This window comes from Streptomyces sp. NPDC052064 (genome assembly GCF_055585925.1).
Genome location: NZ_JBVJJE010000002.1, coordinates 233,432 through 347,006, shown reverse-complemented (window position 1 = coordinate 347,006; position 113,575 = coordinate 233,432). Strand labels below are relative to the sequence as shown.

At 69.4% G+C, this 113,575-nt stretch carries 100 protein-coding genes, 1 tRNA gene and 12 pseudogenes (1 of these 113 only partly in view); 54 read left to right on the top strand and 59 right to left on the bottom strand.

Features of this window, described 5'->3' with window-relative positions:
* A protein-coding gene (locus ACZ6TU_RS06225; RefSeq protein ID WP_469547037.1) for a GH59 galactosidase crosses the window boundary here: on the bottom strand, positions 1-977 show its 5' portion. The gene continues 1,999 nt to the left of window position 1, outside the view; the window shows 977 of its 2,976 coding nt (coding positions 1-977); it begins with the start codon at positions 975-977; its stop codon lies beyond the left edge, outside the window.
* Positions 978-1,461: 484 nt separating this feature from the next.
* Positions 1,462-2,121: pseudogene (locus ACZ6TU_RS06220) on the bottom strand (phosphorothioated DNA-binding restriction endonuclease); the annotation flags it as partial.
* Here ACZ6TU_RS06220 and ACZ6TU_RS06215 point away from each other — a divergent pair.
* Positions 2,113-2,232, top strand: a pseudogene (locus ACZ6TU_RS06215) (phosphorothioated DNA-binding restriction endonuclease family protein); the annotation flags it as partial. The pseudogenes ACZ6TU_RS06220 and ACZ6TU_RS06215 overlap by 9 nt on opposite strands.
* A gap of 331 nt (positions 2,233-2,563) precedes the next feature.
* Here the strand turns inward: ACZ6TU_RS06215 and ACZ6TU_RS06210 are convergent.
* From ACZ6TU_RS06210 to ACZ6TU_RS06185, 6 genes are all read right to left on the bottom strand, one after another.
* Positions 2,564-3,529 carry a fumarylacetoacetate hydrolase family protein gene (locus tag ACZ6TU_RS06210; RefSeq protein ID WP_467674650.1) on the bottom strand — a complete coding sequence of 322 codons (966 nt, stop codon included), beginning with the start codon at positions 3,527-3,529 and terminating at the stop codon, positions 2,564-2,566.
* A 91-nt stretch (positions 3,530-3,620) separates the two neighbouring features.
* Positions 3,621-4,559: a VOC family protein gene (locus ACZ6TU_RS06205; RefSeq protein ID WP_469547035.1), complete on the bottom strand. Its 939-nt coding sequence runs from the start codon at positions 4,557-4,559 to the stop codon at positions 3,621-3,623.
* 10 nt (positions 4,560-4,569) lie between these two features.
* Positions 4,570-5,598, bottom strand: a complete 1,029-nt coding sequence (locus ACZ6TU_RS06200; protein ID WP_469547032.1) for an amidohydrolase family protein — start codon at positions 5,596-5,598, stop codon at positions 4,570-4,572.
* Complete coding sequence (locus ACZ6TU_RS06195) at positions 5,595-6,734, bottom strand: FAD-dependent oxidoreductase (RefSeq protein WP_469547029.1); 1,140 nt, start codon at positions 6,732-6,734, stop codon at positions 5,595-5,597. The genes ACZ6TU_RS06200 and ACZ6TU_RS06195 overlap by 4 nt, the downstream gene beginning before the upstream one ends.
* A gap of 114 nt (positions 6,735-6,848) precedes the next feature.
* A complete protein-coding gene (locus ACZ6TU_RS06190) occupies positions 6,849-7,820 on the bottom strand; it encodes a cyclase family protein (RefSeq protein ID WP_467674658.1) in 972 nt (323 codons plus the stop codon).
* Positions 7,817-8,827, bottom strand: a complete 1,011-nt coding sequence (locus ACZ6TU_RS06185; protein WP_469547369.1) for a fumarylacetoacetate hydrolase family protein — start codon at positions 8,825-8,827, stop codon at positions 7,817-7,819. The genes ACZ6TU_RS06190 and ACZ6TU_RS06185 overlap by 4 nt, the downstream gene beginning before the upstream one ends.
* Before the next feature lie 122 nt (positions 8,828-8,949).
* Here ACZ6TU_RS06185 and ACZ6TU_RS06180 point away from each other — a divergent pair, with 122 nt between their 5' ends.
* The 5 genes and pseudogenes from ACZ6TU_RS06180 to ACZ6TU_RS06160 all read left to right on the top strand — a co-directional run bounded on the left by ACZ6TU_RS06180 (position 8,950) and on the right by ACZ6TU_RS06160 (position 11,984).
* The gene (locus ACZ6TU_RS06180) at positions 8,950-9,885 is read left to right on the top strand and encodes a LysR family transcriptional regulator (protein ID WP_467674660.1); all 936 of its coding nucleotides are present in this window, start codon (positions 8,950-8,952) and stop codon (positions 9,883-9,885) included.
* Positions 9,886-9,999: 114 nt separating this feature from the next.
* A pseudogene (locus ACZ6TU_RS06175) lies at positions 10,000-10,461 on the top strand (tyrosine-type recombinase/integrase); the annotation flags it as partial.
* A 76-nt stretch (positions 10,462-10,537) separates the two neighbouring features.
* Positions 10,538-10,837, top strand: a complete 300-nt coding sequence (locus ACZ6TU_RS06170) for a transposase (protein WP_467674662.1) — start codon at positions 10,538-10,540, stop codon at positions 10,835-10,837.
* Positions 10,838-10,897: 60 nt separating this feature from the next.
* The gene (locus tag ACZ6TU_RS06165; RefSeq protein WP_469547024.1) at positions 10,898-11,359 is read left to right on the top strand and encodes a hypothetical protein; all 462 of its coding nucleotides are present in this window, start codon (positions 10,898-10,900) and stop codon (positions 11,357-11,359) included.
* Positions 11,304-11,984, top strand: coding sequence for a transposase (locus ACZ6TU_RS06160; RefSeq protein WP_467674665.1), 681 nt, complete (start codon positions 11,304-11,306; stop codon positions 11,982-11,984). The genes ACZ6TU_RS06165 and ACZ6TU_RS06160 overlap by 56 nt, the downstream gene beginning before the upstream one ends.
* 68 nt (positions 11,985-12,052) lie before the next feature.
* Here the strand turns inward: ACZ6TU_RS06160 and ACZ6TU_RS06155 are convergent, their stop codons facing one another.
* Entirely contained in the window at positions 12,053-12,541 is a 489-nt protein-coding gene (locus ACZ6TU_RS06155; protein WP_469547367.1) for an anthrone oxygenase family protein, read from the bottom strand.
* Between the two features lie 5 nt (positions 12,542-12,546).
* Complete coding sequence (locus ACZ6TU_RS06150; RefSeq protein ID WP_469547021.1) at positions 12,547-12,960, bottom strand: nuclear transport factor 2 family protein; 414 nt, start codon at positions 12,958-12,960, stop codon at positions 12,547-12,549.
* Positions 12,961-13,053: 93 nt separating this feature from the next.
* Here ACZ6TU_RS06150 and ACZ6TU_RS06145 point away from each other — a divergent pair, with 93 nt between their 5' ends.
* The gene (locus tag ACZ6TU_RS06145) at positions 13,054-13,662 is read left to right on the top strand and encodes a TetR/AcrR family transcriptional regulator (protein WP_469547018.1); all 609 of its coding nucleotides are present in this window, start codon (positions 13,054-13,056) and stop codon (positions 13,660-13,662) included.
* A gap of 629 nt (positions 13,663-14,291) precedes the next feature.
* On the opposite strand, the gene ACZ6TU_RS06140 is transcribed toward ACZ6TU_RS06145, so the two are convergent.
* Together ACZ6TU_RS06140 and ACZ6TU_RS06135 are read right to left on the bottom strand one after the other, a co-directional pair.
* On the bottom strand, positions 14,292-14,915 hold the full coding sequence (locus tag ACZ6TU_RS06140; RefSeq protein ID WP_467674671.1) for a TetR family transcriptional regulator: 624 nt from the start codon (positions 14,913-14,915) through the stop codon (positions 14,292-14,294).
* Positions 14,916-15,579: 664 nt separating this feature from the next.
* On the bottom strand, positions 15,580-16,404 hold the full coding sequence (locus tag ACZ6TU_RS06135; protein WP_469547014.1) for an SDR family oxidoreductase: 825 nt from the start codon (positions 16,402-16,404) through the stop codon (positions 15,580-15,582).
* An 80-nt stretch (positions 16,405-16,484) separates the two neighbouring features.
* Here ACZ6TU_RS06135 and ACZ6TU_RS06130 point away from each other — a divergent pair, with 80 nt between their 5' ends.
* Positions 16,485-16,631 (top strand): hypothetical protein, encoded by a 147-nt coding sequence (locus ACZ6TU_RS06130; protein ID WP_467674674.1) that lies wholly within the window; start codon positions 16,485-16,487, stop codon positions 16,629-16,631.
* A gap of 168 nt (positions 16,632-16,799) precedes the next feature.
* On the opposite strand, the gene ACZ6TU_RS06125 is transcribed toward ACZ6TU_RS06130, so the two are convergent.
* Complete coding sequence (locus ACZ6TU_RS06125) at positions 16,800-17,138, bottom strand: hypothetical protein (RefSeq protein WP_469547387.1); 339 nt, start codon at positions 17,136-17,138, stop codon at positions 16,800-16,802.
* Here ACZ6TU_RS06125 and ACZ6TU_RS06120 point away from each other — a divergent pair.
* Positions 17,034-17,477 carry a hypothetical protein gene (locus ACZ6TU_RS06120; RefSeq protein ID WP_469547365.1) on the top strand — a complete coding sequence of 148 codons (444 nt, stop codon included), beginning with the start codon at positions 17,034-17,036 and terminating at the stop codon, positions 17,475-17,477. The two genes, ACZ6TU_RS06125 and ACZ6TU_RS06120, sit on opposite strands and share 105 nt — an antisense overlap.
* A 64-nt stretch (positions 17,478-17,541) precedes the next feature.
* Positions 17,542-19,197, top strand: a complete 1,656-nt coding sequence (locus ACZ6TU_RS06115) for a protein kinase domain-containing protein (RefSeq protein WP_467675181.1) — start codon at positions 17,542-17,544, stop codon at positions 19,195-19,197.
* 228 nt (positions 19,198-19,425) lie between these two features.
* Here the strand turns inward: ACZ6TU_RS06115 and ACZ6TU_RS06110 are convergent.
* Both ACZ6TU_RS06110 and ACZ6TU_RS06105 read right to left on the bottom strand, forming a co-directional pair.
* Positions 19,426-19,599, bottom strand: a pseudogene (locus ACZ6TU_RS06110) (transposase); the annotation flags it as partial.
* A gap of 100 nt (positions 19,600-19,699) precedes the next feature.
* Positions 19,700-20,042, bottom strand: a pseudogene (locus ACZ6TU_RS06105) (IS5 family transposase); the annotation flags it as partial.
* A gap of 156 nt (positions 20,043-20,198) precedes the next feature.
* Between ACZ6TU_RS06105 and ACZ6TU_RS06100 the strand changes: the two are divergent.
* Positions 20,199-20,591, top strand: coding sequence for a nuclear transport factor 2 family protein (locus ACZ6TU_RS06100; RefSeq protein WP_392360750.1), 393 nt, complete (start codon positions 20,199-20,201; stop codon positions 20,589-20,591).
* Positions 20,592-20,710: 119 nt separating this feature from the next.
* Here ACZ6TU_RS06100 and ACZ6TU_RS06095 read toward each other — a convergent pair.
* From ACZ6TU_RS06095 to ACZ6TU_RS06085, 3 genes and pseudogenes are all read right to left on the bottom strand, one after another.
* Positions 20,711-21,626: pseudogene (locus ACZ6TU_RS06095) on the bottom strand (IS982 family transposase).
* Between the two features lie 74 nt (positions 21,627-21,700).
* On the bottom strand, positions 21,701-22,219 hold the full coding sequence (locus ACZ6TU_RS06090; protein ID WP_467674677.1) for a DUF1203 domain-containing protein: 519 nt from the start codon (positions 22,217-22,219) through the stop codon (positions 21,701-21,703).
* Between the two features lie 533 nt (positions 22,220-22,752).
* Positions 22,753-23,430 (bottom strand): GntR family transcriptional regulator, encoded by a 678-nt coding sequence (locus ACZ6TU_RS06085; RefSeq protein WP_467674678.1) that lies wholly within the window; start codon positions 23,428-23,430, stop codon positions 22,753-22,755.
* A gap of 207 nt (positions 23,431-23,637) precedes the next feature.
* Here ACZ6TU_RS06085 and ACZ6TU_RS06080 point away from each other — a divergent pair, with 207 nt between their 5' ends.
* From ACZ6TU_RS06080 to ACZ6TU_RS06060, 5 genes and pseudogenes are all read left to right on the top strand, one after another.
* Positions 23,638-24,990: an MFS transporter gene (locus ACZ6TU_RS06080; protein WP_469547007.1), complete on the top strand. Its 1,353-nt coding sequence runs from the start codon at positions 23,638-23,640 to the stop codon at positions 24,988-24,990.
* A gap of 22 nt (positions 24,991-25,012) precedes the next feature.
* Positions 25,013-25,924, top strand: a complete 912-nt coding sequence (locus ACZ6TU_RS06075) for a transketolase (protein ID WP_469547005.1) — start codon at positions 25,013-25,015, stop codon at positions 25,922-25,924.
* Positions 25,921-26,946: a transketolase family protein gene (locus ACZ6TU_RS06070; RefSeq protein ID WP_467674684.1), complete on the top strand. Its 1,026-nt coding sequence runs from the start codon at positions 25,921-25,923 to the stop codon at positions 26,944-26,946. Before ACZ6TU_RS06075 ends, ACZ6TU_RS06070 begins: the two co-directional genes overlap by 4 nt.
* Before the next feature lie 53 nt (positions 26,947-26,999).
* On the top strand, positions 27,000-27,767 hold the full coding sequence (locus tag ACZ6TU_RS06065; RefSeq protein ID WP_467674685.1) for an SDR family NAD(P)-dependent oxidoreductase: 768 nt from the start codon (positions 27,000-27,002) through the stop codon (positions 27,765-27,767).
* Positions 27,768-28,020: 253 nt separating this feature from the next.
* A pseudogene (locus ACZ6TU_RS06060) lies at positions 28,021-28,465 on the top strand (PIN domain-containing protein).
* Positions 28,466-29,088: 623 nt separating this feature from the next.
* On the opposite strand, the pseudogene ACZ6TU_RS06055 reads toward ACZ6TU_RS06060, so the two are convergent.
* Positions 29,089-29,214: pseudogene (locus ACZ6TU_RS06055) on the bottom strand (PIN domain nuclease); the annotation flags it as partial.
* Between the two features lie 42 nt (positions 29,215-29,256).
* A complete protein-coding gene (locus tag ACZ6TU_RS06050) occupies positions 29,257-30,303 on the bottom strand; it encodes a LacI family DNA-binding transcriptional regulator (RefSeq protein ID WP_467674687.1) in 1,047 nt (348 codons plus the stop codon).
* Between the two features lie 595 nt (positions 30,304-30,898).
* Here ACZ6TU_RS06050 and ACZ6TU_RS06045 point away from each other — a divergent pair.
* The 10 genes and pseudogenes from ACZ6TU_RS06045 to ACZ6TU_RS06000 all read left to right on the top strand — a co-directional run bounded on the left by ACZ6TU_RS06045 (position 30,899) and on the right by ACZ6TU_RS06000 (position 43,715).
* Entirely contained in the window at positions 30,899-32,251 is a 1,353-nt protein-coding gene (locus ACZ6TU_RS06045) for an ABC transporter substrate-binding protein (RefSeq protein WP_469547000.1), read from the top strand.
* Positions 32,252-32,348: 97 nt separating this feature from the next.
* A complete protein-coding gene (locus ACZ6TU_RS06040; RefSeq protein ID WP_467674691.1) occupies positions 32,349-33,332 on the top strand; it encodes a carbohydrate ABC transporter permease in 984 nt (327 codons plus the stop codon).
* A complete protein-coding gene (locus tag ACZ6TU_RS06035) occupies positions 33,329-34,231 on the top strand; it encodes a carbohydrate ABC transporter permease (protein WP_467674693.1) in 903 nt (300 codons plus the stop codon). Before ACZ6TU_RS06040 ends, ACZ6TU_RS06035 begins: the two co-directional genes overlap by 4 nt.
* A gap of 46 nt (positions 34,232-34,277) precedes the next feature.
* On the top strand, positions 34,278-35,798 hold the full coding sequence (gene arfA, locus ACZ6TU_RS06030) for an arabinosylfuranosidase ArfA (RefSeq protein WP_469546995.1): 1,521 nt from the start codon (positions 34,278-34,280) through the stop codon (positions 35,796-35,798).
* A 105-nt stretch (positions 35,799-35,903) separates the two neighbouring features.
* Positions 35,904-37,949, top strand: a complete 2,046-nt coding sequence (locus ACZ6TU_RS06025; RefSeq protein ID WP_469546992.1) for an RICIN domain-containing protein — start codon at positions 35,904-35,906, stop codon at positions 37,947-37,949.
* Positions 37,950-38,044: 95 nt separating this feature from the next.
* Positions 38,045-39,700, top strand: coding sequence for a ribulokinase (gene araB / locus ACZ6TU_RS06020; RefSeq protein WP_469546989.1), 1,656 nt, complete (start codon positions 38,045-38,047; stop codon positions 39,698-39,700).
* Positions 39,701-39,726: 26 nt separating this feature from the next.
* Positions 39,727-41,244, top strand: a complete 1,518-nt coding sequence (gene araA / locus ACZ6TU_RS06015; RefSeq protein ID WP_467674701.1) for an L-arabinose isomerase — start codon at positions 39,727-39,729, stop codon at positions 41,242-41,244.
* Between the two features lie 14 nt (positions 41,245-41,258).
* The gene (gene araD, locus ACZ6TU_RS06010) at positions 41,259-41,984 is read left to right on the top strand and encodes an L-ribulose-5-phosphate 4-epimerase AraD (protein WP_467674703.1); all 726 of its coding nucleotides are present in this window, start codon (positions 41,259-41,261) and stop codon (positions 41,982-41,984) included.
* Positions 41,985-41,989: 5 nt separating this feature from the next.
* On the top strand, positions 41,990-42,370 hold the full coding sequence (locus ACZ6TU_RS06005; RefSeq protein ID WP_467674705.1) for a VOC family protein: 381 nt from the start codon (positions 41,990-41,992) through the stop codon (positions 42,368-42,370).
* 197 nt (positions 42,371-42,567) lie between these two features.
* Positions 42,568-43,715: pseudogene (locus ACZ6TU_RS06000) on the top strand (tyrosine-type recombinase/integrase).
* Positions 43,716-44,122: 407 nt separating this feature from the next.
* Here ACZ6TU_RS06000 and ACZ6TU_RS05995 read toward each other — a convergent pair.
* The 5 genes from ACZ6TU_RS05995 to ACZ6TU_RS05975 all read right to left on the bottom strand — a co-directional run bounded on the left by ACZ6TU_RS05995 (position 44,123) and on the right by ACZ6TU_RS05975 (position 50,776).
* A complete protein-coding gene (locus ACZ6TU_RS05995) occupies positions 44,123-46,600 on the bottom strand; it encodes a carbohydrate binding domain-containing protein (protein WP_469546984.1) in 2,478 nt (825 codons plus the stop codon).
* A gap of 121 nt (positions 46,601-46,721) precedes the next feature.
* Positions 46,722-47,579: a glycoside hydrolase family 43 protein gene (locus ACZ6TU_RS05990; RefSeq protein ID WP_469546981.1), complete on the bottom strand. Its 858-nt coding sequence runs from the start codon at positions 47,577-47,579 to the stop codon at positions 46,722-46,724.
* Between the two features lie 115 nt (positions 47,580-47,694).
* Positions 47,695-48,531: a carbohydrate ABC transporter permease gene (locus ACZ6TU_RS05985; RefSeq protein WP_356922365.1), complete on the bottom strand. Its 837-nt coding sequence runs from the start codon at positions 48,529-48,531 to the stop codon at positions 47,695-47,697.
* A gap of 12 nt (positions 48,532-48,543) precedes the next feature.
* Complete coding sequence (locus ACZ6TU_RS05980) at positions 48,544-49,416, bottom strand: carbohydrate ABC transporter permease (protein ID WP_355921787.1); 873 nt, start codon at positions 49,414-49,416, stop codon at positions 48,544-48,546.
* 91 nt (positions 49,417-49,507) lie between these two features.
* Complete coding sequence (locus ACZ6TU_RS05975; RefSeq protein ID WP_469546976.1) at positions 49,508-50,776, bottom strand: ABC transporter substrate-binding protein; 1,269 nt, start codon at positions 50,774-50,776, stop codon at positions 49,508-49,510.
* 495 nt (positions 50,777-51,271) lie between these two features.
* On the opposite strand from ACZ6TU_RS05975, the gene ACZ6TU_RS05970 reads away from it, so the two are divergent.
* A complete protein-coding gene (locus ACZ6TU_RS05970) occupies positions 51,272-52,294 on the top strand; it encodes a LacI family DNA-binding transcriptional regulator (RefSeq protein WP_037678216.1) in 1,023 nt (340 codons plus the stop codon).
* A gap of 308 nt (positions 52,295-52,602) precedes the next feature.
* Here the strand turns inward: ACZ6TU_RS05970 and ACZ6TU_RS05965 are convergent.
* Positions 52,603-52,676 (bottom strand) — tRNA-Gly (locus ACZ6TU_RS05965).
* Between the two features lie 518 nt (positions 52,677-53,194).
* Here ACZ6TU_RS05965 and dcd point away from each other — a divergent pair.
* Together dcd and ACZ6TU_RS05955 are read left to right on the top strand one after the other, a co-directional pair.
* The gene (dcd, locus tag ACZ6TU_RS05960) at positions 53,195-53,770 is read left to right on the top strand and encodes a dCTP deaminase (RefSeq protein WP_467674716.1); all 576 of its coding nucleotides are present in this window, start codon (positions 53,195-53,197) and stop codon (positions 53,768-53,770) included.
* Positions 53,771-53,781: 11 nt separating this feature from the next.
* The gene (locus ACZ6TU_RS05955; RefSeq protein WP_467674718.1) at positions 53,782-54,279 is read left to right on the top strand and encodes a phosphoribosyltransferase; all 498 of its coding nucleotides are present in this window, start codon (positions 53,782-53,784) and stop codon (positions 54,277-54,279) included.
* Between the two features lie 79 nt (positions 54,280-54,358).
* Here the strand turns inward: ACZ6TU_RS05955 and ACZ6TU_RS05950 are convergent, their stop codons facing one another.
* The 9 genes from ACZ6TU_RS05950 to ACZ6TU_RS05910 form a co-directional block, all read right to left on the bottom strand.
* On the bottom strand, positions 54,359-55,372 hold the full coding sequence (locus ACZ6TU_RS05950; RefSeq protein ID WP_469546972.1) for a Yip1 family protein: 1,014 nt from the start codon (positions 55,370-55,372) through the stop codon (positions 54,359-54,361).
* A 169-nt stretch (positions 55,373-55,541) separates the two neighbouring features.
* Positions 55,542-56,894 carry an FG-GAP and VCBS repeat-containing protein gene (locus ACZ6TU_RS05945; RefSeq protein ID WP_469546969.1) on the bottom strand — a complete coding sequence of 451 codons (1,353 nt, stop codon included), beginning with the start codon at positions 56,892-56,894 and terminating at the stop codon, positions 55,542-55,544.
* An 18-nt stretch (positions 56,895-56,912) separates the two neighbouring features.
* Positions 56,913-58,361 (bottom strand): FG-GAP-like repeat-containing protein, encoded by a 1,449-nt coding sequence (locus ACZ6TU_RS05940; protein ID WP_469546966.1) that lies wholly within the window; start codon positions 58,359-58,361, stop codon positions 56,913-56,915.
* Positions 58,362-58,384: 23 nt separating this feature from the next.
* Positions 58,385-59,809, bottom strand: coding sequence for a hypothetical protein (locus tag ACZ6TU_RS05935; RefSeq protein WP_469546963.1), 1,425 nt, complete (start codon positions 59,807-59,809; stop codon positions 58,385-58,387).
* A gap of 35 nt (positions 59,810-59,844) precedes the next feature.
* Positions 59,845-61,248, bottom strand: a complete 1,404-nt coding sequence (locus ACZ6TU_RS05930) for an FG-GAP-like repeat-containing protein (RefSeq protein WP_467674728.1) — start codon at positions 61,246-61,248, stop codon at positions 59,845-59,847.
* 65 nt (positions 61,249-61,313) lie between these two features.
* Complete coding sequence (locus ACZ6TU_RS05925) at positions 61,314-62,837, bottom strand: VCBS repeat-containing protein (RefSeq protein ID WP_469546960.1); 1,524 nt, start codon at positions 62,835-62,837, stop codon at positions 61,314-61,316.
* Positions 62,838-63,284: 447 nt separating this feature from the next.
* Positions 63,285-63,962, bottom strand: coding sequence for a DUF3618 domain-containing protein (locus tag ACZ6TU_RS05920; RefSeq protein WP_467674734.1), 678 nt, complete (start codon positions 63,960-63,962; stop codon positions 63,285-63,287).
* Positions 63,938-64,354 carry a phage holin family protein gene (locus ACZ6TU_RS05915; RefSeq protein ID WP_467674736.1) on the bottom strand — a complete coding sequence of 139 codons (417 nt, stop codon included), beginning with the start codon at positions 64,352-64,354 and terminating at the stop codon, positions 63,938-63,940. Before ACZ6TU_RS05915 ends, ACZ6TU_RS05920 begins: the two co-directional genes overlap by 25 nt.
* A 3-nt stretch (positions 64,355-64,357) precedes the next feature.
* Entirely contained in the window at positions 64,358-64,996 is a 639-nt protein-coding gene (locus ACZ6TU_RS05910; RefSeq protein WP_469546957.1) for an ATP synthase subunit B family protein, read from the bottom strand.
* 487 nt (positions 64,997-65,483) lie between these two features.
* Between ACZ6TU_RS05910 and ACZ6TU_RS05905 the strand changes: the two genes are divergently transcribed.
* A complete protein-coding gene (locus ACZ6TU_RS05905) occupies positions 65,484-66,377 on the top strand; it encodes a lysostaphin resistance A-like protein (RefSeq protein WP_469546954.1) in 894 nt (297 codons plus the stop codon).
* Between the two features lie 41 nt (positions 66,378-66,418).
* Here ACZ6TU_RS05905 and ACZ6TU_RS05900 read toward each other — a convergent pair whose 3' ends face one another.
* Entirely contained in the window at positions 66,419-67,081 is a 663-nt protein-coding gene (locus ACZ6TU_RS05900) for a response regulator (RefSeq protein WP_467674742.1), read from the bottom strand.
* A complete protein-coding gene (locus ACZ6TU_RS05895) occupies positions 67,078-68,205 on the bottom strand; it encodes a sensor histidine kinase (protein WP_469546950.1) in 1,128 nt (375 codons plus the stop codon). The genes ACZ6TU_RS05900 and ACZ6TU_RS05895 overlap by 4 nt, the downstream gene beginning before the upstream one ends.
* Before the next feature lie 230 nt (positions 68,206-68,435).
* Here ACZ6TU_RS05895 and ACZ6TU_RS05890 point away from each other — a divergent pair, with 230 nt between their 5' ends.
* A complete protein-coding gene (locus ACZ6TU_RS05890) occupies positions 68,436-68,825 on the top strand; it encodes a DUF6223 family protein (RefSeq protein ID WP_469546947.1) in 390 nt (129 codons plus the stop codon).
* A 230-nt stretch (positions 68,826-69,055) separates the two neighbouring features.
* Here ACZ6TU_RS05890 and ACZ6TU_RS05885 read toward each other — a convergent pair whose 3' ends face one another.
* The 3 genes from ACZ6TU_RS05885 to ACZ6TU_RS05875 all read right to left on the bottom strand — a co-directional run bounded on the left by ACZ6TU_RS05885 (position 69,056) and on the right by ACZ6TU_RS05875 (position 70,557).
* On the bottom strand, positions 69,056-69,499 hold the full coding sequence (locus ACZ6TU_RS05885; RefSeq protein WP_469546944.1) for a carboxymuconolactone decarboxylase family protein: 444 nt from the start codon (positions 69,497-69,499) through the stop codon (positions 69,056-69,058).
* 90 nt (positions 69,500-69,589) lie between these two features.
* The gene (locus ACZ6TU_RS05880) at positions 69,590-69,910 is read right to left on the bottom strand and encodes a DMT family transporter (RefSeq protein WP_469546941.1); all 321 of its coding nucleotides are present in this window, start codon (positions 69,908-69,910) and stop codon (positions 69,590-69,592) included.
* A complete protein-coding gene (locus ACZ6TU_RS05875; protein ID WP_467674751.1) occupies positions 69,907-70,557 on the bottom strand; it encodes an FMN-dependent NADH-azoreductase in 651 nt (216 codons plus the stop codon). The genes ACZ6TU_RS05880 and ACZ6TU_RS05875 overlap by 4 nt, the downstream gene beginning before the upstream one ends.
* Positions 70,558-70,670: 113 nt before the next feature.
* Here ACZ6TU_RS05875 and ACZ6TU_RS05870 point away from each other — a divergent pair, with 113 nt between their 5' ends.
* Entirely contained in the window at positions 70,671-71,225 is a 555-nt protein-coding gene (locus ACZ6TU_RS05870) for a TetR/AcrR family transcriptional regulator (RefSeq protein ID WP_467674752.1), read from the top strand.
* A gap of 192 nt (positions 71,226-71,417) precedes the next feature.
* A complete protein-coding gene (locus ACZ6TU_RS05865) occupies positions 71,418-72,875 on the top strand; it encodes an aldehyde dehydrogenase (protein ID WP_467674754.1) in 1,458 nt (485 codons plus the stop codon).
* Positions 72,876-72,993: 118 nt separating this feature from the next.
* Here the strand turns inward: ACZ6TU_RS05865 and ACZ6TU_RS05860 are convergent, their stop codons facing one another.
* From ACZ6TU_RS05860 to ACZ6TU_RS05835, 6 genes are all read right to left on the bottom strand, one after another.
* Complete coding sequence (locus tag ACZ6TU_RS05860; protein WP_467674756.1) at positions 72,994-73,497, bottom strand: hypothetical protein; 504 nt, start codon at positions 73,495-73,497, stop codon at positions 72,994-72,996.
* Positions 73,498-73,798: 301 nt separating this feature from the next.
* A complete protein-coding gene (locus ACZ6TU_RS05855) occupies positions 73,799-74,569 on the bottom strand; it encodes an MBL fold metallo-hydrolase (protein ID WP_469546936.1) in 771 nt (256 codons plus the stop codon).
* A gap of 104 nt (positions 74,570-74,673) precedes the next feature.
* Positions 74,674-74,895 carry a hypothetical protein gene (locus ACZ6TU_RS05850; RefSeq protein WP_469546933.1) on the bottom strand — a complete coding sequence of 74 codons (222 nt, stop codon included), beginning with the start codon at positions 74,893-74,895 and terminating at the stop codon, positions 74,674-74,676.
* A 12-nt stretch (positions 74,896-74,907) separates the two neighbouring features.
* The gene (locus ACZ6TU_RS05845) at positions 74,908-75,255 is read right to left on the bottom strand and encodes a hypothetical protein (protein WP_469546930.1); all 348 of its coding nucleotides are present in this window, start codon (positions 75,253-75,255) and stop codon (positions 74,908-74,910) included.
* 99 nt (positions 75,256-75,354) lie between these two features.
* Complete coding sequence (locus tag ACZ6TU_RS05840) at positions 75,355-76,035, bottom strand: YdcF family protein (RefSeq protein ID WP_467674763.1); 681 nt, start codon at positions 76,033-76,035, stop codon at positions 75,355-75,357.
* Positions 76,032-77,048: a helix-turn-helix domain-containing protein gene (locus tag ACZ6TU_RS05835; protein ID WP_469546928.1), complete on the bottom strand. Its 1,017-nt coding sequence runs from the start codon at positions 77,046-77,048 to the stop codon at positions 76,032-76,034. Before ACZ6TU_RS05835 ends, ACZ6TU_RS05840 begins: the two co-directional genes overlap by 4 nt.
* A 221-nt stretch (positions 77,049-77,269) precedes the next feature.
* On the opposite strand from ACZ6TU_RS05835, the gene ACZ6TU_RS05830 reads away from it, so the two are divergent.
* Positions 77,270-77,569, top strand: coding sequence for a hypothetical protein (locus tag ACZ6TU_RS05830; RefSeq protein ID WP_469546926.1), 300 nt, complete (start codon positions 77,270-77,272; stop codon positions 77,567-77,569).
* 243 nt (positions 77,570-77,812) lie between these two features.
* Here the strand turns inward: ACZ6TU_RS05830 and ACZ6TU_RS05825 are convergent, their stop codons facing one another.
* Positions 77,813-80,131 (bottom strand): (Fe-S)-binding protein, encoded by a 2,319-nt coding sequence (locus tag ACZ6TU_RS05825; RefSeq protein ID WP_467674769.1) that lies wholly within the window; start codon positions 80,129-80,131, stop codon positions 77,813-77,815.
* A 278-nt stretch (positions 80,132-80,409) separates the two neighbouring features.
* Between ACZ6TU_RS05825 and ACZ6TU_RS05820 the strand changes: the two genes are divergently transcribed.
* From ACZ6TU_RS05820 to ACZ6TU_RS05795, 6 genes are all read left to right on the top strand, one after another.
* On the top strand, positions 80,410-81,432 hold the full coding sequence (locus ACZ6TU_RS05820; protein ID WP_469546923.1) for an MraY family glycosyltransferase: 1,023 nt from the start codon (positions 80,410-80,412) through the stop codon (positions 81,430-81,432).
* A gap of 94 nt (positions 81,433-81,526) precedes the next feature.
* Entirely contained in the window at positions 81,527-83,389 is a 1,863-nt protein-coding gene (gene dnaK, locus ACZ6TU_RS05815; RefSeq protein WP_469546920.1) for a molecular chaperone DnaK, read from the top strand.
* On the top strand, positions 83,386-84,042 hold the full coding sequence (gene grpE / locus ACZ6TU_RS05810; RefSeq protein ID WP_467674774.1) for a nucleotide exchange factor GrpE: 657 nt from the start codon (positions 83,386-83,388) through the stop codon (positions 84,040-84,042). Before dnaK ends, grpE begins: the two co-directional genes overlap by 4 nt.
* A gap of 36 nt (positions 84,043-84,078) precedes the next feature.
* Positions 84,079-85,257: a molecular chaperone DnaJ gene (gene dnaJ / locus ACZ6TU_RS05805; RefSeq protein WP_467674776.1), complete on the top strand. Its 1,179-nt coding sequence runs from the start codon at positions 84,079-84,081 to the stop codon at positions 85,255-85,257.
* A 5-nt stretch (positions 85,258-85,262) separates the two neighbouring features.
* Positions 85,263-85,715, top strand: coding sequence for a heat shock protein transcriptional repressor HspR (locus ACZ6TU_RS05800; RefSeq protein ID WP_020269597.1), 453 nt, complete (start codon positions 85,263-85,265; stop codon positions 85,713-85,715).
* A 271-nt stretch (positions 85,716-85,986) separates the two neighbouring features.
* On the top strand, positions 85,987-87,096 hold the full coding sequence (locus ACZ6TU_RS05795; protein ID WP_467674778.1) for a sugar ABC transporter substrate-binding protein: 1,110 nt from the start codon (positions 85,987-85,989) through the stop codon (positions 87,094-87,096).
* Here ACZ6TU_RS05795 and ACZ6TU_RS05790 read toward each other — a convergent pair.
* On the bottom strand, positions 87,089-88,285 hold the full coding sequence (locus tag ACZ6TU_RS05790; protein ID WP_467674780.1) for a DUF418 domain-containing protein: 1,197 nt from the start codon (positions 88,283-88,285) through the stop codon (positions 87,089-87,091). The two genes, ACZ6TU_RS05795 and ACZ6TU_RS05790, sit on opposite strands and share 8 nt — an antisense overlap.
* 362 nt (positions 88,286-88,647) lie before the next feature.
* On the opposite strand from ACZ6TU_RS05790, the gene ACZ6TU_RS05785 reads away from it, so the two are divergent.
* A complete protein-coding gene (locus ACZ6TU_RS05785; RefSeq protein WP_469546914.1) occupies positions 88,648-89,691 on the top strand; it encodes a helix-turn-helix transcriptional regulator in 1,044 nt (347 codons plus the stop codon).
* On the opposite strand, the gene ACZ6TU_RS05780 is transcribed toward ACZ6TU_RS05785, so the two are convergent.
* Complete coding sequence (locus ACZ6TU_RS05780; RefSeq protein WP_467674784.1) at positions 89,654-90,640, bottom strand: helix-turn-helix transcriptional regulator; 987 nt, start codon at positions 90,638-90,640, stop codon at positions 89,654-89,656. The two genes, ACZ6TU_RS05785 and ACZ6TU_RS05780, sit on opposite strands and share 38 nt — an antisense overlap.
* A complete protein-coding gene (locus ACZ6TU_RS05775; protein ID WP_467674786.1) occupies positions 90,637-91,656 on the bottom strand; it encodes a helix-turn-helix transcriptional regulator in 1,020 nt (339 codons plus the stop codon). Before ACZ6TU_RS05775 ends, ACZ6TU_RS05780 begins: the two co-directional genes overlap by 4 nt.
* Before the next feature lie 128 nt (positions 91,657-91,784).
* Here ACZ6TU_RS05775 and ACZ6TU_RS05770 point away from each other — a divergent pair, with 128 nt between their 5' ends.
* Together ACZ6TU_RS05770 and ACZ6TU_RS05765 are read left to right on the top strand one after the other, a co-directional pair.
* Positions 91,785-91,955, top strand: a complete 171-nt coding sequence (locus ACZ6TU_RS05770; RefSeq protein WP_279544318.1) for a hypothetical protein — start codon at positions 91,785-91,787, stop codon at positions 91,953-91,955.
* Positions 91,956-91,957: 2 nt separating this feature from the next.
* Positions 91,958-92,293: a Rieske (2Fe-2S) protein gene (locus ACZ6TU_RS05765; RefSeq protein ID WP_086604769.1), complete on the top strand. Its 336-nt coding sequence runs from the start codon at positions 91,958-91,960 to the stop codon at positions 92,291-92,293.
* Between the two features lie 194 nt (positions 92,294-92,487).
* On the opposite strand, the gene ACZ6TU_RS05760 is transcribed toward ACZ6TU_RS05765, so the two are convergent.
* Positions 92,488-92,904, bottom strand: coding sequence for a pyridoxamine 5'-phosphate oxidase family protein (locus ACZ6TU_RS05760; protein ID WP_467674790.1), 417 nt, complete (start codon positions 92,902-92,904; stop codon positions 92,488-92,490).
* Between the two features lie 104 nt (positions 92,905-93,008).
* Here ACZ6TU_RS05760 and clpB point away from each other — a divergent pair, with 104 nt between their 5' ends.
* The 5 genes from clpB (at position 93,009) to ACZ6TU_RS05735 (ending at position 99,585) form a co-directional block, all read left to right on the top strand.
* Complete coding sequence (clpB, locus tag ACZ6TU_RS05755) at positions 93,009-95,639, top strand: ATP-dependent chaperone ClpB (protein ID WP_467674792.1); 2,631 nt, start codon at positions 93,009-93,011, stop codon at positions 95,637-95,639.
* 705 nt (positions 95,640-96,344) lie between these two features.
* Positions 96,345-96,872, top strand: coding sequence for a hypothetical protein (locus tag ACZ6TU_RS05750; RefSeq protein WP_467674793.1), 528 nt, complete (start codon positions 96,345-96,347; stop codon positions 96,870-96,872).
* Between the two features lie 47 nt (positions 96,873-96,919).
* Positions 96,920-97,606, top strand: a complete 687-nt coding sequence (locus tag ACZ6TU_RS05745) for a peptidase inhibitor family I36 protein (RefSeq protein WP_469546907.1) — start codon at positions 96,920-96,922, stop codon at positions 97,604-97,606.
* A 149-nt stretch (positions 97,607-97,755) separates the two neighbouring features.
* Positions 97,756-98,283 carry a YbjN domain-containing protein gene (locus ACZ6TU_RS05740; protein ID WP_010032094.1) on the top strand — a complete coding sequence of 176 codons (528 nt, stop codon included), beginning with the start codon at positions 97,756-97,758 and terminating at the stop codon, positions 98,281-98,283.
* Positions 98,284-98,865: 582 nt separating this feature from the next.
* Entirely contained in the window at positions 98,866-99,585 is a 720-nt protein-coding gene (locus ACZ6TU_RS05735) for a response regulator transcription factor (protein WP_469546904.1), read from the top strand.
* A 10-nt stretch (positions 99,586-99,595) separates the two neighbouring features.
* Here the strand turns inward: ACZ6TU_RS05735 and ACZ6TU_RS05730 are convergent, their stop codons facing one another.
* Entirely contained in the window at positions 99,596-101,230 is a 1,635-nt protein-coding gene (locus tag ACZ6TU_RS05730; RefSeq protein ID WP_469546901.1) for an ATP-binding protein, read from the bottom strand.
* A 292-nt stretch (positions 101,231-101,522) separates the two neighbouring features.
* Here ACZ6TU_RS05730 and ACZ6TU_RS05725 point away from each other — a divergent pair, with 292 nt between their 5' ends.
* Positions 101,523-101,882: an SH3 domain-containing protein gene (locus ACZ6TU_RS05725; protein ID WP_029180621.1), complete on the top strand. Its 360-nt coding sequence runs from the start codon at positions 101,523-101,525 to the stop codon at positions 101,880-101,882.
* A 105-nt stretch (positions 101,883-101,987) separates the two neighbouring features.
* Here ACZ6TU_RS05725 and ACZ6TU_RS05720 read toward each other — a convergent pair whose 3' ends face one another.
* The 5 genes from ACZ6TU_RS05720 to ACZ6TU_RS05700 form a co-directional block, all read right to left on the bottom strand.
* Entirely contained in the window at positions 101,988-103,298 is a 1,311-nt protein-coding gene (locus ACZ6TU_RS05720) for an ABC transporter permease (protein ID WP_469546897.1), read from the bottom strand.
* A complete protein-coding gene (locus tag ACZ6TU_RS05715; RefSeq protein ID WP_467674803.1) occupies positions 103,295-104,014 on the bottom strand; it encodes an ABC transporter ATP-binding protein in 720 nt (239 codons plus the stop codon). Before ACZ6TU_RS05715 ends, ACZ6TU_RS05720 begins: the two co-directional genes overlap by 4 nt.
* Positions 104,011-105,282, bottom strand: coding sequence for a peptidoglycan-binding protein (locus ACZ6TU_RS05710; RefSeq protein WP_469546894.1), 1,272 nt, complete (start codon positions 105,280-105,282; stop codon positions 104,011-104,013). The genes ACZ6TU_RS05715 and ACZ6TU_RS05710 overlap by 4 nt, the downstream gene beginning before the upstream one ends.
* 17 nt (positions 105,283-105,299) lie before the next feature.
* Positions 105,300-105,878 (bottom strand): hypothetical protein, encoded by a 579-nt coding sequence (locus ACZ6TU_RS05705; RefSeq protein ID WP_467674806.1) that lies wholly within the window; start codon positions 105,876-105,878, stop codon positions 105,300-105,302.
* A gap of 294 nt (positions 105,879-106,172) precedes the next feature.
* Positions 106,173-107,363: a pyridoxal phosphate-dependent aminotransferase gene (locus tag ACZ6TU_RS05700; RefSeq protein ID WP_467674808.1), complete on the bottom strand. Its 1,191-nt coding sequence runs from the start codon at positions 107,361-107,363 to the stop codon at positions 106,173-106,175.
* Positions 107,364-107,741: 378 nt separating this feature from the next.
* On the opposite strand from ACZ6TU_RS05700, the gene ACZ6TU_RS05695 reads away from it, so the two are divergent.
* Positions 107,742-108,050 carry a hypothetical protein gene (locus tag ACZ6TU_RS05695; RefSeq protein WP_467674810.1) on the top strand — a complete coding sequence of 103 codons (309 nt, stop codon included), beginning with the start codon at positions 107,742-107,744 and terminating at the stop codon, positions 108,048-108,050.
* A 934-nt stretch (positions 108,051-108,984) separates the two neighbouring features.
* Here the strand turns inward: ACZ6TU_RS05695 and ACZ6TU_RS05690 are convergent.
* On the bottom strand, positions 108,985-109,407 hold the full coding sequence (locus ACZ6TU_RS05690) for a hypothetical protein (RefSeq protein ID WP_467674812.1): 423 nt from the start codon (positions 109,405-109,407) through the stop codon (positions 108,985-108,987).
* Positions 109,408-109,758: 351 nt separating this feature from the next.
* On the opposite strand from ACZ6TU_RS05690, the pseudogene ACZ6TU_RS05685 reads away from it, so the two are divergent.
* The 4 genes and pseudogenes from ACZ6TU_RS05685 to ACZ6TU_RS05670 all read left to right on the top strand — a co-directional run.
* Positions 109,759-110,882, top strand: a pseudogene (locus tag ACZ6TU_RS05685) (plasmid transfer protein TraB); the annotation flags it as partial.
* Between the two features lie 166 nt (positions 110,883-111,048).
* A pseudogene (locus tag ACZ6TU_RS05680) lies at positions 111,049-111,481 on the top strand (hypothetical protein).
* Between the two features lie 22 nt (positions 111,482-111,503).
* Complete coding sequence (locus ACZ6TU_RS05675; RefSeq protein ID WP_467674816.1) at positions 111,504-111,644, top strand: hypothetical protein; 141 nt, start codon at positions 111,504-111,506, stop codon at positions 111,642-111,644.
* A 256-nt stretch (positions 111,645-111,900) separates the two neighbouring features.
* Positions 111,901-112,866, top strand: a pseudogene (locus tag ACZ6TU_RS05670) (tyrosine-type recombinase/integrase); the annotation flags it as partial.
* Positions 112,867-113,101: 235 nt separating this feature from the next.
* On the opposite strand, the gene ACZ6TU_RS05665 reads toward ACZ6TU_RS05670, so the two are convergent.
* Positions 113,102-113,575 (bottom strand): tetratricopeptide repeat protein (locus ACZ6TU_RS05665; protein ID WP_469546889.1); only part of this gene is annotated, 474 nt, incomplete at its 5' end.

Here is a 113,575-nt window from a genome sequence, read left to right as displayed (position 1 = left end):
TCGGTGTAGCCGAAGGAGCCGACCCCCTCGCTGTACCAGACTTCCTTGTCCTCGCCGTACTTGTTCTCACCGGTCGCCAGCCTGGTGTACGGCAGATTGGTGTCGCTGCCGACGGGCCCGTCGCGCCGGTCATCGGTGTTGTAGTGGTAGCCGACCGCGTCGACCATGCCGAAGAGTTCCGCGTCGCTGAGCATCGACGGCCCGAAATTGTGGGTGGTGTTCTCGTCGGCGGCGATGATCTTTATGCCGCGGTAGGCCTTCTCGGCCTGCTCCCGCTTTTTCGCCGGGATGCCGTAGCGGGGATCAGCGAAGTCCGTGTCGGCCAGAATCGCCTTCTTGTACCACTTGATGAAGGCCTCGTCCGGATCCCGCGTCTCGTTCGTGTCCGGGTTCACGTAGTCGACCATGTACCCGTATTTCTCGTACGCGTCGAGAATCGTCTCCTTGTACCACTTGTACATCTCGTCGGAGCCGGTGCCCTTGTTCCACTCGTTCTGGACCCAGCGGGGCATGACCCAGCGGAGAATCGAGACCTTGAGCTTCGGGTTGACCGTCTTGGCGTCCGCTGCCAGCTGGAAGCCCGGGGAGCGCGACGCGTCGGCGAGTTCGTCCGCCGTGCGCATGGTCGCCGGATCGGAACCGGTCGACGTGTTCGTGTCCGAACCCATCTCGACCTTGACATGGTTGATCAGGGGGTTCTTCCCACCGAACAGCACGCGGATGAGCTGCCAGTACCGGCCGGGGTGCTCCGCCTTGTAGTCCATCAGCAGGTTGCTCGTGCTGTTGCAGCTGAGCACGCCGAGGCCCTTGTAGGTCAAACCGTTCACGTTGTCCGCGCGAACGTCGTCCCCGTTGACCACGACCTCCACGGGACCGTCCGCGGTGTGGGCGGCGGGAGCGGTGATCACTCCGGCCGCGAGTGCCATGGTGGTTGCCGCGGCAAGCGACATCCAGCCGAGTCTTCGCTGTGTGCCCATTCCGCTTCGACTCCTAGTTCTCGTGGGGCGTACCGACGCCAGACGTTCGAGATGCCGAAAGGTGTCCGCGATTCCGGGAGGACCGTAGGTGGTAAGCGATTTCTACGTCAATCCCTCTGCACGTCATGCCAATTGAGGTCCCCTCGGCGCCCTCACCGGCTGGAAAACGCATGGACGCCGAGGCGGCCGTCGCGGGACAGTGCCGCGCTCGGCGGGGGAGTGGGACGGTGTAGTCATCTGTCCGTCGGCATTGGCCCCGTGGCGGGGATCCGGCGTCAGGCGAGGCGGAGGGCCTCATGCGTCTCCCCTGCGCCGAGTGGTGTGTCGCCCTCGTCGCCCCCGGCCTCGTGCCGGGCGCGTCGGCGGTGGCGGACCAGAGCGAGGGTCCGGGCACGAGAGGCGGCGAGGAGACGTCCGTCATCAGGGAGCGCGAAGGCCATGGAGTAGGCCGGGGTCAGGAGGCGCTTGTGCGGCCGCGGATCCGTCAAGCCGCGTCGGCGGGGCGTGTGGTGCCGTGGAAGACCTGGCTGGCGTGCCAGGCGCGGTGGTCGGCTGCGACAGGGCGTACGCCTGGCTGTGGGCCGATGAGCGGACGGCCCGCGAGTGCGACGACGTGCTCGCGGGCGGCGGGGCTGCCGACGAAGTGCTGGGACACGAGTATGCGGTGGCTGGCCTCGACTCCGAGAACGCCCTTGTCGAAGAGCTTGTGGTGCAGCGAGCAGAGGCACAGCCCGTTGTCGACGTCGTCCGGTCCGCCGAAGGCCCACCAGCGTACGTGTGCGGCTTCCAGTCCGACCGGAACCGTGCCGATCCTGGCGTCGTAGCCGCGGAAGGCGCACCGGTACTCGTAGGCGGTGAGGACCAGTTCGCGCATGCGCCGGTCCCTCTGTCCGCGCGCGGGCACGAGGTGCCCGGTCTCCGTCGGCTCCAGTTCCAGGCGGACGGCTTAGCACAACTCGCTGTGGAGCGAGGGCGGGAAGTGCAGGTCGAGCAGTAACCGCGCCATGCGTCACAGCAGTTCGGGTTCGCCTTGCAGGGCGGTTCTGAGTCCCGGTGCGAGCCGGCCGGTGGCGCCCGTCTCCCGGAGAACCCGCACCCCGGTCCCGGGGCTGCCGTGCCCATGGTCGGTACGCAACTCCGCTACAGCGCGGTGGAGAAGGACCTGCAGAGTCTGCTGACCGAGTACGGCCCACCCAACAGGACAACGCCCGCCTACCCGTTCCACCACCTCGTCAGCGACGGCGTGTGGGAAGTCAACGCTCGATTCTGAGGAAGCACCCATCAGGGGAAAAACCGCTGATGGGATGTCAGGCGCGCTACTAGCGTCACGATCGTCACGCGGGCACTCAAATGCCCCACCCACCCCAAGCGGGACGGGGGGGGTCTGACCTGGAGTGGAGCGGGCGATGATGGAGGTTCTGGACGGCGCCGGACGGGGGTGAATGAGACCAGAACCGAGACCAGAAAGTGCCGGCTTGGCCCTGATCAGCACGGCCGAGGGTTGTGGGTCGGCTGCCGCGCCCTGCCCGCGCGCCGCCCCGGTGACGATGACGACCTTGCCCTCCAGCTTGTTTCCACCGCCCGGTTTACGGGCGCAGCCGGGGGCGCTTCCGGGCGGTCGGCAGCGGCACTGGGTCCGCCCCGGCGACCACGGTGTTGGAGACGGTGCCGATGCCCTCGACGGTGAGGGTGACGGTGTCGCCGGGCCTGAGCGATGGTGGGTCCTGGCGGCCGCGTACGCCCCAGAGTTCGGCGAGGCAGCCGCCGTTGCCGCAGGTGCCGGAGCCGAGTACGTCGCCGGGGCGGACCCAGGTGCCGCGGGAGGCGTAGGCGGTCATCTCCTCGAAGGTCCAGCTCATGTTGGACAGCAGGTCCTTGCCGACGACCTCGCCGTTGATCTCGGCGGTCAGCGCCAGGCGCAGGAATCCGTCGCTGTCGCGGTAGGGCTCCAGCTCGTCCGCGGTGACGAGGTGGGGGCCGAGGGTGGTGGCGGTGTCCTTGCCCTTGCAGGGGCCGAGGCTGACCTGCATCTCGCGGGACTGGAGGTCGCGGGCGGACCAGTCGTTGTAGATGGTGTAGCCGATGATGTGGTCGCGGGCCTGCTCGGGGGTGAGGTCACGGCCCTCGCGGCCGATGACCGCGGCGACTTCGAGTTCGAAGTCCAGTGCCTGGCTGCCGGGCGGCACGGGGACGTCCTCGTGAGCGCCGATGACCGCGTAGGGGTTGGTGAAGTAGAAGGTGGGCGCGTCGTACCAGGCGTCCGGGGCGCCCGAGACTCCGTCGATGCTTCGCCGTACACCCTCGACGTGCTCCTCGAACGTGACGAAGTCGCGTACGGACGGCGGTTGGAGCGGCGGCATAAGTCGCACCTGGGAGACGTGCGGGCCGCGCGGCACGTCCAGGCTTGCGTTGCCCGCCTCTCGCAGTGCTTCGGGACCGGCCTGGAGCAGGTCGAGCAGCGTCCCCGTGCCTGGGCAGGGGTAGAGGGCGCCGTCGTCCTCGACGGTGGCGAGACGGCTGCGCCCGTGCTGTTCGTACGTGGCGAAACGCATGGCATTCCTAGGGAGCTGGGTGGGTTGACACAGGCCGGGGGCGCGGCGGCAGGGCAGTGCGGAGTGCGCCGAGCCCCCGGGGGCCAAGGGGTCAGACCGGCGGAGCGACGAAGACGCCGCGGTCGACGTCGTTGTGCATTTCCTTGGCGATCATCTCGTTCATCGGGTTGGACGTGCCCCACTGGTCGGCGTTCTCGGGCTTCGTCAGGTCGTAGATGTGCGGGTGCCAGGTGTCCTCGTCCAGCTTTTCGAGCTCCGTGGTGTACTCCACGGTGTTGCCGTGCGGGTCGAGGAAGTACGTGAAGGTGTTGTCGCCCGCCATGTGCCGCCCGGGGCCCCAGATCTTGCGGGTGCCGGAGCGCATCACGCGGCCGGAGCCGCGCATGTACTCGTCGATGCCGCGCATCTCGAAGGAGAGGTGCTGCAGGGAGGTGTGCGGACCGCTGGCAATGGCCATGGAGTGGTGCTGGTTGCTGATCCGCATGAAGTGCATGACCTCGCCCATGTGCGGAATGCTCATCGTGTCGGACAGCCGGAAGTCGAGGTGCCGCTCGTACCAGGCGCGGGTGGCATTGATGTCGGTGGAGTTCAGGACGACGTGCGACAGACGGACGGGGATGGACTCCTTCTCCTCGACACGACGGTGCCGGCGCGCCTCGACGTCGGCCGAGACCTCGATGGTGCGGCCGTCGATGTCGAAGAAGCGGAAGCCGTAGCCGCCGCCGGGGGTGTCGACCTTGCCCGGCTGGGAGATCAACTGCACTCCACCCGCGAGGAGTTGCTCGGCGAGCGTGTCTACGTCGGCGGTGTTCGCCGCGCCGTAGGAGATGAGGTCGAGGCGCTTCTCCTCGGCCTTGCGGAGCCGGACGATGTACTGCTCGGGGGAGCCCTCGGCGGCCAGGAAGGAGATGCCGGAGTCCTCGGCCACCTTGGTCAGGCCCCAGACGCCGGCGTAGAAGTCGAGCTGCTTGTCGTAGTCCGGCACGGCGAGGTCGACGTGCCGCAGGTGGGTGAGCAGACGGTTGGTCATGTCGGGCTCCTCAGGTGAGACGCAGCAGCGCTGCCGCGTTGCCGCCGCGTACGGCGTGGAAGTGGGGGTCGGGCAGGTCCGTGACGTCGCGCAGAGCGCCGAGCGGGTCGTCGGTGCCCATGTCGAAGGGGAAGTCGGAGCCGAGCAGCACCCGGTCGGGGCCGGCCACCCGGATCAGCTCGCGCAAGACGTCCGGGTCGTGGACAAGAGAGTCGAAGTACAGCTGCTTGAGGTAGCTGCTGGGCGGGTGCGCGCAGCCGCGGGTATCGGTGCGGGCGAGCCAGGCGTGGTCGGAGCGGCCGATGTGGGTGGGCAGATAGCCGCCGCCGTGGGCGGCGACGACGCGCAACCCCGGGTGCCGGTCCAGGACTCCGGAGAAGATCAGATGGGACAGGGCGACGGCGTTCTCGGTCGGTTGGCCGACGGTGTTGGACAAGTACCACCGGTTGAGGCGCTCGTCGAGCGTGCATCCGAAGGGGTGCAGGAAGAGGATCGCGCCGGTTTCCTCGGCCCGTGTCCAGAACGGTTCGTACGCGGGGTCCGACAGTTCGCGTCCCGGCGCATGGCTTGAGATCTCGACACCGCGCAGGCCCAGGCCGAGGGCGTGCTCCAGGGCTTCGACGGCGAGGCCCGGGTGCTGGAGCGGGACGAGGCCGAGGCCGTGCAGCCGTTCCGGGGCCTGGGCGACATGCGCGGCGGTGCCCTCGTCGGCCAGTTCCCACACCGCACGGGCCAGGTCCTCGTCGGCCCAGTAGTGGTAGTGCGACGGTGACGGCGAGACCAGCTGGACGTCGATCCCGGAGGCGTCCATCGCGGCGAGCCGGGCCTTGACGTCGGTTAGCCTCGGGAAGCGGTCCCGGAACATCGGGCCGCTGACGGCGATGGCCTCGGGGCCGTTGCGGCGGGCGTCGAGATCGCGGGCCTCGGCCAGCCCGGGGTGTCCGGCCACGGCGTCCTCGACCTGAGGGAGCAGGACGTGCGCGTGGACGTCGATCGTGGGTGCGCTGTCCTGGGAACCCACGGGGTTCACGGAGTTCACGGGGTCTCCTTCAGGACGGACATCGTGCGGCCCATCAGACCGGGTGCGTCGGCGTCACGGACGCCGTCCAGCTGCCACTGACCGAGTTGCACGGACGCTTCGACCACCATGCGGACACGGTCGATCCGGCGTTCGTAGAAGCCGGTCAGCAGGGCGTCGAGGGAACTCCAGTCCTGCTCCTCGCTCAGCATCTCGGCCAGTACGGAGGCGTCCTCCAGCGACATGGCCGCGCCCTGGGCGAGCGTGGGGGGACAGACGTGGGCCGCGTCACCGATCAGGACGACCCGGCCGCGGTGCCAGGCGCCCTCGACGAGCAGCCGGTCGAACCAGGTGTAGTTGACCTCGGCCGGGTCGGTGATGCTCGCCGCGATCTCCGGCCACGCACCCCCGTAGGGCGCGGCCAGCCGCCGCATCTCGTCCGCGTACGAGGCCGGGTCGATGGAGGCGCGGTCGCGGTTGGCCTCGACGAGGTAGGCGTAGATGGTGTTCTTGCTGGTGGGGCAGTAGCCGGCGATGTAGCAGGTTCCGCCGTAGGCCAGGGTCATGCGCTCCACGCTCTCGGGGCGGGGCACGGGGACGCGCCAGATGGCCATGCCGGTCGGTTCGGGCTTGTCGCTGATGCCGATCATCGCGCGCGTGCGGGAGCCGACGCCGTCGGCGGCGATGACAAGGTCGTAGCGACCCACGGTGCCGTCGCTGAACCGGGCGGTGACGCCGGACGCGTCCTGGACCAGCTCCTCGGCGGTGGTGCCGAGGCGCACCGCCGCGCCGCTCTCGAGAACGGCCTCACACAGAATCTCCTGGAGCCGGGGCCGCTGCATGCCGAAGATCGAGGGCAGGTCGTCCCCACCGGTGCGGAAGTCCTGCTGGACATGGAACACGGTCCCGTCGGGCGCGGCCATGCCGACGGCGTCGACGGCGTAGCCGCTCTCCCGGACCTTGTCCCACACGCCCACTTCGCGCAGCACGCGCAGCGCGTTGCCCTGGAGGGTGATGCCGGAGCCGAGCACGTTCCAGTCGGGCTTGTCCTCGATCAGTTCCACGGCGATGCCCGCCCGCCGCAGCAGCACGGTCACGGCGTTGCCGGACGCGCCGCCGCCTATGACGAGGACGGTGCGGGGACGGGGGTCGTTCATGGGTTCTCCCTGAGATGGTGCCGCGCGACTTCGAGCGGCAAAGGGGGTGTTGCGGGCCGGGCGGGCGAGGGTGGCGTAGCCGTCCGGGCGCGGCCCGCCCGGCCGTCCAGGGCGTTACTTGACGGCGATGGGATTCACCGGTGAGCCGACGGACCCTGTGATGGGCAGTGGCGCGGCGGTGAGCCAGAACTCGTACCGGTCGTCGGCGGCGCAATGTGCGGCGAGGGCGTCGAGGTCCCACATCTCACCGATGAGCAGACCGATGTGGGGGATGGCGACCTGGTGCAGCGGCTGGAAGGCGTGGTCGAACTCGTTGGGCCGCACCTCGAAGCCCCAGGTGTCGGTGGCGATCCCGGCGATCTCGCTCCGGTGCAGCCAGCCGGCCGTGCTGAAGCTCAGCCCCGGCGCCGGCCCGCCCGCGTAGTCGCCCCAGCCCTCGCGACGGGCGCGGGCCAGCCGCCCGGTGCGCACGAGGACCAGGTCGCCACGACCGACGGTCACGCCGTGCGAGGCTGCGGTTGCGGTCAGGTGCTCCTCGGTGATGGCGAAGCCGTCGGGCAGTTCGCCGTCCTGGCCGATGACCAGGCCCACGTCGAGGAGGACACCCCGCCCGGCGACGTGCGGAGCCATGTGCTCGATACCGGTGACCAGGTCTCCTTCGGAGGTGACGACCTTCTCCGCCGGGCGGCCGTTCCACGCCTTGCCGTGATCGAAGATGTGCCCGAGCCCGTCCCATTGGGTGGAGCACTGCAAGGGCATGGCGATCACGTCGTCGGCGCCACCGAAACCGTGCGGAAAGCCCTGGCCGCCCAGAGCGGCGTCGGTGCCGGTGGCGAGCATCGTGTGCACCGGGTTCGTACGCCGCCGCCAGCCCTTCTGCGGGCCGTCCATGTCGAAGGCCTGTGACAAGGAGAAGCTGACGCCGTCGCGGATCAGGGCCGCACCCTCGCGGCGCTTGGTCTCGTCGAGGAAGTTGAGCGTGCCGAGCACGTCGTCCTCGCCCCAGCGGCCCCAGTTCGAGTACGCCTTGGCGGCCTCGGCGATCGCCGCCTCGGGATCCGTACGGTCGATACGGTCGGCGCTCATCGGGCCTCCTCCGCGACACAGCGGGTGCGCTGGGCGCCGAGCCCGGTGACCGAGCCGTCCATCACGTCGCCGTCGCGCAGCAGCCGGCCCCAGTGGATGCCGTTGCCGGCCGGGCTGCCGGTGAGGACCAGGTCGCCGGGGAGCAGTCGGGCGGTCTGGGAGATGTACGAGACCAACCGTGCGACGCCGAAGATCATGTCGTTGGTGGACTCGTCCTGCATGGTCTCGCCGTTGAGTTTCAGGGTGACCTGCAGGTCGGACGGGTCGGCGATGGAGCCGGCCGGGACGATCCACGGGCCGAGCGGGGTGAAGCCGGGGGCGTTCTTGCTGCGCAGCCAGTCGGTGCCGATCGGGGGCATGTCCCGGCGGAAGACGGTCGCGCGGTCGGTCAGGTCATTGGCGATGGTGTAGCCCGCGACGTACTCCAGCGCCTCCTCCACGGTGACCCGGTAGGCGGGGCGGGAGATCACCGCGGCCAGTTCCAGTTCCCAGTCGGGCTTCTCGGCCCAGGCGGGCAGCACCACGTCGTCGTAGGGACCGCTGATCGTGGTCGGCAGGCCGATGAAGACGTACGGGAGGTCCTCGGCGGCCCGCTTGTCCATGACCGCCGCGACCTCGGCGCGGGCCTCCTCGACGGTGCCCGGGGCGTCCGGGGCTCGGTGTGCGACCGCCAGGTCGATCACGTGCTGCCGGTAGTTGGCGCCGGACTGGAAGATCTGCCGGGGCTCGACGGGCGCCTGCACCCACAGGTCATCGAGCGACAGCCATTGGCCGGCCGGATCCGCCGCGAGAGCGTGCAGGCGAGGCAACGTATCGTCCCAGCGCTCCAGGAGCGTAAGGGTCGTCAGCGCGGGTTCACCCATTGCCGTGCGCAGGTCGAGCACCCGGCCGTCCGGCGCCACGAGGCCGGGGAACGCGGCTCCGCCCGAGGCGGAGAGAGTGCCGATGGCGAAAGGGCCCGAGAAGGGTGCGAACGGTGCCGACGCGGCTGCGGATTTCACGGAGATGTCCTCCCGATTGCGGTCCCACTAATCTGGCCCGTAGCTTGCAATCAGGGAAATCGATTTCCTGTATATAAGAATCCAGCCGGTGAATACCGATGGTGCCGGCTCCGGAATTGGGACGCTTCGTGAACTTGGCCAGCCTGGACCTCAACCTCGTCGTTGCCCTGCGCGCCCTCCTGCAGGAGCGCAACGTCACCAGGGCCGGCCAGCGCATCGGGCTCAGTCAACCCGCGATGAGCGCGGCACTGGCCCGGCTTCGCCGCCACTTCGACGACGACCTGCTCGCCCGGGTGGGCGGAGGGTACGAACTGACCGCCCTCGGGCAGGCCCTCCTCGACCGAACCACCACCGCATGCGACCTGTTGGAGCGCGTCTTCGCCAGTCAGGCCGAATTCAACCCCTCCCGCGAGGAACATGAGTTCACGCTGATCGCCTCGGACTACGCGGTTGCCGTCTTCGGCACCGAACTCGCCCGCACCATCCAGGCCGAGGCACCAGGCATCCGGCTCAGGTTCAAACAGGTACCGAACGAAATCATCGACAGCACCGGGTCTCTGCTCAGCACGGTGGACGGGCTGCTGCTCCCCCACGGCATCATTCGCGGCTTCCCCGTGGTCGAGCTCTACCAGGACAGCTGGGTCTTCCTCGTCGCGGACGACAACCCCGAGGTCGGCGAGCAGCTCACCCTCGACGACCTGGCCCGACTGCCGTGGGTGACGTACCAACGAGCCTACGACGCATCCGCCGCCCGCCAGATCGCCATGCTCGGCATCGAGCCGCGCGTGGCGGTCTCCGTCGACAGTTTCCAGCTGATGCCACTCCTGGTCGCAGGTACCCGCCGGGTAGCTCTCCTTCAGAGGCGTCTCGCCGACGAGCTGGACGGAATCGCACCCGTCCGCATCATGGAACCGCCCTATGACGCCGTGCCGATCCAGCAGGCCTTGTGGTGGCATCCGGTCCACACGCACGACGCGGCGCACATGTGGCTGCGGGAGACGATGGCCCGGGTCGCCGAGATGATGGAGGCCGGTCGGCCCGCGATCTCCCGTCCGCCGAAATGAGGGTGGGGCGAGATGCCGTCAGGCATCGCGGGGGCGTCGGCGGGTAGGTCGGTCATGCGGCGCAGGCGCCACATGAGCACGTCGCTGATCGAACCGGCGGTGCTCAGCTCCCGCCGCACGGCGGCCATCCCGACCTTCGGCACGCTCGACCTGGACGAGATCACCGCTCCCCGTGTCCGCGAGTGGCGAGCCGAGCGAATCCGCACCACCGGGGCCAAGACGACCGTCGCCAAGGCGTATCGCCTCCTCAAGGGCATCCTGGAGACAGCCGTCGACGACGACCTGATCAGCCGTGATCCGTGCCGGATCAAGGGCGCGGGCAAGGAGTCCGCTGCCGAAAGGCGCATCGCCACCGTCTCTCAGGTCGACGCCCTCGCCGACACGATCGGTGTCCGCTGGCGCCTCATGGTCTACCTGGGTGCGTACGGTCCTTTGCGGCCGGGGGAACTGGCTGGCCTTCTTCGCCGGGACGTCGACCTCGACAACCTCGTGATCCGGGTCCGCGTCGCCGAGCCCGAGCGGACCAACGGCGGGCGCGCTCCCGGCGAGGCCAAATCCGAGGCAGGCGTCCGTGTACGCCAGGAAGATCGATGGGGTTCCGGAGGAGACGGCTCGGGTGGCACGGGCTTCGTTTCCGAAGGGCAGCCTGGCCATGCGGATCGGTGACGAGCTGGGCGAGCTGTTCCCGGACGCGGACTTCGCAGGGCTGTATCCGAGCAGGGGGAAGTCGGCGTGGTCGCCAGGCAGGCTGGCACTCGTCTCAGTCATGCAGTTCGCCGAAGGCCTCTCAGACCGGCAGGCCGCGGATGCAGTGCGCGGACGTTTGGATTGGAAGTACTTGCTAGGGCTGGAGCTGGCCGATCCGGGGTTCGACCACTCGGTGCTCACCGACTTCAGGGACCGGCTGATCGCCGGAGATGCTGGGATCGAGCTCCTGGAACCGGGTCCTTGAGGCTGCCGGGAGCACGGCTTACTCAAGGCCGGTGGCCGTGCGCGCACGGACTCCACGATCGTGCTGTCTGCCGCCCGGCAGATCAACGGACTGGTGCGGCTCGGTGAAACCCTGCGTGCCGCGTTGAACAGCGTGGCGGCCCACGAGCCGCAGTGGCTGGTCGGCTGGGCTCCGGCTGAATGGTTCGACCGGTACGCAATCCGTTTCGAGGACACCCGGCTGCCCAAGGGGAAGGCCAAGCAGACCGAGCTGATCGAACAGATCGGCGTCGACGGGCTGAGACTTCTCACAGTCCTGCACGCACCCGACGCCCCTGCGTCCCTACGGCTGCTCGAGCGGGTCCAGACCCTTCGGCAGATGTGGATTCAGCAGTACTTCGTCGACAACGGACAAGTCCGTCGCCGGGACCTTAGGGAGCCCGAACCTGATCACACACGTCGCCACGACCGACTCCACCGTCCAGGACGTGCGGCTGGTCGCCCCGATCCACGCCCACCTCGCCGAGCGCGACCTTCTGCCTGACCGCCACCTGGTCGACGCGGGCTACGCGACAGCCAGGGAAGTGGTCACCGCCCGCCGGAATCACAAAGTGAACCTGGTGGGCCCGATCCTTGCCTCCACCAGCTGGCAGACCAAGGACGGCGGCTTCTCCCAGGCAGACTTCACTGTCGACTGGGAGAACCGGCAGGTGACCTGTCCCAACGGCGCGACCAGCAGCCGTTGGGCCGAAGACCGCTCCCAGGAGGGGGCAGCCGTGGTCCGCGCACGCTTCCCGACGGCTGCCTGCCGTCCCTGCAAGACCCGAGAGCAGTGCACCCGCTCCAACAGCAAGTGGGACATGGGCCGTCGGATCACCCTCCGCCCGCAAGCGGAGTATGAGGTGATCCAGCAGGCACGGGCCCAGGAAGAGACCCAGGAGTGGAGGGAGCAGTACGCACACCGGGCCGGTGTCGAAGGCACCATCTCCCAAGGCGTCCGATGCTTCGGCCTACGGCGATGCCGGTATCACGGTCTGGCCAAAGCCCGGCTGCAGCACCAGCTCACGGCCACCGCGATGAACTTCCACCGCCTCAATGCGTGGTGGACCGAAACCCCACGAGCCCGCACGCGAACATCTCACCTGGCAGCCCTACGGCCCACTGACTAGGCCCTTCTGGTTATGCCTGTTTCTTTGGTGTTCTGGCACACATTTCCGTGAGGGATCTGAAAGTCCCGCTACGGGCGGCGGCCACCTGTCGGCTGGCCGGCATCAACACCGCGCAGGGAGAGAACGATCAGCAGCGCGAAGGCTGCGAATGCGGCGCCTGTGCGTGCGTAGTTGAACGCCTCCCAGCGAGCCAGGATTTCGGCGTGATCGGCGGGTGCCGAGGTAGCTGCCCACTGCTTGATGCGGCCGTTGATGGGGACGTTGCCGAGACGGGTGATCAGGAAGGACGCCAGGGCAAGGAGCCCAGCCCCTCCGGCAAGCCGCCGTGAGGCACCACGCGTCATGACGGCCAGCGCGAGGGCGCTGAGCGCCGACATGCCCATGGCGCCTTGCATGGTGATGCCGTTCATCTGCATCAACTGGGTGTGGAAGGCCAGCCTCATGTCGAGCGGTACGGCGTTGAAGGTGGGGACGAGGTTGGCCGCTCCGTAGCCGAAGGCGCCGGCAAGGGCACCTGTGGACAGCAGGGAGAGGCCCTGGACAAGCCGGACGCGCATGCGGATCACTCCCCGCCCTTCGGTTCGCCGGGGGCGACGGCTCGCGTGAGCTGCTCAGCTCGTCGCAACAGGCCGTCGGGGGTGAACTCCGCGAACATGTGGACCCGTGTGGAAACCGGTCCGCCCTTGCGCATCCGGGCGTGAATCGTGAAGCGGGTCGCGATCCGATCTCCGTCCGCAAACGCCTCGTGCACCTCGAACCGGAACTCGCGCAGGTTCTTGCGCACCGGGCGGAGGTGAGCGACGAGGCGCTCCCAGTCGAGTGGTACGCCGTCGGCGACTTGAATGACGTCACGGGTGTAATACCTGGACATCAGGTCAGAGGCGTCTTCCGAGCCATGGACCACGGCGTCGGTAAAGGTCGTGAAGAAGTCGGCGATGAACTGCTCGGGAGGCTTCGCGGGGAGAGGATTCACCATGCTCCTGCCGTACGTGCGGGGCCACCCCCGCAACGATCTCTTACACGCCCGTAAGATATAGTGAGGCATCTATCTCTGACAAGGGTGTAAGAGTTGACTGCTTTCGAGACCCCGGGCGACTCCCCGCGAGTTCGGCCCCGCCGTGCCGACGCCGAGCGCAGCAGGGCCGCAGTGCTGGACGCCGCGGTCCGACTGCTGGCCGAGCGGCCCGACGCCGGCATGGCCGCCATCGCCGCCGCGGCCGACGTCACCCGCCAGACCGTATACGCCCACTTCGGCACCCGTGACGCGCTGCTTGACGCTGTCGCCGACCGGATCACGGACCAGGCCATGGCCGCGATGGACGAGGCGGAAGAGAAGAGTGGTTCCGCCCAGGACGCGCTACTACGACTGCAGGACATCGGCTGGCGGCTGTTCGAACGCAACCCGGTGCTCCTCCAGCTCGGAAGCACCCGCGCCGGCGCCGGCGCCGACGCCGACTTGGCCCGGCATGAGCCCGTCGCAGCCCGACTCACCCGGCTGATCGAGAAGGGCCAGGCGTCAGGCGAGTTCGACCCCGCACCGCCAGCCACCTGGCTGGTGGCCGCGGTCACCGCTCTCGGCCACGCAGCAGGCGACGAAGTCAGGGCGGACCGCATGTCAGTGGAAGAAGCGGCAACATGGCTACGGACCGCCACACTCGCCCTTCTGAGGTCAGGCTGAGCAACTCCGCACCTTAGGCGGCTTCTTCTGCCCAGGGTGCGAAGGGCTTATGACGGCCGGACACGGATTCGCCAACAGTGTCCAAGGTGCGGCGGGGGCCGGTTGGGGGCGCGGTGGCCGCCGTGGCGGTGGTGGCGCTCGCCCCTGACCCTGGCTTTGCCTTCGTCCTGCCCGTCGCCCGTGTAGCGGTGCCGCCCCACTCCCGTTGCTGCACGTGCAGGTTCTCGACCTTGCCCGCTGCAGGTAGCGCGCCGTGCGCGGGCATTGACGCGACGGTCCGGAAGGGCTCGGGAGGCGGCTGCCCGGAAGGCCGCCGAGAAGCGTTCTGGCACGGATCTGGCACGCGGCCAGTGACCACAGCGGACAGCAAAAGGGCCCAGGTCTCTGACCTGGGCCTTCTTCACGGAGCGGGTGACGAGAATCGAACTCGCGCTCTCAGCTTGGGAAGCGACGGCGCTTGCGCGACTGTATGGCCATTGACCTGCGGCGACTCATCGTGCTGGCGTCTTCGTGCGGGCCTGGTCGCGCCGCTGTTGACCATGATTGTCCGCTCGTGAGGGCGCGCCATGGGCACGGGCGCTAGAGAAGCCGGCTCCGAGGGCGCCGTCCGGTAGGACTCCGCGGTCGGGTTACTCCCCCAACGCGCCCATGGCCCGGTCGAGCAGCACGGCCAGTGGGACAGTACCTTCACAGGCCACCCACGCCGTGGCGGCCACGTCGAGGCAGGCGAGTGCGGCGGCGGCCAGTGCGCTCGGCCTGGTGTCCTCGGGCCGGTCTTGCTCGGCCCCCAGCCGCCGGGCGATCTCGGGCACCAGCAGTTCCTGCCAGCTCAGTTGCTTCTCGTAGTGCCCGGCGCGCAGGGACGGCGTCTCCTGCAGCATGCGCAGATAGGCGAGTGTCTGCTGAGGCGCCTGCTCGTTCGCCTGCGTGAGGACGTCGAACGCCCTGCGCAGCGCCTCCCAGGGCCGCTCGTCGTCGGGACGGGCGGCCAGCGCCTCCGCGATCTGACGGCCGGAGTCCACCAGGCGTCCCAGGACGATCTCTTCCTTGGTGCCGAAATACCGGAACAGACTGGCGCGCGACAGGCCCACCTCGGCGGCGATCTGGTCGACGGTCGTCCGATCGAACCCCTGCTCGATGAAGAGGCGGTGCGCCACCTCGACCACCTCTGCCTGAACCGTCGCGCGCATGCGCTCACGCAGGCCGGGCGGCTTGCGGGCGGGCTGGTCGGCGGTACGGGCATTCTCATTCATGCCAGAATGATACAGCAATGACTCATCTTGATACTGAGTATCAGATGTGATGCGCGGTCTCCCTGGTAGACCTCGATCCGCCCTCTGCTTGCGTGTGGGGTTGCATGAACGGTGCGCGGCTCGGGCTCCTGCGCGCGCCCGTCCGGGACTGAGCCCACCGGGGCCGAGGGCGTCTGGGTGTGGCGTGCGGTGGTGAACGGCGGGCACGGCAGAGCCGCTTCGCCCGCCGCTCGGCTCGACGGCCCGGTCGGCCTCGGAGTGCGTTGCGCAGACCGTCGCGCGCAAGCCGCCGGTCAGCCCGGGCTCCGCCGCGCGGAGTGGTCTCCCGTGGCCACTGACGAGGAGTGATTCAGGACGGCCCGCTGCTTCAGAGCAGCGCTGACCGTAACGCGGTGGAGCCCATGGGCAGGCCGGACGACCGGCGCGCCACCGCACGGGCCGGGATCGTGGGCGCCGTCGTGGACTCGCTGGTCGAGGTGGGCTTCACGGCGCCGACGACCCGTCACCGGCCGCCTCAAGGACGTGATCATCCGAGGACAGGTGGCTACTTCGGAACCTCGGCCGGCGCGTGTGCGGTCGTTCGCCGTGGAAGTGCGCACGCCCGGCGACCGCTCGCGTGGCTGTGGGGCGTGCGCCGGCCTTGGCCGGCGCTGCCGGCGCACGGTTATGCGGCGTTGCCCTGGGCCTGGGTGGAGATGTCGGCCCATTCCTCCCAGGTCTTCAGGCGCTCGGCGTAGACCTGTGGGGCGAGGTGGAGGGGGGCGGTGCCGAAGAAGACCCGCAGGGGCGGGTTGTCGGCGTCCGCGATCTTCAGCAGGGCCGGGCCGGTTGCGGCCGGGTCGCCGGATTCGACATCGCCCCAGGCGGCAGCCACGGCCGCGCGCAGGCCGTCGTAGGCGGGCAGTTGCGTGGCGAAGGTGGCGGAGGAGCCAGCCCAGTCGGTTTCGAAGCCGCCGGGCTCGACGAGGGTGACCTTGATGCCGAAGGCGGCGACCTCCTGGGCGAGGGCCTCGGTCAGGCCCTCCAGGGCCCACTTGGAGGCGTTGTAGCCGCCCAGGTTGGGGAAGGAGACGACACCGCCGACCGTGGAGATCTGCACGATGTGACCGCTGCCCTGGGCCCGCAGGAGGGGCAGGGCAGCCTGGGTGACCCACAGGGCGCCGTAGAAGTTGGTCTCCATCTGGCCGCGGACCTGCTGCTCCGTCAGCTCCTCGACCGCGCCGAACAGCCCGTGTCCGGCGTTGTTGACGACGACGTCCAGGCGGCCGAAGTGCTCGTGCGCCCGCTTGACGGCCTCGAATGCGGCGGCCTTGTCGGTGACGTCCAGTTTCAGCGGCAGGATCGCCGCGCCGTGGGTGGCCACCAGGTCCGCCAGGGAGTCGGTGTTGCGGGCGGTGGCCGCGACCCGGTCGCCGCGCTCCAGGGCCGCCTGGACGAACTGGCGGCCGAAGCCCCGCGACGAGCCGGTGATGAACCAGATCTTGCTCATGGGAAAGCACTTCCGTTCGAGGTGAAGTCTTATGAGGAGACTGTACATCTGGCTGATACTCGGTATCAAGAGGAGTCGCAGTGTCGATCGCGCTGCCGACGACGGTGCTGGTCGCGATGAACGTGCGCCGCGACGGCACGGACGCAGCAGCTGGCGGCACTGCGTGGTACCGGCGGCACATCCCGGCGTACGCCGAGGCTGCGGCCCAGAGATCTTCGTGGGTGTAACCGCCGTGAGCCTCCCCGCGCCGTGTCCCGGAGGTGTGCTCGCCGCAGGAATGTCCCGCGTGTCCGGCCGTCCACGACCGGTGCTCGCGGCGTGTTGAGGCGGGCTGACCGGGTGATCCCGGTCAGCCCGCCGTGGGAAGTGTTTCCTGCCGAAGGGATCGGGTGTCGTCAGGACAGCTTGATCAGGGTGTAGTCGTCGCAGTAACCGGCGTCCTTGTAGCAGTGGACCGCGGCCGAGGTGTTGGTGCTCCCGGTGGTGAAGAAGACGGGCTGTTGGGAGTGGGCGGTGGAGGAGGTGCGCAGGTAGGTCTCGGGTCCGCCGAAGCCCTTTACCCCGACGGCACGCAGCACATCATCGACCTGGGGCACACCCGGATCGCCTATCTCCGCGGCGAGGAGGACCTGGAGAGCACGTCCATCCGCTTCCAGGGCTTCCAGGACGCGATGCGGATCGCCGGACTCGACCGACCGGCAAGGGCGGGACCACGACGGCAGGGTCGCGAACACGCCGGCAGCGTGCCCGAACGGAGAGGCATGGATCGTGTCCATCACCCTCACGTCGGACTGAAGGCCACGGTCCCTGGCGGACTCGCCCCTGCCCGCATCCGCCGTGACTTCCGGCACATCCGCTGGAGGACCACCCACCCGGCCCGAGCACCGAAACCTTCACGGCCCCGGCCCCCGGACGACCGTGAGGCCGCAGGAACACCGCCCCAGCCCGATGCCCCGACGTGCACACACCGGCCACCGATAAATCGGGGGCTATGCCGAGGGCCTACCCTCCCGACCGCCCACGTGCCCTCTCGGCCTGTGACGGGTTCTCGGGCTGCCGGACGTTATGGCTGACAATGGTGTATCGCGGTGTGACAGGTGATGCTAGGTGCCGATGCTACGGATGCGGCGCTTGGTTGTGCTGGTCCGGGAGCTGAACCTGATCGGCAGTGCAAATCTGAGAGGGCGGCGGGGCGTGGAGTTGCTGGACGGGTCGGATCCGGAGGCTATCGGTGGTTATCCACTGCTGGCGCGGCTCGGTGAGGGTGGAATGGGGCGGGTGTATCTGTCCCGGACGGTGTCGGGGCGTCCGCTGGCGCTCAAGACGGTGCGTGCCGAGTTCGGACGGCAACCGGGGTTCGAGGAGCGGTTCGCGCGGGAAATCCGTAACAGCGACCGGGTGCGCTCGCCCTGGACGCCTGCGGTGGTGGACTACAGCCCGGCGGGGCAGCGCCCGCAGTGGCTCGCCACCGAGTACGTGGCAGCGCCGTCCCTGGCAGAGTGGGTGCAGCGGTACGGCCGGCTGTCCGAACAGTGCGTCCTGGCACTGGCGGCCGAGCTTTTCGGGGCGCTGGCAGCGGTACACGGGGCGGGGCTGGCCCACCGGGATGTCAAGCCGTCCAATGTGCTGTTGGGCCGCCGTAGTCCTCTGCTCATCGATTTCGGGATCGCGCGCGCGAGGGAGGACTCGCGTCACACGAGGACCGGCGGTGTGATCGGTTCTCCCGGCTACCTGGCACCGGAGCAGGTGAGTGCCGGGGAATCGGGTGCACCGGGTGACGTCTTCTCGCTGGCTACGGTACTGGTGTACGCGGCGACGGGACGGGGCCCGTTTTCCAGCCCGAACGACGAGTTCTCGCCTGCGGTGCTGCTCTACCGCATCGTGCATCAGGAGCCGAACCTCGACGGCGTTCCGGCGGCCCTGGTCCCGCTCTTGCGGTCCTGTCTGGCCAAGGACCCCGACCAGCGGGCCACGCCCGGCACCGTCAGCGTGCTGTTGGAACGCTTGGGCGGCCGGTGCGGTACCTGGCCGCAGGTGCTGCCCGAGGGGCTGGAGAGAGATCTCGCCGTGCGGGAGGAGGAGGCGCGAGCGTTGATCTCCGCAACAGTGCGACCGCCGTCTGTGGCGGCTGTGTCACCTGAGCCCGAAGACGGCCCGGCTTCCGCCGACGCAAAGACCGCCGTCCTGCCGCCTGTCGGCGCCGCGCGACGGTTGGTGTCCGGCCGTACCGGCCGGGCGGTCGCCGGGACCATGGCCGTGGCCTTGATGGCCGCGGCGGGCACGTTCCTCGTGCGGCATTTCTCCGACGATGACGCCTCCGACGGGACGCCTTCGCCGTCATCCACTGCCACCGATGACTCCTCCGACGGGACGCCTGCGCCGACATCCACTGCCACATCGCTTCCCGAGGCCTGGGCAGGTACATGGGTCGGCACCGGGCCGGGCAATCCAGCTCCTGACAAGCTCACTGAGCCCCGCACCAACCGGTTCGCCGTCACTTTGACTCTCCACCCGGCACAGCGAGGTGAGCTGGTGGGCAAGCAGGTCAGCAGGGTGACCGAAGTGAACACCAAACTTGAGGTGGGATGCACCGAGACCTTGCGACTGCAGGAGATACGCAAGGCCTCGATGGTCCTCGAGGCGGTCACCAGCCAGCCCACCGAACAGGGGGCTGATCTCTCCTGCCCCAACGGCAGTATCTACGTCGTCACGATGACCGGCCAAGACACCCTGGGCCTGCGCGACGAAGGTCACCAGTCCGCCGGGGCGCCGTCCACCCTCACCCGGCGCTGACGGCTGCGCCCGCAGACACGGCGGTGCCGAGCCCTGCGACCTCTGAGAGGGCGTTACTGACTTCGGCGTATCAGGGTTAGTGAAACCCGGTGCCCACCCGACGCGACAGCCGGGCCACCACCATTCCCACAACCAGCCCGCAACAGAGGAACAGCCCGCCGGAGAAACCGACGGACCGTCATGCAAGATCGAGGCTAAATTGGACTAGATGATCGTTTCCAAGGGATTAGGCCTGCCCGGCCCTGTCCTGGGGACGCGGATCTTCTCCAGGACCGTCTTGAACTGGGTGCAGTCCGCCCGCTGTCCCGGCGTGACGACCAGGGACAGGGGCCGGCAGCGGCCGTCGGCACTTAGGTGGAGCTTGCTGGTGAACCCGCCTCGGGAGCGGCCCAGGCCCTCACCTCCAGCACCACCTCCACCAGGCGGCGAACCAGGCTCTGCCACGGCGTCTCGTCCTGGTGTTCTGCCTGCTCGGCCCCCTCTGACGCGGGTGCCGGCGGTGGGTCGGTCCGAGCGCCGGCCGCATGTTGGTGAGCACGGACGATGGTGGAGTCGACCGAGATGTCCCAGTCGATCTCACCGGCCCCGTCGGCCGCGGCCTGGACCTGCTCGAGCAGGCGCTCCCACGTCCCGTCCGCGGACCACAGCCGGTGGCGTTCATAGACGGTCTTCCACGGGCCGAACCGTTCGGGCAGGTCACGCCACTGAACGCCGGTCCGCACCCTGTGCGGAATCCCGTCGATCACCTGCCGGTGGTCTCGCCATCGGCCACAACGCCTGTTACTGACCGGCAGGTACGGCCGCAGCCGTTCCCACTCGGCATCCGTCAGATCACCCCGCCTCATGTCCACATCAACGACGCCGACATGAAGTAGTCACATGACCCACCGGACAACTCCTGGGGCGGGCGTCCGATCAGGTGGCGGGGCTGGCGAAGCCGGTGTGCCTGAGTCGCTCCGGCCGGATCCGGCCTACGTTCGTAGGGATCAAAGGAGGCTGCGATGCCCGATCACCCGAACATCGGGGTGTTTCAGCGGGCCATGGAGGCGTTTTCGGCTGGCGACATGGAGGCGCTGGCGGAGGTGTTCCACCCGGATGTGGTGTGGCATCTCGGCGGCCACGGCCCACTGGCTGGCGACTACCAGGGCCGCGAAGCCGCATTCGCCATGTTCCGACGGGAATTCGAGCTGACAGGGGGCACCTATCGCCCCCGTCTCCACGATGTGCTTGCCAACGACAAGCACACGGTCGCCCTGCTCCACGTCACGGCCTCACGCGAGGGCAAAGAGCTCGACATGAACGAGACGATCATCTTCCACATCCAGGATGGTCGGATTACCGAAGCCTGGGGGCTGTGGTCCGACCAGAAGGCGTACGACGCGTTCTGGTCGTGAAACGACAAGGCCGCTTGCCGCGCGCGGGACCGCCCCCGGCACGGTGGCGGTCCCGCGTTCGTGGAAGTCCGGTACCCGCGCCAGAGTCGTGGAGCCGGCCAAGATCCACCGGACAGGGCCTAGTGGTCGTAGGCGGTCAGTGAGCGCAGGACGAGCTGGCCGGTGTGGTCGTTGTGCCAGATCGCGGCGGTCAGCGCGAGGACGCGCTGCATGACGCGAGCGATCACGCCGGCCGGTGTGCGGCCTCGGTGCTGTTCGAGGTTGAGCCGGCCCTTGAAGGTCTCGTTGACCGACTCGATGACCTGCCGCAACGGTTTGAACAGCGGGGCCCCAGGCCGTTCCGGCTCGCCCTTGCGGGCCGGCCGCAGCAGTCGGATGTCCTGCTCGGCCAACTGGTGCTCGAAGTCGCGGCCGAAGTAGTTCTTGTCGCCGATCAGCGTCTGTCCAGGCCGGGCGGCGACGAGGTGCGATTCGGCGGCGAGCAGGTCCAGCAGGGTCTCGCGTTCGTCGGCCTTGGCCCCGGTCAGGGCGAAGGCGATGGGCAGGCCCTGCAGAGTGCACACCAGGTGTCAGGCGCAGGCCCCAGAAGAAGCGACTGTGGCTGGCGCAGTACCCGTACTCGGCCCATCCAGCCAGGTCGGAGCGTTTGACGGTCCCGCGGGAGCGTCCGCACTCCACGGGCGTGGAGTCCACGATCCACACGTCGTCGCTCCATACAGAGGTGTCGGTGGCCAGGACCCGGGTAACCCCCGGCGGCAGCTCGGCGGCCTTGCGCAGGCGCTTGTTGTAGCCGGGCTGCTGCGGCAGGTAGGGGAAGAGATGCCGCAGGTGGGAGCGTGCATGGCGAAGCCACTTGGCCTCGGAGGTGAAGCCCGGCATGGCCTGCACCATGGCGAGCGTGACCAGTTCGGCATCGGTCACTTGCGGAACGATCCCGACGGCCGGACGGCAGGGCCCCAGATGCGGTGATGCCTTCAGCAAGTCGTCGGTCTTCACACAGAGTGCGGTGGCGAGGGAGTCCAAGTCTGGCGTCACAACCGAACTTTGGACTCCCTCGTTCCATGCGGGCAGCCGATCCGCTGAAATCGATCATTCAGGTGGTACGGCGGCTACTGCTCCTCGGCGGAGGGCCGCCGCACCTCAAAGTGGAAGCATCCGTACTCCAGTGCCCGGACGTGCACGAGTACCACGTCCGGGTCGCTGAACGCATCGTCGAAGGCTGCGTCGAAACCAGCCGTGGTGTCGACCGGAATCTCAAGAAGGCGGCCACCGGCGATATGGCCCTGGGCGTCATAGCGGCGCACCGTACGCAGGGCGCCCGGCCGGTCGAAGGGGTAGTCCTCGCCGGGGGTGAACCCACCGCAGTCATCGGCGTGAATGAAGACGGGACCCTGTTCGTCGTACGCGCCTGGAAGCGCACCCTCCGCGGCGGCCCAGCGTCGCAACGGAGCGTACGAAACAAGGGCAATCCGCTCGCTGAGCCTGATGGGGCGTAGGCAGCAGCGCAGCGGGGAGCCTGCGTCGTCGCGGGTCGCGATGTACGGGACGCAGGGACGGCCTGCGTCATCGGCAACACGCAGTTCCTTGAGGACGGCTGGGTCAACGGGGAGCACGGTGTACCTGGTCATGCGCCCATGCTGGCTCGACGCACGAGTGTCTGCTGGCAGGAAACGGACGTCACGTTCGTGCGTGCCCACACATAAAGCTGACCGGAAACGTCACACCCGCTGTACGCAGGCCCCTTACGATCCCCACCCCTTGGAATCGATCATCTAGACAACAAAGACAAACCCCAGGCCGCTGACCTGGGGCTTCATCATGGAGCGGGTGACGAGAATCGAACTCGCGCTCTCAGCTTGGGAAGCGACGGCGCTTGGGCCGGCTCTACGGCCGTGACATGCGTGGATTTCTACTCCTTGGACTGCTCGTGAGGGTCGGATCGCACCGCTGTCGACCGTGGTTGTCCGCTCTTACGGGCACGCTGTGGGCACGGGCACCACCAGCGGCCGGGTCACACGCGCGCGATGCCTGCGCCGAGCGGAACGCGTCGTCTCCCGGCCTGATCCGGGGTGTCCGTCGCGACTGCACATGCCGGATCCGACGCTCACACGTGGACCCCCGCGCATGTTGGTGAGCCGGCCCGCCCCGGGCGTGCTCCTGTTCAGGTTTGATCGTCGGGGTTGGCCAACTGGCAACTGGCGAGAGCCATGTGCCCCCGCAGCACCTCCAGCGCGCCGGCTTCGTCATCGCGTTCGATGGCATCAACGATCGGTTGGTGCCGGGCCGCGGACATGGGCAAGCGGCTTTGCTCTTTGCCGGCGCTTACCACGGTCACCCGGATGGGGCCTTCCAGATGTCGCCACGTCCTGACCAGCATGGAGTTGCCGGACAGCTCGCACAGCAGGAGGTGGAAGCCGAGATCGGCTTCGACCTTCGCCGCCAGGTCAGCGCCCGATTCGAAGGTGTCGTGGAGCTTTTCCAAGGCCTGGCGCAGGGCTTTGGCCGCTTCCTGCCTGCGCGGTGACGCGATGATCTGCGCCACCGCGAGCCCCTCCAGCGCCTCCCGGACCTGGAAGAGTTCCCGCACCTCGGTCGGCGTCAGCTGGGACACGCGCAGCATGCCGCGGGCTCCAGCGGTGACGAGCCCCTCCTGCTGGAGATGGCGCAGGGCTTCCCGTACCGTGCCGCGGCTCACCGAGAGGTGCTCGGCGATCTCGACTTCTCCGAGGTGGTCACCGGGGCGGTACTGGCCGGTGGTGATGGCCGTCCGCAGGGCCACGAGCGCGCGCTCCCGGAGCGTCTTCGAGCGGGTGAGACTGGACAGCGCCTGACCGGCCACGGTCGAACCCTCCTTTGACTCCACGAGCGGTCATTTTAGCCCGAACAGCGGTCATCTGTTGACAGTCGGCAAATTCTGCACCGATCCCTGCAGTGCGGGTTGACACGACTTGCCGTCGGGCTCAGCATCAATCCTCGACTGTTAACAGTCGACAGCCAAGAGGCCAGTCCGGAACGGCTGGCCCGCCAACGATCAAGGAGGATCGGCATGGCTGAGTCCAAGGCACCGCAGCAGGCGGCGCACGGGTCGCCGGAACGTGTGAGAGTCGCCGTCGGGTGCGGCGTGGGCGCGACCATCGAGACGTATGACTTCATCGGCTTCGGAACTGCCGCCGCCCTCTATTTCGGGGACGTGTTCTTCCCGGACTCCGACCCGCTGTCAGCCACCCTGCTGTCCTTCGCGACCCTGGGGATCGGCTTCGCCGCACGGCCGCTGGGCGGCATCGTCGCCGGTCATCTCGGAGACCGCGTCGGCCGCAAACCCGTACTGGTCGGATCCCTGCTGCTGATGGGCATCGCAACCGTGCTGATCGGCTGCCTGCCCACCTACCAGATGGTCGGGGTCTGGGCGCCCATCCTGCTGGTGGTCGTCCGCGTCATCCAGGGGCTCGCCTTCGGTGCCGAGTGGGGCGGCGCCATCCTGATGACCTTCGAACACGCCCCGTGGCGACGGCGCGGCCTGTACACCGGCATCACGCAGGCCGGCTTCCCGGTGGGTCTGCTCCTCGCCAACCTCGCCTTCCTGTTCAGCCGGCACACCCTGGACGACACCTGGGCCTGGCGCGTGCCGTTCCTGCTCAGTGCGGTCCTGATCGCCGTCGGCATCTTCATCCGGTTGAAGATCGACGAGTCGCCCCAGTTCGAGGCGCTCAAGGAATCTGGAGAGGTGGTCAAGAACCCGCTGCTGGTGGTGATCCGGGAGGACTGGCGCAACGTGCTGCGGGCCTTCTGCCTGCGGATCACGGAGACCGCGGGGTACGCCGTCTCGGTCACCTTCGTCCTGTCCTACCTGGACGACGGCGACGCCCCCGACATCTCGGGTACCACCAGCCTCACCGCCCTGGTGACCGCCGCCGCCATCGGCATCGCCGCCACGACGCTCTGGGGCCGTCTGTCGGACCAGGTCGGTCGCCGCCCGGTCTACCTGCTGGGCTGTGCGGTGAGCGCAGCATGGGGCATCCCGCTCTTCCTGCTCGTCAACACCGAAGCCGCGGCCCTCATCCTGATCGCCTTCGTGATCAGTTATGCCGTCTGCCAGAACTCGCTGGCCGGTGTCCAGGGGGCCTGGTTCTGCGAGTTGTTCGCCACCAATACCCGAACCGCAGGAACCTCCCTGGCCTACCAACTCTCCGCGGTGGTCTCCGGGTTCACTCCCATGATCGCCACCGCGCTCTACTCCGCCACCGGGTGGACCGGGCCCGCGGTTCTCTTCAGTCTCTACGGGCTGCTGGGCCTCGTGGCGGCGTTGCTGACGCGCGAGACGTGGGGGGTGAAGGAGCGCCGCGAAGCCGACCTGGCCGCTACCACATCCGCCGAACCCGCCCTGCCCGCCGCCAACTGATCAAGAGATGAGGATCAACGTGATGTCCACTCAGGCGCCCGAAACAGGGATGTCGTTCACCCGGCGCGCCGACGCCCTGAAGGACTCCGCCTACCGCATCCGTATGCACGCGCTGGACATGGGGGAGACCCAGGGCCAGGGCTACATCGGACAGGCGCTGGGCGTGGCCGACATCCTGGCCGTCGTCTACAAGGACGTCCTCAATCACCGTCCCGGCGAACCCGACTGGCCGCAGCGCGACAGGTTTCTGCTGTCGATCGGCCACTACGCCATCGCCCTCTACGCGGCGCTCGCCGAGGCCGGTGTGCTGGGCGTCGACGAACTCGCCACCTACGGAAGCGACGACTCGCGCCTGCCCATGTCGGGCATGGCTTCCTACACACCCGGCATGGAGATCTCCGGAGGCTCCCTGGGACACGGCCTGGGCGTGGCCACCGGCATGGCACTCGGCCTGCGCCACCAGGGCAGCGACGCGCACGTGTACAACCTGCTCTCCGACGGTGAACTGGACGAGGGCTCCACCTGGGAGGCCGCGCTCGCCTGCGCTCACCACGGGCTGGACAACGTCACCGCCGTCGTCGACGTCAACGCCCTCCAGGCGGACGGCCCGACCCGGGGCGTGCTGCGCACCGAGCCGGTGACGGCCAAGTGGGAGGCGTTCGGCTGGCACGCGATCCGCGTGGACGGCAACGACATCGACGCGCTCCTCACGGCCTTCGACAGCCTGCGCGGGCACCGCGGATCGCCGGCCGTGCTCATCTGCGACACCCGGATCGGGTGCGGCGTACCGATGCTGGAGACGCGGGAGAAGGCGCACTTCATGCGCGTCGAGGAACACGAATGGCAACTGGCCCGCGATGAGTTGACACAGCGTCACCTAGAGGGATCCGGCTCGGACCGTGCCATCACCCAGGGAGAGGGACCCGTTCGATGAACACATCAGCGTCGACTCAGGCCGCAGCCACGCCGACCGAGGCCCCGCAGCGCAGGCTCACCACCTCCGCCATGATCGCCTCGATCGCCGAAGAGGGCCAGCGCACCACCAAGGCCCCCTTCGGACACGCGCTGGCCCGGCTCGCCGACGAACGCCCCGACGTGGTCGGACTCTCCGCGGACCTGGCCAAGTACACCGACATGCACGTCTTCCGCGAGGCCCACCCCGACCGCTTCTTCCAGATGGGCATGGCGGAACAGGTGATGCTGGGCGCGGCCGCGGGACTGGCCGAGGTGGGCCTGACCCCGTTCGCCTCCACCTACTCCGTCTTCGCCACCCGCCGCGCCTATGACTTCCTGTGTCTCGACATCGCCGAGCCGCAGCTGGGAGTCAACGTCGTCGGCGCCCTTCCCGGCCTGACCACCGGCTACGGCCCCAGCCACCAGGCGACCGAGGACCTGGCCATCCTGCGCGGCATGCCTGGCCTGACGATCGTGGACCCCGCGGACTCGGTGGACATCGAACAGGCCGTCCCGGCACTGGCCGCCCACCCCGGCCCGACCTACATGCGGCTGCTGCGCGGAGCCGTACCCACCGTCCTGGACGAGTACGACTACCGGTTCGAGGTCGGAAAGGCGGCGCAGCTGCGCGGTGGACGTGACGTGCTGTTCATCTCCACCGGCCTGATGACGGTACGAGCCCTGACCGCGGCCCGGGAACTCGAAGGCGACCACGTGGACGTCGCCGTCCTCCACGTGCCGACGATCAAGCCGTTCGACCGCGAGACGGTGCTACGGGAGACCGCCAGGGGACGCCTCGTGGTGACCCTTGAGAACCACAGCGTTGCCGGAGGTCTCGCTGAGTCCGTGGCTTCCTGCCTGGCCTTCGCGCAGCAGACGGCACGCATCGTCCCGATCGGACTGCCCGACGAGTTCCTCGCCGCGGGCGCACTGCCCACCCTCCACGACCGTTACGGCCTCTCCGTCGCGGCGATCAAGGAGCGCGTCCGCCGAGAACTCTGAGCCCCGCGCACGACACCCGGGCTCACCCACTTCCCACTCATCAGGAGAACTCCATGGTCACCGACCACACCCCTCGCACCGCCGTCGTCACCGGCGCAGGCTCCCTGCGAGGCATCGGACGCGCCACCGCGCACGCCCTGGCCGCCGCCGGCTATCACATAGCCGTCCTCGACCTGGACAAGGAGGCGGCCGAGGACACCGCCCGGGAGATCACCGCCCGGCACGGGGTACAAGCCCTCGGCCTCGCGGCGGACGTCACCGACGCCGACGAGGTCGACGCCGCGATCGGGGAGACCGAAGCGGCACTCCCGCCGATCGGCGCTCTCGTCAACAACGCGGGGATCACCTCCCCGACCCGCTTCCTCGACGTCACGCCCACGGAATGGGACCGGATCTTCGAGGTCAACGTCCGCGGGAGCTTCCTGGTCACCCACCGCGTGGCTCCCGGGATGGCCGAGCGCGGCTTCGGCCGCATCGTCTTCCTGTCGTCCGTCTCGGCCGAGCGCGGGGGCGGAGTGTTCGGGGGAGTGGCCTACTCGGCGGCCAAGGCCGCCCTCCTGGGCTTCGCCCGGGCCCTCGCCCGCGAAGTCGGCCCGTCCGGGGTCACGGTCAACTCCGTCGCCCCTGGCCTGATCGACACCGATATCACGCAGGGGAAGCTGGACGAGGAGCGCAAGGCAGCCATGATCGCGGAGGTTCCGGTACGCCGCATCGGCGGTGTCGAGGACGTGGCCGACGTCATCGCCTTCCTGGCCCGTCCCGAGTCGGGCTACCTCACCGGTGCGACATACGACGTCAACGGCGGATCCCACATCCACTGAGGAAGCCCCGGCGCCCTGCCGGCGGCACCCTCCATCTGCACGAACCGGTTCCGGAGGGCGCCGGCCGCCCGGCGTTTGGGCGGATGCAGCACCGCTGACCTGCGCGGATTCGTTGTGCTGGCCCTGTTGTCCGGGCGTGATCACACCGCAACTGACCGCGGCTGTCCGCTCTTACGGGCACGCTGTGGGCACAGCTTCGTCCGTGACGCGGTCGCCGACGCGGTTTACCGTGAGACGGGCTCCGGAACGCCGCGTGATCATCGTCATCGCGGACACCTCCGGCCTCCTGGCCGCCCTCGACTCGACGCACCCGGAGCACGGGGCGGCGAACGAGGCGATCATGGCGGTCGGCCTGCTGGTCATGTCCCCGTTCCTGTTGGCGGAACTCGATCACGTGGCTACGCGTGAGCTTGCGCGAGAGGCGGCCGTCAGCGCGTTCGACGACCTTCACCGCTGGATGGGCCGGGGCCGGGTCGTCATGCCGGAGATCACAGAAGACCACCTGGGCGCGGCCCAGTCCATCCGCGTCCGCTACCGCGCCCTGGACCTGGACCTTGCGGACGCGGTGAACGTGGCGCCGGCCGCGGACTATGACACCGACGCGATCCTCACCCTCGACCGACGCGACTTCCGTGCCGTACGGCCCTTGGGCCGGCACAAGGCATTCCGGGGTCCTGCCTGATGACCTGCCGCTGTGACGAGGGCTGCCGGTTCGAAGTCCCCACTGCCGAAATGGGCTTCGGAAGCCGTCGCCTCCCCCGGGTACGCGACACTCCTTCGGACTGGCTGAGGGAACGACATGCTGAGGTCTTCTGATGCGGGGAGATCGCGATGCGAACGATGAATCCGCAGGTCAACGCTATGTTCTGACGCCGGAAGCGTTGTATGTGCGGCTGCCGTTCGACGTTCGTGCCCTCCGCGTGCCCAATCTTCGTGCGCTTGACGGGCTGCACACTCCCCAAGAAGCCTCGGCAAAGCACAAGCCCCAGGCCGCTGACCTGGGGCTTCAAGAAGAGCGGGTGACGAGGATCGAACTCGCGCTGCCAGCTTGGGAAGCGACGGCGCTTGCGTGCGGTCCGTGGCTCCGACCAGCGCAGATACCGGGCCCTTGGGGTGGTCGGGTGGGGCGGGTCGCACCGCTGTTGACCGTGGTTTTCCGCTGTTACGGGCACGCTGTGGGCACGGACGGCGAAGACCGTTGGGCAGAGTGCATGGGCGGACCGGCTATGCGTTCGGCCAGGTCCGGTCGGGCGGGCGGATGGGGAAGACCTTCGCATGTGTACAGGCCGTCGGTGGAGTTCGTTTCCGGCGACAGGATCGCATGCAGGCGGGTCAGTCCCTGCAACTCGGCCCTGGCGGCCACCACGGCGTCGACGGCTCCGGCGCTGCGGTGCCGGCCCCAGTAGGTGAGCATCTCCTGGACCTGCCATGCGCGGTCGTCGACGGGGGCCGGCGCGCCAAGTACCGGCCTCCGCACCCGCCCCCATGCTCACGACCCGTCAGCTGCCGCCGCCTGTCGCCCGATGGTGCTGGCTCGTGGAATCAGCCGGTGCGGCGCCCGGATCTCCATGCCCGGGACGGGCGTCGAGCTGCCGATCCGCTTGAGCAGTCGTTCCACCGCCGTCTCCGCGATCACCTTCTTGTCCGGGGAGACCGTGGTGACGGACGGATTGGAGTAGCGGCCGTCTTCGATGTCGTCGTAGCCGACGACGGCGATGTCCTCGGGGACGCGCAGTCCGCGGGAGGCCAGGGTGTGCAGGGCGCCCAGGGCGACCAGGTCGCTGTAGCAGAAGACCGCGTCGGGCGGTTCCTCCAGGTCGTCGAGCAGGTGGGCCATCGCGGTCGCGCCGTCGGAGCGGTTGAAGCGCGGGGTGGAGACGACGAGTTCCTCGCGGACGGGCAGACCGGCCCGCTCGTGCGCCAACCGGTAGCCCCGAGTGCGCAGTTGGGCCGCCTCGCCGGTGCGGTAGGGCTGGTCGCCGATCGCGGCGACGCGGCGCCGGCCGAGGCCGAGCAGATGCTCGGTGGCCTCCAGGGAGGCGGCGACGTCGTCGATGCCGACATGGTCGAAACCGCCGTCGCTGACCCGCTCGCCGAGCACGACCAGCGGCAGGCTCGGGTCACGCTCGGACAGATCGGACTGGGCGAGGCCGAGCGGGCTGAAGATGACACCGTCGAACAGCAGATGCTGGGAGCCCCGGCTGAGGAACAGCTTCTCGTGCTCGGCGTCGCCGTCCGTCTGGTCGATCAGGACGTTGTAGCCCTGCACCCGGGCCGCGCGGATGACGCCTTGCAGCAGTTCGGCGAAGTACGGCGTGTCCAGGTACGGCACCACCACGGCGATCTGGCCCGAGCGCCCGGCGGCCAGGTTGCGGGCCAGCACATTGGGCCGGTAGCCGAGCTTGTCCACGGCCTGCTGAACCCGGACCCGGGTGGCCTCGGCGACGGGCGCGTAGCCGTTGACCACGTTGGACACGGTCCGGCTGGAGACGCCGGCGAGCTCCGCGACGTCGCGGAGTGTAACGCCCTTTGCCATATGTCACCTTCATCCCAGATGTCGGTTTCAGCGCTGAAATTTTCCCTCAAGAGGTTTCCTGCGCCTCTTGCAGCGCGGCAACTTCTCGGTTAACACTTTTGCAGCGCTGCAGAGCGTAGCAGAAGGGCTTGATCCAAAGCGGATCGAGTACCCAGGGGTCGTGGCGTCATCGCGCCGCGGACCGGATCCCCGAGAGCGATCACGGGGATGACCAGTAGGAGCCGCAGTGGGACCAGCAACCTCTCACGGGCCGGGAGCCGCACCCGTCCTGACAGGGCATCACTCTTTACTCACCGCGGTCTGAGTCGTCGTCCGGCGCGCCCGCCGCGCTGATCACCGCTCCGTCCCTCCCCCTCACCGACGTCACGCACGCCCACCCTCCCGCGTCGACCGACGTCCGTCCGCCAGGATCCCTCGGCGGACAGCACACCTGAGCGCCTCGCGCCTGAAGCGCCCGCCCTGCACTCGAGCCGGCGTGCCCGCATGCCCTCGCCCCGTTCACTCCCTTCACGCCGGTCCTCCGTGTGCCCGGCGCACCTCCCCTCACCTCCCGTACTCCGTCCTGCCCTCGGGCACCACATCCAGGAGATCGCTCATGTCGTCCAGCAGAAAGCCCACGTCCCGTTCCCTCCGGCGGACCACGGTCGCGGCGACCTCCGCCGCCCTCGCCGGCGTGCTCCTCGCGGCCTGCGGCGGCGGGGGCGGCAGCACCAGCGGCGCGCAGAGCGGCCCCGTGCACATCAAGGTGTGGGCCTGGTACCCGCAGTTCAAGCAGGTCGTGGCGGAGTTCAACAAGACCCACAAGGACGTCCAGGTCGACTGGGTCCAGGCCGGCGTCGGCCAGGACGAGTACACCAAGCTGAAGACCGCGCTGAAGGCCGGCCAGGGCGCCCCGGACGTCGTCATGCTGGAGTTCCAGGAGCTGCCCACCATCCAGCTCACCAAGGGCCTGCTCGACATGGGCAAGTACGGCGCGAACGCGGACAAGGACAAGTACGTGGACTGGGCCTGGAAGCAGGCCTCCGACGGCGACCACGTCTACGCCATCCCGGTCGACGGCGGCCCGATGGCGATGATGTACCGGACCGACCTCTTCAAGAAGTACCACCTGAAGGTCCCCACGACCTGGGCGGAGTACAAGGAGGAGGCGGTCAAGCTGCACAAGGCCGACCCGAAGGCGTACATGACCGACTTCGGCAGCGACGAGTCGGCCGCCGGCTGGCGCCAGGGCCTGATGTGGCAGGCCGGTTCCCGCCCCTACACGTACTCGGCGAGCAAGCTGCCGGACATCGGCGTGAAGCTGAACGACGACAACGCCAAGAAGGTGTACGAGTACTGGGGCGACCTGGTCAAGAACAAGCTGGTCGACACCCAGTCGTACGCCACCACCGACTTCTACAACGGCCTCAGCACCGGCAAGTACGCCACCTACATCGCGGCCGGCTGGGGGCCGGGCTACCTCTCCAGCGTCGCCGCGAAGACCTCCGGCAAGTGGGCCGTCGCCCCGCTGCCGCAGTGGAACGCGGGAGACAACGCCCAGGGCGACTGGGGCGGTTCGAGCTTCGCGGTGACCTCGCAGACCAAGCACCCGAAGGAGGCCACCCAGGTCGCCCGGGAGCTCTTCGGCACCTCTCAGGCGGCCTGGAAGATCGGCATCGACCAGGCCTACCTCTTCCCGCTGTCCAAGCCGATCCTCAACGGGTCGTACTTCCAGGACAAGAAGTACGACTTCTTCGGCGGCCAGCAGATCAACAAGGTGTTCGTGCCCGCCGCGAACGGCATCGGGACCTTCGACTGGAGCCCGTTCCAGGACTACGCCTACAACACCGACACCGCCGAGGTCGGCAAGGCCCTCCAGGGCAAGACCGCCTGGTCGTCCGTCAACGACAACGTCCAGCAGCAGGTGACCTCCTACGCGGGCAAGCAGGGCTTCAAGGTCAGCCAGTAACCGGCCCGAGCCCCCGCTCACCAGGCCCCCCGCCGGCGCGCCCGCGCCCGACAGCTCCGCCGCCGGCGGGGGCCCGCACGACGCGCAAGGAGAAGTGATGAGCCTGCTCCGACAGCAGGGATCCACCGCGACGGCACCTCCACGTGCCGTCCCCGCGAGGGGACTTCGCACTCCCATGGCGGGCCGGCGCCCCGGCGGGCTGTCCGCCCGCACCCGGCACAAGGGCATGGGCCTGCTGCTGGTCAGCCCGTTCCTCCTGCTCTTCCTGGCCTTCCTGGTGGCCCCGCTGGCTTACGCCTTCTGGCTGAGCCTGAGGACCTCCACCCTGGTCGGCGGCGACCACTTCAGCTGGTTCGCCAACTACAAGCAGACCTTCACCGACCCGCAGTTCCTGTCCGGCGTGCGCAGGGTGGCCGTCTTCGGTGTGGTGCAGATCCCGCTGATGCTCGGCCTCGCCCTGCTGGGCGCGCTGATCATCGACGAGGTGACGAGCAGGCTCGCCAAGGTCTTCCGGATGACCCTGTTCATGCCGTACGCCGTGCCCGCGGTGATCGGCGCCCTGATGTGGGGCTTCCTGTACAGCCCGACCTTCGGCCCGGTGAACTCGATCAGCGACTCACTCGGTCTCGGCAAGGTCGACCTGCTGGGCCACGGTCTGATGCTGACCTCGCTGGGCAACATCGTGACCTGGCAGTGGACCGGCTACAACATGATCGTCCTGTACGCCGCCCTCCAGGGCCTGCCCCGCGAGGTCTACGAGGCGGCGAAGCTCGACGGCGCCGGCCAGCTCCAGACGGCCCTGCGCATCAAGGTCCCGATGATCTCCTCGGCGCTGGTGCTCACCCTGATGTTCACCCTCATCGGCACCCTGCAGTTCTTCACCGAGCCGCGGGTGCTGGCGCCGACCGCCTCCCAGGTGATCACCCCGGACTACACGCCGAACCTGTACGCCTACAACCTGGCGTTCCAGTATTCGCAGTTCAACTACTCCGCCGCCATCTCCTTCTCCCTCGGAGCGGTGGTCTTCATCGGCTCCTACTTCTTCCTGTTCGCCACACGCAAGAGGAGCGGACTGAAGTGACCACCGTCGCCGCACCCGCCGTAACCACCGCCCCGGCCACCGGCCGCCGCCCGTCCGCCGCCCGCGGACGCGTCACCGTCAACGTGGTGATGGTGGCGATGATCCTGTACTTCCTGCTGCCGTTCTGGTGGCTGGTCGTCGCCGCCACCAAGGACAACGACGCGCTGTTCTCCACCGCAGCCCTGTGGTTCCACTCGCCGGGCGCCTTCGTGACCAATGTCCGGCAGCTGTTCACCTACAACGACGGCGAGTACCTGCGCTGGATGGGCAACACCGCCGTCTACGCGGGCGTGAGCGGGGTGGGCGCCACCGCCGTGGCGACCCTCGCGGGCTACGCCTTCGCCAAGTACCGCTTCCCCGGCCGGAACGTGCTCTTCTCCAGCCTCCTCGGCGCCATCATGGTGCCCGCCACCGCCCTGGCCATCCCCACCTACCTGCTGCTGAGCAAGGTCGCGCTGACCAACACCATGTGGGCGGTCATCCTGCCCCAGCTGCTCAACCCCTTCGGCGTCTACCTCGTACGGGTCTACGTGCAGGAGTCCCTGCCGGACGAGCTGCTGGAGGCGGCCCGCATGGACGGCGCCGGCGAACTGCGCGTGCTGTGGTCGGTGGCGCTGCCGACCCTGAAGCCGGCGCTCGTCACCGTGCTGCTGTTCTCCATGGTCGGCACCTGGAACAACTTCTTCCTGCCGCTGGTGATGCTCAACAACGACAAGCTCTTCCCGCTCACCGTCGGCCTGCAGTCCTGGTACCAGGGAGCGCTGATCCAGTCCGGCGCCAACGCGCTGTTCACCCTCGTCATCGCGGGTTCCCTGGTGGCGATCCTGCCGCTGATCGTCACCTTCCTCCTCCTCCAGCGGTACTGGCGCGGCGGTCTGACCGTCGGAAGCCTCAAGTGAGCCCAGCCCTCCCTCTCTTTCTCGCGCACCTTCCGGAGCGACCTTCATGCTGCACGCCTCCCTGACCGTCGACCCCGCCTTCCGCGTCGCCGACGTGAACCCCCGTACCTTCGGCTCGTTCGTCGAGCACATGGGCCGCTGCGTCTACACCGGCATCTACGAGCCCGGCCATCCGTACGCCGACGAGGACGGCCTGCGCCGTGACGTCCTGGACCTGGTGCGCGAGCTGGGCGTGACCGCCGTGCGCTATCCCGGCGGCAACTTCGTCTCCGGTTTCCGCTGGGAGGACAGCGTCGGCCCGGCCGCCGACCGCCCCACCCGCCTCGACCTCGCCTGGCACAGCACCGAGACCAACGCCTTCGGCCTGCACGAGTTCCACCGCTGGGCCGAGAAGGCCGGCGTCGAGCCCATGATGGCCGTCAACCTCGGCACCCGGGGCGTGGCGGAGGCCCTGGACCTGCTGGAGTACTGCAACCACCCGGGCGGCACCGCCTGGTCCGACCAGCGGATCAAGAACGGCGCCCCCGACCCCTTCGGCATCCGCATGTGGTGCCTGGGCAACGAGATGGACGGCCCCTGGCAGACCGGCCACAAGACCGCCCAGGAGTACGGCCGTATCGCCGCCGAGACCGCCCGGGCCATGCGCATGATCGACCCCAAGCTCGAACTGGTCGCCTGCGGCAGCTCCAGCTCCGCGATGCCGACCTTCGGCGCCTGGGAGGCCACCGTCCTGGAGGAGGCGTACGACCAGGTCGACTACATCTCCTGCCACGCCTACTACGAGGAACTCGACGGCGACCTGGGCAGCTTCCTGGCCTCCGGGGTCGACATGGACCACTTCGTGGAGTCGGTGGTCGCCACCGCCGACCACATCCGGGCCAAGCTGGGCAAGAAGAAGCGGATCAACCTCTCCTTCGACGAGTGGAACGTCTGGTACAACACCCGCTTCGAGGCGCAGGAGAAGCCCACCGAGTGGGCCGTCGCCCCGCGCGTGATCGAGGACGAGTACAACGTCGCCGACGCCGTCGTCGTCGGCGGGCTGCTGATCAGCCTGCTGCGGCACAGCGACCGGGTCACCGCCGCCTGCCTCGCCCAGCTCGTCAACGTGATCGCCCCCATCCGCAGCGAGGCGGGCGGCCCGAGCTGGCGGCAGACCACCTTCCACCCCTTCGCCCAGGCGGCCCGGCACGCGCGCGGCACGGTCCTGCGGGTGGAGCCGGTCGCGCCGACGTATGAGACGAAACGTTTCGGCGAGGTCTCCGTCGTCGACGCCGTGGCCACGCACCTCGCGGAGGCGGACGGCGCCGACGAGCTCACCGTCTTCGCCGTCAACCGGCACCAGAGCGAGAACGTCGAACTCGCCCTCGACCTGCGGGCGTTCCCCGGCTACACGCCGGTGGAGCACTCGGTGCTGAGCGACCCCGACATCCGCGCCGCCAACACCCAGGACGACCCCGACCGGGTCCGCCCGTACACCGCCGACACCGGTTCCGTCACCGACGGCCGCCTCACCGCGAGCCTGCCGCCCGTCTCCTGGAACGTCATCCGGCTGTGCCGCGCCGGCTGACCCACCCCCTCGGACACCCGCCGTTCCACCCCTCTTCCTCCTCCTCGGGGGGAGCGGCGGGCCCCGCACCACCCCCTCTTCCCGGACATTCCTTGGGAGCCGCCCATGTCCACCACCAGGGAAGGCGCCAGACTCCGCGCCGTACCCCGCACCCAGGCGATCACCCTGCTGCTGGCCCTGCTCGCAGCCGCCGTCGCCCTCGTCCTCCCCACCGCCGGCCAGGCGCACGCGATCTCCCGCGCCTCGCAGACGATGTACACCCCGCCGTCGAACGCCCCGTCCCCCGGCTCGCTCTACCCGCGCGCCCTGCGCCTGCAGAACAGCGGATCCTCCAACGGCACCCTGCTCGCCACCTTCGAGCAGTACAGCTCGGGCACCCCCGTCTTCCCGATCTACCGCAGTACCGACAACGGCAACAGCTGGACGCAGATCTCCAGCATCAGCGACACCCACAACGGCTTCGGCAACCGCTACCAGCCGTTCCTTTACGAACTGCCCACGCAGATCGGCAACTTCCCGGCCGGCACGATCCTCGCGGCCGGCAACTCCATCCCGAACGACCTGTCGTCCACCGAGCTGGACCTGTACGCGAGCACCGACCACGGCGTCAGCTGGTCGTACGTCAGCTCCATCGCCAAGGGCGGCGAGGCCGACCCCACCAACGGCAAGACCCCGGTGTGGGAGCCGTTCCTGATGGTCTCCGGCTCCAAGCTGATCGTGTACTACTCCGACCAGCGCGACCCGAACTACGGCCAGAAGATCGTCCACCAGGTCTCCACGGACGGCGTGAACTGGGGCGCCGTGGTCGACGACGTGACGACCTCGACGTACGACGACCGTCCGGGCATGCCCGTGATCGCCAAGCTGCCCAACGGCAACTACGTGATGACGTACGAGTTCTGGGGCGCCCCCGAGGGCGGTTTCGCCGTCTACTACAAGATCTCCTCCAACCCGGAGGCGTTCGGCTCCGCCACCGGCATCCCACTCAAGGCGACCGACGGCACCCAGCCCAAGAGCTCCCCGTACATCACCTGGCTGCCCACCGGCGGCGCCAACGGCACCCTGGTGGTCAGTGCCAACAGCAGCGACGACCTGTTCCTCAACACCCAGAACGGCGCCGCGAACACCTGGACGCGCATCGCCTCCACCGTCCCCGGTGGCTACAGCCGCGGCTTGCTCCCGCTGGCCGACGGCCACAGCCTGCTGGTCCTCAGCGGCGGCCACCTGACCAGCACCGGCCTCAACCCGGTCACCTACGGCACGATCGACCTGGGCGGAGGCATCTCCGACGGTGCCACCTACACCATGTCCAACGCCAACAGCCACCTGATGCTGGCCATCGCGGGCGGCTCGACCACCAACGGCGTCAACGCCACCCAGCAGAACGCCGACAACGCCAGCGACCAGAAGTGGAGGTTCGTCCAGCAGACGTCCGGTTACTTCAAGATCTTCAACGTGGCGAGCGGCAAGGTGCTGGGCGTGCAGAACCAGTCCACCGCCAACGGCGCCAAGGTCGTGCAGTGGGACGACAACGGCACCCTCGACCACGAGTGGGCGATCGCCCCGAACCCGGCGGGCGGCTTCACCGCCACCAACCGGATCAGCGGAAAGTACCTGGAGATCCCCAGCGCCTCCACCACCGTCGGCACCGCCGCCGGTCAGTGGTCCGACACCGGCTGCGCCTGCCAGCGCTGGAACCTCACCCAGACCGCCCTGCCCACCCTGTCCACCGGCCAGTACCGGCTGGTCAACAAGAACAGCGGCAAGTTCCTGGAGATCCCCGGCGCCTCCACCACGGTGGGCAAGCAGGCCGGCCAGTGGGTGAACACCGCCAACAACTGCCAGCTGTGGACGTTCCAGTCGGTCAGCGGCGGGGCGTGGACCGTGAAGAACGTCAACAGCGGTCTGTTCCTCGACAACAACGGCTCGGCCTCGTCGGGGGCGGCGGTCGTCCAGAACGCGTCGTCGGGCGCGACTTCCCAGAAGTGGACGCTCACGGACGCGGGCAACGGCTACGTCAAGCTCGTCAACTCCGCCAGCGGCCTGGTGGCGGACGTCGCCTCCGCCTCCACCGCCAACGGCGCGCTGATCGTCCAGTCGGCGGACAACGGCGCCGACGACGAACTGTGGCAGGTCGTGCGGGTCAACTGACCCGCCAGGGGCCCGGTCGCGGCCGGGCCCCCGGCCCTTCTGTCCAGTATTCCGAACGATGACTGTCATACCGAACGAGAGAGGTGGGTCGCTCCGTGTCTGATGAACCCTGTGTCGTGGGCGTCGACTTCGGAACCCTGTCCGGCCGTGCCGTGGTGGTACGGGTCAGCGACGGCGCGGAACTGGCGTCGGCGGAGCACGTCTACGCCCATGCCGTCCTCGACCGGCACCTGCCCGACGGCACCCGGCTGCCCCCCGACTGGGCCTTGCAGGTGCCCTCGGACTACATCGACGTGCTGCGAGGCGCCGTACCGGAGGCGATGACGCGGGCAGGTGTGCGGCCGGAGCAGGTCATCGGCATCGGCACCGACTTCACCGCCTGCACGGTCCTGCCGGTCCTCGCCGACGGCACACCGCTGTGCGAGGTCCCCGGTCTGGCGAACCGCCCGCACGCCTACGTCAAGCTGTGGCGCCACCACGCCGCCCAGGGCCAGGCCGACCGGATCAACGCACTGGCCGCCGAGATGAAGGAGCCGTGGCTGGAGCGGTACGGCGGGAAGATCTCCTCGGAGTGGGAGTTCGCCAAGGCGCTCCAGGTGCTGGAGGAGGACCCCGAGATCTACCGGCGCACCGAGCGGTGGTTGGAGGCGGCCGACTGGATCGTGTGGCGGCTGTGCGGGACGTACGTCCGCAACGCCTGCACGGCGGGCTACAAGGGCCAGTACCAGGAGGGGCGTTACCCGTCCCCCGAGTATCTGGCGGCCCTGAACCCCGACTTCGCCGGCTTCGTGACCGACAAGCTGGACCACCCCATCGGTCAACTCGGCGACTCGGCCGGGGTGTTGTCGGCCGAGGCCGCCGCCTGGACCGGGCTGCCGGAGGGCATCACGGTCTGCGTCGGCAACGTCGACGCCCACGTGACGGCCCCGGCGGCCGTGGCGGTGGAACCCGGCCAGATGGTCGCCATCATGGGCACCTCCACCTGCCATGTGATGAGCTCCGACCAGCTCGGAGTCGTGCCCGGCATGTGCGGGGTCGTGGACGGCGGCATCCTGCCCGGGCTCTGGGGCTACGAGGCCGGGCAGAGCGGCGTCGGCGACATCTTCGGCTGGTTCGTCCGCACGGGCCTGCCCGCCGAGTACGCGGAGCGGGCCGCCGCGGCCGGCCAGACCCCGCACGAGTACCTGACCGACCTCGCGGCCGGGCAGAAGGTGGGCGAACACGGCCTTCTCGCCCTCGACTGGCACAGCGGCAACCGGTCCGTCCTGGTCGACCACGATCTCAGCGGCCTGCTGATCGGTCAGACGCTCTCCACGCGCCCGGAGGACGTCTACCGAGCCCTGCTGGAGGCCACCGCCTTCGGCACCCGCACCATCATCGACGCCTTCGAGACCGCCGCCGTACCGGTGAAGGAACTGATCATCGCGGGCGGCCTGACGAAGAACGCCCTCCTCATGCAGATCTACGCCGACGTCACTCGCCGCCCCCTGAGCATCATCGGGTCGACCCAGGGTCCCGCCCTCGGCGCCGCGATGCACGCCGCCGTAGCCGCCGGGGCGTACCCCGACATCCGCATCGCGGCCCACGCCATGGGCAAGGTGCACCGCCGGGTCTACCTGCCGGACCCTCAGCGCGCGGTGGCCTACGAGCGCCTCTACTCCGAGTACCGCGTGCTGCACGACTACTTCGGCCGCGGCACCAACGACGTCATGCACCGTCTGCGCCGCCTGCGCGCCGAGGCGACCGCGTGAACCAGATCCGTGTGAAAGGACCCACCATGACGACATCCGCCCAGCCGTACGACAGCCGCGAGGTCTGGTTTCTCACCGGCAGCCAGGGCCTGTACGGCGACGAAACGCTGAAGCAGGTCGCCCACCAGTCCCGGCAGATCGCCGAGCGCCTCGACGCGGCGAGCGAGATCCCCCTGCCCATCGCCTGGAAGCCGGTCCTCACGGACGCCGAGTCCATCCGCAGGATGTGCCAGGAGGCGAGCGCCTCCGACACCTGCGTCGGCGTGATCGTGTGGATGCACACCTTCTCCCCGGCGAAGATGTGGATCGCCGGGCTCAGCGCCCTGGACCGGCCGCTGCTGCACCTGCACACCCAGTACAACCTGTCGCTGCCGTGGTCGAGCATCGACATGGACTTCATGAACCTCAACCAGGCCGCCCACGGCGACCGCGAATTCGGGCACATCGAGTCCCGCGTCGGTGTCGACCGCAAGATCGTCGCCGGTCATGCCACCGACCCCAGGGTGATCCGGCGGGTCGCCGCCTGGACCCGGGCCGCCGCCGGCCGCCACACCTCGCGCACCATGCGGCTGGCCCGCTTCGGCGACAACATGCGCGACGTCGCCGTGACCGAGGGCGACAAGGTGGAGGCACAGCTGCGGTTCGGCTTCTCCGTGAACACCTACGGCGTCAACGACCTGGTCACCGTGGTCGACGCCATCGAGGGCAAGGCGGCGGCCGAACTCGCCGACGAGTACGTGGAGTCGTACGACGTCGGCCCGGCCCTGCGCCCCGGCGGCATCCGCCACGACTCGCTGCTGTACGCCGCCCGCCTTGAACTCGGCCTGCGCGCCTTCCTCACCGAGGGCGGCTTCACCGCCTTCACCACCAACTTCGAGGACCTGGGAGGACTGCGCCAGCTGCCCGGCCTCGCGGTCCAGCGGCTGATGGCCGACGGATACGGCTTCGGCGGCGAGGGCGACTGGAAGACCTCCGCGCTGCTGCGGATCATGAAGGTCATGGGCGCCGGACGCCCCGGCGGCACCACCTTCATGGAGGACTACACCTACCACCTCGGCCCCGGTACCCCGCGTGTCCTGGGCGCCCACATGCTGGAGGTCTGCCCCTCGGTGGCGGCCGGCCGGCCCCGCTGCGAGATCCACCCCCTGTCCATCGGCGGCCGCGAGGACCCCGTCCGCCTGGTCTTCAACGCCGCCGAGGGCCCCGCCGTCGTCGTCGGCCTCTCCGACCTCGGCGACCGCTTCCGCCTCACGGCCAACGCCGTCGACGTCGTCGCCCCCAGTGAACCCCTGCGCCGCCTGCCGGTCGCGCGCGCCGTGTGGAAGCCGCGGCCCTCTCTCGCGGAGTCGGCGGAGAGCTGGCTGCTGGCCGGCGCCCCGCACCACACCGTGCTCAGCTCCGCCGTCGACGTCGAGACCCTCACCGACTACGCCGACATGACCGGCGTAGAACTGCTCACCATCGACGAGCACACCACCACCGACCAGTTCGCGAAGGAAGTCCGCTGGAACGCCGCCTACCACCGCCTCGCCCAGGCCCTGTGACGAAGGAGACCACGATGACCACAGTTGTCCGGGACGGCCTGCGCCAAGAGGTACTGGAGGCGAACCTTGCCATCCCCCAGGTCGGCCTGGCGACCCTGACCTGGGGAAACGTCAGCGGGGTCGACCGTGAGGCGGGCGTGTTCGTCATCAAGCCTTCCGGGGTCCCCTACGAGGCCCTGACCATCGACGACCTGGTCACGGTCCGCCTGTCCGACGGCGCGGTGGTCGAGGGCGACCTGCGCCCCTCCACCGACACCGAGACTCACCGCTGCCTGTACCTGGCGTTCCCGTCCGTCGGCGGCGTGACCCACACCCACTCCACCCACGCGGTCGCCTTCGCCCAGGCCCGCCGGGACATCCCCGTCCTCGGCACCACCCACGCCGACACCTTCAACGGCCCCGTGCCGGTCACCCGCGACCTCACCGAGGAGGAGTGCGCGAAGGACTACGAGTACAACACCGGTCACGTCATCGTGGACCTCCTCGACGGCGACGACCAGCGGGCCGTCGAGGTCCCCGCCGCCCTCGTCGCGGGCCACGGCCCCTTCACCTGGGGGGCCACCGCCCGCAAGTCCCTGGAACACGCGATCATCTGCGAGGCGGTCGCCGACATCGCCCTCCACACCATGTCCCTCTCACCGACGGCACCGCCACCGCGTCACCTCCTGGAGCGCCACTACACCCGCAAGCACGGCCCCGACGCCTACTACGGCAATCCGGCCGCCCCGGTGACGCGGTGACGGTGATGCACAGAAGCCGCGTATACGCCGTACTGATCGACACACCCGAAGCCGAGGCCGCCCGGGCAGCGGACTTCTGGTCGGCAGCTCTCGGTGTGACTGCCCGACCGTTTCCACCGGCACCGCAGTTCACCACGCTCCACCAGGCGCTGCCCGGGCTGATCACCGCAGTCCAGGCGGTCGACGACGCACCCCGTATCCACCTCGACATCGAGACCGACGACGTCGAATCGGAAACCGCGCGCCTGATCGCCCTGGGCGCCGAGCAGATTTCACAGTGGCAGGAGTGCTGCGTGCTACGAGTGCCTGGCGGTCATCTGCTGTGCGTACTACCTGTGGAGAGCGACCCCGACACGTTCCGGGCACAGGCCCGCGTCTGGCCATGACGAATACTCGAGCGGTCTCGGGCGGCCGGCCCGTTACCCCCGGGTTGGCCGAGATCGTCGAGGGGATCGTGGTTCAGGGGGCGGGGACGAGGGGGCGGCTCTCCCAGGCCGCAAGGGCCTGCTTGAGCGCGTCGAGCGCGTCGACGGCCGGCCCAGCCGCTGAGGCGGCCTTGCCCGAGCTGCGGGAGGGCTGCCTGATGGCCAACGACAAGGGCAGGCGCCGCCGTTTCGGCGCGATCAGACGGCTCCCGTCCGGCCGCTACCAGGCGCGCTGTCCGGGGCCGGACGGCGGCATGCGCCCCGCCCCGGAGACCTTCGCCACCACGGCAGACGCTGACGAACGTCTCCGCACGACCGGCGCCAAGAACACGACCGCCAAGGCGTACCGACTCCTGAAAGGCATCATGGAGACGGTCGTGGACGACCTGATCAAGCGCATCCCGTGCCGGATCAAGGGCACCGGAAAGGAGCAGACGGCCGAACCCCGCATCGCCACCGTGGCCCAGGTCGACGCCCTCGCAGACCAGCTCGGCCCCCGCTGGCGCCTCAGGTCTATCTCGGCGCCTACGGTCCTCTCCGCCCCGAGGAACTCCCGGGCCTCCGCCGCCGGGACATCAACGTCGACCACCTGAAGATCACGGTTCGTCTCGCGGAGCCGGAGCGCACCAATGGCCTACGTGCCCCCGGCGACACCAAGTCCGCGGCCGGTACCCGGACCGTCTGCCTGCCGGAGTTCCTCCGCCCGGAGCTGCGTATCCACATGGAGCTGTTCGCCGACAAGGGACCTGACGGGCTGGTCTTTCTCGGCGAGAAGGGCGCCCCCTTCCGGCGCAGCACCTTCGGCCGGAAGTGGCGCAAGGCCCGTACCGTCGTAGGCGTCCCCGAGGGCTTCCGGTTCTACGACCTTCGCCACACCGGACACACGCTCTCGACCCGTTCCGGTGCCACCCTCAAGGACACGATGGTCCGCGCCGGCCAGTCCTCGGAGAAGGCCGCGTTGATCTACCAGCACTCCGACGACGACCGACAGCAGGAAGTTGCAATCGGCCTCGATGCGACCGTACGCAAGGCACGCCGGCAAGCTGCTGCGACCATGCCAGAACTTGAGCCCACCGCCCCCGACGATCAACCATCTGGCACGAATCTGGCACGCGACAACCAATCACCACGGACAACAAAAGGGCCCAGGTCGCTGACCTGGGCCTTAGTCATGGAGCGGGTGACGAGAATCGAACTCGCGCTCTCAGCTTGGGAAGCGGCGGCGCTTGCAGAGCCGGATGCCTTCTGGCCTGGGCGTATGTGGTATGGCCAGGCGCCCGAGCGCACAGGATGGCACCGTTGCTGACCGTGGTTGACCGGTCTTACGGGCACGCTCTGGGCACGGCTTCGAGAAAGGGCGGGCAGGCACTGCGCGTGAAACGGTCTCAGGGTTCGGCTCGACCGGTCCGGAGATCCAGCTCGGAGAACCTTCGCGAGCGCACAGGACGTCCGGTGCAGTGCGCGCCTGTCAGGGGAGGGATGTCGCGCATCCTCGGAGCGGCCGGCGCTCGGCCCCGTTTCACTTGCCGGTTTCCGGGCCGTACCACTGCAGTGCTTGGCCGGTGACGGCGGCGATGAGGACTGCTCGCCGCCGGAACGTCCCGCATGGTCGGCCCTCCGTACCGGTGCTCCTGGCGTGGGTCGGGTGGGCGGGCCGGGTGATCCCGGCCCGCCCACTGTGAGGAAAGGATTCTCCTTGAGGGCCGTGTGCCGTCAGGAGAGCTTGATCAGGGTGTAGTCGTCGCAGTAGCCGGCCGAGGAGCCCGCGTCCTTGTAGCAGTAGACCGCGGCCGAGGTGTTGGTGCTGCCGGTGGTGAAGAAGATCGGCTGCTGGGAGTAGGCGGTGCTGGAGGTGCGCAGGTAGGTCTCGGTGCCGCCGAAGCTCTTCACACCGACGGCGACCTGCTCACTTCCGTTCGCGACCTTGGCCCAGCCGGCCAGCAGGTAGGTGCTGCCCGCGGTGAGGCCGGTGGCGGACTGCTCCACACCGCTGGTGGCGGCGCCGGTCTGCAGGGAGTAGGTGCCGGTGCGGGCGTTGGAGGCGACCACGTTGGACTGCGCGCCGCTGCCGCTGCGGGTCCAGGGGCTCAGGGAGCCGGTCTCGAAGCCCGCGTTGGTCAGCACGTTGGAGGGGGTGGAGATCCGTTCCACCGCGAGGTCGTCGCAGTTGCCGGTGCCGGTGCCGCCGGTGTTCTTCCAGCAGTAGACCAGGGCCGAGGTGTTGGAGCTGCCCGTGGTGAACAGCACCGCGGCCTGGGAGTACGACGTCGTGGCCACGTTGGTGAACGTCTCCGTGCCGCCGTAGTTCTTGACGCCGATGGCGAGGGTCTCCCCGGCGTTCGCCACCTTGGCCCAACCGGTCAGCAGGTAGGTGGTGTTCGGGCTGAGGCCGGTGATGTTCTGGTTGGCGCCGCTGCCGCTCGCCTGGGTGGTGAGGGCGAATCCGCCGGTGCGGGCGCCCGAGGAGGTGACGGAGGGGGCGGCGCCGCTGTTGGTCCAGGGGCTCATCGCGCCCGTCTCGAAGCCGGCGTTGGAGACGAGGTTGCCGCCGGTTCCGTTGTCGGCGCCGATGTTGGGTGCCTCCGTGGCGGAGACCGTGTTGCCGAAGGCGTCCTTGCCGCCGTTGTTGCTGATGACCATTCCGGCCCGGATCACCGGGGAGGAGGGGTGGACCTGGTAGGCGTCGGTGCCGGTGTACGAGGAGGAGGTATTCGCGTTGCCGGGGTTGCGGAACTCGGGGTCGGTCACGACCTTCGCCGCGTCGGCCGGTTCGGAGGACGGGTGGTTGCCGTAGAAGAGGTTGTTGTTGTAGGTGGAGTTGACGCTGGAGAAGTAGCCGCCGGTGCCGTAGTTGAACACCGCGTTGTTGCGGAAGGACAGGTTGCCGGTGACGCTGGTGCCCTTGCGCGAGTACAGGATCGGGGTGTTCAGGCCGCTCTTGTTGATGTAGATGCTGTTGTTGTAGAACCGCGGGACGGCGACCGGACTTCCGCTCCGGTTGGGGACGTTGCCGACGAAGTGGAAGACGCCGGAGCCGTGGGACGCGGTGCCGGAGGCGGGGCAGCCGGCGTTGGAGCCGTCGTTCTCGCTGATGTTGTAGCGGACGACCGTGCCGTCACTGGCGATGGTCGACGTCGGCTCGTTGGCGATGGAGAAGGGCGGCATGACCAGCAGGAAGCCGCCGAGGTTCTGGTGGCTGTAGTTGTACTGGAACGTGGTGTTGTGGTTGCCCCAGTCGACGTCGAAGCCGGTGCCGTCGGCGCCGTTGACGTGGCAGTACACCTCGTTGTTCTGGACGACGGTGTCGTTGCTGCCGGACATCCAGATGCCGGCCGAGGCGCCGTTGCAGTACTGGCCGGACGGCGGGCAGGTGGCCTTCGCGCCGCCGTAGCCGGCCTTGTTGCCCTCGATGAGGGCACCGTCGTTCTTGACGACGAGGACATCGTCGGCGCCGTCGTAGGTCATGGTGTTGTTGCGGATGACCGTGCCCGTGGTCTGACCGGTGCCCTGGCCGTCCCCGTCCGGGGTGACGGCGACGGCGATGCGGTCCACGTGGTCGAAGGTGTTGTTCTCGACCACCACGTCGTCCCAGGTGGAGACGGTTGCGGTGTGGTCGGTCTGGACGCCGACGCCCGCGTTGGTGGAGTACCAGCCGCCCGAGTAGCCGCTGATGTGGTGGATGTTCATGTCGTGCACCCGGATGTGGTGCAGGACGCCACCCGAGCTGTTCTCGGCGAGGACGCCGGAGCGGTAGGCGGGGGAGGAGGCCGCGTTGGTGAGTTCCAGGCCGCCGATCTCCCAGTACTGCTGGTTGAGCAGGTGGATGACGGGGCCGACGGCGCCGTTCGCGTTGATGACCGGCTTGGCGCCGGTGCCGTAGGAGCCCATGGTGACGGGGCTGCCGGAGGCGCCCGATCCTTGCGGGGTGAGCTGGCCGGTGCAGGTGGTTCCGGCGGCGAAGAGGATGCTGTCTCCCGCGCCGAAGGTGGTGTTGTTGACGCTGGTGACGGTGTTCCAGGGGCTGGACTGGGTGCCGTTGCCGTTGGTCGCGGCCGAGCAGTCGACGTAGTGGGCACTGCCCGCCGCCATGGCGGCGGGGGCCGGGAGGAGGAGAGCGCCCGCCAGCGTGGCGAGCAGGGTGAGGACGCGTGACGCCCTCAGACCTGGGCGGTCCGATCTGCGACGCTTCATTGCGACGCTCCTTGCTGGGTGAATGTGTTCTCCGCGCCGCAGGATGCGACGTGGGGCTTCCTGCACCGGGCGGGCCGGCCGAAGCGGGCACGTCCGGAATCTGTGGCTGGGGCGGGGGGCCTCAGCACGGCGCGATCGAGGCCGGGAGCGGCGTTTCGAGGACGGAGGCGTGGCGCATGCCCGGCGGCAGCGCCAGGGAGACGGGCTCCCAGTCCACGCCGTCCTTGCTGCGAGCCGCCCCGTATCGCCCTTCGAGGTAGTGGTCGAAGATCATGACCAGCTCGCCTCCGCGCCGGAAGATCGACGGCCCCTCCACCACCGAGGGGGTGACCGGTCCGGTGCCGGCGGTGTACGGACCGCCGGGGGTCTCGAAGGCGGTCAGGTGGATGTCCTTGTGTGCGGTGGCGAGGTCGTTGGTGCCTCGCTCGTCCTTGAAGGCCATGAGGAACCCGCCGTCGTCCAGCTGCCGCACGGTGGCGTCGATGACCGAGTGACCGGGGTCGAAGAAGACGTCGGGGGCCGAGAACGTGCTGAAGTCCTCGGTGGTGCAGTGCCAGATGCGGTGGTCCTGGCCGACATGTTCGTAGTCGCGGCCCTCGGCCGTGCTCCCGGACTCGACGACCGACGACCAGATGAGGTGGTACAGCCCGGTCCCGCGGTCCAGGAAGAACTCCGGGGCCCAGGCGTTGTGGGCTCCGTCCACCTCGGCCATGACCGGGACGAGTTGCTGGTCCGACCAGGTGAGCAGGTCGGCCGAGGTGGCGTGGACGATGCAGGGGCTCGTCCAGCCGTCGGTGGCCAGCAGATGGAACAGGCCGTCGGGGCCCACCCCGATGAACGGATCCCGCAGTCTGCCGGTGCCGACCGTGCCCCGTAGGACGGGCCGGCCGCCGTTCACCACCGAGAATTCCTCACCATCGTGGCTGTAGGCGAGGTGGAGCGCCTCGTCGGTGTCGGTGAAGTATGAGACCACGTACATCGGTGGATGGTCCTTCCTGGATGTTCGGGACGGCGGGGATGCCGGGTGTCGGGGCATGGGGGTGCCCTGGACGGTGACGGTGTTCGTGTTCAGGCCTCGGCGGCCGGGCCGGGCTCTACGACTTGACGGCGCCGGCCGACATCCCGGCGACCACATGCCGCTGCAGGAAGACGAAGATCAGCAGCAGCGGGAGCACGCCGAGCAGGGCGGCCGGGAACAGGGTCGTCGGCTGCACGGTGTGCGGGTCGATGAAGGAGTAGGCGTTCACCATGACGGTGCGTTTGTCGGGGTCCTGCAGGAAGACCAGCGGAACCAGCAGGTCGTTCCAGACCTGGAGGGCGACGAAGGTCAGCAGCGTGCTGGTGATCGGGCGCAGCAGCGGCAGGATGATGGTGAAGAAGGTACGGAGGGCTCCGCAGCCGTCCAGGGCGGCGGCCTCCTCCAGGTCCACGGGGATCGAGCGGACGAAGCTGGTGTAGAAGAACACGGCGACCGGGAGGTTGATGGCCGTGTAGATGATGACCACTCCCGCGTAGCTGTCGAGCAGGTTCAGGTCCCGCATCAGCAGGTACAGGGGCGCCGCCACCACGAAGATCGGTACCGAGGTGCCCAGGATGAACAGCCGGTACACCCAGGTCGACCAGTTCTGGGTGATGCGGGCCAGCGGGTAGCTGGCCAGGGAGCCGATGACGGTGATGCTGAGACACGACAGACCCGTGATGAGCAGTGTGTTCAGCGCGCTGCGCCCGTAGTGGATCTGCCCGAAGGCCTCGGTGAAGTTGTGCAGGGTCAGGGAGTGCGGGAAGCCCAGGGGGGACCTCGCCACATCAGCCGCGGTGCGCAGCGAGGTGACCACGGTGAAGAGGAACGGCAGGACGAACGTCAGCGTGCCGAGACACAGCAGCACGGTGCCGAGGGTGCCGGAGGTCCGGCGCCAGAGGGTGGAGATCATGGTTGCCGTCCGTCAGATTCGTCGCTCGCGAAGCCGGAGCAGGGAGGAGGTGGCGCTGGACAGGACGACCACGGTCACCAGGAGCAGGACCGAGACCGCGATGCCGAAGGCGAACTTCCCGCCGCCGAAGACGTTCCGGTAGACGAGCATGGTCAGGGTGTCCGTGGCACCGGCCGGGCCGCCGTTGGTGAGGACGAGAGGAAACTCGAAGACCTTGAGCGAGCCGATGAGACTGAGCGTGACGTTCACGGTCAGCGCGGGAGCCAGCATCGGCCACTCCACGCTGCGGAATCGCCGCCAGCCGCTCGCGCCGTCCACCGCGGCCGCGTCGAGCAGTTCGGTGGGCACACTCATATAGCCGGCGAGGAAGATGGCGCAGGAGTAGCCCGCGAACATCCAGACGTTGACGGCGGCGACCGCGTACAGGGCGGTGGAGGTGTCCCCGAGCCAGACGTGCTGCAGCGAGTCGAGTCCGAACACGCCGAGCAGCGCGTTGATGCCACCCTCCGGGGCGAACAGGTACGACCAGATGAAGGCCGCCATCACCGGGGAGACGAGCGTGGGGGTCAGCAGCACCACGCTGAGCGTCTTGCGCACCTTGGGCCGGCGGAAGAGCAGGCTCGCGAAGAGCAGACCGAGGGCGTTCTGTGCGACCACGACGACCGCCGCGTACAGCACGGTGTGCCACAGGGCCGAGGTGACCTTCGGGTCGTCGGCCATGGCACGGTACTGCTCCGTGCCGACGAAGTTGGCGATCGGTCCGCCGAGGCTGTCGGTCATGCTCAGATAGACGCCGCGGGCCAGCGGATACAGCATGAACACGCCGTATATGACGATCGCCGGAAGCAGGAAGGCGGCCATGGTGGCACGCCGTCGGTGGAACACGGGAGTCCTCCTCTTGCCCGGACGGGCCGTGGTGGGGGGCGGTCGGGAGCCGCCGATCGCGCTCCCCCCACGGCTGACCAGGGGTGGCCGGTTACTTGGCGGACGCCGCGGTCTGGATGTCCTTGAGGGTCTGCGCGGCGGACGCCTTGCCCAGCAGGTAGGCCTGGATCCTGGAGCCGATCTCGGTCTCGTTGGCCGCGGCGTACCAGGAGTCGGACGGGAGGATCCGGTAACGACCGTCCTTGAAGGCTGTGGTGAAGGCCGTGGTCTCGGTGGCTTCCGGCGTGGTGCCGTCCTTGAACGGAGACTCCGCGTTCTCGGCCTCCAGGTACTTGGCGAGGTTCTCGTTCTGCGACCAGAACTTGACGTACTCGCGTGCCGCGTCACCGTGCTGCGACTGGGAGTTGACGCCCCACATCGTGCCGGCGAACAGCATGCTGTTGGGCTTGGTGCCCTTGGCGCCGCCCGGCCAGGGAGCGAAGGAGACAGGGAAGCCGGCCTTCTTGATGTTGGAGACCTGCCATGCGCCCTGGTACCAGAAGGCGCTCTTGCCGGCGCTGAAGTCCTGCGGGCCCTGTGCCCACTCGTCGATGCCGAGTTGGTTCTTCCAGTTGACGTACCCCTTGTCCTCCAGGGTCTTCAACTGCTCCAGCGACGCCTTCCAGTCGGGGTTGAACGACGCCTTGCCGTCGAGGAAGTCGGTGTCCCACTGCTTGTTCTTCTGGTAGACGGTGGTCGAACCGCTCGCCTGGAAGACGGAGCTGCCGGTCCACCCGCTCTTGTCGGGCAGCGCGATGGGGTCGATGCCGGCCTTCTTGACCTTGGCGAGGTCCGCGAGGAACGTCGGCCAGTCGGCGGGGACTTCGGTGATGCCCGCCTTCTTCAGCAGGTCCATGTTGGCGTACAGGCCGATGCCGATCAGCTCCATCGGCATCGCGAGGGTCTTGCCGTCGGCCTGCGCGAAGGGCTTGGCGTCCGGGGCTATTCTGCTCGCCCACGACTCCCCGGACAGGTCGGCGAGGTAGCCGGAGGCGCCCCACTTCTTCATCTTGTCCGTGTCGACCATGATCACGTCGCCGGCCTTGCCACCGAGCAGCTCGGGCTGGAGCTTCTGGACGTAGGTGTCGTTCGCGGTGATGTACTCGAAGTCGACCTTGATCTTCGGGTGGGCCTTCTCGAACGCCTTGTTGATCTCCGCGACGTTCGCCGGCTCCGCGCCGCCTCCCTTCCACGCCTGCACGTGGATGGTCACCGTGCCGTCGCTGGAGGCGCCGGACGACCCGCCTCCGCACGCGGCCAGCGACATCGCCATGGCGGCGACCGTGGTGGCGACCGCGAGACGTCTCCCAGAGCGCTTCATTGCACACCTCACCCATCGTCGGTACGGACCGACTTGTCATCTCTGAAGGGGTTTGAACGGGCTGGTCGGTTTCCGTGCCGGGAAGTGCTGACACATACGGAAAGGGACCGGTCGACCCGATTTTGCGGCGATCGTTCATGCCGATTGCGGGGACTGTAACGCAAAACTTAGCTGACATCTATACGTAACTTTCTGTGGCCGATTGGCTTGGTTGGCGTGGTCGTGATCCCGGGAGTGGCAGGCCAAATGCCCCGTTATAGCCGTTAATGTGGGGCTTGAACCATGCGACAGCAGGCGGTTTCGTTGACGCACCAGCTGCCTTATCGTTACAGTTTCCTGCGTGTGTTCATGGGGGAGGGGAGCGGGTGCGCGCCCTTCTGGCTCCACATAGCGGGCTTCGCGCCGAGGGGGCGCGGCACCGCAGGGGTGGCGTCCGCCGGGGGATCCGACGAGCGGATACCGTTCGACCGAAGTCGGCAGACAGAAGGAGTTCGGGTGGCAGGGCGGGCGACGATCGCGCAGGTGGCCGAGGAGGCCGGCGTCTCCGCGATGACCGTGTCCAACGTCATCAATGGCAAGCCGGGGGCCTCAGAGGAGACCCGACGCCGTGTCCTGGAGGTGGCCGGGCGGCTCGGCTACCGGCCGAACGTCTCGGCCCGCAACCTCAAGGCCGGCCGTAGTGGGCTCATCGGCCTCATAGCGCTGGACCTGACCAGTCAGTACGGACTGGAGATCCTGCGCGGCGTAGCCGACGAACTCGCCAGTGCCGAGCAGGAACTGCTCGTCAACGCCACCTACCACGACGCGGTGCGGGAAAAGGACCGGATCGAGTTCCTGGCGCGTGGCCTCGTCGACGGCGTGCTCATGATCGCGCCGGTCCTGGAGGACGAGACGGTCGAACTGCTGCGCCGGCAGAAACTGCCCTGCGTCATCATCGACCCTCGGCACCTGGATGTACCGCTGCCCCGGCTGAGCGTCGACAACTATCACGGCATGCGTCAGGGCACGCAGCACCTCATCGACCTGGGCCACACCCGGATCGCCTACCTCCGCGGTGAGGAGGATCTGGAAAGCACGTCCATCCGCTTCCAGGGCTTCGAGGACGCGATGCGGCTCGCCGGACTGGAGGTCGACGAGCGGCTGGTCGCCTCGTGCGACTTCTCCTATGCCTGCGGCTTCCGCACCACGGCTCGTCTGATCGACGATCACAGTCCGACGGCGGTCGTCGCCGGTGCCGACCTCATGGCGCTCGGCGCCATCGACGCTGCCCGGGCGCGCGGCCTCAACGTGCCCACCGACTTCTCCGTCGTCGGCTTCGACGACCTCCCGCAGGCGGCGCAGAGTTTTCCCGGCCTGACCACCGTGCGCCAGCCGCTGCACGACATGGGCCAGAAGGCGGCCCGCGCGCTGCTGTCCGTCATCGAGGGACAGCGGCTGCTCATGGAGCACATGGAGGTGGGCACGGAGCTCGTCGTACGCAACTCGACCGCCCCGCCGCCCCGCGACGGCGCGGCGTGACCCGCGCGATGCCGCGCCGGCTCTTCCGGCGCGCCACGGGACGCAGGACCTGTGCGGCGGGCCGAGCCGGATGCGGTGACAGACTCAGGAGCAACAGGCACTGATTCCGGGCACGCCGACGGCGACCGACAACGGGGAGTCGCCGCCGGTTCGACGTGGACGTACGCGAAGGCAGCCGGAAGTGGCGGCCGTGCCGGATGAAGGCACCGGTGACCCCGACGATCACCGTTCTGACACGAATCTGGCACACGGCTAGTGATCACAGCGGACAGCAAAAAGGCCCGGGTCACTGACCTGGGCCTTCTCCATGGAGCGGGTGACGAGAATCGAACTCGCGCTCTCAGCTTGGGAAGCTGATGTTCTACCATTAAACTACACCCGCGTAAGACGCCGACCTGAGTCGGTGTCCGAATGCTCGCCCACTCTACCTCATGCCAGGCCTCCGGTGTTCAAGCCGCGAGGCCTGAGGGCTTTTTCGGGGGGTGGGATGAGGCTGCGGGTGACCGGAGTTGGGGCGTACGGTGGAGGCGCGGGCGAGGGCCCGGACGGGACCGGAGTGCCGCCTGTAGGGCCGTCCCTTTGATCCCGTACTGTGGCTTTTGTCGTCAGGCAAGCAGTAGCCCGACGCGGCTCTTGGGGAAGGGACTCTTGGACTTGATGGAGCGCACCGTCGTCCGCTGTGCGGATGGGCACGTGTTCACCACCGCTTCGTTCCCGATGCAGCAGGCCGAGCGGCTCGGCCCTGGCCGGCTGCTTCGGTGTCCGCGATGTGCGCGGCTCCGGAGCGTCGTGCCCGTGAGCTACCAGAAGCGGTAGCGGCACGGCCGCCAGAAGCACGCAGGCAGGCGCGCGGAGTCGTCCGGTTGTGGTCGCTCCGCGCGCCTTGCGTATCCTCGGGGCGTGCTTCTCTCAGACAAGGACATCCGGGCCGAGATCGATGCCGGGCGGGTACGGATCGATCCCTATGACGACGCGATGGTGCAGCCGTCGAGCATCGACGTGCGCCTCGACCGCTATTTCCGGGTGTTCGAGAACCACCGGTACCCGCACATCGACCCCTCCATCGAGCAGGCCGATCTGACCCGGCTCGTCGAGCCGGAGGGGGACGAGCCGTTCATCCTGCATCCCGGGGAGTTCGTCCTCGCCAGTACGTACGAGGTCATCTCGCTGCCCGACGATCTCGCCTCCCGGCTGGAGGGGAAGAGTTCGCTGGGGCGCCTCGGGCTGGTCACGCATTCGACGGCCGGCTTCATCGATCCCGGGTTCAGCGGGCACGTGACCCTTGAGCTGTCCAACCTCGCCACCCTGCCCATCAAACTGTGGCCGGGGATGAAGATCGGGCAGCTGTGCATGTTCCGGCTCAGCTCGCCCGCCGACTTCCCGTACGGGAGCGAGCGGTACGGGTCGCGGTACCAGGGACAGCGGGGGCCGACCGCCTCCCGGTCCTTCCTCAACTTCCATCGGACCCGGGTGTGAGCGGCCAGAGCATGAGTGACATCCGGGAGAACCTGACCTACGAGCAGTTCGGCGTCGCCGTGCGCGAACTCGCGCAGACCATCGCCGACGACGGATACGAGCCCGACATAGTGCTCAGCATCGCCCGCGGCGGTGTCTTCGTGGCCGGCGGGCTCGCCTACGCCCTCGACTGCAAGAACATCCATCTCGTGAACGTGGAGTTCTACACGGGCGTGGGGACGACCCTCGAGATGCCCGTCATGCTCGCTCCCGTCCCCAACGTGATCGACTTCTCCGAGAAGAAGGTGCTGATCACCGACGACGTCGCCGACACCGGCAAGACGCTCAAGCTGGTCCGTGACTTCTGCCTCGACACCGTCGCCGAGGTGCGTACCGCCGTCGTCTACGAGAAGTCACAGTCGCTGGTGAAGTGCGAGTACGTGTGGAAGCGGACCGATGAGTGGATCAACTTCCCGTGGTCCGTGGAGCCGCCCGTGGTGCGGCGGGCCGACCAGGTGCTCGACGCCTGAGCTGCACGTGAAGACCTGAGCTGCGCGTGAAGAAAGGGGCCCCCTGCCGGGGAGCCCCTTTCTCGTGCCGTGCGGAGCCTCAGACCGTGCCCAGCTTCACGATCGACAGCAGCGCGATCAGCTGGATCGCCGACGCGCCCAGCGCCTTCGGCCAGGGCAGGTCGTGGGAGCGGCTGACCATGAGGGTCAGCAGCGCGCCGCCCGCGATCCAGGTGGCCCAGCCCAGCAGCTGCACGAACGTCGCGTCGCCGCCGGCGAACATCGCGAAGACCAGGCGGGGTGCGTCCGTGATGGACATGATCAGCATGGACAGGCCGACCGTGGGCTGCCAGGCGCCGTCGCCGCCGAGCTGACGGGCCAGGGTGTGGGTGACCACGCCCAGGATGAACGCGCTGAGCACCATCGCGACCGCCGTCGTCAGGACGATGGGGATCGCGTTCGCGAGTGTGGCGTTTATCGCATCCTTGCGGGCGCCGTCGAAGCCGAAGACGGCGAGCAGGCCGTAGAGGAACGTGACGATGAGGGCCGGGCCCCACATCGTGTAGTCCCGCATCTGGAGGAAGGTCTGCTTGGGGGCGAGGACGATCCCCCTCAGCAGGGCCTTCCAGTGCAGGCGCGGGCCGACCGGACCGGGCGGCGGGGCGGCCGCGCCGGCGCGGTAGGTGTCGCCCTGGTTGTAGGGGTCCTCGCCGACCGCGAAGGCCTGGGTGTGGCCCGGGTTGTTCGCCGCGTACGGGTCGGGCGGGCCCTGGGGGCCGGGCGGGTACGCGCCGTCGCCGAAGTACTCCGGCTCGCCCTGGTCGCCGTAGCCGCCGCCGGACCGCCCGGCGTTCGGCTGCGGCCAAGTGGGGCCGCCGCCGTTGCCGTACGGCGGCTGCTGCGGGTACGGCTGCGGCGCCGGCGGGTAGCCGTACGACGGTCCCTGCGGCGTCTGCTGCCCGTACGGAGGGTTTTGCGGTCGCGTCTGAGGAGCGCCGTTGTTCCGGCCGCGTCCGATCCTGAATCCAGCCACGTCTTCGAACGTACCTGGTCCCGAGCGGTGGCGTGCCGGGCCCGGGCTTCCGGGCCCGGCTTTGCGGCCGAGCTGTGACATCCCTTAAGGGGTAAGGGCCTTGGGCGTCCGTGGGCGGTCAGGGTTCCGCCGTACGGGCATCGTCGTGACCCTTCGCGGCGGCGTCAGCTCAGAAGGAACGGTGGTTCTCGCCGTCCTCCAGGGTGTATCCACTCCACCGCCCCGACCCACCCGGCCCGCTTCGGGCGCGTCAGTCGGGAAGCGCCCCGCCGAGCTCCGGCAGGACGATCGCGCCGGTCTTCGTCGGCGCCGTTCCCGTCCCCCGCATCAGCAGCGCACCGCTCGCCGCGCCCACGGCCAGGTCCGCCCGTCCGTCGGCGGTCAGGTCGCGCAGGCGGAGCGTGTAGCCGAAGGCGGCGTGGGAGTCGGCCGGGCCCAGCACCGTCTGGGCGATCCACGAGGAGCGGGCGCCGCTGAGGCCGCCGGAGCCGCCGCGGAAGACGTGGACACCGCCCTGGTCCTCCAGGCCCTCGACGTCCTCGTGCGGCACGCCGACCGCGAGGTCCGCGTAGCCGTCGCCGTTGGTGTCGGCGGCCGAGATGGCGTATCCGAAGTCGTCGCCCGCCTCCGGGCTGCCGGAGACGCCGGAGGTGGCCTGGGTGAAGGTGGTCGACGTGCCCGGGCCGGACGACGTACCGCGCCAGATCGTGACCGCGCCCCTGCCGTTGTCCTTGTCGGGCACGCCGAGGGCGATGTCGCCGTAGCCGTTCTTGTCGAAGTCGCCGATGACCGGGCTCGGGTAGAGGCCCTCCTGCCGGTCGCTGAGGGTCCTGGACGCGCCCGAGGCGAGGCCGGAGGACGTGCCCTTCAGGAACCAGGCGCGCTCGCGGATGTCGCTGCCGGTGATCTCCGTGCCGATCACCACCAGGTCCGTCCTGCCGTCCCCGTCGACCTTTCCGGCCGCGAGAGCGGAGGAGTACCAGCCGCCGGACTCCTTGTCGATCTTGCTGACCTTCCCGGTCGTGCCCGACTTGGTGAACGGACCCCGGTAGAGCCACGCCTCCTCCCCACCGATCACGGCCAGGTCGGGCGAGCCGTCGCCGGTGAAGTCGCCGGTGGCGATGTCGCGGCCGAAGTGGCCGACCGCTCCGCCGACGGGCGTGAGGTTGGTGCCACCGGACAGGCCGGACTTCGAACCCCACAGGACGGTGACCGTGCCGCGGTAGTCGGCGCTGCCCACGTGCTCGAAGGGGTTGCTGACGACGAGGTCCGCGTAGCCGTCCTTGTTGAGGTCGGCGCTCGCGAGGGACGCGCCGAACTGGTCGTCCTCCTCCCCGGCCCCGGGGACGCCGGCGCTGTCCTGGTGGAGGTACTTCGGGTGGGCGGTGTCGAGGCCGGTGGCCGTGCCGTACACGACGGTCACGGTGCCGCCCTTGCGGTCGACGTCGTTGTAGCCGCCGTAGGCGAGGTCGCGGCGGCCGTCGCCGTTGAAGTCGTCGTAGTGCTTGGCCACCGCCGCGGAGGCGGGGCCGGTGAGGAACACGGGGGTGACGCCGGTCGCCAGCAGGGCGGCGACCAGGGCGGTCGTGGTGGATCTGCGCATGGGAGTCTCCCTGGTTCGTCAGCCGATGAGGCCGGTGCCGAAGGCGCCGTAGGAGCGGGTCTGGCCGAGGCTGCCCGGGCCGAAGGAGCGGGCGCCGTCGGTGACGGGGCCGGTGGCCGAGCCGCGCAGGGCCGTGACGGAGCCGATGCCCTCGTCCTCGAAGCCGGCGCTGACGGTGAACTCGGCGCGGCCGTCCTTGGTGACGTCGGCCAGCAGGACGTCCGAGCCGAAGTAGTCCATGGCCTCGGCGGTGCCCGGGACGCCGGCGGTGGCCTGGGTCAGGGTGCGGCCGCCGGTGCGCGAGACACCCGAGGCCGAGCCGTTCATCAGGACCGTGGAACCGGCGTCCTCGAGGGTGCCGACGTCCTCGAAGACGACGCCGATGGCGAGGTCGCCGTAGCCGTCGCCGTTCGCGTCGCCGATGGACACCGAGCTGCCGAAGCCGTCGTTCGCCTCGTCGACGCCGGGGACGCCGGTGGAGGCCTGGGTCAGCTCGGCCATGGGGGCGTCGCCGTTGACCGGGCCGCCTTCGGAGCCGCGGATCACGACGACCTGGCCGCCGAGGGAGCCGCTGTGGTCGTCCTCCTTCGTGAAGACGTTGCCGAGCGCGATCTCGTCGTAGCCGTCGCCGTCGATGTCGCCGAGGGCGAGGGAGGTGCCGCCGTTCAGGGGACGGGGGACCGAGGTGTCCGGGCCGGTGGGGGTGCCGAGGTAGGCGACGCCCTTGGACCAGCTGCCCGACTCGTCCGAGTCGAGGCGGACGCGGTAGGTGAGGACCAGGTCCGACCGGCTGTCGCCGTTGGTGTCGCCCGCCTTCATGGCGTCGACGCTGTACGCCGTCTCGGGCGTGTTGACGCGCTTCGCGGTGCCGGTGGTGCCGGTCGTGGTGAAGCCGCCGCGGATCACGTAGACGTGGGACGAGCCGGTGCCGACGGCCAGGTCCTTCTTGCCGTCGCCGTCGAAGTCGCCCGCGGTCAGCAGCCGGCCCCAGTGGTCGTGTCCGGAGACCGCCGGGTCCTTGACCGTGGTGCCGTTCTTCAGGCCGCTCGCCGAGCCCCACAGCACGGTGACGGAGCCGCCGTCGGTGTCGGTGCCGACGTCCTCGCCGGAGGAGCCGACCGCGAGGTCGGTGTAGCCGTCGCCGTTGAGGTCGGCCACGGCGAGCGCGTCGCCGAAGGTGTCCTCGGCCTCGGCGGCACCGGGCACCCCGGCGGTGTTCTGGCTGACGACGGTCCGCTTGGCCGGGTCGAGGCCGGTGGCGCCGCCGTAGACGACGGCGACATAGCCGGCCATGCCCTTGCCGTCGACCTTGGCGTACGGGGCGGCGAAGGCGACGTCGCCGTAGCCGTCGCCGTTGAAGTCGGCCTTCGGGCCGGTGGCGGGGGCGGCGGTGGCCGCCGTCGCGGGCAGGGCGGTGAGCAGGCCGGTGGTGAGGGCCGTGGCCAGGAGGAGGGTGCGCTTGCGCATCGGTGGAGTCCTAGGTGTCGTGATCAGGAGTTGAGTGCGGTGCCGTAGCCCGGCGTGCCGGCCGTGGAGACGCCGGTCGTGCCCGGGCCGAAGCTGACGGAGCCGGTGGCCGTCGGGCCGGTGGCGGTGGAGCGCAGGGACCAGACCGCGCCGTCGCCGGCGTTCTCGCCCGGTGCGGAGACGGACAGGTCGGCGCGACGGTCGCCGGTGTGGTCGGTGAGGGTCACGCGGGCGCCGAAGCGGTCGCCCTTCTCCGAACTCCCGGGCACACCCGCGGTGTTCTGGGTGTAAGACGTCGCGCCCCTGGTGGTCAGGCCGGACGCCGAGCCGAACAGCACGGTGACGGCACCGGCGGCGGAGTTCTCGCCCGCGGCGCCGATCGCCAGGTCCGCGAACCCGTCGCCGTTGACGTCGCCGAGCGAGACGCCGCTGCCGAAGCGGTCGCCCTTCTCGGAGGCGCCGGGCACACCGGCGGTGTCCTGGGTGAGGACGAGCGGGGCGCGGTTCTTGTCGCGCCCGCCGGGTCCGCCGTAGACGACGGTGACCTGGCCGCCGAGGGCGCCCTCCGGGTCGGCGGACGTCTCCCGGTCGTTGCCCACGGCGATGTCGTCGTGGCCGTCGCCGTCGATGTCCCCGACGGAGGAGACGAACCCGGCGGGCAGTTTCTCCAGCCAGTCGACGTAGTTGCCGATCTTCAGGTCGGCCAGGGCGGTGGTCGCGGCGCCGGTGCTCACGGCACGGCCGTGCAGGACCACCCGGGGCCGGCCGTCGCCGGTGACGTCGCCGGAGGAGAGGTGCGTGACGCCGGTCGAGGAGGACCACCAGTCGTTGCGCGAGCCCGAACCGCCGTTGGACGCGCTCGTCCTGGTGATCGGGCCCGCCACGAGGGAGAGGGTGATCGGGCCGGTGGAGCCGACCGCGACGTCCACGTCCCCGTCGCCGTCGAAGTCGCCCGCGGCCAGGGCCTGGCCGTACCGGTCGTAGTCGGTGCTGAAGAAGCTGAACAGCGAACGGGCGCCGGACAGACCGGACTCCGCGCCCCAGACGATGGTGACCGTGCCGTCGTTGCTGTCGCTCCCGTCCTCGCCGGGCGTGCCGATCAGCAGGTCGGCGTACCCGTCGGTGTTCAGGTCGGCGGAGGCGAGGGCGGAGCCGAAGGCGTCGTCGGTCTCGGCGGCACCGGGCATTCCGGCCGTGTTCTGGGTCAGGAGCGTGCGCCTGGAGCTCTTCGGCCCGCTGGTGCTGCCGTAGACCACCGACACGGCACCGGCCCTCGCCTGCCCGGCGACGGTGGCGCCCGGCGCGCCGATCGCGAGGTCGGTGCGGCCGTCGCCGTTGAAGTCGTAGGGGGCGGCGGGCGCAGCGGCGTGCGCGGCGGGGGCGGAGAGGGTGAGGGCGAGCGAGGTCAGGGCCGCCGCGAGGGCGGCGGCGGTGATACGGGTGCGCATGGCTGTACGTGCCTCACTGGAGGTTTGACGGGGCGTCACTGGGCTACGACGGAACCGAGGTTGCCGTCCTTGAGGGAGACGGCGGTGGTGGTGATCCCCTGGGCCCCGCTCGTGGTCAGGCCGGAGGCGGAGCCGCGCAGGGTCCACAGGCCGCCCGTGGAGTTCTCGCCGTCGACGCCGACGACCAGGTCCGCCTTGCCGTCCTTCGTCACGTCGGTCAGGTCGACCGCGGAACCGAACCGGTCCCAGGACTCGGCCGAGCCGGGCACACCGGCAGTGTTCTGGGTGTACGACTTCACGCCGCTGCTGGTCTTCAGGCCGGAGGCGGAGCCGAACAGCACGGTCACCGAGCCCGCGTCCTTCGCCGAGCCGATGTCCTCGCCCGGGGCGGAGACCACGACGTCGGCGTACCCGTCGCCGTTGATGTCGCCGGTGCTCACCGCGCTGCCGAAGCTGTCGTCGGTCTCGCCCGCGCCGGGCACGCCCGCGGTGTCCTGGTGGACGACGGTCGGCTGCTGCGCCGGGTCGGGGCCGTTCGGGCCGCCGTACCAGACGGTGATCTGGCCGCCCTTGTGACCGCCGGGCTTGAGGTCGTACGGGTCCGCGTAGTCACCGAGGACGAGGTCGCCGTAGCCGTCGCGGTTGATGTCGCCGATCGAACCGGGGTAGCCGTCGGCGTCCGGCAGATCGGCCATCTTGTACGTCGAGCCGGTCCAGCGGAAGTAGTCGATCTGGCCGCCGGTGTCGCCGTCCACGTTGAACGGGTAGACGCGCTCGGCCGCGCCGTCGCCGGTGAGGTCGCCCGCGAACACCTCGAACGTGGTGCCGACCTCGCCGACGCGGAGGTGGTTCAGCGGGCCGCCGGTGCGGGTGAAGGGGCCGTTGTAGATGCGGGTGTGGCTCTGGCCGGTGAGCGTGACGTCCGTGTCGCCGTCGCCGTCGAAGTCGCCGGTGGCGATGCCCCGGGAGAAGTTGCCGTACTCGGAGAGCGTCGACGGCTGCGGCAGGCCCTTGCCGCTGGTCAGGCCCGACTTGCCGCCCCACAGGATCGTGCCGGAGCCGATGCCGTCCCGGTCGCCGATGCTCTCGCCGGCGGCGCCGACGACAAGGTCGGAGTACCCGTCCCTGTCGAGGTCGCCGGTGGCCAGGGCGGCGCCGAACACGTCGCCCGACTCGGCGGTGCCGGGCACGCCCGCGGAATTCTGGGTGATGACGGCCTTGCGGGCGGCCGACACACCGGACGCCGAGCCGTACAGCACGACGACCGCGCCGGCGCAGGAGGCCGAGCCGACGTTGGAGCAGGGGGCGCCGGCCGCGACGTCCCGGTACCCGTCGCCGTTGAAGTCCCCGGCGAGGCCCGAGGGCGCGGCGGCGGCCGGGGTGATGGTGAGCAGGCCGGTGGTGAGCGTGGCGGCCAGGAGGAGGGTGCGCTTGCGCAAGAGGGGGCTCCGGATGGGGAAGGGGCCGGGACCTGGAAGGCCCGGTCCCGGGGGGTGCGGATGGCTCAGTCGGCGAAGTTGGCGCCGAAGTTCGGATAGCCCGTCGTCGAGACGCCCGAGGTGCTGGGGGAGACGGTGCGCGAACCCGTGGCGGTGATCTTCGTGCCGCTGGACGGCAGGTACAGGACCGCGCCGTTGCCGTCGTTCTCGTGCGAGCCGGCCAGCAGGTCGGCCCGGCCGTCGCCGGTGACGTCGTCGAGCTTGACGTCGGTGCCGAGGAAGTCGCCCTTCTCGTCCGAGCCGGGGACGCCCGCGGTGCTCTGCGCGAAGGACTGGGTGCCGGAGGAGGTGTTGATGCCCGAGGCCGAGCCGTACAGCACCACGAGCTGGCCGGCGTCCGCGACCGACCCGATGTCCTCGCCCGCGACGCCGACCACGAGGTCCTGGTAGCCGTCGCCGTTGACGTCGCCCAGGTCCAGCTCGTAGCCGAAGTAGTCGTTCCGCTCCGAGCTGCCGGGGACGTTGCCGGTGTTCTGGGTGATGCCGGTGGTGGAGCCGACACCGTCCGGGGCGCCGTAGGTGATCCACACCTTGCCGCCGTCGGAGGCCTCGGGGAAGGTCACCCCGTCGTCGGCCCGGTTCCAGTGCATGCCGGTGACGATGTCGCCGTAGCCGTCGCCGTTGATGTCGCCGATGCCGGTGATGACACCGGCCTTCAGCGGCCGGGCGTCTGCGGCGGACAGCCCGGAACCGGTGCCGAGGAGGAGGTAGTTGGCGTTCCAGTACTGGCCGGTGGCGGTCTCGAAGCCGTCGACGACCAGGTCGGTGCGGCGGTCGCCGTTGACGTCGCCCGCGGTGAGGTTGAGCGGGCCGGACCCGTCACCCGACGCCTGGACCGGCGCCTTGACGCTGTACCGGCCCTTGACCGCGGTGCCGGAGGCGCTGATGCCGCCCTTGTAGACGTAGACGACGTTGGAGGTGTTGCCGACGGCCAGGTCCGCCTTGCCGTCGCCGTCGAAGTCGCCGGCTGCGAGGTTCCTGCCCCACCGGTCGTGCTGGGTGGGGGCCGCGTCCGCGATGGAGACGCCCTTGCCGGTGATGCCCTGCGCCGATCCCCACAGGACCGCGACACCGCCGCCGTCCTTGTCGCTGCCGACGTCCTCCAGCGGGGAGGAGACGGCGAGGTCGTCGTAGCCGTCGCCGTTGAAGTCGGCGTAGGCGCTGTCGGCGCCGAACACGTCACCGCTCTCGGCCGTGCCCGGGTTGCCGGTGGTGTTCTGGCTGATCGCGGATCGCTTCGCGGAGGACACCCCGGTCTTCGTGCCGTACAGGACGACGAGCTGACCGGCGTCCTGCTTCCCGCTCACGTACGCGCCGGACGCGGAGAACGCCACGTCGCCGATGCCGTCGTTGTCGAAGTCGGCCTGTGGGGCCCGCGTCGGGTCCGCGGCCGTCGCCGTTCCGGCCGTGGCCGTGAGCAGCGTGCCGGTGAGGGCGGCCGCGGCGGCGGTCGCCAGGGCGAGGCGCAGGCGGGGGCGACGGAACGGGTGCGCGTGCGGGCGCCCGGAGGGGCACTCGTGCTGATGCATGCGAGGTCTCCTGCTGCATGCGGGGATGCCTGGCGGACATCCACAGTCGATGGAGGGCCGGACTGTCCGTGTTCGCCGGGAGTTGTCCGGGCGTTCATGGTGGTCGGCGATCAGGAGACCGGTGCGGGGGCGTAAGGGTTGTACGTGAGTTCGGTTAATTTCCGAGGCCGCTGAGAGGCGGGGGTCGAGCCACTCGGCGAGGTGAGGTTCGAGCCACTCGGCGAGGAGGGGGCCGAGTCACTCGGCGGCACCGGCCGGCACCGGGCGGTACCGCACGTCCACCGCGGCCTTACGGTCGTCCCCGACGAGCAGCTCCAGCCGTACGGGCGCACCCCCCGGGTCGTGCAGGAGCTGCCGAGCGCTTGTGCCGGCTGGGCCGGCCGGCCCCGGAGCACGGCCGTGCCCCGGACCGGTCGTGGTCCGGGGCACGAGGGGCCTGCACGGTTCTCAGCCGGGGCCTGGTCGCTGCCGGGTTTCGCCGGCGACCTGCTGCCCGGAGTCGCGTGCCTGCTCGGCTACCTGGCCGGCCTGGCCGCGGGCCTCCTCCTGTGTGGTACGGGCGGCCTCTGCGGCGGTGTCCTTCACCTCCTGCGCCGCACCCTGGGCGACCTCCTTGGCCCCCTCCTTCAGGTTCTGTGCGGAATCCTGGGCGGCCTGCTTCACCGGTTCCAGCGCCTCGCCGCCGCGTTGCATCAGGTCGGTGGCCCTCTCCTCCTCCGCCTGGGAGACGGGCAGCATCGAGGCCGCCAGCATGCCGACGCCGAAGGCGATCAGACCGGCAGCCAGCGGGTTGCCCTGGGTCCGGCGTATCGCCTGTTCCGGAGCCTGCCGTACGGCTTCACCGGCCTGGCCGGACGCCTCACGCGCGGTGTCGGCTGCCTGCCGGGTGCCCTCCTGCAGCGATCCGGCCATCGACTGCGCGCTGCCGGTGACGCCCTGGGCGGTCTGTGAGGCGGATCCCATGACCCGTTCCCGCAGGCCCGAGGCGGTGCCTCGCATCCTGCGAGTGCGGCGACGGGCTATACGCCGGGGGCTGGTCCGGTCCGCGAGCCGGTCCATGTCGGCGGACAAGCGGTCCCGCGTGGCGGTGATCTCGGCCCTCATCTGGTCGGGTGACGTGCCCATTGCGCATTCTCCTTCAGCGTCTCGACTGTCTGCCCGGGCTTCGGTGCCACGGTGCGCATCCGGGCACGGCCCCGTGCGTACAGCACCGCCGCGACCACGGCCCACACCGCGGTGACGATCAGGGCGGCCCAGCCGCCGTCCATCACGTTGGCCAGGCCCAGCACTGCGGCCAGTGACAGGAACAGCAGAACCATGTAGCCGGCGAACCCCGCGCCGCCGTACATGCCTGCCGCCTTGCCCGCTTTCGTCGCCTCCTGCTTGACCTCGGTCTTGGCCAGTTCGACCTCCTGCCGGAACAGGGTCTGGACATCGGAGGTCACGGCGGACAGCAGCTCGCCCACCGAGGTGTCCCCGCCGGGCGCCTCAACTCGGCGGGACTGGATCGAGGCCATCTCTCACACCTCCGGGTACGGACGCGCCGACGTTCCGCCCGGGGGCATGCCGACGGACGGCTGCATCTCCGGTGGGGGACCGGACGGCAGCGCCGTGGGTTGCCCCTCGGCCGGCGCCTCAGGCTGCTGTGTGCGCTCAGGGGACCCGTCGGACTTCCCCGCCGCCTTCACCAGCCGTCCGACGGCCAGCCCGGCCAGCAGCGCGCCGCCCAGGAACATGCCGGGGCGCCGGCGGGCGAACTCCTGCACATCGGTGAGGACGCCTTCGACTCCCTGTTCGTCCAGATAGTCGGCCGCCCGGTGCCCGCCGTCGGCCGCCTGAGCCGCGAGGCTACGGGCAGGGGAGCCGCTCTGGGCGTTCTCCGCCAGCCCGGCCAGGTCGTCCGCCCACTGACGCAGCGAGCCGGCCGCGCGCCTGGTCTGCTCCTCGACCTCGTGCATCGCACGGCCCCGCAGGTCCTGCGCGACCGCGCCGGCCTGCTGCCGGGCCTCGCCCGCCACGGCCTTGGCCTGGTCCACGGCGGTACCCGTGACCTCTCCGGCGGCCTGCCTGGCCTGATCGGTGGTGGCCGACACCTCCGCTCCGGCCGTCTCCCCGGTCTGCCGCAACCTCGTCGTGCCGCCCTGCGCTGCCTCGCTCATCAGCCACTCCTCCTCACAAGATCACTTCACTTGCGGGTCGCTATGTAAGCGAGTGACTATTTCGTCCCTATTCACACACGTAAAGACCGATTTATCGAGATTGACTGTGAAGCAGGCGGGGAGTGACGGGCCCCGACAGGTCCGGGGATGCAGCTGCTCTGCAGAGCTGGGCACCTCGGAAGCCGATCGTGCGTTCGAAGCCATGGTTGTGGGCACTGACGATCTCGTGCCTGGCTCAGTCGGCCGCTCGCACCTGCTCGAAACGGCGGGCCTGGCCATTCTCCCAGTTCATGGGCGGGGCCTTACGGGGGCTGCAAATCTGCGGCGATGACGGCCCCCGCCTGGGAGGCTACTGATCATGACAATCCCGTTACCACCGCATCCCACCGGCCTCCCTTACCACCGCATGGGCCACTGCACTGGCCGACACCGCTGGTGGCGGCCAGTGCTCGGCACTCTGCTGTTTCTTGGTGCCTGTGTCGTACTCATGGCCTTGCTGCTCGCCCTCTCCTACGGCTTCGGGGCAGCGGCCGGACTGCGTGAACTGCCGGACGGCGGCTTCGACTTCGGCCCACTCGTCAACACCGCCCTCGACCTGACGTACATCGCGATCGCCCTGCCCTCGATTCTGCTGGCCGTCTGGTGGCCAGGGCGGCGACCGCCCGGCACCCTGTCGTCGGTCGACGGACGGCTGCGGTGGCGCTGGCTGGTCCGGTGTCTGCTCGCCGCGGTGCTCCCTGTGGCCGTGCTGGTGGGGTCCGCCTTCCTCCTGCCCGACAGCGGAAGCGACTCGGGGGAGTCCGTCGTATGGGTGGGTTGGCGATCGTTCCTCACCTCGCTGGTCGTGTTGGCCGCCTTCGTTCCGGTGCAGGCCGCGGCAGAGGAGTACGTCTTCCGGGGCTGGCTGACGCAGGCGGTCGGCACTTTCGTCCGTTCTCCGTGGTTCGCGGTGCTCCCGCAGGCCGTGTTGTTCGCCGCCGCCCACGGCTGGGGCACCACGTGGGGATTCATGGGCCTGCTGGTCTTCGGTCTGGTCGCCGGGTGGCTGACCATCCGTACCGGCGGCCTGGAGGCGGCCGTCGCCCTGCACGTCCTGAACAACCTGCTGGCCTTCGGCGTCGCGGCCGCGGTCGTCGACGGGCTGTCGTCCGACGAGACCGCTGCCGACTCACCCTGGCAACTCGCCCTCGTGGACATGGCGACGACCCTGCTCTACGCCGCACTCGTGCTGTGGCTCGCCCGGCGTCACCATCCACAGCGCCTCTCACCGCCGATGACCGGGCCCGCCTCATCGCCCGTGCCGCATCTGCAACCGCAGGGCGCTACGACGTTCCAGGCCATGCCCGGTCGTGGAGATGTTCCACCTTCGCCGTGGCCGTAGCCTCGATGGGCCGTCCGGCCTCCGAGCAGACGACACGGATGTCAGGAGCTCCGCGGAATCACCAGGCCGGACTCGTAGGCGAACACGACGAGTTGGGCGCGGTCGCGGGCGTGGAGTTTGGTCATCGCGCGGTTGATGTGGGTCTTCGCGGTCAGCGGGCTGATCACCATGCGGTCGGCGATCTGGTCGTTGGACAGGCCCCGCGCGACCAGGGCGACGGCCTCGCGTTCGCGGCCGGTCAGCTCGTCCAGCCCGGTGTCGGCGACGGTGGGGAGCGGCTGGGTGACGTACCGGTTGATCAGCCTGCGGGTGAGGGAGGGGGCGAGCAGGGCGTCGCCGCGGGCGGCGACGCGTACGGCGTGCACGAGGTCGTCCGGCACGATGTCCTTGACGAGGAATCCGGCGGCGCCGGCGCGCAGCGCGTCGAGGACGTACTCGTCCATGCCGTAGTTGGTGAGGATGACGACGTGCACCTGGGCCAGGGCCGGGTCCGCGGCGATGCGCCGGGTGGCCTCGATGCCGTCGACGACCGGCATCTGGATGTCGATCAGCGCGATGTCGGGCAGGTGCTGCTTGGCGAGGGCCAGACCCTCCGCGCCGTCGGCGGCCTCGGCCACCACCTCGATGTCGTCCTCGAGGTCGAGGAGTGCACGGAACCCGCTGCGAATGAGCGGCTGGTCGTCGACGAGCAGGACACGGATCATGAGGTGTGGTCCACGGGGAGTTCGGCCTGGACGGTGAAGCCGTGCTCGCTGCGCGGCTGAGCCCGCAGCAGGCCGCCGAGGGCGGTGACGCGTTCCCGCATGCCGAGCAGCCCCAGGCCGGGCGTCGGCCCGGTGTCCGGCGTGGCCTTGCCGTCGTCATCGACCTGGACGACGAGTGAGTCGGTCCGGTAGTCGATGCGGACCGACGCGGTCGCGGCGGAGGCGTGCCGGGCGATGTTGGTCAGCGACTCCTGAACGATCCGGTAGGCGGTCCGGCCCACCGCGGCCGGCAGGTCGGGTCGCTGTCCCTCGATCGTCAGCGTCGCTTCGAGGCCGGCCCTGCTTGCCTGTTCCACCAGCTCCGGTATGTGGTCGAGCCCGCGGGGCGGGGTGGTGTCGTCATCGCGCAGCGCCTCCAGGGTGGCGCGCAGTTCCCGGGTCGCCTCACGTCCGGCCTCCTGGATCGCCAACAGGGCCTCGGACACCCGTTCCCCCCGCCTGCGGGCCACGTGGACGGCGACTTCCGCCTGCACCTTGATGATCGAGATCTGGTGGGTGAGCGAATCGTGCAGTTCCCGGGCGATGTGCAGCCGTTCCTCATCCGCGCGGCGGCGCGCGGTCTCCTCCCGGGTGCGTTCGGCTTCGTCCGCCCGCCGTTCGGCCTGGCGCAGCGCCTCCCCGGCGGCAAACGCGGCGATCAGCCAAGCGATCTCAAGGACGTGCCGGGCCTGCGCCAACGCCTCGCCCGCAGGCCCGTCGTGGAAGACCAGCGCGGTGAGGTGAAGAACAACCAGCAGGGTCACGGACGCCGCCACCGTGAGAGCGCGGTGCCCGGCCCGCACCGCGCCGTACACCGCGACCAGGTACGAGACGGCGAGCATGTCGAATCCGGCTGCCTGGTAACCCACCGCGCACAGCGCGGTGACGGCCAGGACGGCCAGCGGAGCGCGGCGGCGCGCGGCCAGCGCGAGGCCGCCGGCCGCCAGCAGCACGTAGCCGAACACGTCGGGGGCCCCGTCGGGGCGCCCCCCGGACAGCCCGGTGCCCAGCAGCAGGGCCGCCAGGCCGAGGGCGATCGTCCAGTCCCTGACACCGGCCGGGACGCCGAACCGTCCTTTGTCCATGCGCGCACCTTAGCCAGGTGTCGCCGCGGGCGAGTCCCGCTCGCGGACGAGCGGCCGGCTACCGCGCCCGCGGTATCCGCGCGGCTCCTGCCGCATCCGCAGCAGGCGCCTGCGGCATCGGCGGCAGCGCGAAGTGCCTGCGCCTGCGGGACGACCGGCGGCGGCGTCGGCAGGCACGATCGGGATCCGTCCGAACCTCGGAAGCGAAACGCCTGAAAGAGGAGAGCGACATGAACTCCCCAGAAGCCCTGACGATGTCGATCCAGCTCGTGACCGCCGCCGAGGGGTACAGCGTCCAAGGGCGGGGCCCGTCCATCGCGGCTGATCTGGTGGCGCTGGTCAGTGTGGCCATCGGCGCGCTGGCGCTGGCCCGCGCCACAGGACGTATCGGCACCGGCAACGGGCGAACCGGTGCCATCGTGGCCATGGCGGTCGGGCTGACCGGCATGGCCATCGCCGGAGTGGCGCTGGCCGTCGCCGATGGTGGTCCCGGCACCGGCAACGGGGTGGTCGGATCCGTCTTTGCCCTCGTGCTAGGGCTGATCGGCGTAGTCCTCGGGGGCCGGGCCCGGGCCCGCTCCCGCCGCACCGACCTGCCGACTGGCCGACTGATCGGCTGACTGCGCCGTTGCCGCCGTGGGTGCCCGTGCGCGGCCCGGTCCCCGGCAGGGCCTGCTCCGGTCTCCGCCCGGGCGAACCCCGGCCCGGTGTCCCGCGGAACATCACCGACGCGGATGTCGAGCGGCTCACCGTCAAGACGCTGGAGGCACGCGCCCGTATCGATCGAGGGGGCGCCCGCCGACGTGGGCGCCCCTCTTCCCTGTGTGGTTCTGCGGTGGGTCTCAGGTCCTCACCGGAAGGAGCCGGCTACCAGGCCGGTGGCAACGTTCACGCGATTCCAGGCGTTCACCGACGCAATGGCCATCAGGAGGGCGGCGAGCGCTTCCGGGGGGAAGTGGCGGGTGGCGGTGTCCCATACGTCATCAGGTACGCCCTCGGGGTTGTCCGTTATCCGCGTGACCGCCTCGGCGAGCGCCAGCGCGGCGCGTTCACGGTCGGTGAAGAACGGAGTGTCCCGCCACGCGGCGACCGACCACAGTCGTTCGTTGGTCTCGCCCGCGTCACTGGCCCGGTGTGAGTGCAAGTCGACGCACACCGAGCAGCCGTTGATCTGACTGACACGCAATCTGACCAGTTCCAGGACGTCGTTCGGGGCAGGACTGTCGTGGAGGAAATCTTCCATCGCGGACAGGGCCTGATACCCACGTCCGGCGACCTTGTACACGTTCGCCATGCGAGGTTGCATTTCTATCCTCTCGTTCCTGAATGAATGGGGAAACGGCCGCAATACCGCCCCGGCCCGTCTCCTCGTTTCCGCGGGTCCCTACTCGGTGGATGTGACCCGCGCGAGTACGACTCCGGCGATGATGAGCGCCAGTGCGGCGACCCGGCCGGCGCTCACCGGGTCCTTGTGGACCGTGATGCCGAGCGTGATGGCGCCGATCGCGCCGATTCCGGTGAACACCGCGTATGCCGTGCCCACCGGCAGGCCCCTCATCGCCAGCGACAGCAGGTAGACGGCGACGGCGGCGAGGCAGAAGCAGATCAGGGTGGGCAGCGGCCGGGTGAAGCCTGCCGTGGGCTTGATGCTCTGCGACCAGGCCACCTCCACGGCGCCGGCGGCCAGCAGTAACAGCCAGCTCACAGAGTGCCTCCCAGCGTCCGGGCAGCGGCGAGGGCGGCTGCCCGGGAGTCGTCGTGCTGAGCGCGGCGTGCCGCCAGGGCAGGATCGAGGAGGGAGTTGACCAGTTCGGTGCCGACGAAGGTGACGTCGTCGACGGCATAGTGCCCGCGGAAGAAGTCGCGCAAATAGCGCTCCTGGTGGTCGTACGCGTGTCGTGGCGTGCCCGGCCCGTACGCGCCGCCGCGGGCATGAGCCACGACGAAACGCCGAGGAGCCAGGGACATCTTCGGGAACGTCACCCGGTCGATCCAGGCCTTGAGCGAGGCGGGTATCGAGAAGTTGTACATCGGCGTGGCCATTAACACCACGTCCGCGGCGACGAGTTCGGCCAGCAAGGGCTCGACGACGGCCCAGGTCTCGGCCTGGGCCGGAGTGCGGACCGCCTCCCGGTACCGGTGGGGGGCGGTGATCTGGTGTTCCAGAACGTAGTCGCACAGTTCGGTCCACGCCTCGTCGATGTGGGGGACGGGATCGTGCGCGAGGTCGCGGTGGAGGTAGGTGCCGTCCGGATGGGCCGTTCGCCAGGCGTCGGCGACAGCGTCGCCGAGTTCACGGCTGAAGGAACGGCGGCGCGCGCTCGCGTCCAGGTGCAGCAGGGTGGAGCTCATGAGGGTGCCTCCCAGGGGTCAGGCGAAGCGGACATGGTGTCCGGTTGCACGGTCGAAGAGTAGCAAATGGACGAGCCGTCCACTTATTCCGGAGGAGGCTCTAGGCTGACCCCGTGACCAAGGAACGTGCCGATGCCGCTCGCAACCGGGAAAAAGTGCTCGCCGCAGCGGCCGAGTTGTTCGCCGCGAAGGACCCGCGCACCGTCACGATGGAGGACATCGCCCGGGCCGCCGGCGTAGGCCGGGGGACGCTGTACCGGCGGTACCCGGATGTCGCCTCCATCGCCACCGCGCTGCTGGACGAACACGAAAAGGCCCTGCAACACGAGTTGCTCCAGGGCCCGCCGCCCCTGGGCCCCGGGGCGCCGCCGCACGAACGGCTGGCCGCCTTCTACACGGCCATGGCCGAACTCCTCGACCAGCACGTCCACCTGGCGCTCGGCGCCGAGACCGGCGCCAGGCGGTACGCCACCGGTGCCTACGGCTTCTGGCGCGCCCACGTCCTGGCCCTCCTCCGCATGGCCGGCGTGGCCGACCCGGACGCCCTGGCCGACACCCTGCTGGCCCCGCTGGCGCCCGACGTCTTCGCCTACCAGCGCGAGCGCGGAGTCTCGACCGCCCGCCTGACCGCCGCGCTCACCGAACTCGCCCGCGTCCTGGACCGCTAGTGCCGTGACCGGGAGTTCGCCGGGTTGTTGCTCGCGGGTCGCCAGGGCATCGGTCCTCCGTCTGGTGGAAGCCCACGCGCGGCCGAGGCCCGGACGTGGTCGGCTGAAGGCATCATCACGCGGTGACGGCTTGGCCTCGCACGCCGACGGCCATCCACGTGGGCGCGTCTTGGCACGGCGAAAGGAGCGGCCATGACCAGCCGCACAGTGCGGGATCGGCTGTTCATCGGCGGGGAGATGGCCACGCCTGCCTCGGAAGACGTGATCGAGGTCATCTCTCCGGTCACGGAGGAGCGCGTCGGTACCGCTCCCTCATCGACGCCTGCCGATATCGACCGAGCGGTACGCGCGGCGCGCACCGCCTTCGACGACGGCCCCTGGCCCCGCATGTCTCCACAGGAGCGCGCGGACGCGCTGGGTCCGTTCGCCGAGTACCTGCGCGCACGTGTCCCCGAGATCGCACAGCTCATCACCACAGAGATGGGCTCACCGATCAGCTTCTCGAACCAACTCCAGGCACCGGTTCCCGTGATGGTCCTGGACTACTACAGGGAACTTGCCGCGACGTTCCCCTTCGAGCAGGATCGAGCAGGTCTCAGCGGTCCGGCGCGGATCCTTCGGGAACCTGTGGGCGTCGTAGGGCAGATCGTGCCGTGGAACGCGCCGCTCATCCTGACGATGGTGAATCTCGCTCCCGCCCTGATCGCCGGCTGCACCGTCGTGCTGAAGCCCGCGCCGGAGACCCCGCTGGACGCGTACCTGCTCGCCGACGCTGCCATGGAGGCCGGTCTGCCCCCGGGAGTCCTCAACGTCGTGCCCGCCGACCGCGAGAACAGTGAGGCGCTCGTGCGGCACCCGCTGGTAGACAAGATCAGCTTCACGGGCAGCTCCGCCGTAGGGCGGCGGGTCGGCGCGCTGTGCGGTGAGCAGTTCAAGCGCGTCACCCTCGAGTGCGGCGGGAAGTCGCCCGCCATCATCCTCGAGGACGCCGACATCGACAGCGTGGTGCCCGCCCTTATGCCGTACGCGATCATGATGTCCGGCCAGCACTGCCTGGCGCAGACCCGGATCCTCGCTCATCGCAGCCGCTACCGGCAGGTCGTGGACGCGATCTCGCAGTCAGCTGCTGCGCTGCGGGTCGGCGATCCGGATGACCCCTCGACCGAGGTCGGCCCCCTGGTGGCCGAGCGCCAGCGGCGGCGGGTCGAGGACTACATCGCCGGCGGGCGGAAGGACGGCGCGACGATCACGGTCGGCGGCGGCCGGCCCGCGAGCCAGACGAAGGGCTGGTACGTCGAACCGACGATCTTCGCGGACGTCGACAGCTCCATGCGCATCGCGCAGGAGGAGATCTTTGGCCCTGTGCTCGTCGTGATCCCGTTCGACGACGACAACGACGCGGTCCGTATCGCCAACGACTCGAAGTACGGCCTGTCGGGAAGCGTCTGGACCAACGACCTGGACCGGGCCATGCGCATCGCTCGCCAGGTGCGCACGGGGACCCTGACTCTGAACGGGTACCGCATCGAGTTCGCCGCCCCCTTCGGCGGATACAAGGAATCCGGGATCGGCCGCGAGTTCGGGCCCGAGGGCCTCAGCTCGTTCCTGGAGTACAAGACGATCAATTTGCCGGGCGATCCAGTGCTGTGACCGGGAAAGGTCCGGCGGTCAGGTCGCGGCCTGGACCGCTCTGCCGCCCCATCGGCCACGCTTGTCGGGCCGGGAAGCGGTGGCACAGGGTCAGCCGATGTCAAGCACGTGGTAGGGGCTATGCCTGTCCCCGTGCCCGGTGCCGCTTTGCGTACGACCAGGTCACCGCGGTCATCAGGGCCGGGATGGCGAACAGCGGGGCGAAAGCGAACCCCCAGACGGTCTGTGCCGTACCGCTCGACATGTACGTCTGGCTCTCGACGGTGAAAGCGACCACGAGTTGCCACAGTGCCACCAGGACCAGGACGCCCGAGGCGCTCCAGGCCAGCGGGGCGAGGACCCTGGGGTGCAGCGGCCTCCACCGGTCGCTGACGAGCAGCAGCGGAAACAGAGCGGCCAGCTCAGTGAGGACGGAGAGGCCGACGACGTATGCGATGCCCCAGCCTGGGATGTCGAAGACGTCGCCCAGCACTTGGTCGCTGTAGCCCACATAGACACCGGATGCCATGGCGATGCGCCACAGGCCGGACGGGACGGCGCACAGAGCGATGGCGTGGGCGGCGCGGCGAGCCCAGACAGGCGCAGGCGCGGAGGCAGGGGGAGGGGCGGTCGCTGTCGTCATGACGTACATGCTGGCCCTCGACACGGCGGCCACGCTTCGTCCTCGACGGCGGACCGTAATCCGCCCTGCGGATGAGGGCGCACCCGCTGAGGGTGGACCTGAGGAGGGCTCGGTCGCCGGACGAGCTGGGTCGTCCGACCGTCCGGCGAGCGAGCACATCGCGACCGCGCCTACGGCCTGCAACCTGTGGACCGGCCTCGGGTCGGACGCGAAAGGCGTACCCCCATCTCGTCGCTTTGGTCCGCGCCGGAGCCCGCTTCGGAAACGGTCGCCTCGTCGAACGCCCCGAGGTCGTGGCGGGTCAGCCCACTGGGAAGGTGACACCGGGTGCGGCGCAGTCGATGGGACCGTCGAACCGGGTCGAGGCACGTGCCACTGCCTGTCGCGGGGTGAGGAATCGTCCGACGTGCGTGACGATCAACCGTCCCGCCTGGGCCGCACGGGCGGTGTCACCGGCGTCCTCCGGTGTGTGGTGGACCTGTTCCCCCGCACTCGGGGCCTGGGCGCTCTCGGCCTCGCACAGCAGCACATCGCACCCCTCGGCCAGACTCGTCAGGCCAGGGCAGGGGGCCGTGTCCCCGGAGTACACCAGCGACCGGCCCGTGGCCTCGACCCGCAGGGCGAAAGCGGGCATGCCGTGCGCCACCGCTCGGCTGGTCAGCGTGAGCGCGCCGACCCGCACCTGATGTCCGTCGTGCAGTTCCTCGACGGCGAAGGCCGATTCGATCGGGCTGCGGGTGGCGGTGTTGGTGAGGAAGTGAGCCAGCCGGTCGGCGATGCCCGGCGGGCCGTACAAGGGGATCGGAGCCGCGAGCTGGATGTCGGCGTAGAGCGCGCCGTAGTAGGCGGTGAGGAGGTCTGCGCTGTGATCGGCGTGCAGATGCGAGATCCAGATCGCATCCAACTCGCCCAGCCCGACGTGTCGTTGGAGCTGAGCCAGCGTCCCGCTGCCCGCATCCACCCACACCCGGGCGCCCCCGCCGGACACCAGGTAGCCGGAACAAGGGTTGTCCACACTCGGGTATGGCGTCGCACAACCCAGAACCGTAAGACGGAGGAGCTCGCTGGCCATCCGCGAAGTCTAGAACGCTTGATCCACAGGTATCGACTGTTTCTCCTCGGTCTGGAGGCCGAGACCCTGCCCTTCTGCGGCCGTGAACTCAAGTGCGGTTGAGGTCAAATGATCGAGCCATGAACGAGATGAGCAGCACGACGAATCTCCGGGATCACTTCGAGGTCACCACCCTCATCAGCGGCTTCTTCCGCACCACGGATGAGCGGCGGTTCGACGAGGGCTGGGCCGGGGCCTACTTCACCGACGACCTGCGGATGTCGACACCGCTCGGCGTGGCCGAGGGGGCCGACGCGGTACGGCACAGGCGCGAACCCCTTTTTCACGGTGGGTGGCACCTACGAGGGGAAACTCCGACGCACCGACAGCGGATGGCGCATCAGCCGCATGTCCGTGCGGGCCGTCCGGACCGCGGGCGAGCCGCCCGTCCTGCCGGAGAAGACCGCCACTCGTGTCGCGGAACTGACCGGCGCCCAGGCACCGAGCTGAGCGGGGAACACCGGGAACCGGTCGACCGCCCACGAGACCCTGACGCTGCTGAGCCGCAGCTCAGCCCACGAACAAGCCCTGATGCCTTTGGCTTGGGTCGTCTCGAACTGTTCCTGGGTGGGGACTCGGGCTGAAACGTAGTAGGACTGCACGAGTTCGGACGGTTCGTCGCCGATCAGCAGCAGTTTGCGGCGCAATACCGCCGTGTCCTCGTCCCGGAGGCCGAGAGCCGTGCGGATGTCCGCGGGCGGATTTCGTCTCCGTCACGTCGAGGAGTTCGGCACATTGCCTGCGCGTCAGCCGCCAATGAGGCGGCTGACGAAGCCGGCGTGCAGCAGACGCTCGTACGCGTCGTACACCTCGCCTGGTACGTCCTGCTCGAGGGCGAAGCCGAGCTTCGGATACTCGATCACCCGTTGCAGGTCTCCGACCAGCATGTCCACTACGAGCTTCTCGTCGCCGATGGACTTGATGTAGTCGTCCAACTTCAGCGGCTCGGAGGCGCAGACGATGTCGGCCTCGGGCCACAGTTTGCGGCACGTCGCGTACGAACGGCGCTCCATGTACGGCTTGGAGATGAGGAGCAGCGACTCGACCTCGACGCCCGCATCGGCCAGCAGCTTTCGGGAGAAGGCGATGTTCTGGCCGGTGTTCGCGGCCTTGGGCTCGACGAGGATCGCCTTGTCCGGAACGCCCAGGCCCAGGGCGTGCTCGCGATAGTGCACGGCCTCGCCGCGCGGGAACCGGGCGCGGGTGGTGGGGCTGTTGCCGCCGCTGAACACCACGATGGGGAAGAGGCCGGAACGGAACAGTTCGGCGGCTGTGCTGGCCACCCCGAGGTCGTGGCTTCCCAGGCCGATCGCCGCCGAGCAGGGCCGCACTTCATGCCCCATCCGGTGGTAGTCCCAGATCAACGTCGCGTCGTGGAACTGCTCGTCAGTGATCTGGCGCTCCGGCACTGGCACTCCCTGGCTCATCCCTGCTGGGCTCCTCGGATGCCCTCGATGCTGCGCAACTGGTGGCTCAGCCCGTACCGGCGGGCCACCTGTGCCGCCTGGTCGAGGACGGACAGCCCATCATTCCGGGTCGCCGCATCCGACAGAAGGATGTGCCCGTAGGCGGTGTCCAGCCGCACCCGCTGCATCGGGGAGTCGACCGTACTCGTGGTGCGTGCGACGTCAATGTAGTGCAGAGCCTGGTCCAGCTCGCCCGCGCCTCGGTGAGCCAAGGCCGGCTTCTGATGGGCCACCGACCAGTCCTCCGGCTCACCGAGCATCTCGAACTCGCGCGTGGCAGCCGTCATGACCTCCGTGGCGTACGCGTTGTTGCCTTCCTTGCTCAGGGCCGTACCCACCCACAGTCGGGCCCGTGCGCGGTCGCGCGGTCCGAGGCGTTCGTCGCTCGCGAGCTGCTCATAGCGGCGGGCCGAGGCTTCAAGTCGGCCCGACATCTCCTCGACGACCGCGAGGCACAAGTCGATCTGGGCGACGCGGCGAGGAATGTCGAGGTTGGTGAACATGTCGCGCGCGGTCAGGTAGGAGTGGCGGGCGGACAGCGGGCCGAGGATCGCGCCCTGGCCCCGGTGCAGATCGCCGATGAGTGCTAGAGAACGGCCGTACAGATACCGCCCCTTGTCGTCGAGGCTGTGGGGATCATGACGTCCCAGCCAGCGGTTGACCAGAATCGAGCCGAACGCGAAGTCCTGGCGACTGACGCAGACCACGGCGCGCTCAATGTCCTCGGTCCACGTTTCATGGTCAGCGGGCCCTGCCGAGTCCTGCCGGTCGGCAGACAGCATCACCTCTAAGCGGCTCTGCGCAGCGGCGTCGGCTCGTGCCAGCGCGGTGTCGAGGATGGCCTGCGTGTCCGGACGCGGACGAGTCCCGACACCCAGGCTTTCCCACTTGGCGACGGTCCGGAGAGCCACACCGAGATGTTCGGCAAAGGCCCGCGTGCTCATACGCAACGCCGCCCGCAGGGCCTTGCGCATAAGTCCCGCCAGGCGCATCGGCCCCCGTCGCGCGGACCGTGTACGGCGACCATTACTACGTCTCTGCGGTACCCCCCGCTTCCCGCCCATCGCAGCCCCTACCGTTCGGACACGTTCATCGACGGCAACACGACTGTGGCCGTGCGCCCTTACCTCGTCGTCCACGAGCAGCGACAGCGGTGCCGCGAAGCGGGCCACTTCGAGGCTGTGGAGGCCGCCTGATGAACCCCGGCCCGCGTCGCACGCTGCGGCTCCTGCCTTGGAGCAGCCCAGAAGCCAAGCCGTGCTTTCTGATCACCGACGACCGGGGCGGACGCGTATCCCGTCTGGCCGACATCACCGAAGCGACCCAGCTCGACATGGGTGCCCAGCTTCTCGCCCACGCCGACGACCTACTCCCCGACGCAACCGAGACACAACTCCGCTTCCTCGCCGAGCGGCTGGCCGAAGCCCTGCGAGACGTCCTCCGTGTCGCGGACAGCCGAGGTCAGAGGTGCGACGAGGAGCGTCCCCTCCCATGACGCCCGCCGCCGACCGGACTCCCGCGTCACCCGAATGCACCCTCGCCGCCCGCCCCGGCTACCAAGACCTGCACGCCGACTGCCGCCAGACCCGCGACCTGCCCCTGCCCTTCGCCCTCGGCATCCTGCTCCAGCCCCGCTGCGATTGCCCGTGCCACCCGTACCGAAGCAGCCGTACAACGCCGACGCCCCCTGCCCGACAACTCAGGACAGGGGGCGTCGACAACAACCCGCGGCAACCGCCTACTTGACCGGCTCCGGCTCCGGCGCACTCGCGGAGTCCGCCGTCCCCGCCGGCGGCTCGCCGCCGTCGTCGTCGCCCTCGCCCTCCGCGGGCACCGGCGTCTTGACGGAGTCCAGCAGCAGCTGGGCGACGTCCACGACCGTGATGGACTCCTTCGCCTTGCCGTCGTTCTTCTTGCCGTTGACGGAGTCCGTGAGCATCACGAGGCAGAACGGGCACGCCGTCGACACGATGTCGGGGTTCACCGACAGCGCCTCGTCGACACGCTCGTTGTTGATGCGCTTGCCGATGCGCTCCTCCATCCACATCCGCGCACCACCCGCGCCACAGCAGAAGCCCCGCTCCTTGTGACGGTGCATCTCCTCGTTGCGGATGCCCGGGACGCTGGCGATGATCTCGCGCGGGGGCGTGTAGATCTTGTTGTGGCGGCCCAGGTAGCAGGGGTCGTGGTAGGTGATGATGCCCTCGACCGGGGTGACCGGGATGAGCTTGCCCTCGTCCACCAGGTGCTGGAGCAGCTGCGTGTGGTGGATGACCTCGTAGTCGCCGCCGAGCTGCGGGTACTCGTTGCCGAGCGTGTTGAGGCAGTGCGGGCAGGTGGCGACGATCTTCTTCGCCGACTTGGGCTTCGCGGACTCCGGGACGACCTTGCCCTCGTCGTCCATCTCCTCGCCGAACGCCGTGTTCAGAGCCATGACGTTCTCCATGCCGAGCTCCTGGAACAGGGGCTCGTTGCCGAGACGGCGAGCGGAGTCACCGGTGCACTTCTCGTCGCCGCCCATGATCGCGAACTTGACTCCCGCGATGTGGAGGAGTTCCGCGAAGGCCTTCGTGGTCTTCTTCGCGCGGTCCTCCAGGGCGCCGGCGCAGCCGACCCAGTACAGGTACTCGACCTCGGACAGGTCCTCGATGTCCTTGCCGACGACGGGGACCTCGAAGTCGACCTCCTTGAGCCACTCCAGGCGCTGCTTCTTCGCCAGGCCCCAGGGGTTGCCCTTCTTCTCCAGGTTCTTGAGCATCGTGCCCGCCTCGGACGGGAAGGCGCTCTCGATCATCACCTGGTAGCGGCGCATGTCGACGATGTGGTCGACGTGCTCGATGTCCACCGGGCACTGCTCGACACAGGCACCACAGGTGGTGCAGGACCACAGGACGTCCGGGTCGATGACGCCGTTGTCCTCCAGCGTGCCGACCAGGGGGCGCTCGGCCTCCGCCAGGGCGGCGGCGGGCACGCCGGCCAGCTGCTCCTCGGACGCCTTCTCCTCGCCCTCCATCGTCTTGCCGCCGCCCGCCAGCAGGTACGGAGCCTTGGCGTGCGCGTGGTCGCGGAGCGACATGATCAGCAGCTTCGGGGACAGCGGCTTGCCCGTGTTCCACGCCGGGCACTGCGACTGGCAGCGGCCGCACTCGGTGCACGTGGAGAAGTCCAGCAGGCCCTTCCAGGAGAACTGCTCGACCTGGGAGACACCGAAGACGTCGTCCTCGCCCGGGTCGGTGAAGTCGATCGGCTTGCCGCCGGAGGTCATGGGCTGGAGCGCGCCCAGCGCCGTCCCGCCCGTCGCCTCGCGCTTGAACCAGATGTTCGGGAAGGCCAGGAAGCGGTGCCAGGCGACACCCATGTTGGTGTTCAGCGAGACCACGATCATCCAGATGAACGAGGTGCCGATCTTGATCATCGCCACCAGGTAGACCAGGTTCTGCAGCGCCGGGACGCTCAGCCCCTTGAAGGCCAGCACCAGCGGGTACGACGCGAAGTACGACGCCTCGTAGTGGTCGACGTGGTGGAGCGCGCCCTCCAGGCCCCGCAGGACGTAGATCGCCAGGCCGATGGTGAGGATGACGTACTCGACGAAGTACGCCTGGCCGGCCTTGGAACCGGCGAAGCGGGACTTGCGGCCGGCCCGCGAGGGCAGGCTCAGCAGCCGGATCACCATGAGCACCGCGATGCCCAGGACCGTCATCACGCCGATGAACTCGATGTACAGCTCGAACGGCAGGAAGTCGCCGATGACCGGCAGCACCCAGTCGGCCTGGAACAGCTGGCCGAAGGCCTGGGCCAGGGTGGGCGGCAGTGTCAGGAAGCCGACGGCGACGAACCAGTGGGCGATACCGACGATCCCCCACCGGTTCATGCGCGTGTGGCCGAGGAACTCCTTCACCAGGGTCACGCTGCGCTGGTAGGGGTTGTCGGTCCGGGTACCGGCGGGCACGGGCTGGCCCAGCTTGAAGTACCGGACGAACTGGCCGATCGCGCGTGCGAGCAGCGCGACGCCGACCACGGTCAAGACCAGCGACACGATGATCGCGGCGAGTTGCATGGGGGCTCCTCGGGCCTGCGAGGGTTTTGTCGGGGGAACCTGTCGTTCTCGAGGATTCCCCGAGATTACTAAGCGGTAACTTATGCAGTCCGTCTGAGACTACCCCTATCTTCCGCAGCACTGTAGCCGGGTGGGCAGTGATCTGAATCGCTGAGGGTTGCCTCAGGAACCGCCCGGATCCGGCCGGCGATTCCATCGTGGATCCGGTCGTGGATCCGGGTGTGGATCCCGTCGTGTTATGAGTGCCGAATTGTCATAGTTACGCCTAACTTATATCCGTGCTCTATGGGATCAGCGCCGCCGCCACCGCCCTCCTCCTCACCGCCCTCCTCTCGGCCCTCCTCCGGGCTCCCGCCCTGCGCCTCCGCGTCCTCGACCGGCGACGGAAGCGGGGGGTGCCGTTGTCCGGGGGTGTGGCCGTCGCGCTCGTCGTGGGGTCGGTCATGTGGGCGGGGGAGTGGATCGGGGTCGCGCCGCCCGTGGCCGACGGGGTCCGGGAGCTCCTCGTCGCCGGCGGTGTGGTCGCCGTGCTCGGGCTCGCCGACGACGTGTGGCGGCTGCGGCGGTGGGTGCTCGTCGCCGGTACGGCCGTGGCGGCGGCGTGCGTCGTGCCGTACGGCGAGACCGGGGCCGGGGGCGGGCTGCTCGCCGTCGGGTGGGTCGTATGCGTGACCTTCGCTTTCCGGGGGCTCGATCACGCCGACGGGCTCGCGGGTTCCGTGGGGGTGGTGACCGCCTTCGGGGTGGCGGCGTGTGCGGCCGTGGAGACGATGGACGGGATCGCCGTGCTGATGAGCGTGCTGGCCGCCGCGCTGACCGGGTTCCTGCCGCACAACCGGCATCCCGCGCGGGCCGCGCTCGGGGCGTGCGGGTCGATGTCCGCCGGGTTCGTGCCGGCCGCGGGTGCCGTGTACACGCGGGCCGGGTCCGGGTTGGGGGAGAGTGCCGGGGTGCTGTTCGCGCTGACCGCCGTGGTGTGTGCCGACGCCGTACTGGTGCCGCTGGCGCGGCGGTTGGGCGGGCGGGCCGTTCTCCGGAGCGGGCCGGATCATCTCGCGCACCGACTGAGGCGGCTCGGGTTGACCGTGCCGGGGACGACTCTGCTGCTGGGGGCCGGCGCGTTCTCCGGTGTGCTCGTCGGGGTACTCGCGCACGCCGGCTGGGTGGGGAGCGACGCCCTGTGGTGGGTGGCCGGAGTGGCTCTCGTGGCTGTGTTCGCCCTCTCCCGTGTTCCTGTGTACGGCGATCGACGCACCGTATCTCCGCAGGTCAGAGCGTCGTTGCGTGTAAGGAACGGATAAGACTTGAGCCTGCTTGACTCAGCTCTGTTGACCGGTCGGGAGGCGTCGTGCACACTTGAGTCCGTTCCACTCAAGTCAGCTGGAGGAATCAACCATGGCACGTGCGGTCGGCATCGACCTGGGCACGACTAACTCCGTCGTCAGCGTTCTGGAGGGCGGCGAGCCCACCGTCATCACCAACGCCGAGGGCGCCAGGACCACGCCGTCCGTCGTCGCCTTCGCCAAGAACGGTGAGGTGCTCGTCGGAGAGGTGGCCAAGCGTCAGGCGGTCACCAACGTGGACCGGACCATTCGGTCGGTCAAGCGGCACATGGGCACCGACTGGAAGATCGATCTCGACGGGAAGCCCTTCAACCCGCAGCAGATCAGCGCCTTCGTGCTCCAGAAGCTGAAGCGGGACGCCGAGTCCTACCTGGGCGAGAAGGTGACCGACGCGGTCATCACCGTCCCGGCGTACTTCAACGACTCCGAGCGCCAGGCCACGAAGGAGGCCGGCGAGATCGCCGGTCTGAACGTGCTGCGCATCGTCAACGAGCCCACCGCGGCCGCCCTGGCGTACGGCCTCGACAAGGACGACCAGACCATCCTGGTCTTCGACCTCGGTGGCGGTACGTTCGACGTCTCGCTGCTGGAGATCGGCGACGGTGTCGTCGAGGTGAAGGCCACCAACGGTGACAACCACCTCGGTGGTGACGACTGGGACCAGCGCATCGTCGACTACCTGGTCCAGCAGTTCCAGTCCGGCCACGGCGTGGACCTGGGCAAGGACAAGATGGCCCTCCAGCGTCTGCGCGAGGCCGCCGAGAAGGCCAAGATCGAGCTGTCCTCGTCCACCGAGACCTCGATCAACCTGCCCTACATCACCGCCTCCGCCGAGGGCCCCCTGCACCTCGACGAGAAGCTCACCCGCGCCCAGTTCCAGCAGCTGACCGCGGACCTGCTGGAGCGCTGCAAGACGCCGTTCCACAACGTCATCAAGGACGCCGGGATCAACCTCTCCGAGATCGACCACGTCGTTCTCGTCGGCGGCTCGACCCGTATGCCCGCCGTCGCCGAGCTCGTCAAGGAGCTGACCGGCGGCAAGGACGCCAACAAGGGCGTGAACCCGGACGAGGTCGTCGCCATCGGCGCCGCCCTGCAGGCCGGTGTCCTCAAGGGTGAGGTCAAGGACGTCCTGCTCCTCGACGTCACCCCGCTGTCCCTCGGTATCGAGACCAAGGGCGGCATCATGACCAAGCTCATCGAGCGCAACACCACGATCCCGACCAAGCGGTCCGAGATCTTCACGACGGCCGAGGACAACCAGCCGTCCGTGCAGATCCAGGTCTACCAGGGCGAGCGCGAGATCGCGGCGTACAACAAGAAGCTCGGGATGTTCGAGCTGACCGGTCTGCCCCCGGCGCCGCGCGGCGTCCCGCAGATCGAGGTCTCCTTCGACATCGACGCCAACGGCATCATGCACGTGACCGCGAAGGACCTGGGCACGGGCAAGGAACAGAAGATGACCGTCACCGGCGGCTCCTCGCTGCCGAAGGACGAGGTCGACCGCATGCGCCAGGAGGCCGAGCAGTACGCGGAGGAGGACCACAAGCGCCGCGAGGCCGCCGAGTCCCGCAACCAGGGCGAGCAGCTCGTCTACCAGACCGAGAAGTTCCTCAAGGACAACGAGGACAAGGTCCCGGGCGAGATCAAGACCGAGGTCGAGGAAGCCGTCAATGAGCTGAAGGAGAAGCTCAAGGGCGAGGACACGGCCGAGATCCGCACCGCCACGGAGAAGGTCGCGGCCATCTCGCAGAAGCTCGGCCAGGCCATGTACGCCGACGCGGGCGCCGCGCAGGCCGCCGACGGCGCCTCCGCGGGAGCCGGTGCGGGTGCCGGCGCCGGTGACGCCAAGGCCGACGACGACGTGGTCGACGCCGAGATCGTGGACGACGAGCGGAAGGACGGTGCCGCGTGACGGAGGAGACCCCGGGCTTCGACGAGCAGCAGCCCGACGTCCCTTCCGGCGCCACCTCCGACGACGCCGAGCCGAAGGCCGACTCCCCCTCGCCGGAGGAGGGGGCGGCCCCGGCCGGGGACACGGGCCAGGACGTGGCTCTGGTGGCCCAGCTGGACCAGGCACGCACGGCGCTCAGCGAGCGCACGGCGGACCTCCAGCGCCTCCAGGCCGAGTTCCAGAACTACCGCCGCCGGGTCGAGCGTGACCGGATCGCGGTCAAGGAGATCGCCATCGCGAACCTCCTGACCGAGCTCCTGCCCGTGCTCGACGACATCGGCCGCGCACGTGAGCACGGCGAACTGGTCGGCGGCTTCAAGTCCGTCGCCGAGTCGCTGGAGAGCACGGCGGCCAAGATGGGCCTCCAGCAGTTCGGCAAGGAGGGCGAGCCCTTCGACCCGACGATCCACGAAGCCCTGATGCACAGCTACGCGCCGGACGTCACCGAGACGACGTGCGTGGCGATTCTGCAGCCCGGGTACCGGATCGGCGAGCGCACCATCCGCCCCGCGCGGGTGGCGGTGGCCGAGCCCCAGCCGGGGGCGCAGACGGTCAAGGCGGACGAGACCGCCGAAGCCGACGACAAGGAGAGCGGTGGCCCGGAAGAGGGCTGACGGCATAGCGGACGAAGGGAAGGAGGGGCGTCGAGGATGAGCACCAAGGACTTCATCGAGAAGGACTACTACAAGGTCCTCGGCGTCCCCAAGGACGCCACCGAGGCCGAGATCAAGAAGGCGTACCGGAAGCTCGCCCGCGAGTACCACCCGGACGCCAACAAGGGCAACGTCAAGGCGGAGGAGCGCTTCAAGGAGATCTCCGAGGCCAACGACATCCTCGGCGATCCCAAGAAGCGCAAGGAGTACGACGAGGCACGCGCCCTCTTCGGCAACGGCGGCTTCCGCCCGGGGCCCGGCGCGGGCGGCGGCTCCTTCAACTTCGACCTGGGCGACCTCTTCGGAGGCGCCCCGGGCGGTCAGGGAGCCGGCGGTTTCGGCGGTGGACTCGGTGACGTCTTCGGGGGCCTGTTCAACCGCGGCGGCGCGGGCCCGGGCACGCGTACGCACCCCCGGCGCGGCCAGGACATCGAGTCCGAGGTCACGCTGAGCTTCACGGAGGCGATCGAGGGCGCGACCGTCCCGCTGCGGATGTCCTCGCAGTCGCCCTGCAAGGCCTGTTCGGGCACCGGCGACAAGAACGGCACACCGCGGGTGTGTCCGACCTGCGTCGGTACCGGACAGGTCGCCCGGGGCAGCGGCGGTGGCTTCTCCCTCACCGACCCCTGCCCGGACTGCAAGGGCCGCGGCCTGATCGCGGAGAACGCCTGCGAGGTCTGCAAGGGCAGCGGCCGGGCCAAGTCCTCGCGGACCATGCAGGTGCGCATCCCCGCGGGCGTCAGCGACGGCCAGCGGATCCGGCTGCGCGGCAAGGGGGCGCCGGGCGAGCGCGGCGGCCCGGCGGGCGATCTGTACGTGGTCGTGCACGTCGACTCCCACCCGGTGTTCGGCCGTAAGGACGACAACCTCACCGTCACCGTCCCGGTGACCTTCGCCGAGGCGGCCCTCGGCGGCGAGGTCCGGGTGCCGACGCTGGGCGGGCCGCCCGTCACGCTGAAGCTGCCGCCGGGCACGCCCAACGGCCGCACGATGCGCGCCCGGGGCAAGGGCGCGGTCCGCAAGGACGGCACCCGGGGCGACCTCTTGGTCAGCGTCGAGGTGAGTGTTCCGCAGGACCTGACGGGGAAGGCTCGTGACGCACTCGAGGCGTATCGCGAGGCGACCGCGGGTGAGGATCCGCGGGCGGATCTGTTCCAGGCCGCGAAGGGAGCATGAGTCAGATGGACGGTCGTCGACGCAACCCGTATGAACTGACCGAGGAAACCCCGGTCTACGTCATCTCGGTGGCGGCCCAGCTGTCCGGCCTGCACCCGCAGACCCTGCGCCAGTACGACCGCCTGGGTCTGGTGTCTCCGGACCGTACCCCGGGCCGGGGGCGCCGCTATTCGGCCCGGGACATCGAACTGCTGCGCACCGTCCAGCAGTTGTCGCAGGACGAGGGCATCAACCTGGCGGGCATCAAGCGCATCATCGAACTGGAGAACCAGGTCGCCGCGCTCCAGGCCCGTGTGGCCGAGCTGGAGGACGCGCTCGACGGTGCGGCGGCGGCCATGCGGCAGCGCGAAGCGGCGGTGCACGCGTCGTACCGCCGTGACCTGGTGCCGTACCAGGAGGTCCAGCAGACCAGCGCGCTGGTGGTGTGGCGGCCGAAGCGGCAGCAGCAGTCGGACTGACGCGCGTACGCCTGTGAAAGGGGCCGGGAGGAGACTCCCGGCCTCTTTCGTATGTCTTGGGACGTTTTCGCTGGGTCTCCCGTGGATGGCTGGATGGTGCAAGGCACCGGGAGGCGATTCCGCAGGGTCTTCACAACTGCTGCGGAGCGTGGTGTTGTCATCTCGTTAAGTGGTTCCGCTTGACGCTGGGGGCGCGTCCGCGTTGGCTTTTCAGTCACATGGGCCACAAAGGTGTGCCCACGTCCGAATCACACGCGAAGTGAGCTCCCGCATGCGTCGTCGTATCTCCATATCCGTGGCCGCGGCCACGATGTCCGTCACGCTCGCCGGCTGCGGTGTGCTCAACGCGACCGGGAGCAGCGACGACGCGAGCCCGACGAAGGGCAACGACATCACGGTGGGCCTGCTGCTGCCGGAGAAGGCGAACACCCGGTACGAGAACTTCGACTACCCCATCATCAAGACGAAGGTCGAGTCCCTCACCAACGACCGGGGCCGCGTCGAGTACGCCAACGCCGAGGCGAGCGCGGACAAGCAGGCCGACCAGCTGCAGCAGATGATCGACCGCCGGGTCGACGTGATCCTGCTGGACGCCGTCGACGCACACGCCATCGCCGACGGCGTGAAGAAGGCCAAGGACGCCGGCATCCCGGTCATCGCCTACGACCGGCTGGCCGAGGGCCCGATCGACGCGTACATCTCCTTCGACAACGAACTGGTCGGCGAGGTCCAGGGACGCACCCTGCTGGAGGCCATCGGCGAGAAGGCGAGCCTCTCCGACAAGATCGTCATGATGAACGGCTCGTCGACGGACCCGAACGCCAAGCAGTTCAAGGCCGGTGCGATGTCCGAGCTCAACGGCAAGGTGACGATCGCGCAGTCCTTCGACACCAAGGACTGGAAGCCGGAGAACGCGCAGGCCAACATGGCCGAGGCGATCGAGAAGATCGGCAAGGACAACATCGTCGCGGTGTACTCCGCCAACGACGGCATGGCGGGCGGCATCGTCAAGGCGCTGGAGTCCGCGGGCGTGACCGACCTGCCGCCGATCACCGGCCAGGACGCGGAGCTCCCGGCGGTGCAGCGGATCATCACCGGCGACCAGTACATGAGCGTGTACAAGTCGTACCCGCAGGAGGCCGAGAACGCCGCGGAGATGGCCGTGGCCAGGGTCCAGGGCCGCGACATCCAGTTCGCCGCGCTCACCCGCGACAAGGTCGACAGCCCCACCCACAAGGGCATCCCCGCCCAGCTCGTGCCCGTGGTGGCGCTGACGAAGGAGAACATCAAGGACACGGTGGTCGCGGACGACATCTACAAGCTGTCGGACATCTGCACGGCGAAGTACAAGACGGCTTGCGCGGCGATCGGGCTCAAGTAGCCGGTTCCGGCGCTCGCGGTGTACCGGCCCGTCCCGGGCGTCCTGCCAGGGTGATCGCCCGGAGCAGCCACTCGGCGGGCCCGTGCCGGAAGCGCCGGATCCACGCCGTGCTGAGGGCGAGCTGGAGCGCGTACACGGCGCCCGCGAGCAGCAGCACGGCGGCAGCTCCCACGCGTCCGTAGAGGGACAGGCCGTACGCCGTGGCCACGAACATCATGGTCAGGGACTGCCCGAGGTAGTTCGTGAGCGCCAGGCGGCCCGCCGGGGCGAACAGCCGCTGGATCCGGTTTCCCCAGGGCGAGTGCAGCAGGAGCAGCAGGGTGCAGGCGTACGCGGCGGACAGGGCGGGCGCCGTCAGCATGCCCACGCCGATTCCCAGGAAGTGCCATCGGTCGTCCAGCGGCCCGTGGGCGGCGGAGGCGAAGAAGACGGCCCCCGGGGCTCCGACGGCCAGTCCGGTGGCGGTGATCCGGAGCAGCCGGGAGCGGTCCGCTCCGCCCGGGGCGAGCAGGCGCCGCTTTCCCGCCGCCAGGCCGACGAGGAACGCGGCGAGCACGCCCGGGGCCATGAGGAGAACGCCGAGGAGCGCCAGGGGCAGCCGGTCCAGGTTCTCCTGTACGACCGTGCCGGCGCTGCCACGGTAGGCGGCCACGGTGCTCGCGATCTCCTGTCGAGGGATGGACTCCTCCTCGTCGGCCCACGCGGCCAGTGCCCCCAGCCCGGTGAGGAGGACACCGAAGACCCCATAGATCCAGACGGCGGCCTTCACGGCGGTGGCCGGTCTGATCCGCCGTGCGCACAACAGGGCCAGTCCCAGGACGCCGTAGGTCATGAGGATGTCGCCGTCGTACAGCAGGACGGCGTGCACCAGGCCGAGCAGCACCAGGCCCAGGGACCGGCGCAGGTAGCGTGCGGTGACGTTCGCTCCGTCCCGTTCGGCGGAGACCGTCTGGAGGGTGAAGCTGTAGCCGAACAGGAACGAGAACAAGAGGTAGAACTTGGTGGCCGCGAACGCCGTCACCAGCCACATGGCGACCTGGTCCCAGAGGGGCGCCCCGGGCTCGCGGATCCCTTCCGACACGTAGGGATCCATGATCTGCGCGCTGTTGACCGTCAGGATGCCCAGCAGGGCGAAACCGCGTAACGCGTCAACGGCGGGCAGACGCCGGAGCTCGACTCGTGTCTGCATGCCGGGCCTCCCGCCGCCGGTAGATCTGCCATCCACACCAACACCGCGGTGAACCCGCCCGGGTTCACCGTACCGCTCACAGCCGCGCGGACCGGCGCGAACGGAAGCCGGTCCGGAACATGGCCTGTTCCCGGGATCCGCTCGACGACCGGGCCGAAGACGCGCTCCAGCAGGAGAGCCTGCGGATCGGCTGCGTTCGCGCCACTCCCCTCTCGCTCCAAGCGCCCATGAGGGCGGCTGCGCATACCGGTGGCAAATGGGGCGAAGAGGGGTTCTGGTGTGGTGAAGCCGTGTTGCGGACCAGGTCCCGTCCGCGCATAGTTGCGCTGCGAAGGACGGCGAAACCGGGGGTGGGATCGGCGATGGCCTGGCACGGGGCGGAGGAGCATCCACATGGTGCTGACCGACTGTGCGAGGCCGGGGATCGCGTGTATTCCCGGGCCGTACGGCGGGGCCGCGTGCCGCGCCGGGACGCCGATCCGGTGCCCTGCCTGCTGGAACTGGCCCTGCTGCACCCGGACCCCGACGACATGGACTGGCTGGTGCCGACCTCCCCGCAGGAGGTCATGACCCGGCTGCTGCGCGGGATGTACGACGAGGTCAGCGCGAGCCAGCGTCGGGTGGGTTCGGCCGTGGCGGCGTTCGAGTGGTACGCCGGGCTGGGGCGTCAGGTACAGCCGGCCCCGTCGGCGAGCGAGGGTCCGGCGATCCGGGTGCTGGACGGGCTCGGCCGGATCCAGACCGCGATGGACGAGGCGACCCAGGCGTGCACGACCGAGGTGCTCACCGTGCAGCCCGGCGGCATCCGGCGCGAGGCGGAACTCTCCGAGGGGCTGCACCGGGCGCTGGCGCTGCGCGGCCGTGGCGTGCGGATGCGGGACCTGTACACGCATGTCGCCCGGCACGGGCACGGGCTGCTGAACTATCTGGAGCTGATGGGCGACTCGGTGGAGGCGCGCACGTTGGACGAGGTGATCGACCGGCTGATCCTCTTCGACCGGACGGTGGCCTTCATCCCCGCCAACACCGACCGCACGATGGCCCTGGAGCTACGGCACCCGGCGATCGTCGAGTACCTGGTCACGGTGTTCGAGCGGCTCTGGCGCCTGGCCATCCCGCTGACCGCCCCGCTCCCCGACACCGGCATCGAGGGCATCTCCCACCGGGAGCAGTCCATCGCCGCGCTGCTGGCGGAGGGGCACCAGGACGCGGTGATCGCGGAACGGCTGGGGATAAGCGTGCGGACGTGCCGGGCGCATATCGCCCGGCTGTCGGAGACGCTGGGGGCGGCGAGCCGTACGCAGTTGGGTGTGCGGATCGCCCAGGTGGGGCTCGACGGTCCGCCGCGGCCGGCTGTCTCCCCGACGCTCAGTGTTCCTGGTCAAGAATCCCGGACTGCCCGATGAGATAGCCCAGTTGGGCCCTGCTCCGGCTGCCCAGCGTCGCCGCGAGCTTGGCGATGTGGACGCGGGCGGTACGGATGTTCATGCCCAGACGGTCGGCGATGACAGCGTCGGTGTGGCCTTCGGTGAGGAGGGCGGCTATGGCGCGTTGGCGGGCGGTGATGCCCTCGTGGGAGGGCTCGGGTGCGGCTTCGGGAAACATGGGGGTGGCCAGGCGCCAGAGGCGGTCGAAGGTGGTGGCCAGGTGGTCGACGATGGCCGGTTGCCGGATCTCCAGGGCCAGTCCGCCGTCCTTGTCGGCCGGCACGAAGGCCACGGCGCGGTCGACGAGGATGAGACGGTCGGGGACTTCGTCCAGCGAGCGCGCTTCGACGTCGCCCTTCAGGCGCTCGTGACGGGCGGTGATCGTCGGGAAGTGGCGCATCGTGTGCGGGTACAGGGTGCGCAGGCGGCAGCCGCGGTCCAGCGCGGCCTGATCGCGGCCGAAGGCCGTGGCATCGGCCACTTGCCCGCGTTCGCCGGTGAGTCCGGCGCGGGGCTGGACACTGGCTGTCTCCTCAGAGGCTTCGGCCATGGCTTCGGTGATGGCCTGGTTGATCCGCTCCGTGCCGGTGAGCAGCCGGATCGTGGGGGTGTCGGTGACCGCGGGGTGCGGGCCGGCTGTCCTCATCAGGGAGCCGAACGTCTCGGCCAGTCGTGCCTCACGCCGCCGCTCGCTCGCGATCCGCTCCTCGGAGGTCCGCAGCAGCCGGTGCAGCGCGACGACCGGGGCGACGGGCTCCAGCCGGAACGGTTCGTCGACGGCGGGGTGCAGCAGCCCCAGGTCGACGAGGCAGGGGGCGGCCTGGGCGTCCTCGGCCGACAACTGCCCGTGGCGCAGGGCCCGTTCATACAGCTCCGTGCCCGCGGAGCACAGGTCCTCCATGCCGTGCTCGCGGTGCGGCGCGCTCACTCGGGCGCTCCCTCCCGCTCCAGGATTCCCGACTGCGCGATGAGATAGCCTAGTTGGGCCCGGCTGCCGCTGCCCAGGAGCGAGGCGAGCTTGGCTATGTGGGCTCGGCATGTACGCACGTTCATGCCCAGGCGGCGAGCGATGGCCTCGTCGACGTGGCCCTCTACGAGGAGCTTGGCGATGGAGTACTGGATCTCTGTGATGCCGTCCGGCGCGATCTCGTAGGGAGTGCTCTCGCTCAGCGGGACCGCGCGGTTCCACATGAACTCGAACACCTTGATCAGGTAGCGGATGATCCCCGGGTGCCGCAGTTCCAGCGCGACCTGCTGGTCGTCGCGGGTGGGGATGAAAGCGACGGTCTCGTCGCAGATGATCAGGCGTTCCACGAGCTCGTCGATCGTGCGGTATTCCGCCTTGCCGTCGGCGAGCCGGGCGGAGTAGGCCAGCTGCTCCGGGTTGTACCGGGCGGTGTGCTGGTACACCGTGCGTATCCGCACACCGCGTTCTATCAACGGCCGGTCGCGCTTCATCCCCTGGAGGAGGCTGTGTTCGGACACGCGGTCGCTCGGTTGCAGCGTGAGCATCTCGCTCTGGCACTGGGACGTGGCCATGTTCAGCGCGGCGTTGATCCGCTCACCGCCCTCCAGGACGGTGATGGAGTCGCTGGTCGTGGCCATTTGGGCGCCGAGCGTCATGAACGGCTGAAAGGTCTCCGCGAGTTCGACCGCCCGCCGCCTGCGCGCCGCTATCTCCTGTTCCAGGGGGTTGAGCTGCCGGGAGAGGGCCACCACGGGGGGAACCGGCCGCAGCCAGGTCGGATCGTCGGGATCGGGGTGGAGCAGGGCCAGCTCGATCAGACAGGGAGCGGGGTCGGCTTCCTCGCGCGCCAGGCGTCCGGCGCGCAGCGCGATGGTGTATAGACGGCCGCCTTCCTCGCACAACTCCGTAATCGAATGGGGATGTGTCGCATTAGTCTGATTCGATCCCAAATCTCCACCCCCCAGGGTCCTGAACATGCAGGAACATGATGCATTGATTCTGTGGCCATGACGTGCCCGAATGAGCCATCGTCGTACCTGACGGGGGAAAAGGGGACCTTCAAGTGAGGACGAAGCCGACTATGTGCAGCAGAATGCTTCGCTCGGTGCTTGTCGCCGCCTTCTCCGCCGCCGCGGCCCTGGGTGTGCTCGGGGGCTTCTCCGACGCGAAGGACGAGGTGCGGGCGAACAGTACCTGGCCTTCGGTGGCGGTGAACGCCGACGCCGCCAGCAGTGGAAACTCCGCGGGTTCCGCTGCTGACGAAGCCGGGAGCTGACCGTGACCACTCCACCCGACGACCGCTCCTTCCGCCGCGAAATGGCCACCGCCTACCGCTCCGGCTGGCACTTCATCGACCTGGTCACCGCCATCCCCCACAGCGGCGACTCGTTGATGGTGACCGTTTTCGGCGAGCCGGTGGTCGTCACGCGGGACGAGGACGAGGACGTACGGGCTTACCGGTGTCTGCGGCGGCCTCGGGGGGCGCCGCAGCCCGTGCGGTGTGCCGTACGGTACGGAATGATCTTTGTGAACCTGGACCAAAGGGACCACGAGCAGGTGGAGGCCGACTCTCCTGCCCCGAGGACCATCTCTGCCACCCCCCGCAGTGCCTGACGCGATTCCCCCGTCGTAACAGATCGCTCAGGTGCTTCCCCCCGCAGCGGCGTCACCGTGACCTGAACACGGTGACGCCGCTGCAGTTTCTGGCGACATTTCCGGTTGTCGCCGCGGTCACGCTGTGGCTGGATCCAATCGATCACCGGTGTGGATTTTCACTTCGGCGGACCTCGGCGTCAGCCTGGCCATCGCTAGCCTCGCCCCATCGCCCTGGTCAGCTCTATCTCGATCACCACGCGTGCGGGATTCGGCGAGGGTGTCCGTCCGTAGCGCTCTGCGTAGCGGCGTACTGCCTCTGCGACCCGCTCCGGCTCGGCGCGGACGAAGGCCCGGCCCTCCAGTGTCGCCCAGCGCCGGCCCTCCATCTGGCACACGGCGACCGCCGCCCCCTGCTCCCCGGCGGCCAGCACATGCCGCACCTTCACGCTCGCCTTGTTCGTGATCACCCGAGCAAGACGGGCCGCGGGATCGTATGTGACCCCGACGGGTACCACGTGCGGAGTGCCGTCCGGGCGGGGAGTCGTCAGGGTGCACACGTGCCGTTCCCGCCAGAAGCTGAGATACGGCTCATCCGGAGCGCCCGGATCAACGGAGTACTTGGTCGCCATGCCCCGGAACTTAACTCCTGCGACCCTCCCCGAACCGGCATTGAGTGGACTAGACTCAACTTTGTGCAAGCTGTTCGGGTCAGTGCAAGGAGGAGAACGCGAACGTGGACGCCGAGCTGACCAACCGGAGCCGGGACGCGATCAACGCGGCCAGCAACCGGGCCGTGACCGAGGGGCACCCCGACCTCACCCCCGCCCACCTGCTTCTCGCGCTGCTCCAGGGGCGAGGCCCCCGAGAAAACGAGAACATCACCGATCTGCTCGCCGCGGTCGACGCCGATCAGGCGGCCGTACGCGCCGGAGCCGAGCGCGTGCTCGCCGGGCTGCCCAGCGTGACCGGGTCCACCGTGGCGCCGCCCCAGCCCAACCGCGAGATGCTCGCCGTCGTCGCCGACGCGCAGGCCCGCGCCAAGGGCCTCGGGGACGAGTACCTCTCCACGGAGCACCTCCTCATCGGCATCGCCGCGAAGGGCGGCGCGGCCGGCGAGGTGCTGTCCCAGCAGGGCGCCGACGCCAGGAAGCTGCAGGACGCCTTCCAGAAGACGCGGGGAGCGCGCCGGGTGACCACGGCCGACCCCGAGGGCCAGTACAAGGCCCTGGAGAAGTTCGGGACGGACTTCACCGCCGCCGCGCGGGAAGGGAAGCTCGATCCCGTCATCGGGCGGGACCAGGAGATCCGGCGCGTGGTGCAGGTGCTGTCCCGCCGGACCAAGAACAACCCCGTGCTCATCGGTGAGCCCGGGGTGGGCAAGACCGCCGTCGTCGAAGGGCTCGCCCAGCGGATCGTGAAGGGGGACGTGCCGGAGTCGCTGAAGGACAAGCGGCTCGTCGCGCTCGATCTGGGGGCCATGGTCGCCGGGGCCAAGTACCGGGGCGAGTTCGAGGAGCGGCTGAAGACCGTCCTCGCCGAGATCAAGGAATCCGACGGGCAGATCATCACCTTCATCGACGAGCTGCACACCGTCGTGGGGGCGGGCGCCGGCGGTGACTCCGCGATGGACGCGGGCAACATGCTGAAGCCCATGCTCGCCCGCGGTGAGCTGCGCATGGTCGGGGCCACGACCCTCGACGAGTACCGCGAGCGGATCGAGAAGGACGCCGCCCTGGAGCGGCGCTTCCAGCAGGTGCTGGTCGCCGAGCCGACCGTCGAGGACTCCATCGCGATCCTGCGCGGGCTCAAGGGCCGCTACGAGGCCCACCACAAGGTGCAGATCGCGGACAGCGCGCTGGTCGCGGCCGCGAGCCTCTCCGACCGGTACATCACCTCCCGCTTCCTGCCCGACAAGGCCATCGACCTCGTCGACGAGGCGGCATCGCGGCTGCGCATGGAGATCGACTCGTCCCCTGTCGAGATCGACGAACTCCAGCGCGCCGTCGATCGGCTGAAGATGGAGGAGCTCGCGATCGGCAAGGAGACCGACGCGGCCTCCCGCGAGCGCCTGGAGAAGCTGCGCCGCGACCTCGCCGACAAGGAGGAGGAGCTGCGCGGCCTCACCGCCCGCTGGGAGAAGGAGAAGCAGTCCCTCAACCGGGTCGGCGAGCTGAAGGAACGCCTCGACGAGATCCGCGGCCAGGCCGAACGCGCCCAGCGCGACGGCGACTTCGACACCGCCTCCAAGCTCCTCTACGGCGAGATCCCCGCCCTGGAGAAGGAACTGGAGGCCGCCTCCGAGGCCGAGGAGGCGTTGACATCTTCCGCCTCCGGCGGGGGCGCCAAGGACACCATGGTCAAGGAGGAGGTCGGCGCCGACGACATCGCCGACGTCGTCGCCTCCTGGACCGGCATCCCCGCCGGGCGGCTGCTGGAGGGCGAGACGCAGAAGCTGCTGCGCATGGAGGACGAGCTGGGCAAGCGGCTCATCGGCCAGACCGAGGCCGTGCGGGCGGTCAGCGACGCCGTACGACGGTCCCGCGCCGGGATCTCCGACCCCGACCGTCCCACCGGCTCCTTCCTCTTCCTCGGCCCGACCGGTGTCGGCAAGACGGAACTGGCCAAGGCCCTCGCCGACTTCCTCTTCGACGACGAGCGGGCGATGGTCCGCATCGACATGTCGGAGTACAGCGAGAAGCACAGCGTGGCCCGGCTGGTCGGCGCCCCGCCCGGATACGTCGGTTACGAGGAGGGCGGCCAGCTCACGGAGGCCGTGCGCAGGCGGCCGTACTCCGTCGTCCTGCTGGACGAGGTGGAGAAGGCCCACCCCGAGGTCTTCGACATCCTGCTCCAGGTGCTCGACGACGGGCGTCTCACGGACGGCCAGGGCCGCACGGTCGACTTCCGCAACACCATCCTCGTCCTGACGTCGAACCTGGGCAGCCAGTTCCTGGTCGACCCGATCACCAGTGAGGCGGAGAAGAAGGAGCAGGTACTGGAGGTCGTGCGGACCTCCTTCAAGCCGGAGTTCCTCAACCGCCTCGACGACCTGGTCGTCTTCGCCGCCCTGACCAAGCCCGAGCTGGAGCGCATCGCGGGGCTCCAGATCGAGCGCCTGGCCCGGCGCCTCGCCGAGCGACGCCTCACGCTGGACATCACACCCGAGGCCCTGGCCTGGCTCGCGGAGGAGGGCATGGACCCGGCGTACGGCGCCCGCCCGCTGCGCCGCCTCGTCCAGTCCGCCATCGGCGACCGCCTCGCCAAGGAGATCCTCTCCGGCGAGATCAAGGACGGCGACACGGTCCGAGTCGACCGTTCCGGCGACGAGCTCCAGGTGGGACGGGCGGTCGGCAAGACCCTCTGACAGGCCGCTCACGCCCTGACGGCGGCCCGCCCCGCACTTCCGGGGCGGGCCGCCGCATGCCGTGCCCGGGCGAACAGGCCTGGCCGGTGGTCGTCGGCGCGCTCGGCCTCGGTGACCGAGATGGCCTCCCGTCAGGCGGCGACGGCGCGTCGAGGTCTCATCGACGGCGATGGCGGACGAAGGCGGCTTGCGTCTCCCGCCGCACCGCAGCGGCGGCCGCATGCGAGGTATCCGGCCAACTCGGTGCTCCACCCGCGCATTCCGCACCCTTCCGCTTCACGGCATCTTCACGGTTTCCGGCATGAGCCGAACGGTTTTTCGTATCCGGCTGCCGATTCCGCTCACGGGGCGGTTCTCGGCCACGTCCCCTCGGCCCTCTGTCGGCGTGTTGCAGCTGTGCCTAAAGTGACCGGGCGCCCAGTGAAGTGGACCTGACCAGTCCGGCCCTGGGGCGATGACCATTCACGGGGGGATTCATCCATGCACGTCATCCAGCGCGCCTTCACGCCGCCACCTGTCCGCTGACGGGGAGAGAGCACATCGCGGCACGCGCCGGCACAGCGGCGACTTCCGCACCCTTTCCCACTTCGGCGAGAACGCGTTCCCGGTTCACCGGCTGACATTCCGTCCGCAAAGGTGACCAGCCCCCGGCCGGTGCCCTGCCCGGCCCTCGCGTGCACCCACTCCAGCCCAGAAGGAATGCCCATGCGCAAGATCCTGACCGCAGCCGGTCTCACCTCGTCCGCCGTCGCGCTCGGCGTGCTGCTGGCCAGCCCGGCGGCCGCCTGGTCGGCCTCGTCCCAGTTCGACGTCGTCTTCCCCGGCCAGAAGCCGCAGACGACCTACTACGTGGACAACACCGGCGCGAACACGACGTCGAACGGGAACATGACCGGGAAGTCGGTCGTCTACTGGCAGCTCGGCGTCGACCAGGTGATCGACGGCTCGAAGCGGTTCACCAGCTTCAAGATCACGACGCGGATCGAGGCGCGCCTCGGCAAGGCCGAGGCGGACGATGTCGTGACCAAGAAGACCTGCGACATGACCGAGATCGTCAACAACTACTACGCGTGGTCCTACGACTCTCCGGAGAACACCTGCGTCGCTCCGTCCACCACCTACGACGGTGAGCTGTGGTGGTCGTCGGACGCCACGGTCGTCTACGACATCGAGGGGGACGGCAAGGGCGCCATCACCCAGGAGCTCGCGGGCACCCAGCTGGTCCACGGCTGACCGACGGAACCCGTCACCCTGCAACGACACCGTCCCGGAGAACAGACGTGATACGCAGATCGTTGACCGGCGCCCTCGTCGCCACCGCCTCGGCCACCGTGCTCGTGCTCACCAGCGGCACGGCGGTGCACGCGGACGAAGAGCCCACCGCCGAGCCGTCGGTCACCGCCACGCCGGCGGACGAAGCACCGGCGAGCCCTGTGATCGCCGAGTACAACGGGCGGGAGATCAACCTCGCCGAGTCGTGGGAGGGCGCCGAAAGCTGCACCGAGCTGCCCAGCGGTGAGGTGCACTGCTACGACTCGGACGCCGAGGCGCTGGCCGACCCCGAGCTGCCCGCCGAGATCCGCGAGCAGACGCGGAAGGCCACCGCCGCCGCTCCCGCCGGGGCCCGCGCGGCCGCCGCGCCGCCCGACCGGTGCGTCGCCGACTACTGGTGCCTGTACATGGACCCCGGCTACAAGGGCAGGCTCCTGCGGCTGTTCTCCGACGGGAAGAAGGACCTCAAGGAGTGGGGCTGCCGGGACAAGCTGAGCTCCGTCTACTACTGGGTCGGCCGCTACGCGATCAACTACGGCGACGCGAAGATCACCGACCTGCGCTCCTGGCCCGTCGAGGACCGGGTCCGGCGGCTCGACCCGCCGGGCGGCTACTCCAACTTCCGCAACCTCGACTACCCGGGCGGCGGGAACTGGAACGACAAGGTCGACATCTTCGAGGTCCGGCGCGCCTGACAGGTGCGCAAAGGCTCCGGGGAGGTACCCGGTGCTTCCCCCGACCGGCCGGATCCTGTCAGCCGAGGGCTGATGGGACCGGTCCGGGGTTGCCACCCCCCTCCCCGCATGGGGGAGGATGGCGGGATCCGTACGAAGGGAAAAACACGGTGACCATCGACCCGTCCTCGATTCCGAACTTCGGGGGCCAGCCCGAGCCGCAGCCGCAAGGACCGGCGGGCCCCGTCGTCCCGGATCAGGACCTCGTGAAGCAGCTCCTCGACCAGATGGAGCTCAAGTACGTCGTCGACGACGAGGGAGACCTCGCGGCGCCGTGGGAGCAGTTCCGCACCTACTTCATGTTCCGGGGTGAGGGAGACCAGCAGGTCTTCTCCGTGCGGACGTTCTACGACCGGCCTCACGAGATCGAGGCCAAGCCGCAGATCCTGGAGTCCATCGACGACTGGAACCGCCGCACCCTGTGGCCCAAGGTCTACAGCCACACCCACGACGACGGCACGGTCCGCCTGATCGGCGAGGCCCAGATGCTGATCGGCATGGGCGTGAGCCTGGAGCACTTCGTCTCCTCGACGGTCAGCTGGGTGCGGGCCGCGATCGAGTTCGACAAGTGGCTCATCGAGCAGCTCGGTCTCGAGGAGGAGATCAACGAGGCGGAGAAGCCCGAGGACGAGGAGTAGGCCCAGCAGGCCCGCCCCCCCAGCGGCGCGTCGGCGCGTACGAGCAGAGAGGTACGCGCTGTACGCGCCGTACGCCTTTTCCGGTGCCGGGACGGACGGTGGTGACGAAGTAGGTCCCCGACGGGCGGAAGACCTCACCCAGCCCACACCTCGTTCGTAGGCCTACTCGCGTGCCGGGCGGCAGGCCTACCAGCGGCATCTCCGGTACCACCGGCTCACCGGTGAGCCGGCCGCCGTCTACTGCCGCATATCCCAGGAGGACGATGACGGCGAGACGGGCGTCGAACCACAGGAGCGCATCTGCGACGAGATCGCCGACCGGCGCGGCCTCGTCGTTGCTCCCGCCCATGTCTTCGTGGACAACAGCCGCTCCGCCTGGAGCCGCAAGCGGAAGCGGCCTGGCTAGGGCCACCTCGTGCTGGAGGAAGCCCGGAACCGTGGCATCCGGCACATTATCGCCTGCCGTCCCGACCGGCTCATGAGGCAGTCCAGGGAACCGGGAGTTTCCCGGAGGTGGGAATTCCGGGGGCGCGTTGGTATCAACGGTGATGGAATCGTGCTGGGCCTCGCTGAGGAGAATCGTTGAGCGCGCGCATCCTGGTCGCCGAGGACGACGAAAAGCAATCTCGTCTCATCCGGATTTATCTGGAACGGGAAGGCAACGCCGTGCAGGTCGTGGCCGACGGCAGGGCAGCGCTGGAACGGGCGCGTTCGACGGGACTGGATCTCATCGTTCTCGATGTGATGCTGCCGCTCGTCGACGGCCTCGACGTATGCCGCATTCTGCGTGCTGAGGCCTCCGAGGTACCGATTCTGCTGCTGACCGCCCGCAGCACCGAGGAGGACATGCTTCTCGGCCTCGACCTGGGGGCCGACGACTACCTCACCAAGCCCTACAGCCCCCGCGAACTCACCGCGCGGGTACGGGCGCTGCTGCGGCGCTCCAGGAAAGGCGGCGCGGCCGGGAGCGAAGTGCTGCGGGTCGGCGCGGTCGAACTGGACACCGCCCGCTTCGAGGTCCGGGTGGCGGGCCGTCCGGTGGCGCTGACCTCCAAGGAGTTCTCGATCCTGGAGGCCCTGGCCCGCGAGCCGGGGCGGGTGTTCACCCGGGCCCAGATCATCGAGCGCGCCTTCGGCTTCGACAGCGATGTACTCGAGCGCACGGTGGACGCCCATGTGCGCAACCTGCGCCGGAAGCTGGGGGACGACCCGGCCCGGCCACGCCATCTGGAGACCGTGTACGGCCGGGGGTACCGCCTGCTGGACGGCTCGGCCCCCACCCGAGCGCTCCCGGGATCCTGACCGAAGGTGATCAGTCGGCGTCGGCCGGCGGCCGGGCCGTGGAGAGCGCGACGGTGAAGGTCGTGCCGACGCCGACGGCGCTCTCCACGTCGATCGTCCCCTGGTGATCGGTCACGATCTGGCGGGCGATGGACAGCCCCAGGCCACTCCCTCCGGTGGCGCGGCCCCGTGCCGCGTCCGCCCGCCAGAAGCGGCTGAAGAGATGCGGCAGGTCCTCGGCGGGTATGCCCTTGCCGGTGTCCCGCACCTGAATGAACGCAAGATCGCCGTGCCGGCCCAGGGCCAGTGTCACCGTGCCGCCCGGTGCCGTGGCCCTGAGGGCGTTGCCGACCAGATTGCCGACGACCTGACGCAGTCGGTCGGCGTCGGCGATGACGTACACGGGTTGCGGCGCCTCCAGCCTCAGCGCGACACCCGCCGCGTCGGCCTGGGCGCGGTGGGCCGTGCCGGCGGCTTCGAGGAGCTCGCGCAGGTCGACGCGCGCGCGGTGGTAGGTGAGTGCACCGGCCTCGGCCAGCGCGAGGTCCTGCAGGTCGTCCACGATCCGCTGCTGCAGCAGTGCCTCCTCGTGGAGGGAATCGAGCAGCTCGGGGGTCGGTGCGACGACCCCGTCCCGCAGGGCCTCCAGATAGCCGCGCAGATTGGCCAGCGGAGTGCGCAGCTCGTGGGCGATGTCACCGGTGAGGCGGCGCTGGCGTTCCTCGCCGGCCTGTATGGAGTCCGCCATCCGGTTGAAGGCACGGCCGAGTTGGGCGATCTCGTCCCGGCCGGAGACGGGGACCCGCCGCCCCAGGTCTCCCTCGCCCAGCCCCCCGGCGGCCAGGGTCATGGCACGGACCGGGCGCAGCACGGCCCGGCTCAGGAGCAGGGCGCCGACCACGGCGGCGAGGGCGACGCCCCCGGCGACGGCCACCGTGGGTGCTGCGGCCAGGGTGGGCGGGGACTCGTCCCGGACGCCGAGACGGATCTCCAGGCGTGGCGGGGCGGCGGAGCCCACGCGCTCGTTGAACACCCGCTGCAGGCAGGCGATGAACTGCTGCTCGGACTCGCATGTCCTGATCGCCTCGAGGTCCTGCGAAGTCCGCGGGTCCGGTTCGCCTGCCGGCTCCTGGCACTGTTCCGGCCGGCGCTCCGTGCGGATCCGCGGCACGCCGGTGTCGTCCGGCCGGGCCGTCACCCTGGCCCCCGCCCGGGTCAGACAGGCCGCGTACGCCGCTTCGGCGCGGTACTGGGCGATCGCTGTCGCCGTCAGCTTCATCGAGGTCCGCGGTATCTGTCCCGCGGGGATCCGCAGGAGGGGACGCGGGTCGACCAGCACCGGCGGCTGGCTGCTCACCGGGCGGGGAGCACGGCCCTGGAGCGCGTCGGAATCGGCGAGCAGGACGTCGTTCTCGGTGGCGACCCGGATGCGCTGGCCGGTGTCCTTGGCCAGGCGGCTCACCGTCGGTGAGAGGCCCTCCCAGGTGCCGTGCGCGACCCCGTACGCGCGGAGCTCGCCGGTGATCCGGGAGACCTCCTGCCGTCCCGCGGTGACACTCTCCCGGACCTGACGGTTCGCCTGACGCAGGGTCAGCCAGGCGGTGGCGGCGGTCGCGGCCATCGCGACCAGCATCAGCAGGCCGAGTACCCGGAGCCGGAAGCTCATCGCGTGCCACCACTGGGAGTTGTGAGGTGCGGGCGTCGGATGCTTGCCAAGGGGGCGCTTTGGGCCAAAAGGACTGTAGAGCGGCGCATTATCGCTCGTGACATTTTTCGGTCCCCCGTCGACAGGAATCGGACAGTTGCGGGCGGAATTCTTTCTTCAGGATTTTTGTGACTGCGATTGTACTGACGCCACTTGCACACCGATTGATGCGGTGGTGGCTGTTTTGCTCAGGTGCCAAAACGGTGTCTGGGGAAGCAGTGCCAACAGAAAAGGGATTCGTGGGGGTACAGAAATGAAGCGTCGACTCGCGGCTGTCGTACCTGCCCTTGCGGCGGTGGCCATGGCCGTCCCGCTCGCCCTCTCCACCCCGGCCTCCGCAGCCGCGTCCTGCGGCAGGACCGCCTCCGACATGGACAGCAGCTCTTGGGACAGGACGGCCAACGGCGCCAACCAGAGAAGCGGCTCCAGCACCGGCTGCGCCATCCTCGGCATCGCCTACAACACCCACAACCTCGACTACCACTGCTACACGCGCATCGGGAACACCAGTGAGACCTGGACGTACCTCCGGAACGACACCACCGGTACGACCGGCTGGGTCCGCGACGACCTGCTGAGCGACGGCGGCAGCCTCACCTACTGCGGCTTCTAGTACGCCCGCCGGCACTCCCGCGGGAGGGCTGAGCAGGCCGGACTCATCGTGCGTCAGGGGCGGTCTCACCGAGGCCGCCCCTGACCCGTACGACGGGCGGGCCGCTCAGGAGCCGGACAGGGCCTCCGTCGGTGACAGCCGGCTCGCCCGTACCGCCGGATACAGTCCGGCGATCATGCCGATGACGAGGGTGCAGCCGATCCCCGCCGCACTCGCCCACACCGGGACGACCGTCGGCCAGTCGCGGCTGAGGGCGTAGGCCGCCGTGATCGCGGTCCCCAGCACCGTCCCCCCGAGGCCGCCGATGAGCGACAGCAGCAGCGACTCCGTCACGAACTGGGTCCTGATCTGGCCGCGGGTCGCCCCCAGCGCGCGGCGCAGGCCGATCTCCGGGCGCCGCTCCAGGACCGAGATGACCATCGTGTTGCCGACCCCCACGCCCCCGACGAGCAGGGCCACGCCACCGAGGCCGAGCAGCAGCCCGGTCAGCGCCGACTCGGTGGCCTCGCGGGCGGCGAGCGCGTCGGAGGGCCGGGAGATGCGGACCTGGCCCGGTTTCTCCGGGTACGCCGTGGCCGGCAGCACGGCCCGTACCTCCGCGACCTGGCTGTCCTCGGCGCGGACGTAGACCGTCGACGGATGGCCGTCGAAGCGCAGGTACGTCCGGGCCGCCGGCCAGCCGACCAGCGCCGCGCTGTCGAGCTCCGGCGCGAGCGGTACCGGATCGAGGACGCCGACGAGCGAGAACCAGCGGCCGCCGAGCCAGACCCGGGTCCCCGGCGTGTACACGTCGAGCCGCCCCGCGGCCGTGGAGCCGAGCACGACCGCCGGGTACTCCTCGGTCGCGGAATCCAGCCAGCGGCCCCGGCGGACGTGGCCGCCGACTGCCGGCAGCAGGTCCCTGCCGGCAGCGAGGACCTCGAGGGAGCCGGTGCGGCCGATGGCGATGTGCTCATTGCGGTAGATGTGTGCGGCGGTCGCGCCGGTGGCGGCGATCTGCTGCACGGGCGGGATGCGGCCGATCATCGGTACGGCCTCGTGGGGCAGCTTGGCTTCGGTGCCGTCGAGCGCGTCGCCGGGGGCGACCCGCAGCAGGTTGGTGCCGAGCGCGTCGAGTCGGCGGTCCACCTCCGACCGGCCGGAACCGGAGATGCCGACCACCGCGATCATGGCGGCGACGCCGATCGCGATCCCGAGCGCGGAGAGGAAGACCCGCAGGGGACGAGTCCGCAGCCCGGTCCCGCCGAGTCGCACGATGTCCCGGGGACCGAGGCGGGCGGCCCGCAGCCCGCCGCCCGTGCCACCGACGGCACCGCTCTCCCGTCCGCGGCCACTTCCGGCGCCCCTGCGGGGGCCGGACGGCAGGGTGGGTGGGGCGTCGTCCACGGGGAGGCCGTTCGTCGTACCGTCGGTCATCGGACCGCCTCGCTCGGCGCGTCCGTGGTCGTGGTGGTCGTGGTGTCCGCCACCACGCGGCCGTCGCGCATCTCGATACGGCGGGGCAGCCCGGCCGCGATCTCCCGGTCGTGGGTGATGATCACGACCGTGGTCCCGGCGGCGTGCAGCTCGCGCAGCAGACCGAGTACGGCCTCCCCGGAAGCGGAGTCCAGGTTGCCGGTCGGCTCGTCCGCCAGCAGGACCGCCGGTTCGCCGATCACCGCCCGGGCCACCGCCACCCGCTGGCGCTCGCCGCCGGACAGCTGGTGCGGGAGGTGGTGGACGCGGTGGCTGAGGCCGACTCGTTCCAGCGCCACCGCCGCCCTGGCCCGGCGGCGGCGCAGCGGTACCCCGGCGTACAGCAGCCCGTCGGCCACGGAGTCCAGGACCGGAACCCCTACCGCCAGATGGAACTGCTGGAAGACGAAGCCGATCCGGGTGGCCCGCAGTGCTGACACCTCTCGGTCCGTCAGCTTCGCCACGTCGTGGCCGTCGACCAGCACCCGCCCGGCGGAGGGCCGGTCGAGGCTGCCCATGAGGTTCAGCATGCTGGACTTGCCCGATCCCGACGGGCCGACGACCGCGACGAGTTCGCCGCGCCCGATGCTCAGGCTCACGTCCCGTACCGCCGCCACACCACCGGGGTACGTCTTGGAGACCCCGTCGAACTCCACGACGGCCGACGCTCCGCTCACTCGGGGATCCTCACCTTCATGCCCTCGCGAACCGCGCTTCCGCTCACTTCCACCCGGCCGTCCGCGAAGAGCCCGGTCTTCACCGCGACGAACCGGCCGTCCGCGGTCTCCAGGCCGTGGCCGCCCTCGGCGAGGGCGACCAGCGCGGCGACCGGGACGGTGAGGACGTCCGCCCGTTCCCGCCCCACGTACTCGACGGTGACCGGCGCGCTCTCCAGCCTTCCCACGGATTTCTGGTCCTTGACGGTGATGGTCACCGGAACCGTCGGTGCCCCGGAGCCGCCCTCCCCGCCTCCCTCCTCGGGGTCGGTCGCCCTCTTCCCCACCGAGGCCACCTCGCCCTTCACCGATGTCCCGTCGGGCAGCCCGATCGTGACGGCGGCGCCGCGCACGGCCCAGGAGTCCTCCGCCGCCGAGGCGTTGACGACGACCTTCCGAGACGTACCGGTGTACGTGAGGACGTCCTCGGTGACTGCCGAGCCGAGCCGGACACCCGCGTGGCCGATCCGCACCTTGCCGGCGGAGTAGACGACGTCCCCGACGCCGACCGTGCCGGTCCGGGGAAGCCCGAGGGACTTCTGCCAGCGCTTGACCGCGCGGGCGGTGGCGCCGGTGAACTCCTCGTCGATCGTGAAGCCGGTGTAGCCGAGAGCGGCGAGATTGCTCTCGAACTGCAGGACGTCCATCCCGCGCAGAGTGCTCCCTGTCCCTCCTGCCCCGGTGCCACCCGGCGTCGGCGATCCGGAGGGAGCCGGGGCCTTGGAGGTGTCGTCCGTGAGGCCCTGGTCACCCGTGCCCTGGGCGTCCCCCTTGTTCCCGGCGTCCCCGGCGTCTTGCCGGGTGCCCTGTCCGGTGCCCGCGGTCAGGCCCAGGTCCCGGTACATCGGCAGCGTCCCGTACAGCAGCACCACCGGCCGGTCGTCGACGCGCAGCAGAGTGCCGCCGCGCTCCACCGTCCTGCCCTCCGTGGGCAGCCAGGTCACGGTGCCCGTCGACTTGACCGGCAGCGGTATCTCAGTGCCGTACCCCAATTGGCCGTCCACCGTGGTGCGTTCGGTCAGCGTTGCCCGGGTGACCGGGACGGTGGAGCCTGAGCGGGGCGGGGCGGAGGAGCCGTCCTCCGTGCCGCCTCCGCCGAGGCCCAGCGCACCGACCACGGCGACCGCCGCCACGACGACCAAAGCCGAGGCCACCAGGACCGTACGCCGGCCGCGCCGTCCGCGCGGCGGCGGCGCGGGAGCCGCCCCGCGCTCGTGATCGGTCTGCATGACCGTCTCCGTCATCGTCAGCCCTTGCCCTCGGGCTGGTCCACCGGGTCACCGATGATCGGAGCGCAGACACGGGTGGCACGCTTGGCTCCCGCCGACGTCTGGTCCCACTCGGAGCCCTGCGCGGTCCCGTCGGGGCCGGGATCGGGGAAGTCGGGGGCGCCGTTCTTCTGCATGCAGTCGGCGTACTCACGCTTGACCTTGATCTGCTCGGGGGTGAGCTCGGGCTGGTTGGCGTTCTCGAGGCTCTCGGGGACGGCCGCCACGAGCGAGGCGCACTTCTCGGAGGCGTTCAGGAACTTCGTGTCCTTCTTCAGCGCCGCGTTGTCGCCGAAGTCGACCTGCCCCTTGGCGTCCGGGTCGGGGGCGTCGACCCCGTTCTCCCGCAGGCACTTCACCCACTCGCGCTGGGCGTTCACGTACGCGGACACGTCGTCGCCACCGCCCGGGGAGGCCGTCTTGCCGGACGCCGCGGACGTGTTGTCGCCGCCGGCCGTCGGGACCTTCGGAGCGTCGCCCTCGCCGCCGCAGCCGGCCAGGGTGATCGCCATGACCGACGCCGTCACCACGGCCATCAGCACCCGGTTCGTCCTCATCGGTTCTCCCGCCTCCTGTCGGGCCCGACCGCGGGTGCGGCGGGCAGCCCGCCGACCGTAGGCCGGAGGTGATGAAGAACCTTTGAAGAACCTGTTACCCGATCATGCGGGCGCGCTTCGGGCGGGGCGCGACGTCACGGCAGCCGGCGACTCCCGCCCGACGGCGGCGCAGAATCGACCACTCGGCGAGCGCGCTGTCCCAGCACTGTCCGGTGCGGCAGGCCGGCAGTCGACCCCGAAGCCCGCGTCGCGAGGCGCACGCCGAGCGGATCGTGCCGGCAGGGGAAGGTGATGTCACGAAGCCAGGCGCCGCAGCCGAACGGCGGCCTCGTGGAGAACGTCGTCCCTCTTGCAGAAGGCGAAGCGGACCTGGCTGCGGCCGGCGTCCGGGTGGTCGTAGAAGACGGAGTTGGGGATGGCGACGACGCCGCAGCGTTCGGGCAGTGCGCGGCAGAAGCGGTGGGCGTCCTTCTCACCGAAAGGGGTGATGTCGGTGGTGATGAAATATGTGCCCTGGGGTTGGTAGACCTCGAACCCGGCCGTGCGCAGGCCCTCGCCGAGCAGGTCGCGCTTGCGGCGGAGGTCGGCGCGGAAGCCGTCGAAGTACGAGTCCGGCAGGCTCAGCGCCTCAGCGATCGCGTACTGGAACGGGCCGGCGCTGACATAGGTCAGGTACTGCTTGGCCGTCCGGACGGCGGTCACGAGTTCCTGGGTGCCGGTCACCCAGCCGACCTTCCAGCCGGTGAACGAGAACGTCTTGCCGGCCGACCCGATGGTGACCGTGCGCTCGCGCATCCCCGGGAACGTCGCCAGCGGCACGTGCTCGGCCCCGTCGAAGACCAGGTGCTCGTACACCTCGTCCGTCACCACGAGCAGGTCCCGCTCCACCGCGAGCTCGGCGATCGCGGCCAGCTCCGGGCGCGTGAGGACCGTGCCGGTCGGGTTGTGCGGGGTGTTGATCAGCAGCAGACGGGTGCGGTCGGTGACGGCGTCGCGCAGTTCGTCGAGGTCGAGGCGGAAGCTGCCCTCGTGCGGCCGGAGCATGACCGGCACCCGGCGCCCGCCCGCCATCGCGATGCACGCCGCGTACGAGTCGTAGTACGGCTCGAAGGCGATCACCTCGTCGCCGGGCTCCACCAGGGCCAGCAGCGAGGCGGCGATGGCCTCGGTGGCCCCGGCGGTGACCAGGACCTCCCGGTCGGGGTCGCAGGACAGGCCGTAGCGCCGCTGCTGGTGGGCGGCGATCGCGGTGCGCAGCTCGGGGACGCCGGGGCCCGGCGGGTACTGGTTGCCGAGGCCGTCCCGCAGCGCTCGTACGGCGGCCTCCCTGACCTCCTCGGGGCCGTCGGTGTCGGGGAAGCCCTGCCCGAGGTTGATGGCGCCGGTGCTCAGGGCCAGGGCGGACATCTCGGCGAAGATCGTCGTCCCGAACTCGGCGAGCCGGCGGTTGAGGAGGGGGCGCGCGCTGGAGGTCATGCGGGTCATCCTCCGCCGAAGCTCTGGACTTCCTCAACTGTGCTTTGAGGATGGGTGCCTGCGCTGGTACTCAGGACACCGTCTCTGAGCAGGGGTCGGGCCGTCGCCGACTGTCGTCATCTGTCGTCGTTGGCTGCCCTCGGACGGCCCACAGACGGCCCGGCTCCGGGCCCCCTATGAGCCTCTAGCCGGTCGTCGAAGTCGACACCGAGCGCTCGTGGCCTCTGGCCTCCGTGGTGTACACGGTCGTGGCGCTGCTGCGCTGCCGAACAGATGGCCTGATCGCTCTTTTACGATGCGTCGCGATTTCGTAGGGTCCGATCACTCGAGACTGGCTCTGGGGGGGGGCGTGTGGCTGTTTCTGTGGCTCGGAGTCGTGTTCTGCGCGTGATCCGCGGCGTGGGTTCGTTCTTGAAGGAACTCCTGGGGGAGCTCGCCGGGGAGGTGGTGCTGACGGTTATTGCCTGCCTCGCCGTGGCCGGTCTGGCTCTGGGGTTCGTCTGGGGGTGGGAGCACAGCCCACTCGTCACCGGTGGTGTAGGTGGTGCCCTGCTGGCCTTCCTCGTCTATGGCGGCTGGGAGCTGCTTCGTCCGTCAAGGCCAGGGCGGCGCGGGCGACTGGCCGGCGCGGCGGCCGCCACGTTCGCCGTGGCGGCCGTATTCATCGCCTACGCCTGGTCCTGCAATTGCTCCTGAGCGGTCAGGGTAGAGACGAGCCTGACTGTCGCCGCGACGGATGGGCGCGGACCTCTTCGTCCCGAAGTAACTTGGACGGTCGCTCGACCTTGGGCTGGTGCGCCTCTCACCTGCTGCGATGGTCCGCAGGTGTGCGCGCTTGTCCGCTGCTGTACGTCGGCGTTGTCACTCAGTTAGACACTCAGCCGCTGTGGGACTCACGCACCTACCCTGGGCTTGCCTAGCTACGAACCGTCGCCGTGGTCGGCCTGGAGGCCATGGTGTAGAAGGATGCCGTGACGACTCAACCAACAAGGGCGATGTGGTGGGCCGAACTGGCGGTTTTTCTCGCCGTGTCAGCCGCAACCACCCTGCTGATCATGTTCCTGTTGTCGCTGGCAGCGGGGCACCACTCGGTCTCCCTTGGCGTCGGGCCCTCAGCCCTGCTGATCGCTCTGTCCATCGGTATCGGCATCTTCGTTAGCGGCCGGTTCAGGGCTTGGGGGGTGCGCCGCAGGGCTGCATCCCTCGCCACGCGATCTTGAAAACCGTCGTGGCAGCGATGTCACCGTGGGTTCAAATCCCACACCCACCGCAGATGAACGACCCCTGACCAGGTGAAACGGTCAGGGGTCGTGGTGTTGGGTGCTATCCGTGATTGGCTGCTGTTCCCCGTGGTTCCCCGATGGATCGGGCACGAGTGGGGCACGGATTCGGTGCCAGGCGCGCCCGGCGATGCGGGCTTTGAGATCTGGCCTCATCCCTACCAGGTCGATCATGGCGCCTTGGCTTACTGGATCAATCGACCTTCTGCCTCGACAGCTCGTCTGCTGAGGTTCGGCGTTATCCGCCGTTGTTCGCCCCTGTTGGTGTCAGCTACTGGTGTCAGACATCAATGGGCGCTTGACATCTTGCCTCCGGAGCCCCTCGACAGCGGTGCTCGCACTGAACGGTGTCAGGAAAGTGCTCCTGCCACGGCCCCTGCCACAAGCAGCAGACCGACGAGCAACTGGAGTACGAGACCCACGCGGGATCCGAAAGAGGCCAGGTAGTACGCGCTCTCGGCGGACGAGGGTTTACGTGCATCGAACACGACGGGAACCTCCTCACCCTCCCACGGCGGCGGCTTCGGGGCGGTGACGAGCGCCCACACCTCCTCGCCGTCGGCCGTTCGGAAGGAGCAGTTCAGTACCTCCACCGCCGTACCGCCGCGGCGTATGCGCTCCTTGCAGATGGCCAGGGTTTCCACCCCGTTCTTCCTCAGCCGACGGTTTCGCAATTGCTGGGGGACAAACAGGAGCGACGCGATGCCGAAGGGAACGGCGATGATCAGGAACGGGATGCCGTAGTTCGTGGTGCTCGCGAGCGTGGTGTACAACTGCGTTCTCCCCCTGTGATACGCGTGATGCCGCAGCATACAAACAGTCGCCGGGGCGGTGGTCGGTCCGGCCGTCAACCACTCAGGCACTCCCCTCCTGCACCCACCACCTTCCCCAGCTTCCATCCCGTCCGCCGTCGACCCACACACCGTGGAGCAGGCGTGGTTCATGGCGTCCAGGTGGAGCGCGCCACTGTACGAACGACCTGGACGCCATGGGCCGCGTCTGCTCGGCTCTGCCTGGGTCGATGGCGGACGGGATGGAAGCACCCCGCGCAAGCCACTACCGGCCTGCAGTCGGGAACGGCGCCACCTCCATCCCCCCCAGCGGCGCCTTCACTCGGCTATCACCTGTGGCTGCCCGGCGACCCCGACCAGGGACGCAACGGCACCCACGTCCTCATCGCGGGCGGCACCGGGTCGGGCAAGGGCGAGACCGCCCTCAACCTCCAAACGGAGATCCTGTCCCGCCGGGATGTGCTGCTGTGGCTGTCGGACCCGAAGATGTTCCAGGACTTCCGTCCGCTGCTGCCCAGGTGCAGAACGACCCCAAGCACTCCTGCCGCACGGACGGCCGCGCCTGCGGCTGCGCGGGTATGCCGTACCTGGTGGCCTGGATGGAAGAGGCCGCCAGCACGCTGCGCAACCTGGGGGACGACGCGTTCACCGGCATCGCGCAGGAGGCACGGTCCGCCGGCGTGTCCCTGATCGTGTCGCTTCAGCGGCCGTCGTATGACCAGATGTCCACCAGCACCCGCGCCTCCCTGCCCTCTGTGATCGCGCTCGGCTGCGACCCGCGAGATGAGTCGTTCTCCCTGCCGGACACGGTGCTGGACGCGGGCGCCCATCCCGGCGCATGGGGCAACCGCCGCCCCGGCTACTGCTACCTCGTCACCCCCGGCATCGACGAGACCCGCTACGCCTCCCCGGGCCGCACCTGGGGATTCGGCCGCGACGCGGTCTCCCTGATGGAGGTCCTCGCCGACTGGGCCCAGCGGAACGGCGCGGTTGCCGACCCCGTCACCGCCGGTGCCGCCTCCAGCGTCGCCGGAAACGCCTACACCGGCCGCCCCACCCCCGGCGCCGACGCCACCGCCCACGCCGCCACGGACGAGGACGACATGGACGACACCGGGTACGGGCCGCTGGTCGACCCCGAGGACGCGGACATCGACCCCGAAGCCGAACTCCCCGAGCCTGAGCAGGGCGATGACGCCCCGATCTTCGGGCAGGAGAGCGGCCACAAGCCGTCGCCGGAGGAAGCGCAGCGCCTCCTTGACCAGGCGCTCGCGGAGTTCGAGCACGAGGGCCGCATGGTCGTCGGTCCGAAGGACTTCACCGACTGGTGCGACAAGCACAACCTGTCCCGCTCGTGGGTGTCCAAGCGGCTGAAGAAGGCCGCGGAGGAGGGGCGCCTGGAGGCGACGAACACCACCGGCCGGTGGCGCATCGTCCCTACCCTCCTGGCCGCCTGACACCCGTCAGTGACGGGCCCATCACACCCAAACCCCTAGGCAGACGCGCTGTGACGCGGCCGTCACAGCGGCCTGTCACACGGCCTCACACCTACCCGCCACACCCAGCCGAACGGGCCCGCCGCCACCACCGTGGCGCGGGCCCGCCGCTATCCCGGAGGGAGCCCTGGTGGCCCACCCCGAACAGCCCACAGCCGTCGAAGTGCACCAGCCGCAACCCGTCACCGTGAACCCGCCGACCGCGCCGATCGCCCCCCCTCCAACTGGGCAGCGTCCCGGTTGTAGCGAGCGTTGTCCTGCCCGACGGGCGGGTCGTCACCGGCTACGCCATCGAACCCGCCAAGCCCGAACCGGTCGTGGCCAAGCCGCCTGTGTCTCGCGCGGCGGTGAACATCGCCCTCGGGGGCGTCGGGTTCCTCGCCGTGTGCGGCGGCCTGCTGCTGCTCACCACGTTCATCGCTGCCCTGACCGCACTCGTCACCCAGCTCATCTTCGGCGGCTGGATCGCCGTGCAGCTCTTCAGCGGACGCAGCCACGGCGGCGGGACCACGGTCAACATCCGCCAGGCCGTCTTCAAGCGCAACCACTTCCACGGCTGACCAGCCAGACAGGAGCCCGCACGTGTTCGACGACTACGACGACGAGTTCAACGACTGCGAACTCTGCTACCCCACCGACGACACCGAGCCCTACCCCCACGCCCACTGCTGCCTTTGCGGCGACACCGGCGCGGGTGACGTGCCCGAGTGCCACTGCGACTAGCAACGCCAGGGGCGGCCCCCTCTCGCCAAAGACCGGGCCGCCCCGACCAGCCAGCACCCACACGAGGAACTGGAGGCATCCAGCATGACCCAAGCGCCCTCCATCCGGCGAGGTCACAAGCCCGGCCTACTGGACACCGCTCTCTCGCTGGCTGCGCACGGTATCCCGCCGCTGCCGCTGCGGGCAGGCAAGGTGCCGTTCGGGAACTGCCCAGACTGCAAGGACAGCGGTTGTGGGGACCGGCCCAACACCCAGCCCGATGACCCGGAAGGAACTCGGTCGGCGCCTGCGGTTGCACGTCTACCCGGTGCTCGGCTCCCGCCCTATCGGGACCTTCCGGCCGGAGCACATCAGGGAGTTCGTCGCCGCCCTGGAAGCGAAGCCCGGCATCGGGCAGTCCTACGCCCGGAACATCTTCGCGGACGTTCAGTCGGTCCTGTCTGCCGCCGTTGACGACACGCTGTTGTCGCGCAACCCGTGTGGTGCCCGGACCGTCCGGCGCCCCAAGCCTGACCCGCATCCCGTAGTCCCGTGGGTGCCCGACCAGGTGTTCGCCGTTCGCGCGGCCCTTCTGGATCGGTACCGAGCGATGGTCAACGTCGGTGCCGGATGCGGCTTGCGCCAGGGCGAGGTGTTTGGGCTCGCTGAGGACGCCATCGACACCGCCGGACGCACGCTCCACGTGGTCCGGCAGATCAAGCACGTGGAAGGGCACCCGGTGTTCGCTCTCCCCAAGGGCGGCAAGAAGCGCGACGTGCCGTTGCCCGGCTCCGTGGCGGAAGCCCTCCGGGCGCACATGGACGCCTTCAAGCCCGTGGAGATCACGTTGCCGTGGGACGTGCCGGAGGGTCCGAGGGTGTCCGCCCGGCTGATCTTCACGGCTGAGCAAGGGGGCATGGTGTGGCGGAGCAACTTCAACGGCAAGGAGTGGAAGCCCGCTCTTGCGGTCGCTGGCCTCATCCCGGAGGCAGACGACGACGGTAAGTACGAGTCGGCGCGCGAGCACGGCATGCACGCCCTCCGGCACTTCTACGCGTCCGCGCTCTTGGACGCGGGCGAGAACATCAAGGCCGTCAGCGAGTACATGGGGCATGCTGACCCGGGGCTGACGCTGCGGGTGTACGCCCACCTGATGCCCGACAGCCGCCAGAGGGCCCGCCGCGCCATCGACACGGTGTTTCAGCACGTTTCCCAGGAAGATCACAGCCCAACGAGTCTTTGACGGCCCTGAAATGCCCACCTGCGCAGTTCAAGGGCCTTTCTGTGATGGGCCCTTCCCGCGCAAAACGGGTTACCGACGAAATGAGTCTCGCGAGGTGACGAAAACAGGCACTGAGGGTCGCGTCAGTTGCTCGACGAGCTGTGACGTGCGAAAGCGGGCTGGCTCGCGAGGGTCAGCCGTCGTTAGGTCGATGTTGGACAAGCCCTCCGCGTCTGACGCCAGCAAGGATCCTTGATCAAAGGGACCGCGCAGCGTCCAAGTTCGCGCGCACCTGCCTTGTTGTCGGGTGGTCCTCGCCCAGTACCCGCACGCAGTCGGCGAGGGTCTGCTCGTGGAGGGGGGTCGCCCGGCCCAGGTCACCGGCCGATTCGTAGGCGGAGGCGAGGTTGTTGCGGGAGCCGAGGGTGTGGGGGTGGTCCTCGCCCAGCACCCGCACCCGATCGGCGAGGGTCTGCTCGTGGAGGGGGATCGCCCGGCCCAGGTCATCGGCCGATTGGTAGGCCAGGGCGAGGTTGTTGCGGGAGCCGAGGGTGTGGGGGTGGTCCTCGCCCAGCACCCGCACATAGTCGGCGAGGGTCTGCTCGTGGAGGGGGATCGCCCGGCCCAGGTCACCGGCCGATTGGTAGGCCAGGGCGAGGTTGTTGCGGGAGCCGAGGGTGTGGGGGTGGTCCTCGCCCAGCACCCGCACATAGTCGGCGAGGGTCTGCTC

Bases quoted from the DNA above. Each gene is read 5' to 3' on its own strand.
- ACZ6TU_RS05830 (WP_469546926.1), top strand. From the start codon at position 77,270: ATGAACCCCGGCCCGCGTCGCACGCTGCGGCTCCTGCCTTGGAGCAGC.
- ACZ6TU_RS06005 (WP_467674705.1), top strand. From the start codon at position 41,990: ATGCACAGAAGCCGCGTATACGCCGTACTGATCGACACACCCGAAGCC.
- ACZ6TU_RS06195 (WP_469547029.1), bottom strand. From the start codon at position 6,734: ATGAACGACCCCCGTCCCCGCACCGTCCTCGTCATAGGCGGCGGCGCG.
- ACZ6TU_RS06045 (WP_469547000.1), top strand. From the start codon at position 30,899: ATGTCGTCCAGCAGAAAGCCCACGTCCCGTTCCCTCCGGCGGACCACG.
- ACZ6TU_RS05910 (WP_469546957.1), bottom strand. From the start codon at position 64,996: ATGAGCGAGGCAGCGCAGGGCGGCACGACGAGGTTGCGGCAGACCGGG.
- ACZ6TU_RS06150 (WP_469547021.1), bottom strand. From the start codon at position 12,960: ATGGTGAATCCTCTCCCCGCGAAGCCTCCCGAGCAGTTCATCGCCGAC.
- arfA (WP_469546995.1), top strand. From the start codon at position 34,278: ATGCTGCACGCCTCCCTGACCGTCGACCCCGCCTTCCGCGTCGCCGAC.
- ACZ6TU_RS05990 (WP_469546981.1), bottom strand. From the start codon at position 47,579: ATGTACGTGGTCTCATACTTCACCGACACCGACGAGGCGCTCCACCTC.
- ACZ6TU_RS05840 (WP_467674763.1), bottom strand. From the start codon at position 76,035: ATGAGCCAGGGAGTGCCAGTGCCGGAGCGCCAGATCACTGACGAGCAG.
- ACZ6TU_RS06025 (WP_469546992.1), top strand. From the start codon at position 35,904: ATGTCCACCACCAGGGAAGGCGCCAGACTCCGCGCCGTACCCCGCACC.
- ACZ6TU_RS06210 (WP_467674650.1), bottom strand. From the start codon at position 3,529: ATGCGTTTCGCCACGTACGAACAGCACGGGCGCAGCCGTCTCGCCACC.
- ACZ6TU_RS05885 (WP_469546944.1), bottom strand. From the start codon at position 69,499: ATGGCGAACGTGTACAAGGTCGCCGGACGTGGGTATCAGGCCCTGTCC.
- ACZ6TU_RS05760 (WP_467674790.1), bottom strand. From the start codon at position 92,904: ATGGCGACCAAGTACTCCGTTGATCCGGGCGCTCCGGATGAGCCGTAT.
- ACZ6TU_RS05950 (WP_469546972.1), bottom strand. From the start codon at position 55,372: ATGTCACAGCTCGGCCGCAAAGCCGGGCCCGGAAGCCCGGGCCCGGCA.
- araD (WP_467674703.1), top strand. From the start codon at position 41,259: ATGACCACAGTTGTCCGGGACGGCCTGCGCCAAGAGGTACTGGAGGCG.
- ACZ6TU_RS05975 (WP_469546976.1), bottom strand. From the start codon at position 50,776: ATGAAGCGCTCTGGGAGACGTCTCGCGGTCGCCACCACGGTCGCCGCC.
- ACZ6TU_RS06075 (WP_469547005.1), top strand. From the start codon at position 25,013: ATGTCCACTCAGGCGCCCGAAACAGGGATGTCGTTCACCCGGCGCGCC.
- ACZ6TU_RS05825 (WP_467674769.1), bottom strand. From the start codon at position 80,131: ATGCAACTCGCCGCGATCATCGTGTCGCTGGTCTTGACCGTGGTCGGC.
- ACZ6TU_RS05775 (WP_467674786.1), bottom strand. From the start codon at position 91,656: ATGTTCAGGACCCTGGGGGGTGGAGATTTGGGATCGAATCAGACTAAT.
- ACZ6TU_RS05985 (WP_356922365.1), bottom strand. From the start codon at position 48,531: ATGATCTCCACCCTCTGGCGCCGGACCTCCGGCACCCTCGGCACCGTG.
- araA (WP_467674701.1), top strand. From the start codon at position 39,727: ATGACGACATCCGCCCAGCCGTACGACAGCCGCGAGGTCTGGTTTCTC.
- ACZ6TU_RS05705 (WP_467674806.1), bottom strand. From the start codon at position 105,878: ATGAGGACGAACCGGGTGCTGATGGCCGTGGTGACGGCGTCGGTCATG.
- ACZ6TU_RS06065 (WP_467674685.1), top strand. From the start codon at position 27,000: ATGGTCACCGACCACACCCCTCGCACCGCCGTCGTCACCGGCGCAGGC.
- ACZ6TU_RS06050 (WP_467674687.1), bottom strand. From the start codon at position 30,303: ATGGCAAAGGGCGTTACACTCCGCGACGTCGCGGAGCTCGCCGGCGTC.
- ACZ6TU_RS05865 (WP_467674754.1), top strand. From the start codon at position 71,418: ATGACCAGCCGCACAGTGCGGGATCGGCTGTTCATCGGCGGGGAGATG.
- ACZ6TU_RS05785 (WP_469546914.1), top strand. From the start codon at position 88,648: ATGGCCTGGCACGGGGCGGAGGAGCATCCACATGGTGCTGACCGACTG.
- ACZ6TU_RS05730 (WP_469546901.1), bottom strand. From the start codon at position 101,230: ATGAGCTTCCGGCTCCGGGTACTCGGCCTGCTGATGCTGGTCGCGATG.
- ACZ6TU_RS05835 (WP_469546928.1), bottom strand. From the start codon at position 77,048: ATGCGCAAGGCCCTGCGGGCGGCGTTGCGTATGAGCACGCGGGCCTTT.
- ACZ6TU_RS06140 (WP_467674671.1), bottom strand. From the start codon at position 14,915: ATGAATGAGAATGCCCGTACCGCCGACCAGCCCGCCCGCAAGCCGCCC.
- ACZ6TU_RS05720 (WP_469546897.1), bottom strand. From the start codon at position 103,298: ATGACCGACGGTACGACGAACGGCCTCCCCGTGGACGACGCCCCACCC.
- ACZ6TU_RS05700 (WP_467674808.1), bottom strand. From the start codon at position 107,363: ATGACCCGCATGACCTCCAGCGCGCGCCCCCTCCTCAACCGCCGGCTC.
- ACZ6TU_RS06190 (WP_467674658.1), bottom strand. From the start codon at position 7,820: ATGAGCGCCGACCGTATCGACCGTACGGATCCCGAGGCGGCGATCGCC.
- ACZ6TU_RS05750 (WP_467674793.1), top strand. From the start codon at position 96,345: ATGCGCAAGATCCTGACCGCAGCCGGTCTCACCTCGTCCGCCGTCGCG.
- ACZ6TU_RS06080 (WP_469547007.1), top strand. From the start codon at position 23,638: ATGGCTGAGTCCAAGGCACCGCAGCAGGCGGCGCACGGGTCGCCGGAA.
- ACZ6TU_RS05900 (WP_467674742.1), bottom strand. From the start codon at position 67,081: ATGATCCGTGTCCTGCTCGTCGACGACCAGCCGCTCATTCGCAGCGGG.
- ACZ6TU_RS05875 (WP_467674751.1), bottom strand. From the start codon at position 70,557: ATGAGCTCCACCCTGCTGCACCTGGACGCGAGCGCGCGCCGCCGTTCC.
- ACZ6TU_RS05915 (WP_467674736.1), bottom strand. From the start codon at position 64,354: ATGGCCTCGATCCAGTCCCGCCGAGTTGAGGCGCCCGGCGGGGACACC.
- ACZ6TU_RS05855 (WP_469546936.1), bottom strand. From the start codon at position 74,569: ATGGCCAGCGAGCTCCTCCGTCTTACGGTTCTGGGTTGTGCGACGCCA.
- ACZ6TU_RS05860 (WP_467674756.1), bottom strand. From the start codon at position 73,497: ATGACGACAGCGACCGCCCCTCCCCCTGCCTCCGCGCCTGCGCCTGTC.
- ACZ6TU_RS06170 (WP_467674662.1), top strand. From the start codon at position 10,538: ATGCGGATCGGTGACGAGCTGGGCGAGCTGTTCCCGGACGCGGACTTC.
- ACZ6TU_RS05905 (WP_469546954.1), top strand. From the start codon at position 65,484: ATGGCCTTGCTGCTCGCCCTCTCCTACGGCTTCGGGGCAGCGGCCGGA.
- dnaK (WP_469546920.1), top strand. From the start codon at position 81,527: ATGGCACGTGCGGTCGGCATCGACCTGGGCACGACTAACTCCGTCGTC.
- ACZ6TU_RS05925 (WP_469546960.1), bottom strand. From the start codon at position 62,837: ATGCATCAGCACGAGTGCCCCTCCGGGCGCCCGCACGCGCACCCGTTC.
- ACZ6TU_RS06155 (WP_469547367.1), bottom strand. From the start codon at position 12,541: ATGCGCGTCCGGCTTGTCCAGGGCCTCTCCCTGCTGTCCACAGGTGCC.
- ACZ6TU_RS05955 (WP_467674718.1), top strand. From the start codon at position 53,782: ATGAGTGACATCCGGGAGAACCTGACCTACGAGCAGTTCGGCGTCGCC.
- ACZ6TU_RS06090 (WP_467674677.1), bottom strand. From the start codon at position 22,219: ATGACCAGGTACACCGTGCTCCCCGTTGACCCAGCCGTCCTCAAGGAA.
- ACZ6TU_RS05795 (WP_467674778.1), top strand. From the start codon at position 85,987: ATGCGTCGTCGTATCTCCATATCCGTGGCCGCGGCCACGATGTCCGTC.
- ACZ6TU_RS05940 (WP_469546966.1), bottom strand. From the start codon at position 58,361: ATGCGCAAGCGCACCCTCCTCCTGGCCACGGCCCTCACCACCGGCCTG.
- ACZ6TU_RS05800 (WP_020269597.1), top strand. From the start codon at position 85,263: ATGGACGGTCGTCGACGCAACCCGTATGAACTGACCGAGGAAACCCCG.
- ACZ6TU_RS06040 (WP_467674691.1), top strand. From the start codon at position 32,349: ATGAGCCTGCTCCGACAGCAGGGATCCACCGCGACGGCACCTCCACGT.
- ACZ6TU_RS05935 (WP_469546963.1), bottom strand. From the start codon at position 59,809: ATGCGCACCCGTATCACCGCCGCCGCCCTCGCGGCGGCCCTGACCTCG.
- dnaJ (WP_467674776.1), top strand. From the start codon at position 84,079: ATGAGCACCAAGGACTTCATCGAGAAGGACTACTACAAGGTCCTCGGC.
- ACZ6TU_RS06100 (WP_392360750.1), top strand. From the start codon at position 20,199: ATGCCCGATCACCCGAACATCGGGGTGTTTCAGCGGGCCATGGAGGCG.
- ACZ6TU_RS05725 (WP_029180621.1), top strand. From the start codon at position 101,523: ATGAAGCGTCGACTCGCGGCTGTCGTACCTGCCCTTGCGGCGGTGGCC.
- ACZ6TU_RS05945 (WP_469546969.1), bottom strand. From the start codon at position 56,894: ATGCGCAGATCCACCACGACCGCCCTGGTCGCCGCCCTGCTGGCGACC.
- ACZ6TU_RS05895 (WP_469546950.1), bottom strand. From the start codon at position 68,205: ATGGACAAAGGACGGTTCGGCGTCCCGGCCGGTGTCAGGGACTGGACG.
- ACZ6TU_RS05710 (WP_469546894.1), bottom strand. From the start codon at position 105,282: ATGCAGACCGATCACGAGCGCGGGGCGGCTCCCGCGCCGCCGCCGCGC.
- ACZ6TU_RS05920 (WP_467674734.1), bottom strand. From the start codon at position 63,962: ATGGGCACGTCACCCGACCAGATGAGGGCCGAGATCACCGCCACGCGG.
- ACZ6TU_RS06135 (WP_469547014.1), bottom strand. From the start codon at position 16,404: ATGAGCAAGATCTGGTTCATCACCGGCTCGTCGCGGGGCTTCGGCCGC.
- ACZ6TU_RS06070 (WP_467674684.1), top strand. From the start codon at position 25,921: ATGAACACATCAGCGTCGACTCAGGCCGCAGCCACGCCGACCGAGGCC.
- ACZ6TU_RS05995 (WP_469546984.1), bottom strand. From the start codon at position 46,600: ATGAAGCGTCGCAGATCGGACCGCCCAGGTCTGAGGGCGTCACGCGTC.
- ACZ6TU_RS05790 (WP_467674780.1), bottom strand. From the start codon at position 88,285: ATGCAGACACGAGTCGAGCTCCGGCGTCTGCCCGCCGTTGACGCGTTA.
- ACZ6TU_RS05890 (WP_469546947.1), top strand. From the start codon at position 68,436: ATGAACTCCCCAGAAGCCCTGACGATGTCGATCCAGCTCGTGACCGCC.
- ACZ6TU_RS06205 (WP_469547035.1), bottom strand. From the start codon at position 4,559: ATGACCAACCGTCTGCTCACCCACCTGCGGCACGTCGACCTCGCCGTG.